This is a genomic window from Dyadobacter sp. CECT 9275 (assembly GCF_907164905.1).
In the GTDB taxonomy this organism is placed as follows: domain Bacteria; phylum Bacteroidota; class Bacteroidia; order Cytophagales; family Spirosomataceae; genus Dyadobacter; species Dyadobacter helix.
Window position 1 is genome coordinate 3,114,263 of record NZ_CAJRAF010000002.1, and the last position, 115,343, is coordinate 3,229,605.

At 45.6% G+C, this 115,343-nt stretch carries 93 protein-coding genes and 5 tRNA genes (2 of these 98 running past the window's edge); 19 read left to right on the forward strand and 79 right to left on the reverse strand.

The window, feature by feature from the left end; translation table 11 throughout:
- The 31 genes from dgoD to KOE27_RS20720 form a co-directional block, all read right to left on the reverse strand.
- Nucleotides 1-804, reverse strand: the 5' portion of a protein-coding gene (gene dgoD / locus KOE27_RS20570; RefSeq protein WP_215240676.1) for a galactonate dehydratase. Its footprint begins 444 nt before the window's first position; 804 of the gene's 1,248 nt are visible here — the first part of the coding sequence; its start codon is at nucleotides 802-804; its stop codon lies beyond the left edge, outside the window.
- 70 nt (nucleotides 805-874) lie between these two features.
- Nucleotides 875-2,116: a mandelate racemase/muconate lactonizing enzyme family protein gene (locus KOE27_RS20575; protein ID WP_215240677.1), complete on the reverse strand. Its 1,242-nt coding sequence runs from the start codon at nucleotides 2,114-2,116 to the stop codon at nucleotides 875-877.
- A 62-nt stretch (nucleotides 2,117-2,178) separates the two neighbouring features.
- Nucleotides 2,179-3,219 (reverse strand): LacI family DNA-binding transcriptional regulator, encoded by a 1,041-nt coding sequence (locus KOE27_RS20580; protein WP_215240678.1) that lies wholly within the window; start codon nucleotides 3,217-3,219, stop codon nucleotides 2,179-2,181.
- A gap of 157 nt (nucleotides 3,220-3,376) precedes the next feature.
- Nucleotides 3,377-4,732: an enolase C-terminal domain-like protein gene (locus KOE27_RS20585; RefSeq protein ID WP_215240679.1), complete on the reverse strand. Its 1,356-nt coding sequence runs from the start codon at nucleotides 4,730-4,732 to the stop codon at nucleotides 3,377-3,379.
- Nucleotides 4,733-4,788: 56 nt separating this feature from the next.
- The gene (locus KOE27_RS20590; RefSeq protein ID WP_215240680.1) at nucleotides 4,789-6,333 is read right to left on the reverse strand and encodes a SusD/RagB family nutrient-binding outer membrane lipoprotein; all 1,545 of its coding nucleotides are present in this window, start codon (nucleotides 6,331-6,333) and stop codon (nucleotides 4,789-4,791) included.
- Between the two features lie 24 nt (nucleotides 6,334-6,357).
- Nucleotides 6,358-9,489 (reverse strand): SusC/RagA family TonB-linked outer membrane protein, encoded by a 3,132-nt coding sequence (locus tag KOE27_RS20595; RefSeq protein ID WP_215240681.1) that lies wholly within the window; start codon nucleotides 9,487-9,489, stop codon nucleotides 6,358-6,360.
- Between the two features lie 550 nt (nucleotides 9,490-10,039).
- Nucleotides 10,040-12,184, reverse strand: a complete 2,145-nt coding sequence (locus KOE27_RS20600; RefSeq protein ID WP_215240682.1) for a xanthine dehydrogenase family protein molybdopterin-binding subunit — start codon at nucleotides 12,182-12,184, stop codon at nucleotides 10,040-10,042.
- Between the two features lie 2 nt (nucleotides 12,185-12,186).
- A complete protein-coding gene (locus tag KOE27_RS20605) occupies nucleotides 12,187-12,648 on the reverse strand; it encodes a (2Fe-2S)-binding protein (RefSeq protein ID WP_215240683.1) in 462 nt (153 codons plus the stop codon).
- Between the two features lie 281 nt (nucleotides 12,649-12,929).
- Nucleotides 12,930-13,589 carry an SCO family protein gene (locus KOE27_RS20610; protein ID WP_215240684.1) on the reverse strand — a complete coding sequence of 220 codons (660 nt, stop codon included), beginning with the start codon at nucleotides 13,587-13,589 and terminating at the stop codon, nucleotides 12,930-12,932.
- A complete protein-coding gene (locus KOE27_RS20615; RefSeq protein ID WP_215240685.1) occupies nucleotides 13,561-14,151 on the reverse strand; it encodes a toxin-antitoxin system YwqK family antitoxin in 591 nt (196 codons plus the stop codon). The genes KOE27_RS20610 and KOE27_RS20615 overlap by 29 nt, the downstream gene beginning before the upstream one ends.
- The gene (locus tag KOE27_RS20620) at nucleotides 14,108-14,857 is read right to left on the reverse strand and encodes a YHYH protein (protein ID WP_215240686.1); all 750 of its coding nucleotides are present in this window, start codon (nucleotides 14,855-14,857) and stop codon (nucleotides 14,108-14,110) included. Before KOE27_RS20620 ends, KOE27_RS20615 begins: the two co-directional genes overlap by 44 nt.
- A gap of 56 nt (nucleotides 14,858-14,913) precedes the next feature.
- Complete coding sequence (locus KOE27_RS20625; RefSeq protein ID WP_215240687.1) at nucleotides 14,914-15,375, reverse strand: hypothetical protein; 462 nt, start codon at nucleotides 15,373-15,375, stop codon at nucleotides 14,914-14,916.
- Nucleotides 15,368-15,628 carry a hypothetical protein gene (locus tag KOE27_RS20630; RefSeq protein ID WP_215240688.1) on the reverse strand — a complete coding sequence of 87 codons (261 nt, stop codon included), beginning with the start codon at nucleotides 15,626-15,628 and terminating at the stop codon, nucleotides 15,368-15,370. Before KOE27_RS20630 ends, KOE27_RS20625 begins: the two co-directional genes overlap by 8 nt.
- Nucleotides 15,629-15,665: 37 nt before the next feature.
- Nucleotides 15,666-16,205 carry an RNA polymerase sigma factor gene (locus KOE27_RS20635; RefSeq protein ID WP_215240689.1) on the reverse strand — a complete coding sequence of 180 codons (540 nt, stop codon included), beginning with the start codon at nucleotides 16,203-16,205 and terminating at the stop codon, nucleotides 15,666-15,668.
- A 144-nt stretch (nucleotides 16,206-16,349) separates the two neighbouring features.
- Nucleotides 16,350-16,679, reverse strand: a complete 330-nt coding sequence (locus tag KOE27_RS20640; protein WP_215240690.1) for a DUF3467 domain-containing protein — start codon at nucleotides 16,677-16,679, stop codon at nucleotides 16,350-16,352.
- Between the two features lie 141 nt (nucleotides 16,680-16,820).
- Nucleotides 16,821-21,143 carry a DNA-directed RNA polymerase subunit beta' gene (gene rpoC, locus KOE27_RS20645; RefSeq protein WP_215240691.1) on the reverse strand — a complete coding sequence of 1,441 codons (4,323 nt, stop codon included), beginning with the start codon at nucleotides 21,141-21,143 and terminating at the stop codon, nucleotides 16,821-16,823.
- Nucleotides 21,144-21,236: 93 nt separating this feature from the next.
- Nucleotides 21,237-25,097: a DNA-directed RNA polymerase subunit beta gene (gene rpoB, locus KOE27_RS20650; RefSeq protein WP_215240692.1), complete on the reverse strand. Its 3,861-nt coding sequence runs from the start codon at nucleotides 25,095-25,097 to the stop codon at nucleotides 21,237-21,239.
- Nucleotides 25,098-25,441: 344 nt separating this feature from the next.
- Nucleotides 25,442-25,828, reverse strand: a complete 387-nt coding sequence (gene rplL, locus KOE27_RS20655) for a 50S ribosomal protein L7/L12 (protein WP_215240693.1) — start codon at nucleotides 25,826-25,828, stop codon at nucleotides 25,442-25,444.
- A 90-nt stretch (nucleotides 25,829-25,918) separates the two neighbouring features.
- Complete coding sequence (gene rplJ, locus KOE27_RS20660) at nucleotides 25,919-26,449, reverse strand: 50S ribosomal protein L10 (protein ID WP_215240694.1); 531 nt, start codon at nucleotides 26,447-26,449, stop codon at nucleotides 25,919-25,921.
- Between the two features lies 1 nt (nucleotide 26,450).
- Entirely contained in the window at nucleotides 26,451-27,149 is a 699-nt protein-coding gene (gene rplA / locus KOE27_RS20665; RefSeq protein ID WP_215240695.1) for a 50S ribosomal protein L1, read from the reverse strand.
- A gap of 33 nt (nucleotides 27,150-27,182) precedes the next feature.
- The gene (gene rplK, locus KOE27_RS20670; protein ID WP_215240696.1) at nucleotides 27,183-27,632 is read right to left on the reverse strand and encodes a 50S ribosomal protein L11; all 450 of its coding nucleotides are present in this window, start codon (nucleotides 27,630-27,632) and stop codon (nucleotides 27,183-27,185) included.
- Nucleotides 27,633-27,710: 78 nt separating this feature from the next.
- Nucleotides 27,711-28,265: a transcription termination/antitermination protein NusG gene (gene nusG / locus KOE27_RS20675; protein WP_215240697.1), complete on the reverse strand. Its 555-nt coding sequence runs from the start codon at nucleotides 28,263-28,265 to the stop codon at nucleotides 27,711-27,713.
- Between the two features lie 30 nt (nucleotides 28,266-28,295).
- Complete coding sequence (gene secE / locus KOE27_RS20680) at nucleotides 28,296-28,487, reverse strand: preprotein translocase subunit SecE (protein WP_215240698.1); 192 nt, start codon at nucleotides 28,485-28,487, stop codon at nucleotides 28,296-28,298.
- Nucleotides 28,488-28,505: 18 nt separating this feature from the next.
- Nucleotides 28,506-28,576 (reverse strand) — tRNA-Trp (locus tag KOE27_RS20685).
- 103 nt (nucleotides 28,577-28,679) lie between these two features.
- Nucleotides 28,680-29,867: an elongation factor Tu gene (gene tuf / locus KOE27_RS20690; RefSeq protein WP_215240699.1), complete on the reverse strand. Its 1,188-nt coding sequence runs from the start codon at nucleotides 29,865-29,867 to the stop codon at nucleotides 28,680-28,682.
- A 193-nt stretch (nucleotides 29,868-30,060) separates the two neighbouring features.
- A tRNA-Thr gene (locus tag KOE27_RS20695) sits at nucleotides 30,061-30,132 on the reverse strand.
- 84 nt (nucleotides 30,133-30,216) lie between these two features.
- A tRNA-Gly gene (locus KOE27_RS20700) sits at nucleotides 30,217-30,289 on the reverse strand.
- A gap of 56 nt (nucleotides 30,290-30,345) precedes the next feature.
- Nucleotides 30,346-30,428: transfer RNA gene (locus KOE27_RS20705), tRNA-Tyr, on the reverse strand.
- Nucleotides 30,429-30,591: 163 nt separating this feature from the next.
- The gene (locus KOE27_RS20710; protein ID WP_215240700.1) at nucleotides 30,592-31,686 is read right to left on the reverse strand and encodes an outer membrane beta-barrel protein; all 1,095 of its coding nucleotides are present in this window, start codon (nucleotides 31,684-31,686) and stop codon (nucleotides 30,592-30,594) included.
- Between the two features lie 10 nt (nucleotides 31,687-31,696).
- Nucleotides 31,697-32,482, reverse strand: coding sequence for a hypothetical protein (locus tag KOE27_RS20715; protein WP_215240701.1), 786 nt, complete (start codon nucleotides 32,480-32,482; stop codon nucleotides 31,697-31,699).
- The gene (locus KOE27_RS20720; protein WP_215240702.1) at nucleotides 32,463-33,053 is read right to left on the reverse strand and encodes an RNA polymerase sigma factor; all 591 of its coding nucleotides are present in this window, start codon (nucleotides 33,051-33,053) and stop codon (nucleotides 32,463-32,465) included. Before KOE27_RS20720 ends, KOE27_RS20715 begins: the two co-directional genes overlap by 20 nt.
- A 274-nt stretch (nucleotides 33,054-33,327) precedes the next feature.
- Between KOE27_RS20720 and murI the strand changes: the two genes are divergently transcribed.
- On the forward strand, nucleotides 33,328-34,137 hold the full coding sequence (murI, locus tag KOE27_RS20725) for a glutamate racemase (protein ID WP_215240703.1): 810 nt from the start codon (nucleotides 33,328-33,330) through the stop codon (nucleotides 34,135-34,137).
- Nucleotide 34,138: 1 nt separating this feature from the next.
- Here the strand turns inward: murI and KOE27_RS20730 are convergent, their stop codons facing one another.
- The 21 genes from KOE27_RS20730 to smpB all read right to left on the reverse strand — a co-directional run bounded on the left by KOE27_RS20730 (nucleotide 34,139) and on the right by smpB (nucleotide 56,996).
- Complete coding sequence (locus KOE27_RS20730; protein WP_215240704.1) at nucleotides 34,139-36,664, reverse strand: glycosyl hydrolase; 2,526 nt, start codon at nucleotides 36,662-36,664, stop codon at nucleotides 34,139-34,141.
- Nucleotides 36,665-36,796: 132 nt separating this feature from the next.
- A complete protein-coding gene (locus tag KOE27_RS20735; protein WP_215240705.1) occupies nucleotides 36,797-37,078 on the reverse strand; it encodes a hypothetical protein in 282 nt (93 codons plus the stop codon).
- Nucleotides 37,075-37,614, reverse strand: coding sequence for a DUF420 domain-containing protein (locus KOE27_RS20740; protein WP_215240706.1), 540 nt, complete (start codon nucleotides 37,612-37,614; stop codon nucleotides 37,075-37,077). Before KOE27_RS20740 ends, KOE27_RS20735 begins: the two co-directional genes overlap by 4 nt.
- A 1-nt stretch (nucleotide 37,615) precedes the next feature.
- Complete coding sequence (locus tag KOE27_RS20745; RefSeq protein WP_215240707.1) at nucleotides 37,616-38,263, reverse strand: thioredoxin domain-containing protein; 648 nt, start codon at nucleotides 38,261-38,263, stop codon at nucleotides 37,616-37,618.
- A 10-nt stretch (nucleotides 38,264-38,273) separates the two neighbouring features.
- Nucleotides 38,274-38,606, reverse strand: a complete 333-nt coding sequence (locus tag KOE27_RS20750) for a cytochrome C oxidase subunit IV family protein (protein WP_215240708.1) — start codon at nucleotides 38,604-38,606, stop codon at nucleotides 38,274-38,276.
- A gap of 28 nt (nucleotides 38,607-38,634) precedes the next feature.
- Complete coding sequence (locus tag KOE27_RS20755; RefSeq protein WP_215240709.1) at nucleotides 38,635-39,405, reverse strand: cytochrome c oxidase subunit 3; 771 nt, start codon at nucleotides 39,403-39,405, stop codon at nucleotides 38,635-38,637.
- Between the two features lie 13 nt (nucleotides 39,406-39,418).
- Nucleotides 39,419-40,006, reverse strand: coding sequence for a cytochrome c oxidase subunit 3 (locus KOE27_RS20760; protein ID WP_215241702.1), 588 nt, complete (start codon nucleotides 40,004-40,006; stop codon nucleotides 39,419-39,421).
- Between the two features lie 17 nt (nucleotides 40,007-40,023).
- A complete protein-coding gene (cyoE, locus tag KOE27_RS20765) occupies nucleotides 40,024-40,914 on the reverse strand; it encodes a heme o synthase (RefSeq protein ID WP_229252856.1) in 891 nt (296 codons plus the stop codon).
- Nucleotides 40,915-40,926: 12 nt separating this feature from the next.
- Nucleotides 40,927-41,931 (reverse strand): COX15/CtaA family protein, encoded by a 1,005-nt coding sequence (locus KOE27_RS20770; protein ID WP_215240710.1) that lies wholly within the window; start codon nucleotides 41,929-41,931, stop codon nucleotides 40,927-40,929.
- A complete protein-coding gene (locus KOE27_RS20775) occupies nucleotides 41,906-43,789 on the reverse strand; it encodes a cytochrome c oxidase subunit I (protein ID WP_215240711.1) in 1,884 nt (627 codons plus the stop codon). Before KOE27_RS20775 ends, KOE27_RS20770 begins: the two co-directional genes overlap by 26 nt.
- Nucleotides 43,790-43,818: 29 nt before the next feature.
- Nucleotides 43,819-44,928: a cytochrome c oxidase subunit II gene (locus KOE27_RS20780; RefSeq protein WP_215240712.1), complete on the reverse strand. Its 1,110-nt coding sequence runs from the start codon at nucleotides 44,926-44,928 to the stop codon at nucleotides 43,819-43,821.
- 21 nt (nucleotides 44,929-44,949) lie between these two features.
- The gene (locus KOE27_RS20785; protein WP_215240713.1) at nucleotides 44,950-46,299 is read right to left on the reverse strand and encodes a quinol:cytochrome C oxidoreductase; all 1,350 of its coding nucleotides are present in this window, start codon (nucleotides 46,297-46,299) and stop codon (nucleotides 44,950-44,952) included.
- A 36-nt stretch (nucleotides 46,300-46,335) separates the two neighbouring features.
- Nucleotides 46,336-46,944 carry a c-type cytochrome gene (locus KOE27_RS20790; RefSeq protein WP_215241704.1) on the reverse strand — a complete coding sequence of 203 codons (609 nt, stop codon included), beginning with the start codon at nucleotides 46,942-46,944 and terminating at the stop codon, nucleotides 46,336-46,338.
- A 12-nt stretch (nucleotides 46,945-46,956) separates the two neighbouring features.
- Nucleotides 46,957-47,487 carry a DUF3341 domain-containing protein gene (locus tag KOE27_RS20795; RefSeq protein ID WP_215240714.1) on the reverse strand — a complete coding sequence of 177 codons (531 nt, stop codon included), beginning with the start codon at nucleotides 47,485-47,487 and terminating at the stop codon, nucleotides 46,957-46,959.
- 40 nt (nucleotides 47,488-47,527) lie between these two features.
- Nucleotides 47,528-48,952, reverse strand: coding sequence for an NrfD/PsrC family molybdoenzyme membrane anchor subunit (gene nrfD / locus KOE27_RS20800; RefSeq protein ID WP_215240715.1), 1,425 nt, complete (start codon nucleotides 48,950-48,952; stop codon nucleotides 47,528-47,530).
- A 54-nt stretch (nucleotides 48,953-49,006) separates the two neighbouring features.
- Nucleotides 49,007-52,096: a TAT-variant-translocated molybdopterin oxidoreductase gene (locus tag KOE27_RS20805; protein ID WP_215240716.1), complete on the reverse strand. Its 3,090-nt coding sequence runs from the start codon at nucleotides 52,094-52,096 to the stop codon at nucleotides 49,007-49,009.
- Between the two features lie 50 nt (nucleotides 52,097-52,146).
- Nucleotides 52,147-53,433: a c-type cytochrome gene (locus KOE27_RS20810; protein WP_215240717.1), complete on the reverse strand. Its 1,287-nt coding sequence runs from the start codon at nucleotides 53,431-53,433 to the stop codon at nucleotides 52,147-52,149.
- Nucleotides 53,434-53,706: 273 nt separating this feature from the next.
- Nucleotides 53,707-53,777: transfer RNA gene (locus tag KOE27_RS20815), tRNA-Cys, on the reverse strand.
- A gap of 67 nt (nucleotides 53,778-53,844) precedes the next feature.
- Nucleotides 53,845-55,680 (reverse strand): 30S ribosomal protein S1, encoded by a 1,836-nt coding sequence (gene rpsA / locus KOE27_RS20820; protein ID WP_215240718.1) that lies wholly within the window; start codon nucleotides 55,678-55,680, stop codon nucleotides 53,845-53,847.
- A gap of 189 nt (nucleotides 55,681-55,869) precedes the next feature.
- A complete protein-coding gene (locus KOE27_RS20825) occupies nucleotides 55,870-56,382 on the reverse strand; it encodes an HNH endonuclease (RefSeq protein ID WP_215240719.1) in 513 nt (170 codons plus the stop codon).
- A 155-nt stretch (nucleotides 56,383-56,537) separates the two neighbouring features.
- Complete coding sequence (smpB, locus tag KOE27_RS20830; protein ID WP_215240720.1) at nucleotides 56,538-56,996, reverse strand: SsrA-binding protein SmpB; 459 nt, start codon at nucleotides 56,994-56,996, stop codon at nucleotides 56,538-56,540.
- Between the two features lie 61 nt (nucleotides 56,997-57,057).
- Between smpB and KOE27_RS20835 the strand changes: the two genes are divergently transcribed.
- Nucleotides 57,058-57,531, forward strand: coding sequence for a hypothetical protein (locus KOE27_RS20835; RefSeq protein ID WP_215240721.1), 474 nt, complete (start codon nucleotides 57,058-57,060; stop codon nucleotides 57,529-57,531).
- Here the strand turns inward: KOE27_RS20835 and KOE27_RS20840 are convergent.
- Nucleotides 57,528-58,505, reverse strand: coding sequence for a radical SAM protein (locus tag KOE27_RS20840; RefSeq protein WP_215240722.1), 978 nt, complete (start codon nucleotides 58,503-58,505; stop codon nucleotides 57,528-57,530). The genes KOE27_RS20835 and KOE27_RS20840 overlap by 4 nt on opposite strands.
- A 1-nt stretch (nucleotide 58,506) precedes the next feature.
- Nucleotides 58,507-59,349 carry an acetyl-CoA carboxylase, carboxyltransferase subunit beta gene (accD, locus tag KOE27_RS20845; RefSeq protein WP_215240723.1) on the reverse strand — a complete coding sequence of 281 codons (843 nt, stop codon included), beginning with the start codon at nucleotides 59,347-59,349 and terminating at the stop codon, nucleotides 58,507-58,509.
- A 235-nt stretch (nucleotides 59,350-59,584) separates the two neighbouring features.
- On the opposite strand from accD, the gene KOE27_RS20850 reads away from it, so the two are divergent.
- Nucleotides 59,585-60,127 (forward strand): NADPH-dependent FMN reductase, encoded by a 543-nt coding sequence (locus tag KOE27_RS20850; protein ID WP_215240724.1) that lies wholly within the window; start codon nucleotides 59,585-59,587, stop codon nucleotides 60,125-60,127.
- A gap of 29 nt (nucleotides 60,128-60,156) precedes the next feature.
- On the opposite strand, the gene ftsZ is transcribed toward KOE27_RS20850, so the two are convergent.
- From ftsZ to rplM, 15 genes are all read right to left on the reverse strand, one after another.
- The gene (gene ftsZ, locus KOE27_RS20855) at nucleotides 60,157-61,596 is read right to left on the reverse strand and encodes a cell division protein FtsZ (RefSeq protein ID WP_215240725.1); all 1,440 of its coding nucleotides are present in this window, start codon (nucleotides 61,594-61,596) and stop codon (nucleotides 60,157-60,159) included.
- Between the two features lie 38 nt (nucleotides 61,597-61,634).
- Nucleotides 61,635-62,996, reverse strand: coding sequence for a cell division protein FtsA (gene ftsA / locus KOE27_RS20860; RefSeq protein WP_215240726.1), 1,362 nt, complete (start codon nucleotides 62,994-62,996; stop codon nucleotides 61,635-61,637).
- Between the two features lie 18 nt (nucleotides 62,997-63,014).
- Nucleotides 63,015-63,728: a cell division protein FtsQ/DivIB gene (locus KOE27_RS20865; protein ID WP_229252857.1), complete on the reverse strand. Its 714-nt coding sequence runs from the start codon at nucleotides 63,726-63,728 to the stop codon at nucleotides 63,015-63,017.
- A 91-nt stretch (nucleotides 63,729-63,819) separates the two neighbouring features.
- Nucleotides 63,820-65,208, reverse strand: coding sequence for a UDP-N-acetylmuramate--L-alanine ligase (gene murC / locus KOE27_RS20870; protein WP_215240728.1), 1,389 nt, complete (start codon nucleotides 65,206-65,208; stop codon nucleotides 63,820-63,822).
- 15 nt (nucleotides 65,209-65,223) lie between these two features.
- Nucleotides 65,224-66,333, reverse strand: coding sequence for an undecaprenyldiphospho-muramoylpentapeptide beta-N-acetylglucosaminyltransferase (murG, locus tag KOE27_RS20875; RefSeq protein WP_215240729.1), 1,110 nt, complete (start codon nucleotides 66,331-66,333; stop codon nucleotides 65,224-65,226).
- Between the two features lie 6 nt (nucleotides 66,334-66,339).
- Entirely contained in the window at nucleotides 66,340-67,494 is a 1,155-nt protein-coding gene (locus KOE27_RS20880) for an FtsW/RodA/SpoVE family cell cycle protein (protein ID WP_215240730.1), read from the reverse strand.
- 103 nt (nucleotides 67,495-67,597) lie between these two features.
- On the reverse strand, nucleotides 67,598-68,956 hold the full coding sequence (gene murD / locus KOE27_RS20885; RefSeq protein ID WP_229252858.1) for a UDP-N-acetylmuramoyl-L-alanine--D-glutamate ligase: 1,359 nt from the start codon (nucleotides 68,954-68,956) through the stop codon (nucleotides 67,598-67,600).
- A 135-nt stretch (nucleotides 68,957-69,091) separates the two neighbouring features.
- On the reverse strand, nucleotides 69,092-69,415 hold the full coding sequence (gene mscL / locus KOE27_RS20890) for a large-conductance mechanosensitive channel protein MscL (protein ID WP_215240731.1): 324 nt from the start codon (nucleotides 69,413-69,415) through the stop codon (nucleotides 69,092-69,094).
- 24 nt (nucleotides 69,416-69,439) lie between these two features.
- Entirely contained in the window at nucleotides 69,440-70,384 is a 945-nt protein-coding gene (locus KOE27_RS20895) for a DUF3078 domain-containing protein (protein ID WP_215240732.1), read from the reverse strand.
- Between the two features lie 29 nt (nucleotides 70,385-70,413).
- A complete protein-coding gene (locus tag KOE27_RS20900) occupies nucleotides 70,414-71,241 on the reverse strand; it encodes a mechanosensitive ion channel family protein (RefSeq protein ID WP_215240733.1) in 828 nt (275 codons plus the stop codon).
- 224 nt (nucleotides 71,242-71,465) lie between these two features.
- The gene (locus KOE27_RS20905; RefSeq protein ID WP_215240734.1) at nucleotides 71,466-72,095 is read right to left on the reverse strand and encodes an RNA polymerase sigma factor; all 630 of its coding nucleotides are present in this window, start codon (nucleotides 72,093-72,095) and stop codon (nucleotides 71,466-71,468) included.
- A 140-nt stretch (nucleotides 72,096-72,235) separates the two neighbouring features.
- Nucleotides 72,236-73,072, reverse strand: coding sequence for a translation elongation factor Ts (gene tsf / locus KOE27_RS20910; protein ID WP_215240735.1), 837 nt, complete (start codon nucleotides 73,070-73,072; stop codon nucleotides 72,236-72,238).
- A gap of 188 nt (nucleotides 73,073-73,260) precedes the next feature.
- Nucleotides 73,261-74,061 (reverse strand): 30S ribosomal protein S2, encoded by an 801-nt coding sequence (gene rpsB, locus KOE27_RS20915; protein WP_215240736.1) that lies wholly within the window; start codon nucleotides 74,059-74,061, stop codon nucleotides 73,261-73,263.
- 160 nt (nucleotides 74,062-74,221) lie between these two features.
- On the reverse strand, nucleotides 74,222-74,608 hold the full coding sequence (rpsI, locus tag KOE27_RS20920) for a 30S ribosomal protein S9 (protein ID WP_215240737.1): 387 nt from the start codon (nucleotides 74,606-74,608) through the stop codon (nucleotides 74,222-74,224).
- 3 nt (nucleotides 74,609-74,611) lie between these two features.
- Nucleotides 74,612-75,055, reverse strand: coding sequence for a 50S ribosomal protein L13 (gene rplM, locus KOE27_RS20925; protein ID WP_215240738.1), 444 nt, complete (start codon nucleotides 75,053-75,055; stop codon nucleotides 74,612-74,614).
- A gap of 242 nt (nucleotides 75,056-75,297) precedes the next feature.
- Here rplM and KOE27_RS20930 point away from each other — a divergent pair, with 242 nt between their 5' ends.
- From KOE27_RS20930 to KOE27_RS20945, 4 genes are all read left to right on the forward strand, one after another.
- Nucleotides 75,298-76,017, forward strand: a complete 720-nt coding sequence (locus KOE27_RS20930; RefSeq protein ID WP_215240739.1) for a 3-keto-disaccharide hydrolase — start codon at nucleotides 75,298-75,300, stop codon at nucleotides 76,015-76,017.
- 39 nt (nucleotides 76,018-76,056) lie between these two features.
- Nucleotides 76,057-76,875, forward strand: coding sequence for a Rossmann-like and DUF2520 domain-containing protein (locus KOE27_RS20935; protein ID WP_255573955.1), 819 nt, complete (start codon nucleotides 76,057-76,059; stop codon nucleotides 76,873-76,875).
- A gap of 64 nt (nucleotides 76,876-76,939) precedes the next feature.
- Nucleotides 76,940-77,461 (forward strand): KdsC family phosphatase, encoded by a 522-nt coding sequence (locus tag KOE27_RS20940; RefSeq protein ID WP_215240741.1) that lies wholly within the window; start codon nucleotides 76,940-76,942, stop codon nucleotides 77,459-77,461.
- A gap of 72 nt (nucleotides 77,462-77,533) precedes the next feature.
- A complete protein-coding gene (locus KOE27_RS20945; protein ID WP_215240742.1) occupies nucleotides 77,534-78,649 on the forward strand; it encodes an acyltransferase family protein in 1,116 nt (371 codons plus the stop codon).
- Nucleotides 78,650-78,652: 3 nt separating this feature from the next.
- Here the strand turns inward: KOE27_RS20945 and KOE27_RS20950 are convergent, their stop codons facing one another.
- Nucleotides 78,653-79,501, reverse strand: a complete 849-nt coding sequence (locus tag KOE27_RS20950; RefSeq protein WP_229252859.1) for a polysaccharide deacetylase family protein — start codon at nucleotides 79,499-79,501, stop codon at nucleotides 78,653-78,655.
- Nucleotides 79,502-79,546: 45 nt separating this feature from the next.
- Between KOE27_RS20950 and KOE27_RS20955 the strand changes: the two genes are divergently transcribed.
- Nucleotides 79,547-80,770, forward strand: a complete 1,224-nt coding sequence (locus KOE27_RS20955) for a metallophosphoesterase family protein (RefSeq protein WP_215240743.1) — start codon at nucleotides 79,547-79,549, stop codon at nucleotides 80,768-80,770.
- Nucleotides 80,771-80,833: 63 nt separating this feature from the next.
- On the opposite strand, the gene KOE27_RS20960 is transcribed toward KOE27_RS20955, so the two are convergent.
- The 5 genes from KOE27_RS20960 to KOE27_RS20980 all read right to left on the reverse strand — a co-directional run bounded on the left by KOE27_RS20960 (nucleotide 80,834) and on the right by KOE27_RS20980 (nucleotide 89,527).
- The gene (locus KOE27_RS20960) at nucleotides 80,834-81,220 is read right to left on the reverse strand and encodes a TraR/DksA family transcriptional regulator (protein WP_215241707.1); all 387 of its coding nucleotides are present in this window, start codon (nucleotides 81,218-81,220) and stop codon (nucleotides 80,834-80,836) included.
- A 203-nt stretch (nucleotides 81,221-81,423) separates the two neighbouring features.
- On the reverse strand, nucleotides 81,424-82,404 hold the full coding sequence (locus tag KOE27_RS20965; protein WP_215240744.1) for a pyruvate dehydrogenase complex E1 component subunit beta: 981 nt from the start codon (nucleotides 82,402-82,404) through the stop codon (nucleotides 81,424-81,426).
- Between the two features lie 199 nt (nucleotides 82,405-82,603).
- Entirely contained in the window at nucleotides 82,604-83,485 is an 882-nt protein-coding gene (locus KOE27_RS20970) for a transglutaminase family protein (RefSeq protein WP_229252860.1), read from the reverse strand.
- A complete protein-coding gene (locus KOE27_RS20975; protein ID WP_215240745.1) occupies nucleotides 83,472-86,024 on the reverse strand; it encodes a circularly permuted type 2 ATP-grasp protein in 2,553 nt (850 codons plus the stop codon). Before KOE27_RS20975 ends, KOE27_RS20970 begins: the two co-directional genes overlap by 14 nt.
- 74 nt (nucleotides 86,025-86,098) lie before the next feature.
- Nucleotides 86,099-89,527 (reverse strand): transglutaminase family protein, encoded by a 3,429-nt coding sequence (locus tag KOE27_RS20980; protein WP_215240746.1) that lies wholly within the window; start codon nucleotides 89,525-89,527, stop codon nucleotides 86,099-86,101.
- A gap of 319 nt (nucleotides 89,528-89,846) precedes the next feature.
- Between KOE27_RS20980 and proC the strand changes: the two genes are divergently transcribed.
- Together proC and KOE27_RS20990 are read left to right on the forward strand one after the other, a co-directional pair.
- Nucleotides 89,847-90,650 carry a pyrroline-5-carboxylate reductase gene (gene proC, locus KOE27_RS20985; RefSeq protein ID WP_215240747.1) on the forward strand — a complete coding sequence of 268 codons (804 nt, stop codon included), beginning with the start codon at nucleotides 89,847-89,849 and terminating at the stop codon, nucleotides 90,648-90,650.
- Between the two features lie 328 nt (nucleotides 90,651-90,978).
- On the forward strand, nucleotides 90,979-93,522 hold the full coding sequence (locus KOE27_RS20990; RefSeq protein ID WP_215240748.1) for an adenosylcobalamin-dependent ribonucleoside-diphosphate reductase: 2,544 nt from the start codon (nucleotides 90,979-90,981) through the stop codon (nucleotides 93,520-93,522).
- 49 nt (nucleotides 93,523-93,571) lie between these two features.
- Here KOE27_RS20990 and purB read toward each other — a convergent pair whose 3' ends face one another.
- Nucleotides 93,572-94,927 (reverse strand): adenylosuccinate lyase, encoded by a 1,356-nt coding sequence (purB, locus tag KOE27_RS20995; protein ID WP_215240749.1) that lies wholly within the window; start codon nucleotides 94,925-94,927, stop codon nucleotides 93,572-93,574.
- A 157-nt stretch (nucleotides 94,928-95,084) separates the two neighbouring features.
- Here purB and KOE27_RS21000 point away from each other — a divergent pair, with 157 nt between their 5' ends.
- Nucleotides 95,085-95,825, forward strand: coding sequence for an MIP/aquaporin family protein (locus tag KOE27_RS21000; protein ID WP_215240750.1), 741 nt, complete (start codon nucleotides 95,085-95,087; stop codon nucleotides 95,823-95,825).
- 31 nt (nucleotides 95,826-95,856) lie between these two features.
- Here KOE27_RS21000 and KOE27_RS21005 read toward each other — a convergent pair whose 3' ends face one another.
- The 3 genes from KOE27_RS21005 to KOE27_RS21015 form a co-directional block, all read right to left on the reverse strand.
- A complete protein-coding gene (locus tag KOE27_RS21005; protein WP_215240751.1) occupies nucleotides 95,857-98,037 on the reverse strand; it encodes an FN3 associated domain-containing protein in 2,181 nt (726 codons plus the stop codon).
- Nucleotides 98,037-99,494, reverse strand: a complete 1,458-nt coding sequence (locus KOE27_RS21010) for a DUF1501 domain-containing protein (RefSeq protein ID WP_215240752.1) — start codon at nucleotides 99,492-99,494, stop codon at nucleotides 98,037-98,039. Before KOE27_RS21010 ends, KOE27_RS21005 begins: the two co-directional genes overlap by 1 nt.
- Nucleotides 99,495-99,585: 91 nt before the next feature.
- Nucleotides 99,586-101,907, reverse strand: a complete 2,322-nt coding sequence (locus KOE27_RS21015; protein ID WP_406566863.1) for a PSD1 and planctomycete cytochrome C domain-containing protein — start codon at nucleotides 101,905-101,907, stop codon at nucleotides 99,586-99,588.
- Nucleotides 101,908-102,463: 556 nt separating this feature from the next.
- Between KOE27_RS21015 and KOE27_RS21020 the strand changes: the two genes are divergently transcribed.
- From KOE27_RS21020 to KOE27_RS21055, 8 genes are all read left to right on the forward strand, one after another.
- Complete coding sequence (locus KOE27_RS21020) at nucleotides 102,464-103,081, forward strand: RNA polymerase sigma factor (protein WP_215240753.1); 618 nt, start codon at nucleotides 102,464-102,466, stop codon at nucleotides 103,079-103,081.
- A 190-nt stretch (nucleotides 103,082-103,271) separates the two neighbouring features.
- Complete coding sequence (locus KOE27_RS21025; protein ID WP_215240754.1) at nucleotides 103,272-104,360, forward strand: FecR family protein; 1,089 nt, start codon at nucleotides 103,272-103,274, stop codon at nucleotides 104,358-104,360.
- A 179-nt stretch (nucleotides 104,361-104,539) separates the two neighbouring features.
- On the forward strand, nucleotides 104,540-107,842 hold the full coding sequence (locus KOE27_RS21030) for a TonB-dependent receptor (RefSeq protein ID WP_215240755.1): 3,303 nt from the start codon (nucleotides 104,540-104,542) through the stop codon (nucleotides 107,840-107,842).
- Between the two features lie 11 nt (nucleotides 107,843-107,853).
- A complete protein-coding gene (locus KOE27_RS21035) occupies nucleotides 107,854-109,329 on the forward strand; it encodes a RagB/SusD family nutrient uptake outer membrane protein (RefSeq protein ID WP_215240756.1) in 1,476 nt (491 codons plus the stop codon).
- A gap of 63 nt (nucleotides 109,330-109,392) precedes the next feature.
- Nucleotides 109,393-110,736, forward strand: coding sequence for an SGNH/GDSL hydrolase family protein (locus KOE27_RS21040; RefSeq protein WP_215240757.1), 1,344 nt, complete (start codon nucleotides 109,393-109,395; stop codon nucleotides 110,734-110,736).
- 11 nt (nucleotides 110,737-110,747) lie between these two features.
- Entirely contained in the window at nucleotides 110,748-112,658 is a 1,911-nt protein-coding gene (locus KOE27_RS21045; protein WP_215240758.1) for a heparinase II/III domain-containing protein, read from the forward strand.
- Between the two features lie 124 nt (nucleotides 112,659-112,782).
- Nucleotides 112,783-115,008: an alpha-galactosidase gene (locus KOE27_RS21050; RefSeq protein ID WP_215240759.1), complete on the forward strand. Its 2,226-nt coding sequence runs from the start codon at nucleotides 112,783-112,785 to the stop codon at nucleotides 115,006-115,008.
- 58 nt (nucleotides 115,009-115,066) lie between these two features.
- Nucleotides 115,067-115,343, forward strand: partial view of an alpha/beta hydrolase family protein gene (locus KOE27_RS21055; RefSeq protein WP_215240760.1) — the 5' portion only. It continues 869 nt past the right edge of the window; the window shows 277 of its 1,146 coding nt (coding positions 1-277); the start codon lies at nucleotides 115,067-115,069; its stop codon lies off the right edge, out of view.

The following is a 115,343-nucleotide window of genomic DNA, read 5'->3' on the forward strand; positions in this document are numbered from 1 at the left end:
CCGCGCGATATCCACCATGGTATCCACATTCTGAGCCTGGCAGGGTTCCTCAATGAACATAGGCTGATACTGTTCAAGCTCTCTGATCAGTACCTTGGCCGTTTGAGGAGATATGGCGCCATGAAAATCAATGGCGATGTCCATGTCCGGCCCGCCGGCTTCTCTCAGTGACGCGAAGTTGTCAGACGCATATTTGATAAACTGCGGGTTTTCAACAATGTTAGCAGGATTTTTCTTAGCCACACCCGTTTTGATTACCGAGAATCCTTCGGCTTTTCTTTTCTTCATATCCTCCGCATTGGCGGCTCTGCCATATATTCTGACGCGGTCACGCGTGGGGCCGCCAAATAATTCATAAACAGGTACATTCAGCAGTTTCCCTTTGATATCCCACAGGGCATGATCAATCCCGCTGAGTGCACTGGTCAGTATAGGCCCGCCCCGGTAAAACGCATGACGGTAAATGGCCTGCCAGTGATGAACAATACTCCTGGGATCTTTACCTATTAAATAAGGTTCCACTTCCTTGATAGCCGTCTGAATGGTGAGCGCACGGCCTTCGAGCAGAGGTTCACCCAAGCCCACTACTCCAACATCCGTATGTATCTTCAGAAAAATCCAGCGTGGTTTTACGAGGAATGTTTCCAGTTTTGTGATCTTAACCTGCCCATACTCCCTGAATGGTGCGGGAATGGAGGCATACGAGCTTTTTGGTAACAGCATGGTGCCGAGACCGGCAATACCCAGCACAGACTGAATGGCGCTACGCCTTGAAACACCTGATTTTTTATCTGACAAACCCATAAATCGATCTCATTTAAAATGACTCAATATTACCATCTGCTATTTAACTGTAATTGTAAAACCCGCTCTGTTACCAATTGTGTATGGACCCATCAGGTGCTTTCAGATACGGATGCGGAAACTTCGTTTTTTCTGTAACTTCCATTACAAAAGTTGCTTTTTTAGGATCGAACTTCACTCCCAACCCAGGGCTTGGGTTCAGGTATAGTTTACCGTTTTTAAAGTGGATAAAGTCCTCGTTAAAATACGCAGGCCGCTCAGGCTCACCGCCGCCGAGCTCCATTAAACAACGCGAAGGGCTGCTCGATCCCAGCACATGCACCAGCGCCGCTGTGGACAGCGGGCCTGTAAAATGAGGGATCATGCCGGTATAATGTGTTTCACAAAGCCCGGCGATCTTCTTGAATTCGGTGATACCACCCGTATTGGGCAGGGTTACCCTTGTATAATCGATCCAGCGTTTTTCGATCATATCATTGATGTCCCACCGGTCACCAAATTGTTCCCCCACGGCAATCGGTACTTTTGTTTTGGCTCTTACCTCCTCATACACAGCCGGATTCTCAGAACGAACGATATCTTCCACAAAATAGGGTTCCAGGTTTTCCAGCGCCGAGCAAATTTTGAGCCCGTCGGTCATATCAAAGCGCGTATGCAGGTCTATAGCCCATTTTCCACCGCCGCCCACGGCTTCATCAATCCGTTTACAGAAATCCACCGTCTTTTTGACGTTGTCATAAAAGTCAAAAGGCTGATCTCCATTGCCACCGGTTGGGCCTATCCGGTAACTCCTCAGTCCCGCTTCGATACAGTCACGTGCCCTCTCTTCCTCCGTCTTTGCTTTGGAAGCCCTGAAACCTGTGGCATAACATTCCACGTAATCACGCGTGGCGCCGCCCAGGAGCTCATATACAGGCACACCCAGGGCTTTTCCCTTGATATCCCACAAAGCCATTTCGATGGCCCCCATGCCATGCAGTTTTTCCCTGCCGGGCGGATAAAACATGCCCCGGTAAACATATTGCCACAAATGTTCGATCCGGAAAGGATCCTCCCCGATCAGCATTTGGGCACATTGCTCCACCATATCCTTTGAGCCTCCCTCGCCAATCCCGATGATCCCCCCATCCGTTTCCACTTCAACAATCCCTCTTGCCTGATTGAACAATGGCTTGTTATATCCGGGAGCGGCGTAATATCTTATTTTGGTAATTTTAAGTTTGGAAGCTGCACGGGCATCTTCCATTGAAAGACCCGCCATGACAGTGGCCGAGCCCAGCAAAGCCGACCTAAGAAAATGTCTTCTTTCCATCAGTATTGTAAAAGTTAAGAAATAGCCCTTTTATTTTAATCGATTAAGCAAAATGTAAAATTTTACATCGGATGCTCCGCTTTCATTTTGGAAGAATCCCTGGCGATCAGTTTCGCCTCCATCAATATTTGCCGCATACCCTCTTCGGGATTTCTCAGTTTTTTGACCAGCATTTCGACCGCAGTTTTACCCAATAGTTCGAGTGGCTGGTGCATATAAGTGATCGGACAATAGTACAGATCAAAAACTTCCGCCTGCCCGAAACTCACGATGGCCAGGTCATCAGGGACCCTGATCTTCTTTTCATTGATGTATTTCAACCCATTGATGGCTAAACCATAGGTTGCAAAAATAACGGCATCGGGCCGGTCAGGCATTGCCATGATCTGGTCGATTGCAATCCTTACTTCCTTTTCGATATTCTCAAACTTTACTTCCTTCAGCAGGTTCTTATTAAAGGCAATATTACGGTCACGCAGGGCGTGCTGATAGCCTCTGATCCGCTCCTGCATGTGGTGCATTTCCAGCTTGTAGGCAATCAGCGCAACTCTCTCATAACCCATTTTAAGAAGATGCATACATGCGTCATAAGACGCCTTAAAATTGTTGGTTGCTACAAAATCTGCCTGTAAATCAGGAAAATGCCTGTCAAGCAGCACAAAAGGGATGTTCTTTTCTTTTAAATAGAGTATTTGTTTTTCAGAATTTTCGGATGCCACAATTATGAAACCATCCACCTGCCGGTTGATCAAAACATTGAGCAGGTCCCATGATTTTTCCGCATTCTCATCACAGCTTCCTATGATTACCGTATAGCCGTTCCGCTTGGCTTCATCTTCCACTACTCTGGCAATATTTGCAAAGAAGGGGTTCGAAATATCAGCGATTACAAGGCCCACCGTATGTGTTTTACCACTTCTTAAACTTTTGGCCAGGTGATTGGGCTGGTAATTAAGCTCCCGGGCTATCTGTTTGATTTTACCAGCTATCTCCTGCCCGACCCTGCTTTCTTTTTCTTTCCCATTGAGCACATAAGACACCAACGCCGTTGACACCCCCGCCTGCTGGGCGATGTCTTTTAAAGAAACCTTTTTCGTACTCATCAGGTGACTTTGGTATAAGATGGTCAAATATACTTAATCGATTAAACAATCAAACATATTCAATAAAATATTTTTATATTTTATCACTAAATAGTTACACTGCATTGCGGAAAGGCATCCTCCGGTGAAAAAACATACTTCACCGGAGAATGCCTGTTTAGGGCCTGATGAGGGTACCGTCAAACTTCCTTACCTGCCAGTTGGATTTGGTGGATATCGGATATTTGGCAGCCTCCTTTTCGTTGATATCTACCCCTATACCCGGCGCTTCGTTAACAGACATATATCCGTTTTTCATGGTGGGGCATCCCGAGAAAATTTCAAGTGTTTTATCATTGAACGACACCGCCTCCTGGATACCAAAATTCCACACAGCCATATCAATGTGGGCATGGGCAGCGTGGCCCACCGGCGATACATCACCCGGGCCGTGCCATGCCGTTTTGACATTGAACCATTCGCCCAGCCTGGCTACCTTCATTGCAGGTGTAACGCCGCCGATCTGAGATACGTGAATCCGAATGTAGTCAAACCACTGATTTACCATAGGTTCCAGAAACTCATTGATATTATTAAAAAGTTCACCCATGGCAAGCGGCACGGTGGTACTGGCACGTAACTGCTTGAACCACTTCATATTCTCAGGGGAAAATGGATCTTCAATAAAAAATGGACGGTAGTCTTCCAGCTTTTTGATCATATTGATGGCGTCCATAGGCTGTACCCTTTCATGGATATCGTGCAGCAGTTCCACTTCTTCCCCGCATCCCTTCCTTACCGCTTCAAACAATAACGGAATTGCTTTCAGATAGGTCCGCTCATTCATAAAGTTATCGGTTTCACCACCAAAACCGGCCACTTTGAAATCCGGTTTCTGGTCGGTACTTCCAACCGCGCCATAACCGCCTTGCTGGATACGGATATACTTAAACCCTTTGGCCTGAATGCTTTTAACGCTATCCACTACTTCTTCGGGTGTACGGCCATTGGCATGCGTGTAACACGGCACGGCAAAACGGGCCTTCCCGCCAAGCAACTGATACAACGGCATTCCGGCGCGCTTTCCTTTGATATCCCACAAGGCCTGATCCAGCCCGCTTAATGCATTGTTAAGCACCGGGCCGTTTCTCCAGTAGGAGCTCACATAGGCGCTCTGCCACATATCTTCGATATTGTCCACATCCTTGCCCACACAGAATTCGTTGAGATACGTATTAATTGCCACCAGCACAACTGCCGCACGTTGTGTAAAAGTAGCACAACCCAATCCGTACAAACCAGGCTCGGTTGTTTCCACCTTCACAACAATCAGGTTGGAGCCCTGTGGCGCAGTGGCTATGGCCCTCACGCTTTTGATCTTCACAGGAGCCATCCCTTTGGCATATTGCGGCGTACCTTCCCGTTCCCTTGCCTCTGCATTGGATATCCCTCCAAACAGCCCCAGTAGTCCGGCAGAAGAACCCAGTCCGATTTTTTTTAAAGTTTCTCTCCGGCTCTGATTTAATTGATCCATAAATAGAAATTTAAGGTTAAGATTTTAATAATAAGCTTGGGTACAAAGAGTCCTACCTACTTTTTATCCCACCAGACGCGCGTTTCAATCGTGTTAGCGCCCTGGCGGGTATTGGCTTCGTTCAGGTTCTGAAGGTTGACAATAATTTCACTGTCAGGATAAGGCATTCTTCGAATGAAATTCTCTGTTTTTAATTCGGAACCCGGATATGGATTTTTCGCCAGGGTGGGAAAACCGCTTCTGCGGAAATTAGCGAACAGCTCGTTGCCATCCAGAAAAGCCGCCACCCAGTATTGGGTATTGATCTGATCGAGCGCCTTGCTGTCGTCCAGGGGATGTGCAGCAAGATAGGCCTGGATAGCATCCTCTTTGATCGCTGCGTTTGCATCATATTGGGCCATTTGTTCCAGATGCGCCCTCACTCCTTTTGTAAAATAGTCCGAGGCCTTACCTGTCACCCAACCTCTTACCGCGGCTTCGGCCAGTAAAAGCTGATTTTGTGCATAGGTAACATGAAATTCGGGGGCATCCAGCTTAAGGACAGTTGACAGGTTAATCTGGCTAAAATCCCACAGACTAGCTACACCGTACTGACCCAGAATGGTATTGATCGATACATCGTTGTATCCCATGGGCATTCCTATCTGCACCTTTGGGTCTGAGGATGCGCGGGCTGCTACTTGCTCAGGACCGCCCTTGGCACCTACGTAACGTACCGCCATGACCGGCAAGCGCGGATCATTGTTTTCTTTAAGATAGTTTACAAAGGGAGCGGCCAGATAAAAGTTTGTTTTTTCCCTGGCCGCCAGGTGATTCGCTATATAGTTGTTGTATATCGCCGTGTGGCGGATCATGGAGTTATCACTGTTGGATTCAAACAGTCCGCCCGCCACCGCTTTTGCTACGTAAGTCTGAGCCGTTGCAGGATCCACTTTGGTGAGCCTCATGGCCGCCCGGAGCATCAGGGAATAACCCAGTTTTTTCCATCTTGTCACATTCCCACCATACAGAATATCTGTCGTAACGGCTGCCTGGGAAGTATTCAGTGCTGCCGAAGCCTCTTCCAGTTCCTTCAGGATATCTTTATAAATAGCCTGCTGGGGGTCATACTTCGGACTGATGACTTCACTGATATATCCCTGTCCCGCTTCAAAATAGGGGATATCACCATAGGTATCCGTCAGAATCATAAATGCGTACGCTTTCCAAATCCTGGCCGAATTGTAAATATTGGACTGCAAAGGATCTTCTTTTGTCTGATCCACAACGGCCACCAGTTGTTTGACCACATTCCGGTAAAAATTCACCCATACCAGAGGAGTGTTACTATTGTTGAACTGGTTGTAGTTCCCTCCCGACAGCGAGCTCCCGTACGGCGTAATAACCTGCTGCACAATACCGAAATTATAACACAGCATCCCGAGTGTGGAAACCCCGTCAAGATAGGTGGTACTGATAATGGCTTTGTTCAGGATCAGTGAAGGCGCCAGTGAAGTGGGGTCAACCTTGTTGGTATTAATTTCGTCGAACCCTTTATCACAACCGGAAAGCAGACTCATTGAAATCAGCAAACCGAAGAAATATTTTAGATTAGTTCTCATATTTCAGACCTAAGATGTTGATTGTTAAAACTGCAAATTGAGATTGAATCCTATACTCCGGGTAGGTGGCAACCCTGGCCAGAAGTCCAACCCGGCGTTATTGTCCGAAGAGTTAAGTACCTCCTCAGGATCCATATTTTCCGTCCATTTTTTTATGATCAGTACATTGTTGGCTACGGCACTCAATCTCAGTCCTTTTACAAAGGTTTTTTCAGGTAACAGTTTGCCCAGGTCATAGCTGAGCGTTAGCTGGCGCAGTTTCCAGAATCCCGCATTCGATACAAAATCCTCGTTGATGCCCAAGGGGTTGATCGACTCGTAAAAGGGCTGCACAGCTGCTTTGGTTTTATTTACTTCACCATCAGGATTAACACCGTTTCCAATCACATATCCTTCTGCACGGCCGGGCAGCGTCCTTTTCGATAAACCGTGGCGCATGTAATTGATATTCCTTCCGGCTATCATTTTATACCCCAATTTAAAATCGATCAACGCCGACAGCATGATTCCCTTATATGTAAAGGTGTTGGTAATACCACCAAAATACTTTGGCAACGCATTTCCGACATTTCTTAAAGTATTGTTTCTGAGCGGCATACCACTGTTTTTATCAAATACCTGCCGTCCTTGTGCGTCACGCAGATAGGTAAAAGTATAGAGCTGCCCTATGGGCTTCCCTACCACCTCGTTCAAAGTTCTGCCACCTCCGCCGCCAACTGTAATGACGGTATCTTTGTCCGCCAGACCCAGTTTCAGGACTTTGGAAGTGTTATAGGACGCATTCATAGTGACATCCCACCGGAACGACTTCGTATTCACCGGAGATACGGACAACAACATCTCGATTCCCTGGTTCTTGCTACGGCCCACGTTAATCAGTTTGCTGGTATAGGACGAAGCGTCCGAAATCTGTGCAGCAAGGATCTGATCTTCTGTAATTTTGTGATAATAAGTAAAATCAAATCCAACCTGATTATTAAATAACTTCAGTTCCAGCCCCGCCTCCGTCTCTTTTACGCGCAGCGGACGTAAGTTTTTATTAGGAACCGTCGAAGCATTGATACCTCCCACCGGAACCAGCTGCCCCGATGGATTAGGAAATGAATTATTATCAACCGAATAATATAATGCGTTGGAATAGGGCGCCACATTATCCGACCCCACCTGTGCATAGGCGGCCCTCAGTTTTCCGAAAGTTAACCATACAGGCAAGCTTGAGAATGCCTGTGAAAAAATAAAACTACCTGTAACAGAAGGATATAGTATACTCCTGTTGGCTGGTGCAAGGGTAGAGAACCAGTCGTTACGGGCGGTGATATTCAAATACAAAAACTCTTTATAGGAAATGGTGGCCGCTCCAAACAGCGAATTAATCTTCTTTTCTGACAAACTGTATAATGGGTTTTTCACACGCCCATTCATAACTGTATACAGCCCGGGTTGAATAAAATCCTGCACGGTTACACTGTTGTAGTCCATCCGCGCATAGCGCTGGTTACCTCCCAGCGTAACATCCAGGCCAATATTGCCAAAGTTATGATTTCCTCCCAGGATAAAATCAAGGTTTCTCTCAGTATTCCGTCTCACATCCTGTGTGAATGAGCCATTTACATAACCAACAGGCGCTTTGGCAATCGGTGCGTAACCATTGGGAATGTTATAATCCTGGCCGCGTACATAAAAATCTTGCGCAATCCTTCCCTGAAGATAAAGCCAGTTTGTGAACTGATACCTGAGCGCAACATTACCGAACAGCCTGTCGCGGACAATATTTTCAAAGTGGTGGCTCAGCGAGTAATAAGGGTTGTTACGGACCAGGAACCTGGCAAACGAAAACTCGTCTCCATTAGGAAGCGTCTGATTATCCTTCAGAGCCTGGAATGGCATCGAATTGGCCAGGGTAAAAATCACTGTAGAAGTAGCAAAATCCTGGGTGTCCAGCTGTGGCGGATTTACATTTTTCTCTTTGGAATAATTGATATTACCAGTAGCCGTCAGCCTTTTGGAGATGTTCTGGCTAAAACCCAGGTTGATCACTTTTTTATTAAATGTATTATTTTCTACAATACCCTTGTTATCCGTGTTGGATAGGGAAAGACTAAATCCGCCGTTCGGGCCATTGTTGGACACCGTTACGGTATTGGTCAGATTGGTCCCAACCCGGTAAAATTGTTTCACCCTGTTATACACCGGTTCATAAGGATATTCCTTATTGTCGAAAAGAATCTGTTTCATCCCAGGCTCAAATTTTTCCCCGAAACTCCATACACCAGAGCTGGGAAAGGCGGTGGTAGGTCTTTTCCCTCCCTCACCCTGACCATATTCATACTGAAAATCAGTAAAATCAAGCGGCGTATCGGTCGTAAAATTCATATTATAACTTACGCCAAGCCCGTTGCCGCTGCCTCTGGTTTTGGTAGTGATCATCACCACGCCATCTTTGGCACGGGAGCCGTAAAGTGCAGCCGCCGTTGCTCCCTTGAGTACCGTCATGGATTCAATATCATCAGGGTTAATACTGGACAATCCGTCTCCTCCATCCGATGAATTTGCTGAACGTTGCCCGTAATCTCCTCCGCCTGCAAAATTGGAATTATCAATAGGAACCCCGTTTACCACAATCAGGGGGCTGTTTTGGCCGCTAAAAGATGACTGCCCACGGATACGGATCTTGGCGGTTCCGCCTGGGCCCGTTGAAAGAGAAGAAATATTGACCCCCGCCATTTTCCCCTGCAAACCACTTAACACATTGGGAGAGCGGTTGGTAGAGATCTGATCCGCGTTTACGGTGGCTGTGGCATAACCCAGTGTTTTTGCTTCACGTTTGATGCCTAATGCAGTCACAACTACTTCTGTCAGGTTCTTTTCTTCCTGAACCATCTGAATATCCAGAACCGATCGGTTATTGACGGCTACGGTCTGGCTGACATAACCGATAAATGAAAACACGAGAGAGCCGCCGGAAGGAACACTGATCGAATATTTCCCATCAATATCCGTTACTGTTCCCTGAGAGGTGCCCAGGACTAAAATGTTAACACCCGGCAACGATTCATCCAACCCGGTAACCTTGCCCGTTACCGTGATATTCTGAGCCCGGAGGGTGCTGGTTCCAACTAACAGGAAAAGAAAAGTTAGCTTTAAAATTTTTTCCATAGTACGAGCATTAGAGGTGAATAAGAAAGAAATCCGAATCAAGAAAATTAGAAATAGTACCAAAAGAACGAAATAGTATATACGTAATACGTTATCGAACACACAAGTATTCTCCGGGACTTTCCGCAGTAAAAAAATGATCTGAAAACCCGGCATCTCCTTAAACTCTCCGAATCCCCCCAACTAAAATAGCAGCCGGAAATGCGCCTGTATCCAGGCCGCGAGTATCTCACAAACCCTACACATCTTTATTATGCTTAATCGTTTAAGCAATGAATTTTAATTTTTATGAGCTCAAAAAAACTGAACTCAGGTATCAATTAATTATTAGTTGAAAAATGCAGTAGTATAAATAGCAAAAAAAACCTCCTGTCCGAATGTAGAAAATAACAGGCCTCCCAAAAGTAAGTTTAAACGTTTAAACAAAAAAATATTTCCACAATTATTTTTATATTTTTTCTTCAAATAGCCCTAAAAATTACCTATGCCCGCAAAAAAAAGCCCGACAGGTAATTTCCTGCCGGGCCTCGTGACTGTCGAATATCAATTCTTAGGAAAGGCCCTTGAACGAGTCTTCCTGTGTAAATGGCTGATTTCTTAATCGCTGCTTAGTGGCCTTATAAAAAGCATTCGCTATGGCAGCCCCCGTAGGCGGCAGGGCTGGTTCGCCAAGCCCGGTAGGAGATATCCCATTATCCACAAAATGCACCTCCACTTCCGGAATTTCATTCATCCTGATCAGACGGAAACCATTAAAATTGCTCTGGTCGGGTGCACCATCTTTAAACGTAAGGTTCCCGTACATGGCATGCCCCATACCATCCACCACGCCTCCTCTTACCTGCTGTAACGAACCGCTTTTATTGATAACAATTCCGCAGTCTACAGCAGCTACTATGTTTTTCAGTACCGGTTTCCCCTTTTCCATTATCACCTCGCCCACCTGTGCCACATAAGACCTGTGTGAAAAGTAAACGCTAAATCCCTGGTAAACTCCCTTTTTCTTGCCCCAGTTACTTTTTTCAGCTGCCATTTTTATAATGGCTATCATGCGGTCAATATCATATTTGATCGCACCGGCGGGCAATTTCTTAGCCTTTTCCAGTAATTCCAGACGGAATTGTACCGGATCCTTTCCAGCCGCTTCTGCTATCTCGTCCAGAAATGCCTGCTCGGCATACGCCAGAAAATTGGTGATCGGTGCACGCCATGGACCGGTGGTAATGGGTGATTTATGTTCTACCGAATCAATCAGGAGGTTATCCACTGCACCTGAAGGGAAATTATCCTCGCGTGTTGAATTACCTGAATTCATACCCACGCCCCTCAGCTTGTAGCCTATCAGCTGACCCGACGCATCAAGCGCTGCCTCAAACCGATACCTGACCGCAGGCCGGTAAGTACCGCCTGTCATATCATCTTCACGGGTCCACATTACTTTTACAGGTGCCTTCACCAGCTTGGATACATGCGCAGCTTCTGTTACAAAATCCGCAGCAAGCCTCCTTCCGAAGCCTCCTCCCTGCCGGGTTATTTCCACAGTGATTTTTTCTTTGGGAAATCCTGTTATTTTCGACACCTCGTCTCGTGCCCGATCGGGAGTTTGCGTTGGGCCAACCAGTTCCACTCCGTCTTCTCTCACATGCGCAAAGAAGTTCATGGGTTCAAGCGGGCTATGCGGCAAAAACGGGCATTGATACTCGGCCTTAATGACCTTTGCGGCGTTTTTAAATGCGGCATCGGCATCACCATCCTTACGTCGGACAGTTGCCTCACCATGATCAAGTAATTCTTTAAAAATCCGGTTATGATCCGCTGAGCTTTCCAGATCGGCGGCCTTTTCATATTCTATTTTTACCGCCTCCCTCGCTTTTTTCACCTGCCAGGTAGATTTTCCCACAACAGCAACGCTGTTTTCGAAAGTCACCACATCCACAATACCCGGCATTGCTTTCGCGGCAGTGGCATCCACCGATTTTAACTTCAGACCAAAAGCCTTTGGCCGCTGGATCTGAGCGAATAGCATACCTTCTTTATAAACATCCAAGCCGAACAGGGGTTTGCCTGTAAAGATATTCTGGTTATCCACATTTTTAACCGACTGCCCGATAAGCCTAAAATCCTTTTCATTTTTGAGAGTGATCTCTTTGGGGGCCGTCAGCCCGGATGCATCCACGGCCAGTTGCCCATAGGTAAATGACCGCCCTGATGTTTTGTGAAGTACTTTACCGTTGTCCGTCGTGATTTCAGAAACCGGAACTTTCCAGCGCGCAGCCGCCGCTTCGACCAGAAGGAATCTGGCCATGGCCCCAGCCTTACGTAACCGCTCCCAGGAATGTGGTACAGCGCCACTACCGCCGGTTACCTGGCGTTCAAATTTGGAATTATCCAGATTTCCCTGAACCGTTTTTACCATTTTCCAGTCTGCGTCCAGCTCTTCGGCCACAACCATCGGAAAAGCAGTTTTAATCCCCTGCCCTATTTCCGGATTCGGGGATACGATCGTGATGATGTTGTCAGTACCAATGGAGAGATAACTGTTAAAATTAACCATCCCTGCTGCAATAGCCTGCCCGTTCACCACAACTGGCGCAGCGGCCGATGCGGACCAGTTAAATCCCAGAAAGAGGCCCCCGCCTGCGGCCGCGGCAAGCTTCATAAAATCTCTTCTTGAAGTTTGTTCTATGTTCTGCATGGTTATTTGGATTTGGAGGCTGCTACTTTTACCGCTTCACGAATACGATGATATGTCCCGCACCGGCAGAGATTCCCACTCATGGTAGCTACAATTTCTTCGTCCGTAGGTTTTGGTTTCTCTTTCAGTAAGGCTGCTGCTGTCATGATCTGCCCCGCCTGGCAGTAACCGCATTGTGCCACATCCACTTCATCCCAGGCCTTTTGCACCGGATGATCTCCCTTTTCTGATAACCCTTCGATGGTCGTCACTTTTGATTTACCCACTGCTGACACTGGCAGCACACAGGAGCGAACTGCCTTCCCGTCCAAATGAACCGTGCAGGCTCCGCACTGTGCAATTCCACAGCCGAATTTAGTACCTACCAATCCCAGGTTGTCCCGAAGTACCCATAGTAAGGGGGTATCTCCCTCAATGTCGGCCTGATAGGCGCGGTTGTTAATTGAAAGTTTGAATAATGCCATGGTGAATGAATTGAGTCTTGAAAATGATTCAGGAAATTAATTAGCAATTTCAACGACAGAGGAGCAGCCATTTCAGTTTAAAGACAAAGAATAACTGAAAAGCCCCCTAATTTACATAATTAACTTTTTCAAATCAACCGAAACTGAAAATCAGATGGTTGCCTGTCATTCAGTATCTCACCAATAGCATGAGCATTTGATTGTAAGATCTATTAACGCAGCAGACCGGGCATTGCGCAGTAGTAGCCGGCCAAAAAAGCTCAGAAGCAACGGCGTATCAGTTACCTGTCTTCTGCCAGGAGCCGCCTGATGTCCCCGATCATCTGTTCTATTTCCAGCTGAAGGGTTCCGTTGTAAATTCCCCGGATCCGTTTGTTTCTATCGACGAGAATGATATGCTCGGTGTGCAGAAATTCGGTACTGTCCTTCGTAAAGCCCAGGTCTTCTTCTGCAAAATAGGATTGACGCGCCAGGTTATATATTTCTCCCTTACTCCCCGTCAGGAGGTGCCAGTTCGGAGATACAATTCCATTTTCTCTGGCAAAAGCTCCCAGGCGCCCCACATTATCTATCCAGGGGGTGACACTAAAGGAAAGGATAGACACTTCATGGTTGTTTTTAAATGCCTGCTGAACCAGTTTCATATGCTTGGTCATGACGGGACAGATACTGATACAGCTGGTAAAAATAAAATTAGCCACGTGGATTTTACCCTCTACGTCCCGATCCGTGATCTGGCGGCCCTGCTGGTCCGTAAACGAAAATGAGGTGATCCGGTGATTTACTTTTTGCTGCGCCTCTCTGAAATCCGAAAAAAATAAGGGGCTGAAATCCGGTGTATTATAATAAGGCAAACTGTTCGTTTCCGAGTTGTCCGAACATCCCAATATTCCCACAATGAACAGGGAAAGGCTATTTCTTAAAAACACTGTCCGTAACATTCACACAATTTTTAGTACCCAGCAGTCCATACCTTCTGCCGTTCAGGATCACATAGTTTGACCTGATTTTCCCATTATCGTAAAACATTCTCTGCGGCCCTTCCTCATATCCTCTGGTGTAATTCATTTCCTTAATCAGTACACCAGTTGAACTCCATTCCCGGCAGGTACCTTCATACTCGTCATGCTCAAACCGATACTCTAGTTTTTTGCGTCCGTTTTCCCACCAGACCAGGTAATTACCCGTTTTATCTCCGTGATCAAAATATCTTGTTTCCTGTGGTGTGCCGTCAGCATAATACTTTTTCCAGATTCCATGTTCCCTGCCATTCAAATATCCCGAAACCGCGGCAGTATCATGCGTGCCCGAATACCAGTGCAAAACCTTTCCGGTAAAAGGCTGATCCTTGTGGTATAAAATTCCGTTACGGATCTGCAAACCTCTATCGGAAGCATCTACCCAAACCAGATCCGCAGAACTACATCCTGATACAATCAATAAAAGCGTGCAAAACACCTTACTGAGTAACCGTCCCAGATGTACCGTAAAATCCACTGCCATTGATATAAGGGTCCGTACTTGTAATATGATAGTGATAAATACCAGCGGGATACTCAGTCGTGGCATGTGAATGACCGTGATAGACATCAAGGGAAGAAGTAACCACGTCTGTCCCATTTTCCTGGGGACCATATACGGGAAAACCGTCCAGCAAAAATCCCAGCAAAGCCGATTTGGAAGCTTTGACCATCGTCAGATAAAGTGGTTCCACATGGTAATGATACTGCCCGCTTTGCTGAGGGTGCCCCCAGTACTGATCAAAACTCACTATTTCGCTGGTAAGCGGCTGGCTGGGGCCCGCATACTGATTAAAAAATGGGACGCCATTCACTGCAACACCTATGGGCCCTAAGGGTGTTGCAGCATGCGTACTTGCGACTTTAGGGTTCAGGGGAATCTTGAAGGTATACATTTGCGAGGATATGGAATTGGGATTCTTTTTGAACTGGCTTCCTCCGAAAGTAGTACCGCTGAAATTTTCGTACAATGCATTCCCCGATGCATAATACACACTTTTATGATCCGGCAGACCTGTTGTTTTAATGGTGAGATAGGTCCCGTCTGAGGTAATGGAGGTAGCACCGTAGATCTTGGAATACACCGCTGGAATATCAGTTCCCGGATCGACAGTACTGGTACTATCCTTTTTACAGGCCATAAAACCCAGTACAAAAAGAAGAGACAATAGTTGTGTTGATTTTTTCATGATATGATCGTTTTTCCCTTATACGACCAAACCAAAATATTCCTTCGATACAGAAATCATTTTTTCCCTGGTACAAAAAAAAACGCTAGTTCCCGGGTCAGTACGTCAAAATGCTGAAGTTGAGCGGGCTTACAAAGATTTCTGATGGCAGCAAAATGATTGTAATGTACCGCTTCCATTAACTTCTGCAAGTCTCCCAAACGATTTTCCAGCGAATCGCGGCCTGTTTGTTTTTGATCCCGGAGTGTCAGGTACAAATTCTTCTTTGTCTCACGGATCTGCCCTTCAAGCTCCGTAACGGCCCGCCGATGCTCCTGAATCAGTTTTTCATATTGCATTACCTGGTCTTTATCAAAATCGAGTTGCTCTATGATGATCCGTTTGGGGTGTTCCCGGTCGTGTTCTGGCATTCCGGGGAATGGCACACGTCCTTTTTCATTAACCAGCAAAAACAAAATCACCAGGTTCAATACCAGCAAAAATCCTACTGCGATCCCCAAAAGCCTTATTTTACTCATCGTAAAGCGTATTGGAAGTTGATAAATGCATGGTCGTGACAAGTTCTCCCAGCCCTGCGGGTACCCAACCGGTGGTTTTCAGGACGAGCCCGATATTTAATCCCGTTATAAAAATGGCTGACAGAGCGAATGCCCATTTCCACTGAAGCGGTGCCTGACTTAAACCTGCTATTTTATTCTCTATCCTCGTAAAAAGAAACGGAGGGACATTCACTCGGCGAATTCTTTTCAAATGATCGAAGTTCTGTTCCATTTTACAACGTTGTTTTCAAACTATTACGATTTAATTTTCAAATTCCTTCTCCACCTTTGATTTTTCTGTTCAGGGCGTGCTTGGCTCTCTGGAACAATGATTCCACCGCCTTTTCACTTACTCCCATGATTTCGGCCACCTCCTTTTGGGAGCGGTCTTCCGCTTTAAGCAGGATGACCACTGTTTTCTGGTTAGCAGGAAGTGCGTTGATCAACCTGAAAAGGTTCTGGAGTTGCTCCTTATCTTCCAGCGCAATTCCCGGATGATCACTACTTTCTGCTTCAACTACAGGCTGGTTGCTGTCTGTCCGAAAGAGACTGGTGATAAACCCAAACCGTTTCCGGGCTTTCTTCATTTTAAGAAAATCTAGGCTTTGGTTAATGGCGATCCGGTAGATCCAGGTTTTCAGTGACGAGGCTTCCGGGTTATACCTGTGAATATTCTGATAAACTTTAACAAATACTTCCTGCGTAATGTCCTGAGCATCAGAAATATTCTGAACATAGTTTAAAGCAAGGTTATAGACTAGATTCTTATAGTCGTCATAAACTGCTTTAAATTCAGTATCCTTGCGCATTTGTATTCCAAGGGGTGTGTGTAATACTTTCAGGGTCGGTGCTTTACTAATCCAGCTTGTTGTTTTTCAGAATAACTGTTGGTAAACAAAAAATCCTACGGCACAAAGCAGTAGGAAATTGTATCATTTCAGTAAATAGTACGTTCAGGCTTCTCCTCCCGGCCCGCCAAAACTGATCGGGAAATTGAAAGTCGGCTCGTTATCCTGCGTACTGTGGATCGGCCCATACTGGTCTTCGTACTTATTGATATTATCTTTTAAGGCTGCTATTAATCTTTTGGCGTGTTCTGGTGTAATAATGATCCTGGCCTTCACCTTAGCGCGTGGCACGCCGGGCATAAGCCTTATAAAATCCAGGATAAATTCGCTATTGGAGTGAGCGATCATGGCGAGGTTGGAGTATACTCCTTCAGCCATTTCCTCGGATAGCTCCACGTTGATCTGCTGTTCGTTTTCTTTGTTGTCGTCTTCCATGGGTTGGATTTTTAATAGCACACTGCTATCAGCCCTGCGGCATTTAATTATTGGCCTGAATTTACTAAAATTAAACAGTATCCAAAACAAAGAGCCGGTTCCACACTAGCAGAACCGGCTCTTTTACAACTTACCTATGCGCTATGCAAGCTCTTTTTTCTTGGAAGCCTGTTTTTCGCGGGATGCATTCAGTGCATCGTATTCTTCTTTTGAACCCACGATCAGGTTTTCATACTGACGCATACCTGTACCGGCCGGGATCAGGTGACCAACGATCACGTTTTCCTTCAGACCTTTCAGTTCATCACGTTTTCCGCGAACCGCAGCTTCGCTCAGTACCTTGGTTGTTTCCTGGAACGATGCCGCAGAAACAAAACTTTCAGTACCCAGAGAAGCCTGTGTGATACCCATCAGAGTAGGTTTAGCCACAGCAGCCTGCGCATCACGTGCCACAACCAGCTTCAGGTCACGGCGTTTAAGGCTTGAATTTTCATCACGTAAACGACGTACTGAAATGATCATACCTGGTTTCAGTGTGTCCGAATTACCGGGATCTTCCACTACTTTCATATCCAGTATCTTATCATTTTCCTCGCGGAATACAACACGGTCAACCGCCTGCATTTCGAGGAAGTTGGTATCTCCGGCATCCAGGATCTCCACTTTCTGCATCATCTGACGAACGATACACTCGATGTGCTTGTCGTTAATCTTCACACCCTGCAGACGGTATACCTCCTGGATTTCATTTACAAGATACTCCTGAACGGCTGTTGGTCCTTTGATCGACAGGATATCCGCTGGTGTAATGGCGCCATCTGACAGTGGATCGCCCGCTCTTACGAAGTCCCCATCCTGTACCAGAATGTGCTTCGAAAGCGCCACCATGTAACGGCGTTGAGTTCCGTCTTTCGACTCAATATGAATTTCGCGGTTACCACGTTTCACACCACCGTAACTTACTACCCCGTCGATTTCCGTAACGGTTGCCGGATTGGATGGGTTACGTGCCTCAAACAATTCAGTTACACGTGGAAGACCTCCGGTGATATCGCGGGTCTTACCAACCACACGAGGTATTTTCGCCAGTGGCTGACCGGCTTTTACCGCAGCTCCGTTTTTCACAACCAGACGCGCTCCCACCGGAAGGTTATAGCCCTTCTCTGTCTGATCTTTCAACAGCGTACTTTTACCCTTAACCACGATCGCCGGGTTTTTGGTTTTATCACGTGTTTCAATGATAACAGATTCCTGGAATCCGGTTTGTTCGTCAAATTCTTCTCGGTAGGTAATACCTTCCTCAATGGCATCAAAGGAAACGGCTCCCGTGAACTCAGAAAGAATTACAGCGTGATACGGATCCCAGGTACATAGTTCCTGACCTTTGAAAACGGTATCTCCTTCTTTCACCAGAAGGTGTGCTCCATAAGGAACGTTATTGCTGATCAGCAGTTGTTTGGTTTCAGGGTGAACGATTTTCACCTCACCAGAACGTCCCATCACAACCGTTACATCGTCTCCTTCGGAATTAACCGATTGAACCAGACGAAGATCTTCAAACTGAATCAGACCGTCGAATTTCGCCTTGATATTTGCATCTACAGAAATGTTGGATGCTGTACCACCGACGTGGAACGTACGAAGGGTAAGCTGTGTACCCGGCTCCCCGATAGACTGGGATGCGATTACCCCTACTGCTTCACCGATGTTAACCATGTGAGCAGATGCAAGGCTGCGTCCGTAACATTTGGCACAAACGCCGTTACGTGTTTCGCAGGTAAGTACCGATCGTATTTCTACGCTCTCAATACTTGTTTCATCTATATAAGAGGCGATCTCTTCCGTGATTTCCTGTCCGGAAGTCAGGATGATTTCTCCTGACAAAGGATCAAATACATCATGAACGCTTACACGGCCCAGGATACGCTCCGACAGCGGCTCTACAATATCTTCATTGTCTTTCAATGCCGATATCTGAATTCCCCGAAGCGTACCGCAGTCGTTTTCAACCACTACAACATCCTGCGCAACATCATGTAAACGACGGGTCAGATAACCGGCATCCGCTGTTTTCAAGGCAGTATCTGCAAGACCTTTACGCGCACCGTGTGTAGAGATAAAGTACTCAAGAACGTCAAGCCCTTCCTTAAAGTTAGAAAGGATCGGGTTCTCGATGATTTCTCCTGCACCACCCGCGATATTTTTCTGCGGCTTGGCCATAAGCCCTCTCATACCACCCAGCTGGCGAATCTGCTCACGGGAACCACGGGCTCCTGAGTGCATCATCATATAGATGGAGTTAAATCCTCCCTGATCCGTTTCCAGCTGCTTCATCAATGTTTCTGTGATACGTGAGTTAACACGCGTCCAGATATCGATCACCTGGTTATAACGTTCGTTCTCTGTGATCAGACCCATCAGATAGTTACTCCAGACGTTTTCAACATCTGCTTTAGCCTGCTCGATGAGTTTCTCCTTTTCGTCTGGAACCATTACGTCATTCAATCCCATAGACAAACCACCTTTAAAGGCCATCTGGAAACCAAGTTCTTTGATTTCGTCAAGGAATTGAGCCGTACGGGCTACACCTGCCATTTTGAATACAAGACCAATGATCTGCTGCAATTTTTTCTTAGTCAGCAATTCATTGATATATCCTACTTCTGCGGGTACCGCCTGATTGAAAAGAATACGGCCGGCAACTGTATCCACCAGTTTGGTTTCAAACGATCCGTCGTCGTTCCGTACCCGCAGACGGCATTTGATATTGGCGTGTTTGGACAGTTTCCCTTCGTTGATCGCGATGATAACCTCATCAGGACCATAGAAAACCATTCCTTCTCCGATGATCGGATATTCGGGCGTACTTACACGGCCTTTTGTTACATAATAAAGACCCAAAACCATGTCCTGTGATGGTACCGTGATCGGCGCACCGTTGGCAGGGTTAAGAATGTTATGTGAAGAAAGCATCAGCATAGACGCTTCCAGAACGGCTTCCTGACCCAATGGCACGTGAACAGCCATCTGGTCACCGTCAAAGTCAGCGTTGAATGCAGTACAAACCAATGGGTGCAATTGTATCGCTTTTCCTTCGATCAGCTTGGGCTGGAACGCCTGGATACCCAGACGGTGAAGCGTTGGAGCACGGTTGAGCAGAACAGGATGTCCTTTCAAAACGTTTTCCAGGATATCCCAGATCACCGGATCCTTACGATCCACGATTTTCTTAGCTGATTTTACAGTTTTAACAATACCGCGCTCGATCAACTTGCGGATAATAAACGGCTTGAACAACTCGGCCGCCATATCTTTTGGCAAACCACACTCGTGCAGCTTCAGTTCAGGACCAACGACGATTACCGAACGACCGGAATAATCGACACGCTTACCAAGCAGGTTCTGACGGAAACGTCCTTGCTTACCTTTCAGCATATCTGAAAGTGATTTCAAAGCACGGTTACCTTCTGAACGTACCGCGTTTACTTTACGGCTGTTGTCGAAAAGCGAATCTACCGCTTCCTGCAACATCCGTTTTTCGTTACGCAAAATCACCTCAGGTGCTTTGATTTCGATTAGACGTTTCAGACGGTTGTTCCGGATGATGACCCTACGATACAGGTCGTTCAAGTCGGATGTAGCAAAACGACCACCGTCCAGAGGCACAAGCGGACGAAGTTCCGGTGGGATAACAGGTACCATACGGATCACCATCCACTCAGGACGGTTTTCGATCCGTGTATTGGCATCACGGAAAGCCTCCACAACTTTCAGACGTTTTAAAGCTTCCGCCTTACGTTGCTGAGAAGTATCTGTTGCTGCCTGGTGGCGAAGCTCGTAAGAAAGCTCGTCAAGATTGATGCGGTTCAAAAGCATTTCCAGCGCATCAGCTCCCATTTTAGCGATAAACTTATTGGGATCCGTGTCAGGAAGTAACTGGTTTTCACGCGGCAGTTTATCGATGATATCCAGGTATTCATCCTCAGTCAGGAAGTCCAGATAGCCTACGCCATCTTCTTCTTTGATACCAGCCTGAACTACTGCATATCGCTCGTAGTATATAATCTGATCCAGCTTTTTGGTAGACAATCCGAGCAGGTACCCGATCTTGTTCGGCAAGCTGCGGAAATACCAGATGTGTGCAACGGGAACAACGAGCTCAATGTGGCCCATACGCTCACGACGTACCTTTTTCTCGGTAACCTCCACACCACAACGGTCGCAGATGATACCTTTGTAACGGATACGTTTGTATTTTCCACAATGACATTCCCAGTCCTTTACAGGTCCGAAAATGCGCTCGCAGAACAACCCACCCATTTCCGGTTTGTAGGTCCGGTAGTTGATGGTTTCAGGCTGGGTTACTTCACCGAATGAGCTCTCAAGGATAGACTCAGGTGATGCCAGACTGATTGTCATTCTGGAAAAATCACTATTAAGTTTTTTGTTCTTTTTGAAAGACATAATTAAAAAGTCGTTTGTCTGTTAGTCGAAACTCAATTTGTATTGCATTTCTAAGGAGCGCTTATATTTCAAAGCGCTCCTTACGACTAAAAATTAGTCCAGCGTAATCTCCAATGCTAATCCACGAAGCTCGTGAACAAGTACGTTGAATGACTCCGGAATATTTGGTTTCGGAAGGTTTTCACCTTTCACGATTGCTTCGTATGCTTTGGCACGGCCAACGACGTCATCCGACTTAACGGTAAGGATTTCCTGAAGAATGTGAGATGCACCGAATGCTTCAAGTGCCCACACTTCCATTTCTCCAAAACGCTGACCACCGAACTGCGCTTTACCACCCAATGGCTGCTGGGTAATGAGCGAGTAGGGTCCGATTGAACGGGCGTGCATCTTGTCGTCCACAAGGTGGCCCAGCTTCATCATGTACATCAGACCAACCGTTACGGGCTGATCAAATTGTTCACCGCTCAATCCGTTGTAAAGGTACGTACGGCCCCATGCTGGTAATCCGGCCTCTTTCAGCTCAGCCGCCACTTCTGCTTCGGTCGCTCCGTCAAAAATCGGTGTTGCATACCGACGGCCCAGTTTAAGACCAGCCCATGCAAGAATGGTTTCGTAGATCTGACCGATGTTCATACGCGAAGGTACCCCAAGTGGGTTCAACACGATATCCACCGGTGTTCCATCTTCCAAGAATGGCATATCTTCATCACGAACAATACGGGCCACAACCCCTTTGTTACCGTGACGACCGGCCATTTTATCCCCTACTTTCAATTTACGTTTCTTGGCAATATATACTTTGGCAAGTTTCACGATACCCGCAGGAAGTTCATCGCCCACTTCAAGTGCGAAACGATCGCGTTTGAAACGGCCCATTAACTCACTACGTGCATTGAGGTAGTTTTTCAGTACCAGTGAAACCTGTACATTGGTATCAGCATCCTCAGTCCAGTTATCTGTAAGTACATCACCGATCAGGTTTACTTCTTCAGCTACTGCATACTGGCTCTCATCACGGTAAGGGTTGTTAGCCGGGAACAGGTTTTCCGAAATATTACGGATACCAAACTTCATTCCTTTGCTGATCAGCTCATCACCGAACTTGTGCTTAACACCCTGGCTTGTTTTACCATCAACAAGCTGAACAAGTTTGTCGATCACCCGGCCGCGAAGTGCGGTCAGGTCACGGCTGTACTTCTTCATCAGCAGACGCAGTTCGTCTTTGTGTTTTGCACGTTCCTCTTTTGTTGGGCGTGAGAAAAGTTTGGTATCAATTACCACTCCTTTCATGGATGGCGGTGCCTTTTTAGATGCATCCTTCACATCACCTGCTTTATCACCGAAGATTGCACGAAGCAGTTTTTCTTCCGGTGTCGGATCCGACTCTCCTTTTGGCGTGATCTTACCGATCAGGATATCTCCTTCTTTTACTTCTGTACCAACTTGTACGATACCATTCTCATCAAGGTTCTTAACCGTTTCCTCGCTTACGTTTGGAATTTCAGCAGTCAGTTCTTCCTCGCCACGTTTTGTATCCCGTACCTCCAGTTCGAATTCTTCGATGTGGATAGATGTAAAGATATCGTCCCGTACAACTTTCTCCGAAATTACAATCGCATCCTCGAAGTTGTAACCCTGCCATGGCATGAAAGCAACCATCAGGTTACGGCCCAGGGCCAGTTCACCACCTTCGGTACCATATCCCTGGCAGAGTGCCTCACCTTTAGAAACTTTCTGGCCTTTCAGCACCATAGGCTGAAGGTTCAGACAAGTATCCTGGTTGGTACGGCGGAATTTTACCAGATCATAAGAAACGCTGTCCTCTATGAAAGAAACCAGACGTTCCTCGTCCGTTCTGTAATATTTAACAACAATCTTTGTTGCATCCACGTATTCAATCTCTCCATCTCCCTCTGCAACGATCAATGCACGGGAATCCATTGCTACACGTTTTTCAAGACCAGTTCCAACAATAGGAGCCTGGGGCCGTAACAAAGGAACACCCTGGCGCTGCATGTTAGAGCCCATCAAAGCCCTGTTGGCATCATCATGCTCAAGGAACGGAATCAGCGATGCCGCAACAGATACAATCTGGTTGGCGGCAACGTCCATATAGGAAGCCTGTGAAGGATCCACCATCGGGAAATCTCCTTCAAAACGCGTCTTGATTTTTTCCACCGTGAAGTTTCCGCTTTCATCTACCGAGGCGTTGGCCTGGGCGATGTATTTGGAATCTTCTTCTTCGGCAGTCATATAAATGATATCCTCGGTAAGTTTTCCGGCTCCATCAATCACACGGTAAGGTGTTTCGATAAAGCCCATACCGTTTACTTTTGCAAATACGCAAAGTGACGAAATCAGACCGATGTTTGGTCCTTCAGGCGTTTCAATCGTACACAGACGCCCGTAGTGCGTGTAGTGAACGTCACGAACCTCAAAACCTGCTCTTTCACGGGAAAGACCGCCAGGTCCAAGTGCCGACATACGTCTCTTGTGCGTTATCTCAGCCAATGGATTGGTTTGATCCATGAACTGCGACAGCTGGTTGGTACCAAAGAAAGAGTTGATAACAGAAGAAAGCGTACGTGCATTGATCAGATCGACCGGTTTGAAATCTTCGTTGTCACGAACATTCATACGTTCTTTGATCGTACGCGCCATACGTGCAAGACCCACACCGAACTGTGCATAAAGCTGCTCACCCACCGTGCGGACACGACGGTTTGACAAGTGATCGATATCATCGACAACCGCCTTCGCATTGATCAGACCAATGAGGTATTTCACGATGGAAACAATATCACCGGTTGTCAGTACGCGCACGTCAAGGCTGGTATCCGATCCCAGCTTTTTGTTGATACGGTAACGGCCCACATCACCCAGGTCATAACGTTTGTCACTGAAGAACAAGCTCTGGATCACATCCCGTGCAGTTTGTTCATCCGGTGCCTCTGCGTTACGCAGCTGGCGGTAAATTTGCTCAACTGCCTCTTTATCAGAGTTTGAACTATCTTTTTGGAGCGTATTATAAATGATGTTATAATCCGCAACGTTCATGTCTTCTTTGTGCAGGATCACCGATTTCTGACCCGATTCCACAATCACCTCGATATCATCCGGTGAAATAGTCGAATCACGCTCGAGTAATACCTCATTACGCTGGATGGAAACGACCTCACCGGTATCTTCATCCACGAAATCCTCCGTCCAGGTACGTAGCACCCTGGCAGCCAGACGACGGCCCACTGCCTTTTTCAGGTTGGACGGAGTTGCAGCGATTTCTTCGGACAGACCGAAAAGATCGAGTATATCTTTGTCTGAACCAAAACCGATGGCTCTCAAAAGGGTAGTAACAGGGAATTTCTTTTTACGGTCAATGTAAGCATACATCACATTATTCACGTCGGTTGAGAATTCAATCCATGAACCCTTAAACGGAATAATACGCGCCGAATATAGTTTCGACCCGTTGGTGTGCTTGCTCATTGAGAAGAATACGCCTGGTGAGCGGTGCAGCTGAGAAACAATTACACGCTCGGCACCATTGATCACAAATGACCCACGCTCGGTCATATAAGGAATATTCCCCAGGAATACCTCCTGCTCAATGGTTTCAAATTCTTCGTGATCGGCATCGTTACAGATTAACCGCAACTTCGCCTTTAAAGGAACCGCATAAGTCAGTCCCCGGTCGATGGATTCATCGACGGAATACTTTGGTGGTTCAAGTAAATAATCGATAAACTCAAGCACGAAATTGTCGCGTGAGTCAGCAATTGGAAAGTTTTCAGCGAAAACTTTGTACAATCCTTCACCTGAACGGTCTTCTACTGATGTATCAAGACTAAAGAAATCCCGGAATGATTGTACCTGGATTCCCAGCAAGTCAGGATAATCAATAACGGGATTGATCCTGGAGAAATTTTTTCTGGTTTTTTTTTGAGTAGCCAAGGCTATGTCTGATTTGGGTTAACAGAACGAAAAACAAAGCGACGGAGTAACTTATAACAACGCGCAATCGTACTAATTAGTTTAAAACCGCAATCGTATTGCCTCGTAGAACGATGAAGTTAGCTGCCCCTTTTCTTCCTTTCTACGAGTAAAGAAGTGTTTCGGGCATACTATCTGTGAAGATAAAGGCATTGCCAGACTACGGTGTGGATCTGGTTACCTGTGTTAATCCTAACGTTAAGAAGCGGAATTTGTTTGGATTATACACAAAAATAGGAAAGACCTGACTGTCCGTCAGGCCTGTTCCCGTTGTAATATGTAGGTTTGACGCTACCGTGAGGAAATTATTTTACCTCAACCTCAGCACCAGCTTCTTCAAGTTGTTTTTTCAAAGCTTCTGCTTCGTCTTTTGCAACACCTTCTTTAACTGGTTTTGGAGCGCCGTCAACTAGTTCTTTCGCTTCTTTCAGTCCAAGACCTGTAAGGTCTTTAACCAATTTCACAACAGCCAGCTTGCTAGCACCTGCTGATTTCAAAATTACATCAAAAGACGTTTTTTCCTCTACTACCGGAGCATCAGCACCAGCACCACCAGCAGGACCAGCTACAACAACTGCACCAGCAGCTGCAGGCTCGATGCCATATTCGTCTTTAAGAATTGTAGCCAATTCGTTAACTTCTTTAACCGTCAGGTTAACAAGTTGTTCCGCGAATGCTTTCAAATCTGCCATTTTATTTTTTTGATTTTGTGATTATACAATAAGAATGATTTAAGAGCTCTTACTATTTTACCCGGGAGCTCAACCTGGTTATAAAAATACTTAGTCTTCTTTCTCAGATAAAGTTTTGAGAATACCAGCCAACTTGTGACCGCCGCTTGAAAGCGCGCCGATAACATTTTTGGCAGGTGATTGCAACAGTCCGATGATTTCTCCAACCATTTCTTGTTTGGATTTCAGAGAAATCAGAACGTCAAGCTGGCTTTCGCCTACAAAAACAGAAGAGTCAACCGAAGCCGCTTTAAATTTCAGCTTGTCGCTACCTCCTTTTTTCTTGAACTCCTTGATCAGCTGTGCAGGAACTTTACCTGACTCCGGGTGGAACATTACTCCGGAAAATCCTTTGAGTATTTCATCAAAAGCTGAATAATCCGTATCTAATGTTTCAAGTGCTTTCTTAATCAGTGTATTCTTAACAACCCGATACTCAATACCGCGTTCAAAGCAAAGGCCTCTCAGGGTATTCACCTCGCCAACGGACATGCCATTTGCACTGGTGATGTAAAAGTATGGTGTGCTGGAGAATTTCTGACTCAGTTCGTCTATAATTACTGCTTTCTCTTCCCGTGTCATATTATAATCCTGGAATCGTGTTTTTGTCAATTGTAACACCCGGGCTCATCGTGCTTGACAAGTGAATGCTCTTTACGTAGGTACCCTTGGCCGATGATGGCTTCAGGCGAACCAAGGTATTGATAACCTCTGTTGCGTTCTGTGCAAGTTGTTCGCTTCCGAAGGAAACTTTTCCTACACTCGTATGAATGATACCGGTTTTGTCAACTTTGAAGTCGATTTTACCCGCTTTCACTTCTTTCACAGCCTTAGCAACATCTGGTGTTACCGTACCTGATTTAGGGTTTGGCATCAATCCGCGAGGACCCAGTACCTTACCTAACTTACCCACTTTTGCCATTACCGATGGCATAGTGATGATCACGTCAATATCTGTCCAGCCTTGTTCTATCTTTTGGATATACTCATCAAGACCAACATAATCTGCTCCTGCTGCTTTCGCTTCTGCTTCCTTGTCAGGAGTACACAGAACCAATACACGTACTTCCTTTCCTGTACCATGAGGCAATGTTACCACGCCACGTACCATCTGATCTGCTTTACGAGGATCAACGCCCAAACGGACATCAATATCCACGGAAGAATCAAACTTAGTATAGGAAATTGTCTTTAGGACGTCCGCTGCCTGTTCCAGAGAATAAGCTTGTTCTGCATCGAATTTCGAAAGAGCTTCTTTTTGCTTTTTGGTCAGTTTTCCCATGTTCTTTTTTTCTTTGGCGTATTTAAACTACGCTCAGTTGTTTTCTTCCCACGGGGCTTTGCCTGCTACAGTAATACCCATACTACGAGCCGTTCCCGCTATCATTTTCATAGCTGAATCAATTGTAAAGCAGTTCAGATCCGGCATTTTTGTTTCAGCGATCGTACGAACCTGATCCCATGATACGGAACCAACTTTGATACGGTTAGGCTGAGCAGAACCTGTTTTTACTTTTGATGCCTCTAGAAGCAAAATTGCGGCCGGGGGGGTCTTGATGACGAAGTCAAAAGACTTATCCTTGTAATATGTAATAACTACCGGCAACACCACACCCATTTTATCCTGGGTACGGCCATTGAATTGCTTGCAAAACTCCATGATATTCAAACCCTTGGAACCCAATGCAGGTCCAATTGGAGGTGAAGGATTGGCTTGGCCCCCTTTCACCTGAAGCTTGACGTATCCGCCTATTTCTTTTGCCATTGTTTTGGAATTTGTCGAATCATCGAATGATTTAACGGCTCACATGCAAGTGGAAGCTTACCCTGCCCGTTAATTCGTTCAACTATCTTTTTCTACTTGTGCGTAACTGAGTTCCACGGGTGTATTACGCCCGAATATTTTTACAACTACATTGAGTTTTTTCTTCTCATCAAATACCTCTTCCACCAAGCCGATAAATCCGCTGAACGGACCATCTACCACCTTCACGGTCTCTCCCTTGATGAATGACAGGCTTGGCGCTTCTTCCTGCTGGTCAGCCTCGTCGAACTTACCCAGTATCCTGTTAATCTCCGATTGACGGAGCGGCACCGGAACTTTGGAATTTCCTTCCGCATTGCCCAAAAAGCCAATTACACCCGGAATACTTGTAATAATATGCAGCACCTCTCCTTTGGACAAATCAGCCGAGATAATGATATACCCTGGGAAGAAATTTTTTTCCCTCACTCTCTTCTTTCCGTTGCGCATTTCATAAATCTTCTCCGAGGGGATCAGAATCTGCGGAACGAATTCATTGAGCTTTTGCCGGGTTATTTCATTTTCAATGTAAGACTTGATTTTCTTCTCTTGTCCAGACACCGCTCTTAATACAAACCAATTTAGACCACTCATACCATTCGGGGATTGCTACTAAAAATAGCCTTAGAAAGACTCGTAAAACACTTTGAGCGCGTTCTCAAAAACAAGATCCATCACTCCTACCACTAAGGCAAAAATGAGAGAGCCAACAAGCACCAGTGTTGTATTGGCCTGAAGTTCATTGAACGGCGGCCATGTGACATGCTGGGTAATTTCTTCCCAAGACGCTTTCAGAAAAGAAGTAAATTTTTCCATTTTTCCTTTTAACTTATGCACGGGTGGAGAGATTCGAACTCCCATCAACGGTTTTGGAGACCGCTATTCTACCCTTGAACTACACCCGTATTTCCCGCGACCCAATCTTTCGGGCTGCAAAGATACAATTTATTTACAAAAAACAAGTGCATTCCGAAAGAAATGCACTTGTTTCATATTGTTTATCTTGAATTAGTCAAGAATTTCAGTAACCTGACCAGCACCTACGGTACGTCCACCTTCACGAATCGCGAAACGAAGACCCTTTTCCATAGCGATTTTGTTGATCAGCTTCACTTCGATTGTGATGTTATCACCTGGCATAACCATTTCAACACCAGCTGGAAGTGAGATCTCGCCAGTTACGTCCGTGGTACGGAAGTAGAACTGAGGACGGTATTTGTTAAAGAATGGTGTGTGACGACCACCTTCTTCTTTCGAAAGGACGTAAACCTCGCCTTTGAAAGCAGCGTGTGGCTTCACAGAACCTGGCTTACAGATTACCATTCCACGACGGATGTCTTCTTTGTTAATACCACGTAGCAACAAACCAACGTTATCACCAGCTTCTCCGCGGTCAAGGATTTTACGGAACATCTCAACACCAGTTACGGTTGATTTAAGACCTTCTGCACCCATACCCAAGATATCTACAGGCTCACCAGAGTTGATCACACCACGCTCGATACGACCAGTTGCAACAGTACCACGACCAGTGATCGAGAATACGTCTTCAACAGGCATAAGGAATGGAAGATCAGTCATACGTGGAGGAATTGGAATGTAGCTATCAACAGCATCCATCAGATCCTCGATCGTTTTAACCCATTTCTCGTCGCCATTAAGACCACCCAAAGCAGAACCCTGGATTACTGGAATGTTGTCTCCATCATATTCGTAGAAGCTCAAAAGCTCACGAATTTCCATCTCAACAAGCTCAAGAAGTTCAGGATCATCAACCATATCCACTTTGTTCATGAATACAACAAGCTGAGGAACACCTACCTGACGAGCAAGAAGGATGTGCTCACGAGTTTGTGGCATAGGTCCGTCAGTAGCAGCAACTACGATGATCGCACCGTCCATCTGAGCAGCACCAGTAACCATGTTCTTCACGTAATCCGCGTGACCTGGACAGTCAACGTGTGCATAGTGACGGTTTGCTGTTGCGTATTCTACGTGAGATGTGTTAATTGTAATACCACGCTCTTTCTCTTCAGGAGCATTATCAATTGATGAGAAATCACGAAGTTGTGCCAGACCCTTTTTCGCCAACACAGTTGTGATAGCGGCAGTAAGGGTAGTTTTACCGTGGTCAACGTGCCCGATAGTACCAATATTTACGTGGGGTTTCGAGCGGTCAAACGTCTCTTTTGCCATGACTTAAGTACGCTTAAAATTAAAAAGTTATTACGAATTTATTAAACACTCAGGATTGATTCTGTATTAGCTTACACAAGCCAAGCACTTCAAAATCAATTAACTAAATACAAGAATCAAAAATCTTTACCTGTTAACTGCCGATCATATACCAACAATTAAAAAGCAAAAAAACGTTTTACAACATTCTCTGAGCCATTGAGGGGATTTGAACCCCTGACCTCTTCCTTACCAAGGAAGTGCTCTACCCCTGAGCTACAACGGCAATATTTTGGTAAACAGCCAAAAGCGACCAGCGAAAGGGCTTCAAAATGAATGTTCTCGCTGATCGCTTACGGTGTTTTAATTGAGCGGAAGACGAGGTTCGAACTCGCGACCTATAGCTTGGAAGGCTATCGCTCTACCAGCTGAGCTACTTCCGCAATTGTATGAGCCGTTTCCTGTCTGGTAATAAAGGAAACAAAATTGGCACAAACTGTGGGGGCGGATGGATTCGAACCACCGTAGGCGTACACCAGCAGATTTACAGTCTGCCCCATTTGGCCACTCTGGTACACCCCCCTTTCATCATTTCAACACCACCATGAAAACCGCTTGTTTCACTTTTGGAGCTGCAAAATTATGTGCATTTTTGATATTCTCAAACACTTTTGAAAAAAATATCTTTAAAAAATTTTGACCGGCGTCCAAATGTGGCTTTCCGGTCAATTAAGGCGGTTTTTGTTTAAAATAATCTTATTCCAAAACTGAGCATTCTTACCGACGGACCCTTGTTATCCCGGAATAATTCGTTGGAATCGTAATTAATAAACAGATCGGGGAAGTGACGAATCCCGATTTCCGCTGCTAATCCATATCTGAAATCGTTCATGTAAAAATCCTTATGGTCCTTCTCCACGTCTTTGCTTCCTTCCTGTTTAACTTTAGTGTATCCTCCGAGTCTGTAGCCTCCATACACTCCCGCACTGAGATAGGATATAAAGGAACGGGAAAAGCTAAGGGTCGGCATCAGCGAGAGATTTAAATAAGGAGCCACCAATTTCGTTTTCTTGAGGTTCAATTCATTTCCATCACTATCCTTCACGGTCTGGAATGTGACGGCGGACGCATTTTTCACCACCGTATTATTCCCTTCATACATCAGGTTATACCAGGAGAAATCTCCCCCGAAATCAAGATGCAGCCTTGTTGTTTTGCCCCGCGCTATTGGAGTAGTGGCAACGTAACCGAGGCTCACAAAACGTGACCCAAAGGGCTTCAGATCATAATCCGCTTTATTAAAACCTGCTGTTGCCTTGTTGCTTCCATAGGTATTGAGCCCCAGGGCCATATTAAAACCTTTCCTCGGGCTCGATCCCCATGAACCCCTGCCGATATGTTTCCCTATTCTCTTATAATTTGAGTTGGTTGTGACCTCTGCTCCGTCCTCTTTCACTTCCACGCCATGGGCATCCACTCTTACCTCCGTTTCACCATCTTTTACATGGATTCCTTTCAAACCAATGCGGACATATTCCTTATCGGTACCTTCCCTGTCCCTGAGATAATCCTTACCGTTCACTTCCTCTCTCAAAATGGTGGTATCCGTCTTAGTGCTATCCAATTTCATCTTCAGATCTCTGAGCAATGCATTCAGATCATACTTGAGTATTTTATCCAGCTCCTTTTTATTCTCACCGTAAATGATCAGCCGGGTTTTATCCCCGAAAGTAACGATAATGGAATCCTTGTCGGTTTTGGGATATCTATCCCTGGCCCTGGCTGTGAGTAATGACAACGACAAAAAAATTGTCAGGGTGAATTGCAGATTGATTTTCATGGCTATAAGATTAATTATTTTTTTGCTTTTCATTGTTTTGTTTACGTCCTTCATACCCTTCAGGGTTGCGGAGATCATCTCCGGCGCGTGCAATGATTGTTCTAGGGTTAAAACCCACCTCATTCCAGTCAACACGCTCTCCGGCCCTTGCATTCTTTAGCTGGCGAAACACCTTGGAAAATCGGGAGACTTTCTTTTCCATATCTTCAGGCTCCTCCACTTTTACGATAATAACCCGGTTTTCCTGTTGCTTTACCAGAGCTGTCAAATCGGTTTCTTCGGTTGTGACATTTGGCTTTACCGAGGCTTCTGCTAACTGTGGCACATCCTTACTTACTTTCTCTGTAATACTTTCTTTTTCCAACACACTTACTTCCGCTTTTTCCGGTTCAGGCTCTTTAAAATCGTTTTTGACCAAAGCCTTGCTACTTTCTTTTGAGGCATATTCCACTGCTTCACTTTTAGCCTTCCAGTTCTTCTTTACAGGCTCAACTATAGCAATAACTGGCTGCGCGGCAGATATAAAATGTGTAGAATCTGCCCGATGAGGCTTGGTCTGGTTTACGGCAACCTCAGGCTGGTATGTCCGCTCCAGGGAAGTATCCGACTGATTTTGCCATACCAGATATCCCGTCATCAGCGTCATCGAAACTCCCGCTGCGGCATACCATACCCATGCAGTACGTTTACCCTTTTTCTGACGGGCCTGAATTTTTGACCACGCATCTGCTGATGGAGTCCGCTCCAGGTTTGTCAGTTTCGTCTTAAAAAGGTCATCAACAAGATGCTTTTTCATGATCTACTTTTTTTTTAAAGTCATTTTCCCATTCGCCCAGCATCTTTTGTAACAAAGCACGCGCTCTGTGCAGCTGGGATTTTGAAGTACTTTCGGTTATTCCAAGCATTTCGGCAATTTCCAGATGGGCATATCCTTCTATCGCATACAAATTAAAAACGGTACGGTATCCCACCGGAAGTGCTTCAACAAGCTTGAGCAACTCTTCTGCACGAAGGTTTTCGTCTGCAGTACTGTAATCAGGCATGTTTTCAGATTCCTCCCGGATTGGTTCTTCGGGCACTGCTTTCTGTTTACGTAAGTACCCCAATGCCTCGTTTACCATTATTCTTCTGACCCACCCCTCGAAACTTCCTTCTCCGCTGAACTGATTAATTTTCTCAAAAACTTTTACAAATCCCTCAATCATGACATCCTCTGCGGCCATGGTATCACCAATATATCGGAAACACAATCCCAGCATCCGCGGGGAAAACTTGTCGTAAAGCAGGCGTTGCGCCTTTGCATCCTCTTTCCTGAGGGCTTTAACAAGCTGAGCTTCCTGGCTAAACAATGATAAAATTCGACCCATTCTGAACTGGTGGTTTCAATGACAAGATGCAGGATCATCCTACTCAGGTTGCACGTACGCTGGTATATTTCTATAAATGTTTCGGCAGGCTATGCATCCTTAAAACAAAAACGGCAATAATTAACTGTTTATCAAATCATTAAACAGCTTTATAAACTCATTCCGGAATCAAAATAAATATCAACATATTTTTATTAGTCATTTCAAAAAAATTATTCGGATCCATCTCTTAGCTTTGATACCGGTTTATATTGTCTCAATAAGGGTTATTAAAATGATTGATTCTTCTGCACCCATTGGAATTTTTGACAGCGGAATAGGAGGCATGACGGTTGCAAATGCTGTGACCAGGCTTCTGCCGCAAGAAAATACGATCTATTTCGGCGATACGGCTCATCTTCCCTATGGAGATAAATCAACTGCCGCCATTCAGGCCTATTCCATCAAAATTTGCAACATGCTCATCCAGCAGAACTGCAAACTGATCCTGATCGCCTGTAATTCGGCTTCTGCCGCTGCTTTTGAGCTGGTGCGAGAGTATGTAGGAAGCAAAGCCAAGGTACTGAACGTGATTGACCCCGTGGTGGATTACAGCAAGGAACATTATGAGGGGAAGACCATCGGGTTAATAGGCACGAAACAAACTGTGCTTTCCAATGTTTACAAGAAGAAAATAGACAGCCTGGACAAAAATATACATGTCAAATCACTTGCAACACCCTTGCTTGCGCCAATGATCGAAGAAGGCTTTTTTGACAATAACATCAGCGAAAGTATTATTACCAGCTATCTTTCCGACGCCTCCCTTTCTGGCATCGAAGCCCTCATCCTTGGCTGTACACATTATCCCCTCATTAAAAAGCAAATTGCGGGCTACTACGGCGATTCGGTTGAAATTCTTGACACCTCGGAAATCGTAGCACATTCTCTTAAAGCCTGGCTTGAACAACATTATCTCGTCAACGAAAAAGGGGAGGGGAAGCGCCAGTTTTATGTATCGGATTACACCCTGTCATTTGAACAGTCGACCAGCATCTTTTTTGGTAAACATATCCAGCTGGAACATTATCCACTCTGGGAATAAGTTACGGATACAGAAGCCTCACCGGCCCCAGTAACCCCGAAGGCATAGGCTCCCATTTCGCAGCGCTGAACTTGCCGTATGTAATGTCCGCCATGTTAATGTCATAAAACTTTTTCCATTCGGGAGCCTGGGTATCCCGAAGTCGCATGTAATTAGCCGATAAATTACTGACCTCAATTTCCAGCAAATTATCTCCGGCTTTTAAAACCTCCGGCGCAATTGCCAGCCGGAACGGAATACTCCAGGCCACCCCCAGTGGTACTCCGTTGATCTTAACCGATGCGATTTCCCTTACCTCTCCCAAATCCAGAGACAGTCCTTGCTTTCCTACGAATTCATGGCTCAGATTGAATTTTAAAGTGTATAAACCCTTGCCCGAAAAGTAAAGAGCAGCGTCTGAGAATTCTGTCCACGATTTTAAAGTTCCTGTGGATGCGTCTGCTGGAAGGGCAGGCCGACCGTTTAAAAAACGGACAGCCCAGATACCCGACAACTCCATGGCATTTTTTAGAGAAACTACAGCCGAGTCATCAGCCCTATTTTCGGATACCTGTTTCAAAAAGCATGACTGACCTGGAAGCAACGATAAGTAGACCTCCGTTTTACCTCGGTGCTTTCTGTGGGTTAAAGCGGATTCCTTTCCTGTCAATGGATCGTAGTGTTCAAAATTTTGTCCTTTGCTTATTGTTAGCCAGCCCTCCGTAAAGGTATTCCCAACATTGGCAATAAAGTACATTACTTTATGATCCAGCCTTTTGCGAATAAAAGTTAAGCCTCTTTCACTCAGTTCCTCTTCAACTGCACCGTTAGCGATCAGCGATGCTTTCCAATCTGCTGAAACCGAAACCGTTTCGATGCGCTTGAGTTCGTTTATCCCAGCCTTAAACTTTTCCTCACGGGCCCTATGATTTACATATCCGGTTACCGTGGCTGGGCTACGCTCCTCAAATATTACCCGTGCTCCCCGTTTGGCCAGCCTGGTCAGCTCCTTTAATGTTTGCTCGGACATGAAAACGCTCTCGGGAATGATAATCGTTTTGTAGATACTTCCCCCAGAATCCAGGTTGCCGCTTTTATCCACGGACAACCTTTTCAATTGACTTTCCGAAACGTAATCAAAAGAAAACCCACTCCTCCATAATTTTTCACTGAGTTTTCCAAAGGGCAGCCCAAGCAGCCACTCATCCACATGATGTACGCCCAGGGAATGTATACCACCCGCAAACTGCGTACGCGTTGCCCACAAATCATGGATAGGAAAATAGACGAGCACGTCGTTATCCGGCCTGGTATTTTGTAAAATGTTCTGACAGTTTTCAACATACCTGTTGAGCAGAGGGAAGTATTCTGCAAAATGAGACGTAGCACCAAAGTGGGTAGAAGCATAGAACAACCAGCCGGGATATACTTCACTGGCAGGGGAATAGGTAGTTCCGTGATAAAAAATATGATTTATCCCTGCCGTGAAAAGCTCATCAATCTGCGGCTTCACCTGTGAAAGCGATACTTTAAAATGATTGCCTAACCAGGTTCCTGTTTCGGAGCTAACCAGATATTTTCCGGAAAAATGCGCCGCCGAAGAAGCAAATTTCATTCCCAGCGGGTTGGGCGTACCAAACTGCTTTACAGAATAATCCGGATCAATACTTAAACCGGGAATGGGAAAACGACTTGATCCGAACGACTCTGTTTCGGGAATATCCGCCTCATCGTACAGATCCAGCAGATTACCTGGAGAGCCATGGGCCTGATACCTGGTTTTGAAACCATGCTGCCTGCTCCAATCGGTCCAAACATGGGCGTATCGCTCCCGCAGCAGCTCAGCGAGAGTCTCGTGATAATCTATTTTGACGAGCTGAGATTCTTTCCTATCCGTAGTATCTGTAAAAAGATTCAGCCTGGCGATAAAATCATACCCCCTCCGTTTTTTGAACTCTTCCTGAAAATCGGCCGTCCAATTGGCACCATATGCCTCATAGGAATCCATATACATGGCCCGCGGGCGATCCTTTATTTGCAAAAAGGATGAATCAAAACGGATAAGATACTGTGCCATGGCACGCTTGTGAAAGGGATCAAAAACAAGTCCTTCTCCTCCCGGGGCAGCACGTTTTACTTTCTGCCCTGTTGGCTGTACAGCTATATCTCCATTTTTTACCGACATGGTTTTCGCTGCCATATCAGCTGTTACATTCGGCCCTCCAAATGGCCAGCCCGTTCCCGTGGTCATATCCACACCGATACCCAGCCGTTTGCCCTCGCGCACGGTATGTCCCATCATTTTCAACCATTCGACAGAGAGAAATGGCAGAAATTCCTTCTCATATCCTTTTACACCATAAATGGGGATAATATGAACGCCACCTAATCCCGCCTTTTGAAATCCCTGCAACTGAAGAGTAATATCTCTTTCTGAAACTGCACTGCCCATCCACCACCAGTAAGTCCAGGGTTTGGCGGTGGAAACAGTTTGGGCATAAACCGAACTACAGGTAAATATTATCAGTAAGACTAATTTTCGCATCATATTTCCGGCTTTTCTTAGTAAAGCCTGAGCTCTCAAATACCACCTGTTCAAACCGTTAATTTTTCCCGGTAAAAAACAATAGCGGACCGTTCACCGCTCCGCTATGCCCTTCTTGTATTTTTGATTGATCCATTACGATGGATAGGCCTGTTTAATTCTCGCAGAAATAAATTCCCTTTCCTGTCTGATCTTCCGGCTGTTTCTATACCACAAATAACCGATTACCGCCACAATCAGGTATGGCATCACAAACAGATAAACAATCCCCGTATTTAAGCCGATACCGACATTGTTTCTTCCATTCCCCATCGAACTCTCAACCGATCCCCGACACATGGCACACTGCGCGTAGCTCTCCTGGCCCGCTACCAGGAACATTAAGATCAAACTTGTAATGATTAATAGCTTTTTCATGAATAATAAGGACTGATCATCAGATACACAATTACACCGCTGACACTTACATACAGCCAGATGGGCAAAGCCCATTTCACTGCCTTCCGGTGTTCAGAAAGCTGGTTGGTATAGCCAAAATAAACAGCACGTAATACAAACCAAACGACCACAATCGACAACAAAATATGGGAGATCAACAGAAAATAATAAACCGGCCGTATCCATCCTTGTCCGCCATAGGGAGTGGACTCGTTGGAAACGTGATAAAGGATATAGCAAACCAGGAATACGGCTCCCAGAACAAACGCACCGGTCATTGCCTGTCGATGCGCAGCATAGTTCCTGTTTTTAATAAAATAATATCCCAATAAAAGCAAAACGGCCGTAGCGGAGTTAAGCACACCAATGACATGCGGTAATACTTTAGTCCACACTCCCAAGTCTATCTTTTGGCGGACCCCCAGTAATACAGCTACTGCCACTGGAATGGCAATTGCCAGGATGTTGATAATACGTCTGTATTTTTGTTTATTTTCAATTGTTATAGTTGCCATATTAATGCTTCAAACGTTCTTTCTCTTCAAAATTTAAAATCTTAAGCTCAGCCATCAGTCTGTCGATCTCCTCGGGCAATGTGCCATTATAATATCCCCTGGTATATCCCTTCCTGTCTATCAGGACTAACTTTGAAAAGAGTGGAATGTTTTTCTTTCCTGGTAAATTTGCTTTCATCTGCAGATCCGTCTCAGTCACATGAGCCACCTCTTCCGCCGATCCTGTTAAAATGGGCCAACCAATCTCCCTGGTGACCGACTTGTCAAGACTATCCGCGGGCTGCTCTGCAATGCTGATCAGTTTCAAACCTTCGATATGTGTTCTTAATGCATAAATCCTTTTGAGCTGTTCCAACACAAGTTGGCAGGAATCACCGCAATCCGCAGGGATATAGTTGATAACAGTTATATTGCCCCTAAGAGGCTGCTTGGAATTCGCTGAATTACTTCGTCCCGGAAAATGGATCTCGGGCAAAGCCTTAAAAACGGTATCACTTCCAGCTATAACCACATTTCCTTTCTGATCCAGCACCGGATTAAAGTAAGGCAGATCGTAATGGTTAGAAGCAAAATACCGTAAAAATGTAAAAATCAAAGCCGGAATTACCAATGTGAAGATCAGCAATCCGGCTTTACCGTATTTTTTCATATTTTCCTACCTACCCGAATATTGCATCGAATATCGCCTGTCCTTCCAGCAAAAGCGCCAGGATCAACCAGGCCACAAAAATAATAGGTATCAGTATTGACCAGATCAGCCCTTTGGTTTCATGCTTCAAGTGCATGAATTCCCCTACAATGTAAAAAGCTTTGACGATCGTCATTACGATAAATATACCAACTTTGAGAACGCCATGGTGCAGCGTAAAAGCGATGAGGAATTCCAGTGCCGTAATTCCCAATAGGATCCAGAACGTTTTCCAGATAGCTTTTCTTTGCTCCGCGCCCGCATTGGGGTCGTCATGATGATGGATGTGATGTGCGTCTGACATATCTCTTATTTAAACGATATCTTATTAATTAAACCAGATAGAAGAATGTAAATACAAACACCCATACCAAATCTACAAAGTGCCAGTATAAACCTACTTTTTCAACCATCTCATAACTGCCTCTCTTGTCATAGAAACCAGTTGCAGCGCGGAAGAAGATCAGAATATTCAATATCACCCCGCTGAATACGTGTGTTCCGTGAAAACCTGTGATAAAGAAGAAAAAATCAGCAAAAGCAGCAGGACCGTACTGATTTTCAGTAAGATTGGCTCCATGAACCGTTTTTTCAACCCAGACACCGTTTTCAATGACTTTCATAACGCTCCCCGCGTCAGTTCCGTGAATAAAGTGAGACCACTCCCAAGCCTGGCAGCCCAGAAAGGTAAACCCGCCAAGAATTGTCCAAAGCATATACTTCTCAACATTGGCACGATCCATCCTGTGTCCTGCTTCCACCGCCAGTACCATTGTAACGCTACTTGCGATCAGGATAAATGTCATGATACCTACAAACACCAGCGGCAATGCAATTCCATGTAAAAATGGAACCGCTTCATATACCTTTTCAGGAATGGGCCACCACATGTTAGAAAATGTAAAGTCAGCGACTTCACCTGAAAATGCCGGGAAGCTAAACCGCTGATATCCGTAAGCTACCAGCAAAGCCGAAAAGGTAAAAGTATCAGAGATGAGGAAAAACCACATCATTAATTTCCCGTAACTCGCTTTCATAGGCTCAATACCGCCCATCCAAAGTTTGGGTTCTATCGCGCCAGGTGTTGTTACATTTGCAGCCATTGGTAAGAAATAATCAATTAAAGGTCAATAAAAAAACAAAGAGATAAACCCAAAGTATATCTAAAAAATGCCAGTAGGTAACACAAATCTGTATCTGCCGTAAATTCTTGGCATGTATTTTCGACTTGAACGAGGCGATCCACGCATAGAGCAGAACGATCAGCCCACTCATAATATGAAACCCGTGTAACCCTGTAAATACATAAAAAAAAGAGCCCGAAGGGTTACCTACGAAATACACATTCATTGCAACCAGTTCCTTCCAGCCCTCAAACTGCATCCACAAAAACGCCAGCCCCAACACAAATGTAATAGAAATTGCTATTCTCAATTGTTTGAACTGATCTTTTTTTGCCATCTGATAAGCCCATTGCATGCACACACTGCTGATGAGCAGTACACCGGTACTATACCAGAAAATACGTGGCATCTCAAACTCCAGCCAGTTTCCCTCCGCCCTTCTGACCAGATAGGCACTGGTCTGAGACGCAAAAAGCATAATGATACTTACGAGAAAAAGCCACAGAATGAACTTCATCGGATCCATTGCCAACGTTTCCTGCGGTTTCTTCTCTATTTTATACTGCTGAATATTTTCCATTTCGCTTAAAATCAATTTCACAATTTATCCAACAAAAACGCGATCTGTACAATCGGAAGATATATAAACGATCCAAACATCAGTTGTTTCGCCGTCTTATCGGTGCACGAACGCATCAGGTGAAAAGTCTGAGCCAGAAAAAGTACACCAAAAACAGTAGCTACAAATGCCGAATTAATACCCGTCATTCCAAGCTCATATGGTAACCATCCAATGGGAAGTAAAAACAAGGTATAGATCATGATCTGTATCGTGGTATCTACATCCTTTAATCCGTTGGCAGGTAATAGTTTGAATCCTGCTCTTTTGTAATCATGATCCAGAACCCATGCGATCGCCCAAAAATGGGGAAATTGCCAGAAAAATTGAATCGCGAATAATATCCCCGGTTCCAACCCGAAATGATTGGTTGCAGCCACCCATCCGATCATCGGTGGAAAAGCCCCAGGAAACGCTCCTACAAAAACCGCGATAGGTCCCACCCTTTTTAGTGGTGTGTATACAAATCCGTATAAAACTAGAGACAACAGAGAGATCAGCGCGGTACTGAGGTTAAACATGAAACCAAATATCAGTAAAGAACCTACTCCCAAAAACACCGCCCATACAATGGCCTGCTCAACCGTAATCCTCCCACTTGGCAGGGGACGACCGGCCGTCCTTTTCATCAGCTTATCCAGATCCGTTTCCAGTATCTGGTTAATGATGTTCGCCGAACCTGTTATTCCTATTGAAGCTAAAACAAAGAACGATAATTTACCAAGATCCACTTCCTTAGCTCCGAGACAATAACCCATCGCGCCCGAAAATGCGATTAAGGAGGCCAGTCTGAATTTCAGAAGCTCGAATAAAACTCTTACACTTTCTAAGGGCCGGTCAAAACCAATAGTATTGTCTGTTGACGTCATTCCAAATTCATTTTAATCCCTCACACCGCTTTGCAAACTCAAATACCTGTTCGGATTAACTAATAAATATATTATAAACTGTAGTCCCAAAAGCAATATTCCAAAGGTGAGATGCAAAGGTTGCGCAAAAGGAGGCACTCCCAAATACGCCATTATGATACCTGTTAAAATTTCCGCACCCAACACCACCAAACATCCCTTTATGTATTTTTCAACACTATCCCTACTATTCCCTGCTCCACGGATCAGATAAAACCAGTAGAGATTAGCGCCTAGAACCAGCAAAGAGAAAGATCTGTGAACATAAAATCTGGCACCGAGCTGCTCTATCCATTCCGTACGCGCTTGGTAACCCAGTATTCTGATCACCTCATCCATATTCTCCCTCACCTGCGTCCCGATCAGTACCTGAACAAGGGTAATACTAAGCACAAATATACCTACTCCTGCTACGCCCTTTTGCGGTTTTTCACTGCCCTCTGAATATGTATACTTTGAAAGTACGTATACGTAAATCAGTATAAACACAATTACTATGGCCAGCAACATATGCAGGGTAACAATTACCGGGTGTAATTCAAAGCTTACCACCTTTGCACCAAGCCATCCCTGAAAACCTACCAGTAGAAATGCCGCCAGCGCATAATAAAAAATACGCTTCTGAGATTTCAGATAAGCCCAGGAAGCCAGAAGGGTCAGAAAAATCATCAACCCTGTAAAAGCTCCCAGCAACCGGTTAACGTACTCCGTCCAGGTTTTAACGGCGTTAAACTCAATCTCTCCCTTTAATTTGGTACCATAAATCTCCTTGTAGTTGACAGGGAGCTCGGATAACTCAGTTGGCGGTACCCACCTTCCGAAACACTTCGGCCAGTCAGGGCAGCCCATACCTGCACCTGTACTACGAACAACTCCACCTGCTATAATCAACAAATAGAGTGTAATAACTGTATTCAGGGCCAGCCGTTTGAAACGACGGCTGGCTTTCGAATTAATGAGAGGTTTTGAACTGATCATTAAAATTTTGAGCCTCAATCGTCTTCTCCAACGAGATTAACTCATTCTCATGCGGGAAGTTAGACTCCGGCGTTTGTGAATATGGAATATTCTGAGGGATAAAATCCTCCTTTGCACCTGGTTTGCTGTAATCATATGACCAGCGATATACCGCAGGCAACTCACCTTCCCAGTTACCATGTCCCGGTTTGATCGGCGCAGTCCATTCAAGCGTATTGGACCTCCAAGGATTTTGCGGAGACGTCTTACCTTTGAAAATGCTATAAAAGAAGTTCCAAAGAAATACAAACTGCGCAAAGAACGTGAATATAGCCGCCATGGATATAAACATATTCATATCCACAAACTTATGGGTGAAGTCGTAGCTGGTGAAGGTATAATACCTTCTGGGGAAACCTGCAATACCTACATAGTGCATTGGAATAAACACCATGTATACACCGATGAACGTAAGCCAGAAGTGTAATTGACCCAGGCTTGGGTTCATCATTTTTCCAAACATTTTGGGGAACCAGTGATATACCCCTGCAAACAACCCGAAGGCCGAAGCCGCACCCATTACAAGGTGAAAGTGAGCCACCACGAAATAGGTATCGTGCAATTGTATATCCAGGGCACTGTTACCCAGAATAATCCCCGTTAAACCGCCTGATACAAAAAGAGATACCAAACCAATCGAGAACAGCATACCCGGTGTGAAAACGATGTTACCACGCCATAACGTTGTGATGTAGTTAAATCCCTTAACCGCGGAAGGTACTGCAATAATCAGTGTCAGGAACATGAAAACCGATCCCAGGAAAGGATTCATCCCGGTCACAAACATATGGTGAGCCCAAACGATAAAAGCAAGAAATGCAATACCCAGCATGGATGCGATCATCGCCCGGTAACCAAAAATAGGTTTGCGTGAATTGGTTGCAATTACCTCGGAAGTGATACCCAAAGCAGGAAGAAGTACGATGTATACCTCAGGGTGCCCCAGGAACCAGAACAAATGCTGAAACAAAATGGGGCTACCGCCTACATTAGGCAGTGCTTCTCCATTGATATAAATCTCGGACAGATAAAAGCTTGTTCCAAAATGTCTGTCAAAAATCAAAAGTAATACCGATGAAAACAGTACCGGAAAGGAAATTAAGCCCAGTACAGCTGTAATCAGGAACGACCAGATTGTCAAAGGAAGACGATCGAACGACATTCCTCTGGTACGCAGGTTAATAACCGTAGTAATATAATTAATCCCTCCCAGCAACTGAGAAACAATAAATAGCGCCATGCTAACCAGCCACAGCGTCATACCCATCTGTGACCCGATGTGCGCCTGTGGAAGCGCACTTAACGGAGGGTAAATTACCCAGCCGCCGGCCGCAGGACCTGTCTGCAGGAACAATGACGCAAACATGATGATACTGGCAACGAAGAAAAACCAGTACGACAACATATTCATAAAACCTGAAGCCATATCCCTGGCACCAATCTGAAGCGGGATCAGAAAGTTACTGAATGTTCCACTCAAACCAGCCGTCAGTACAAAGAACACCATGATTGTTCCATGCATGGTAACCAGCGCAAGGTAAAAGTTAGGATCAAGTTTCCCTGAATCGCTGATCCATTGACCCAGAACCGGCTTTAACCAGGATAGATTGGAGTCCGGCATACCGAGTTGTATCCTGAAGACAACCGACATGGAAATTCCGATAACGGCCCAAATAATACCCGTAATCAGATATTGCTTCGCAATGATTTTGTGATCCTCGCAAAAAACGTATTTCTGCCAGAAGTTTTGCTCCTCATGATGATGTTCATGCTCCTCTGCGTGCTCGTGAGCTGTTTCCATTCCTACGATAGCTGACATATATCTTTAATGTTATTAAAATTAAAAAATTAGCGTAGACTCGTTGATCCCGTTCCCGCAGATCCAGAAGCCGTTGAGCTGTCTGCTGGTGCCGCGGTGCCTGCCGGAATAAATTTCATTGCTTTGGCCTTCAGGTTCTCAGGAACCTTGGCCAGATACTCCGGATAAGTTGACAGAAACGGCTGTTGTTCTGCACACCATTTTCTGTAACTAGCTTCGTCTTCCACAATAAGTTTCGTTCCCATTGAGAAGTGACCCATTCCGCATATCTCTGTACAAACCAGTTCGTAATTAAAATTCGGATCGTTCAGCTCTGCTCTCATGTCAGCTGTAGTTTTATCCGCAACGAACCAGAATTTTGTAGGCATTCCGGGGACCGCATCCATTTTCACACGCATGTGAGGGATGAAAACACTGTGTAAAACGTCACGCGCTCTTATTTTCAGCAATACAGGTCTGTTCGCCGGTATATGGATCGCACTTGCAGGGCCCATAAAATCATCAAATGAGTTTTCATCAGATAGGTCTATACCCACTTCATTTTGAGAATCAATCAGCTTATAATTGTAATCTCCCAGCTTATTATCCTTTACACCTGAATATCTGGTGATCCAGTTGAACTGCTTTCCTGTAATTTCAATCACCTCAGCGTCTCTGGGAGCATCCGATGTGATGTCTGACCATGCTTTCCATCCTGTAAACACCAGAAGCGCCATTACAATAGCTGGGATAATTGTCCAGATCAGTTCAAGCTTGTGGTTATCCGGATAAAAGGCAGCCTTATTACCTTTCTTGTATTGGTACTTCCAGGAGAAAAAGAAGATCAAAAAGTTGACCAGTATAAAAGGTATGGTCAGAATTCCCATTGCAAACCAGAACAGATCATCTGTCCTTCTTCCGTGAATAGAGGAAGCCTCTGGCAGATAATAATCCGTTGAATGAAGATAAGACCAGACAATAGCAATAGTTCCGAAAATCAGGATAACCAGGAACATTGCACCGTTCACTTTATTCCCAGCAGGTACTGCATCCGGAGCATCCGGTTTTTTAACCGATTTCAGAACATCCTGCAGACGGGCGATAACGATACCCGTTAAAACTATAAAAACTAATGCAATTAATGCGATAATATAATACATGTCAATTTTACGGTTAGGCGATTAGGCTATATCGTGATGCAATGATTCTTCCAACATAGGATGATGTCTCGGGATCAGATTAGCCTTCTCAAGTTGTGTAGCAACCGACCAGGTAAAGGCACAAATAAACAGAAGGAAAAATCCCCACTCCAAAGGTCCGAATGTTCCCGCGGATCCAACAGTACCAGGCATAATGTTCGTATAAAAATCCATGTAATGCCCAATGATAACACTCCAGCAAGCCACCTTCAAGATTGAATGCGTATACTTCGCATCCCTTGTCATCAGAACCAGGAACGGAAAGAAGAAGTTAAGAAACAGCGTGATAAAGAACGGTGCTTTGTAGAAACCATCATATCCCCTGAAACGCTCAATAAAATAGATCGTTTCTTCAGGTAAGTTGGCATAGTAGATCAACAGGAACTGAGCGAACCATACATAAGTCCAGAAAATACTGAACGCAAATACGAACTTACCCAGGTCACGCAAATGGCTTTTGTTGACCGCCCTGAGGTAACCTCTTTCACGAAGCATCACAACTGTCAGCGTAATTACTGCCAAACCGGCTACGTGCCAGCTGGCAAGGGTATACCAGCCAAACATTGTACTGAACCAGTGTGTATCAATCGACATCACAAAATCCCAAGCCGAAGTAGAAGAAGTAACTCCAAAAACAACCAGAAATGCAGTACCAAACTTCACAGATTTGTCATAAAACTCTGTTCCTCCTATTTCGTCTTCCTGTAGGGAAAGATTACGGATCACTTTCCACAACCCGAACCAAACCACAAAATAGAATACCAAACGTCCTACAAAAAATGGTGTATTCAGATATCCTTGTTTATTGGCAATGATCTTATCATATCCGGGATCTCCTTCTATAAACAATTCAGGATGTGTCCAATGAAATAAATCATGGCCGCCCCAAAAGAAAGTAGCAAGCAATACCACACCTGTTACAGGTAAAAATGCCGGCATCGCCTCGGGTACTCTTTTAAAAACAGCAGACCATCCTGCCTGAGCCAGATAATTGTAGGAAAGGAAAAACATTCCAACAACGGAAATTCCTGTAAAGTAAACGCCGTTTACCCAAAGGTTTGCCCAGATACGACTGGTCCACTTTGCAGGATGTGCTACCGCTGCAGCCTCATGACCGCCCGCTGCATGTTCCCCAGCAGCATGCCCCGCCGCGGCTGCATGTTCCGCTCCGTGCGCCGCTACTTCATGTCCTCCGCCACCATTAGCAGCCAGATACGCTCCAACCAGAATCAAAGCCACACTTACGGCCCCACCGATCATCAAGTTTCTCTTTGCTCCTGAGGTGAATTCAAACCGTTCTTCAATAGAAGGAATCGAATGTGCTGATGCCATTATTAATTTTATTAATTCTCTGTTATCAAAATTGTATTAGGACCCTTTCTGTAATTTTTGTACATAATGTACAATCTTCCATCTTTCCTCCGGATTCACCTGAGAAGCATGAGGCCACATCCTTGCTTTTCCGTAAGTGATCACGTGAAAAATATGTCCTTCGTTCAAATTCTTATAAGCATCGCTGGCATAGTTGGGTACCCCTTTGTACATCGCTCCAACTTTACCATCACCTGCTCCCGTAGCGCCATGGCAGTGCTGACAGTACCTGTCATACAAAACCTTACCCTCAGCAAGCGACTTCTCATTCAAAGGAACCGGATTTTTTAAAACTCTTTCAGAAATTCCAATGCTATCCGCAGCAATGTTGTATACCATCAAATCCACTTTGGCAGAGTCTGCATCTCCAAAGCTCGTTTTGTAATTTCTCCTGGCTACTGTTCCTTCCACAGGTAACCGCATGGTCAACCCCATTGGGTTAATCGGGTTTGGCTTTTCCTGTTTGTAAGGCTCATAACCTACCGGAAGATACATGTTAGGCGCATATTCCGTACCGGGATTATTGGGATCCTTGGTACAACCGGCCACCATTGCCAGCAGCATTACCGGAATACCTATCAGCTTATATAAATTTCCAAATTTCATCATCTTAGCACTTTAAAATTGTTTGATGTTGACCTCTTCAGCACCACTGTCTTTAAGTGCCCTGGATATTTCGTCCTCAGTCATTGAATTTCTTCCCATATTGATCGCCATAACAAATTTGTTATCCGTTGAGCGAACATCGAAACGGGGGTGAAAATGTGTGGCAGGCCCCAAGCCATTGGATATCAGAAACGTGATTACCATACCAAATGCTGTAAACAATACTGTCAACTCAAATGTAACAGGGATGTAGTTAGGTATAGAGATCGGATCCTTACCGCCTACGATCATGGGCCAGTCAATACCCATTGTCCAGATTGTCAGAGTAAGTGCCGTGCAGCATCCTGTCAAACCAAACAGGAACGCGGCAATACCAATCCTCGTTCTTGGATGGCCCAACGCTTCATCAAGGCCGTGCACCGGGAACGGAGAATACACTTCTTCAATTTTCACTCCCGCCTTCCTCAATTTCGGAACTGCATGCAGGACGGTATCGTCGTCATCGTAGACACCTACTAAATATTTACCTGTTAACTCTGCCATTTTATACTAATATTAAATGCGCTTCGAATATTCTCTTTATTTATTCTTTGTCTTTATCATAAGCCGGAACCCCCTGCCTTACTTTCGCTACCCCTGCAATTTTCTTGGGCAAGTCAGACGACGTAGAACGGATTACAGCTTTTACCTCCGCCATGTTTATCACGGGTAAATATTTGGAGAAAAGCAGGAATAGGGTAAAGAACAGTCCAAATGAGAATATATAATCCCCTATATCGTACATGGTAGGTGAGAACATCGCCCAGCTTGAAGGGACGTAGTCGCGGTGAAGAGAGGTTACGATAATCACGAAACGCTCGAACCACATACCTATGTTTACTACAACCGATATAAAGAATGTAAATGTGATACTTCTGCGGAGTTTTCTTGACCAGAACAGCTGTGGAGAAATTACGTTACAGGTCATCATTGCCCAGTATGCCCACCAGTAAGGACCGGTCATACGGTTAAAAAATGCGTAGTATTCATATTCTACGCCACCATACCACGCTATAAAGAACTCAGTGATATAGGCAACACCCACTACCGAACCGGTCAATGTGATTACCTTGTTCATGGTTTCAATGTGCTCCAATGTGATGTAATCTTCCAAGCGATATACAACACGTGTGATCAGCATCAGGTTTTGTACCATCGCAAATCCTGAGAAAATAGCTCCTGCCACGAAGTATGGAGGGAAAATCGTAGTATGCCAGCCAGGAATAACCGATGTAGCAAAGTCCATACTTACAATCGTATGCACTGAAAGTACCAGCGGGGTTGACAAACCAGCCAGAATTAAGCTGATATATTCATAGCGTGCCCATGTTTTAGCAGATCCGTCCCAGCCCAGAGCGAATGAACCATACATGAAACGTGAAATTTTACTTGTTGCACGGTCGCGGATGGTAGCCAGGTCAGGTATTAAACCGATATACCAGAAAACCAGCGATACCGAGAAGTACGTGCTGATCGCAAATACGTCCCAAACCAGCGGCGAGTTGAAGTTCACCCACAGGGAACCAAAAGCGTTAGGAAGCGGAAGTGCCCAGTATGCCATCCAAGGACGGCCCATGTGCATCAGGATAAACGATGCCGCACAAATTACCGCGAAGATGGTCATCGCTTCTGCTGCTCTGTTGATGGAGGTTCTCCATTTCTGACGGAACAGCAACAGGATGGCGGAGATTAGTGTTCCTGCATGACCGATACCCACCCACCAAACGAAGTTGGTAATATCCCAGGCCCATCCAACAGTTTTATTCAAACCCCAGACTCCCAGACCTTCCCACCATGTCCATGCCAGGCAGAACGTACCATAAGCCAAAACAAGCAGGGAAATACCAAAAGCAATTTTCCATTCCTTCGTTGGGGCACCCTCTACATGGCGGCATATATCCTCCGTCACGTCTGCGTACGTTTTCCCGCCCTGAATTAACGGTTGTCTCACGGGTGAAGTAACATGCATACTACTATTATTTTAATGATTTAATCTTCAAACAAATTCTGACTTATCTTGAAATTAAGCGTGTTCCTTTTTTTCTTCCGCTTTGGCAGCAACATCTTTATTTCTGACCTTCGTAAGGTAAGAAACCTGCGGACGAACGTTAATCTCTTCCAGCATGTGGAAAGCACGACCTTCTCTTTCTACCGCAAGAAGCTTGGATATTTTACTTTCAGGATCGTTCATATCACCAAATGTAATGGCGTTGGTAGGGCATGAGCTACCGCAGACTACAGAAACGTCATCATCCACCAAACGTCTTCTTTCCTTTTTAGCCTTCAGTTTTGCCTCCTGGATCAGGTGAACGCACATAGAACATTTTTCGATAACTCCACGAGATCTTACCGTAACGTCTGGGTTGATGACCATCTTACCCAAATCATTATTGAAGTTGTAATCGAAATTATCGTTATCAAAATATTTGAACCAGTTGAAGCGGCGCACTTTATAAGGGCAGTTGTTTGCACAATAACGTGTTCCCACACAACGGTTATAGGCCATCTGGTTAAGTCCCTCTGAGCTGTGTGTTGTTGCCAATACCGGACAAACCGTTTCGCAAGGGGCATTATTACAATGCTGGCACATCATCGGCTGGAAAGTAACCTCGGGGTTCTCCGAAGCGATCTCCAGACCGCGCAGATCTTCAACATCCGCATCACTGCTGTAATAGCGGTCAATCCGGATCCAGTGCATTTCACGTGCATTGATAATCTCCTGGCGTCCTACCACAGGGATGTTGTTTTCAGCCTGGCAGCTCACCACACATGACCCGCAACCGAAACAAGTATTCAGGTCAATCACTAAACCCCATGAATGATTTTTATATTTATGGCCATTCCAGAGAGACAGATCGGTTGCATCCACTTTTCCCTCGGAAGTCTGTATTTCAGGAATAAAACGTCCTGCCAGCGGATCTTTCTGGAAATGTGATAGCACAGTATCTTGTAATACCGACTTACGGTTCATCACCGTATTATGCGTTTGCGTCTGCGCTATCTCGCGAGTCTCACCCGTTTTACTGAGTGTTACCTCACCTGGGGCGAAAGACAAATATCCATTACTGAAAGCTGCAAGAGGGTATACATTTTTACCGACGTTGTCAGCAGATTTTCCTGCTTTCACACGACCGTAACCTATTGCAACAGCAACGGTACCATTGGCTTGTCCGGGCTGGATCAGCACGGGAAGTTCAACGGTTTTACCTTTAAGATCTATTTTGATTACATCACCTTGTGCATATCCCTGCTCAGCAGCTGTCTTTTGAGAGATGGCTGCGTAGTTGTCCCAGCATGCTTTTGATACCGGCTCCGGGAATTCCTGAAGCCAAGGGTTATTGGCAGCCGCACCATTACCGATACCTACTTTCTCATAAAGTACCAGTTCTATTCCAGCAGACGAAGCCTTATATTTTTTGGCCACATTGGCCGCTGCTTCGTCAATATTTCCGGTAAAGTCAACAGGGACAGGTGCAGCACTACCGCCGAGTGTCAACACCCCATCGTGAAGGGATTTTACCCAGAATTGCTCAAAATCACCTCCCTGAGTAAAGATATTTTTTCTCCAGTAAGATTTCAGATAAGCATGAAAATCAGATGGAAGACCCGCCCATTTCAAAAGGCTGGACTGACCTTGTCTCGTACTGAAAATCAGGCTGATTGCAGGTTGTGTAAGACTGTAAAAACCAGCCTTTGGCATCGCATCGTTCCAGGACTCCAGGTAATGGGGAGCCGGACATATATATTTAAGTAACGATGAGGTCTCATCAGCACGGTCGTTAAACGAAACGCTCAACGCCACATTCGGCAGCGATGCAGCAAGTTCCGCCCCGCGTGGGTGATCGTAAACAGGATTAGAACCGTAAACAATAACCGCGCTTACCTTACCGCCTTTTACTTCATCGACAAATTCATTCATCGCGATATCATTTCCCTGACGGTAATATACCGGGGTATTGATATCGATGGTACTTCCGTAACTTCCCAGCAATCCATTCAGCGCACTAACAACAACCTGTACTGAGGGGTCATTGATTCCGCAAACCACCAGTGCACTTCCCTTAGCAGCAACCAGTTCCATCGCCGCTTTGTCAAGATTTGCTATATCACCTGGCGCAGCGGTTGCGATGGATTTCCCTCCGAGCTTCGCCGCTACCTTGTTATAAAGTGCAGTCACCACCAGACCCAACTGAGATGGTTTTACCGCAGTACGGTAATCCGCGTTGGAACCGGTAAGAGAAAGTGTCGTTTCAAACTGATAGTGACGCGACATATCCTTTTTGCCGTCTTTCGCACTGCTTACAATCCGTGTCTGCGCAAATTGGGCTGAAAAAGCCTCAGGAGCAATCCATGTTCCCAGGAAGTCAGCATCTATACCTACTACCAGTTTCGCTTTGCTAAAATCATAGGAAGGAATAACCGCTTTGCCAAACGAAAGCTCATTGCCCTTTATAAGGCCGGCAACCGAGTTAGCGTCGTACGTTATATGTTTTGTAGTAGGATATTTTGCAGTAAAATCGGCAATAACCGATTTAGTGGAAGGGCTTAAAAGCGTTGGGGAAACAATTCTGATATTTCCACCTTTGGCCGCGATAGCAGCCAACTGATCCATAATCTCTTTATCTACCTGATCCCAGGAAACCTTAGTATCCTCTCCTTTTTTCGGGCCTCTTAATTTTTCATTGTCATATAAACCCAGCAATGAAGCGTGTACTCTTGCACTCACACCTGCTGACGTTTTGCCAAGAGAATTTCCCTCAATCTTAATGGGGCGACCTTCTCTTGTTTTTACAAGTATACTGGCATAATCTCCCCCTTCCGAGTAGGTGGAAGCATACCAGTTAGAAATCGTAGGGTATTCGCCCTCAGGCTTGTTAACGTAAGGTATTGCTTTTTTGACAGGCGCTTCACAAGCCGCCAAGGATACCGCGGCCATCCCAAAGCCAAGGACTTTCAGGAAATCCCGGCGGTTTGATCCGGTACCATCTACTAAACTTTCGTACTGGGTTTCTGCCGGGGCATCTGCAAATTCCGATCCTGCGCTTTTTATAAATTTCTCGTCATTCCGCAGTTCTTCGAGCCCCCTCCAGTATCTTTTATCAGTATTTTTCATAAAAATATTCAATACAAATGAGTTGTATTCCGGTATTTATTTCTTGTGTATTAATAGTGGCACTTAGCACATTCCAAACCTCCGATATCAGCCACTTTCAATGCTTCTTTGCTTTCCGAAGCATGCAACTGCACCAGCTTGTCGTAATACTGGTTGTCCTTGGTATTAACCTCAGTTTTACGGTGGCAGTCAATACACCATCCCATTGTAAGAGATGAACGTTGCTGGATAACTTCCATCTTTTCAACTTCACCGTGGCAGTTCTGGCATTCCAGCCCTCCTACATTGACGTGCTGCGCATGGTTGAAATAAGCCAGATCTGGCAGGTTATGCACCCTAACCCATTCTATTGGCTGATCCTTCTCAATGGAAGTATATATTTTCTGTATTTCAGGAGATTCCTTTTTAATCACCCCATGGCAGTTCATACAAATATTAGCGGAAGGTATATGTGCCGACTTACCCCTGTTCACACCTGTATGGCAGTAATTACAATCTATTTTGTACTCACCTGCATGCAGCTTATGAGAAAAAGAAATCGGCTGCTTAGGGGCATATCCCTGCTGTACACCCACACTGTAGGCTCCGTCAAGTGTTGCCTTGATTACCAGCAGAATGAAAACCCACACCGTTGCAGAACGTATGGCGGGATCGGTTACGATGGCTTTGAGAGAATTACTGAAACGGGTCATGAAATCTCCGTCGGCGGTCTCTTCTGTCTGGCCGCTGACAGCTTTGCTAAGCAGCGAAACAATTACCACTAATACGCCAAGTACCAGTAGCATAACCACCACAAGCGCCACCAGAACAATCATAAACAGATCGGATGGGCCTCCAGCACCTGCCTCAGAACCACCAGCGGCGGCACCTGAAGTTGCTGCTGCTGCCGCAGGAGCTGCAGTTGCAGCCTGGTCAACATACGCAAAGATTGATTTGATATCATCCTCCGACAGGCTGGGAAAGCTTGTCATCTGCGTTTTTGAATATTCATTATAAATTTTTACTGCATAAGGATCACCTGAAGCAATTACAGCTTGTGAGTTACGCACCCATTTAACAAGCCATTCCATATTGTTCCGGCTTGTGGCTCCTTTTAAACCCGGACCTACTACACGCTCATCAGTAGCAGCGTGGCACTGCGCACAGTTATTTTTGAAAATACTTTCACCCTTTGCTGCATCGCCTCCACCGGCGGGAGCTGCGGCAGTTGCCGTGCTGTCCTGTGCAGATACTAAAAGAGGTAAACTAAGGAAAAGTGTTAAAGCGATTGCTATTAACGTTTTTGAACACTTTAAGATAGGTAAAAACTTAGAGTCTTCTCGGAATGGTATATTCATAATAAACTATGCATTATTCTTCAGCAGACAAAACTAGTTCACGATTCTTTATCCACAAAAGTATTTTAATGATATTTTGGGCAGGTATGTTATTTATAATATTTCTAATTAAAACAAGTATGACGGGCGTCATACTTTTATTCTTATTCCTTGCTAGTGAGGACATTAACTGAAAAATACCATTTGAAAAAATCGTCTGCCGATCGTTCTCAAATGGTATTTTCAAAGCCTACCGTTGTATATTAAACGGAATTCAAATATAATTTATCTAAGAGGTTCCGAGCGGATTCGAACCGCTGTACAAGGTTTTGCAGACCTCTGCCTAGCCACTCGGCCACGGAACCAATTTGGATTAGCAGATATGCCTTTAGCCTCTCTGCTAATCCGGTGCAAAAGTATTAATTAATTTGGCTATTCAGCACTATCCTCGTCTTTTTTAGCCACTTTTTTTCCTTTCTTTTCGCTTTCCTCAAACTGTTCCTTCAAAGCTGACAGGACACTCAGGTCACCGAAAGTTGATTTCTCAGCATCCTTAGGCGCTTCTGCTGCTTTTGCAGGTGCCGCCTTCGCTGCTTTTTCTTCTTTCCTTTCCTCTGATGCCGGAGCTGCTTTTACCTTTGAGTGAGATAAAACGATTTTCTTTTCATCTTTCAGGAATTCCAGTACGGTGAAATCAAGGCTTTCTCCTACCTCTGCAAGTGTACCATCCTCTTTTGCAAGATTTTTGATGGCAGAGATTCCTTCGATACCATAAGGTAGTTCAAGGGTGGCAAATTTGTCACCTTTTGCTACGATCGTCGATTTGTGAACAGACCCTACCGCAAAAATGGTTTCAAAGGTATCCCATGGGTTTTCTTCAAGTTGCTTGTGGCCCAGTGCCAGACGACGATTTTCTGCGTCCAGTTCAAGCACTACAACTTCAAGTTCGTCATTTACTTTTACGAAATCCGAAGGATGTTTGATTTTCTTAGTCCATGACAAATCAGAAACGTGAACCAGTCCGTCGATACCTTCTTCAAGCTCGATGAACAAACCAAAGTTGGTCAGGTTACGTACCACACCTTTGTGGCGTGTTCCGATCGCATACTTTTCTTTCAGTGAACCCTGAGTCCATGGATCCTCTGTAAGCTGTTTAATACCCAGAGACATTTTGCGTTCCTGACGGTCAAGCGTCAATACCACTGCGCTGATCTCGTCGTTTACGTTCATAAACTCCTGCGGATTGCGCAGGTGCTGTGACCATGACATTTCAGAAACGTGGATCAGACCTTCAACACCTGGTTTGATCTCAAGGAAAGCACCGTAATCAGCAACATTCACGATGCGACCGGTAACTTTTGATCCAACCTGGATTGTTTCGTCAAGAGAATCCCATGGGTGAGACTGAAGTTGTTTCAAGCCAAGAGAGATACGTTTTTTCTCTTCGTCAAAATCAAGCACAACCACGTTAAGTTTCTGATCCAGCGAAAGCAGGTCAGATGGGTGGTTGATACGGCCCCATGAAATGTCCGTAATGTGAAGAAGACCATCCACACCACCAAGATCGATGAACACACCAAAGTTGGTCATGTTTTTGATCACACCTTCAAGTACCTGACCTTTCTCAAGGTTATTCAGGATCTGCTGGCGTTGTGCTTCAAGATCTTTTTCGATCAGTATTTTGTGAGATACAACTACGTTATCATTAGCATAGTTAATTTTCACAACTTTAACTTCCATACGTTTTCCAACAAAAATGTCAAAATCACGTATTGGCTTCACGTCGATTTGTGAACCAGGCAAGAAAGCCTCAATTCCAAAAATATCAACAATAAGACCACCCTTGGTTCTTCTTTTCACGTTGGCGTCAATAACCACATCTTCGTCAAAAGATTTCTGGATGTTATCCCAGGCAGTGATTACTTTGGCCTTTTTACGGGAAAGAACAAGCTGTCCCTGAGCGTCTTCCTGATTTTCAACATACACTTCTACCTCATCTCCGATTTTCATACCAGGGAGGTCACGGAATTCATTGGATGATACGATACCATCCGATTTAAATCCGATGTTAAGTATTACTTCACGGTCCGTAATTCCAACAACTACACCTTTAACCACCTCTTTTTCCTGAACAGGAGAAAGAGTAGTTTCATACATTTGTTCAAAACGGTCGCGGTCAGCTGCTGAATATCCAGTACCGAAACCTTTGTCTGCTGCTTTGTCCCAGTCGAAGTCAGGGAGAGGCTGATTTTGTTTTTCCTTAGACATAAATAGGAATTATCGCTCTTGTTTACATCAGCCTCCGAGCTAAAGGGCTGAAAATTAGTTTAACAAAGAATTTTTTAAAAAACAGAGCGCAAAGGTAGGATATTTTGAAATAAAAATCCACTCTTCAGGAATTATTCCCAAAAGCAGCAAAATGTCCGGAAAAGTTAATAAAAGACCCGTAGCGTGTGGCTATTGATACGCACGGTCCTTAGCCCCCAGGTAAGGCATCCATTCATCTGCTGCTAAACCTGAAAAATCCCTGATAAACATCAGAAAGGAAGGGCGGAATGGCGATTGCTTCAAATGCATACCAGCTTCTTCGGGTGTAAGGTCGCCTTTTCTGGAATTACAGCGCTTGCATGCCGTTGCCAGGTTATCCCAGGTTGTTTTTCCTCCCCGGGACTTGGGCATTACATGATCCAAAGTGAGATGATCATGCGTTCCGCAGTACTGACACCGGTTTCCGTCACGCCGGAAGATATTGTGCCTCGTCATGACCACGCCGCGGTAAGGAAGATGAATGTAGTGATTGAGGCGGATCACAACCGGCATGGGATATTCATTGCTCACCGTCCGAAGAAAATGCCTGGGAGACTCAGCAAGCATTTCAGCTTTGTTCATATACACCAGCAAGAACGCTTTTGGGACGGTGCAAACACTTAATGCACTATAATCTTGATTAAGAACCAGTACTTTACCCATGAGTCTTTAAGGCAATTCGTTCCGACAATATAGGAATTTTTACCTAAAAAAACGTTCACAAGTATGCAAAAATTGCCAATTATCCCTATGGGTAGCCCGTCTGGTCCAAAACATAGGATTTGCATATTAAAGAATTGTAAACCAGATGTTAACATTTAGTAATTAATCCTGTCGGTTTCCCGCTTGATATCCCTTTCCTTGATGGTGTCCCGTTTATCGTACAGCTTTTTACCTTTAGCCAGGGCAATATGCAGTTTCACCAGGCCGCGCTCACTGGTAAACATCCTTACCGGAATAATGGTCAGCCCCTGGTCTTTTATTCCCTCCGTCAGCTTTTTTATTTCACGTTTGGTAATGAGCAGCTTTCTGTCCCGCATCGGGTCATGGTTATAGTGAGTCCCTTCGGTATACGGCGCTATGTGCAAACTTCTTACGTACAGCTCTCCATCCATAAAAAGACAGTAGGCATCCTGAAAATTCACCTTTCCCTGGCGGATGGATTTTATTTCAGTGCCTGTCAGCGCTATTCCTGCCGTGTATTCATCGATAAAAAAATATTCGAATGACGCACGTCTGTTCTTGATATCTACTTTCTTTACTAGCTTTTCTGCCATTTCACTATTCTTTAAACAAAGGGAGGTAAAAGTAGTGTTTTTGTTAAAACCATACCAACGTATGATGCATTTACGTATTTACCCAATCGTCTCGATTTTAATCTGGTCACTTGCCTGCGGATCTTTTTGCAAAGCCCAAAATGAAACCATGAAAGTGCGCTCCGTTGTGGACCGGTTGTTTGCAGCGATGCAAGAAGGGGATTCTGCCAAAGCGCATGCCGTGTTTTCAGATCATGCACAGCTTACCTCACTTAGTTATGACAAAAAGGATTCCCTGATCATATCCACCCATCCTGTAAGCGGCTTCATCAAAGCCATTGGTACCCCTCATCAGGAAAAATGGATTGAGAAAATATACAATGTAAGCATTTCGGTGGATGGGCCTATGGCAACGGTATGGGCGCCCTATAAATTTTACCTGGACGACCGGTACCTGCATTGCGGCGTCAATGCGATTCAACTACTAAAAACCATGGCCGGCTGGAAAATTACGGAAATAACGGATACCCGGCGTAAGGAAAACTGCCCGGATTAAAGCCTCATCATCTGCTTCCAAGTGCCCTTCATCCGATTATATTTAATCGTACTTGGCAAGGCCTTCCACCAGTACCGGTTCATTTCAACGGCGAAAGAGGGCTGCATGTAACAGTTAATGGCGCAACCTTCACAGGCGGGCAAACGTCCTTCAAGGGCAACCAGTTTCTGTACTTCATCGGAATGATAAAGCTCAAACAGATTTCCGTTTATCGCAAAATCTTTAAGCCCAAGGTGATAACAGGGAAGTACCAGCTTGTTTTCGGGTGAAATAACCAGCGTAGTACTTGCCGCCTTGCAAACGGGATCTTCCACATGATTGCCGCCATCGAGCCTTAGCTGGACAAACGCCTCATTCAGATATACATTCTTCTGTTTTCCCCACCACAACATTTCCGTAAGCGCTTCCTGTGAAAGACTGCCTCCGATGCCATTGTATTCAAAAACAGGGTTCAGGATAAGTACCAGGTCGTTAGGCAAACATATTTCATCCCGTAATTGGCGTATCTTGCCCACATTGTCTTCAAAAACGGTGAATATAATGTCAGGCCTTTCTCCAAGGCTGCGGGCAATTTCGATAGACTCCATTACCTTATCAAAACATTTCACTCGTCGTGAGGTATCATGTTCGTCTCGGTCAGGAGAATCCAGCGAAAAATGAAGCATATCAATCAGTCCACGGAGTTTGGTGGCCTGTTTAGGATATAACAAACCGTTGCTGGTCACCGTGGTGATCATGCCCTGCGCTTTGGCTTCCCGCAGCAGTACATCCAGTTGGCGATGCAGCAGCGGCTCTCCCCCTGTGAAATCTATGACTTTCACGCCAAGCCTTTTCAGATCTCTGAGGTTTTCTCTGAAACTTTCAAGTGTGATATAAGGCGAAGGCTTCTCCCAAATGTCACAAAAACCACATGAAGCATTACAACGATACGTCACATAATAATTGCACAGAACGGGATGAGATACCAAACGCATATCAACGAAGCATGGTGAGCAGGCTGGTTAATTTATCTTTCAGGTCCTTCCGGTCGACTATAAAATCCAGGAAACCGTGCTCGAGTACAAATTCCGCACTCTGGAATCCTTTTGGCAGGTCTTTGCCTATTGTTTCCCGGATCACCCTGGGGCCGGCGAATCCGATCAGCGCGCCTGGTTCCGAAATATTGAAATCTCCCAGCATGGCATAGGAAGCCGTAACACCACCTGTGGTAGGATCTGTCAGCAGAGATATGTATGGCAATTTTGCTTCGGATAACAGTGCAAGCCGTGCCGATGTTTTGGCCATTTGCATTAAGGAGAAACTAGCCTCCATCATTCTGGCCCCTCCCGACTTGGATATCATTAGAAAAGGCAACTTATGGTCCAAAGCATAGTTAATGGCCCGCGCGATTTTTTCTCCAACCACCGACCCCATAGAGCCGCCTATGAAGTTAAAATCCATACAGGCTATCACAATCTTGAGATCGTTCATTTTTCCATGACCAGTTCTGACGGCATCCTTCAGACCTGTTTTCTTCATCGTGGATTTGATCCTGTCGGTATAGGCTTTGGTATCTACGAAATGAAGCGGGTCACCGGAGGTAAGATTGGCGTCAAGTTCTACGAACTCATTATTATCAAACAGCAGTTCGAAATAAATCTCCGATCCCACTTTTTCGTGATAATTACAATGGGGGCAAGTATATGCGTTTTGTTTATGTTCTCTGGTTGGAGTGACTTTTTTGCAATTAGAACATTGGTACCACAATCCGTCCGGAGCTTCACGTTTCATCTCCGTGGGAGTACTGATACCTTTTTCTTTTCGAATGAACCAAGACATACTGATATGTGGATTATGACCTTAAAATAAAAGCTTATATAACAAGCCGTTACGGTGTTTTCGTGATGAATTGAGAGGTCAAAGATAGTAATAAATGTTTGGTATAATGAAAGTACCAGCCAGTATTGCATAGAATTACCGGTACTAATCCGAACAATTTCGATCCAAATTTGTTAACCTACCAACACCCGTTCGTCCGGGGCGGAACAAACCGGATCGTTTAGCATTATCTCAAATGACAGAGTCTTCTTCGCCTATTGTAATTATAGTGGGTACCAATCGGCCCCAGTCCATGTCCCGGAAAATTGCCGAATACTACCATCAGGTACTTGAAAGTCTGAATACCCCAAGTATTATTCTGGACCTGATCCACCTGCCCCACGATTTTACTTTCTCGGCTATGTACGATAACTGCGGTAAGAATGAAGATTTTAACTCCCTGCGGGCCTTGCTGGAGAAAACAGATCGGTTTGTATTTATTGTGCCTGAATATAACGGCTCCTATCCGGGTGTACTAAAGGCATTTATTGACGGACTTCCTTACCCCAATAGTTTCAGTAATAAAAAAGCAGCACTGGTTGGCTTGTCTTCCAACATGCAGGGAGCAGCCATAGCGCTAAGCCACCTCAATGACGTTTTCAGCTATCTGGGAATGAACACCCTGGCGCTCCGAGTGAAGCTGGCTCAGATACGTGCTCATTTTAACGGCACCGAAATCACAAATTCACTCTATAGGGAACTCATAGACATCCAGGCCGCACAGTTGATCCGCTTTTAAATAGGAAAGGGAGCAAGAAGCTCCCTTTCCTATTTTAACCAATGCTGTTCCATTTCGTTTGCAGGAATTGCGGGCTTTTTCCAGAGGTCAATCCGGCTCCTCTTATAGGCCGCACCTTCCAGATCAGCATATTTAACCAGTCCTTCTCTGAAGGATTTGATCATGGCAGACAAACGTGCACTCTCCTCATCTGACCATTTTCCTTCTTCTTCCTCTTCGATATAGGATATGTTAACGGGTGCATTCGGTACGGAGATCACATGACCCACCTCCAATACGACAGTACCCGTTGGTGTGGCATCCAACGCAGCCGATACCATAACCGGAGACTCTTCTTCTTCCGGAAGAGTAACTTCCGTTACCACTGACACCTCTTCCTTCTGCTCCTTATCTTCTTTTACCTTACCCCAATTTTTAATTTCAATTCCAGGGATGGGAGATTCCACACTGTCGAAACCGGCTGCCACAATAGTGACCCGCAGCTTGTCACCGAGAGAATCGTCAGTGATGGTACCTAGCTTAAACATCCTTGCCTCACCTCCTACCTGTGACAGCACAAAACGCCAGATTTCACGCTGCTCTTTCATGGTAGCCTCGCTTTTCTTGCTCGTTGCCAGGGTTACCAGAATCCGCTTCGCACCTGTAATATCTCTGTCGTTCAGCAAAGGAGAATCCAGCGCCTCTTTAATAGCAATTTTGGCCCGGTCTGCACCTGTAGCTTCTGCCGTCCCCATCACCGACTGCCCTGCCTTTTTCAGTACCTTTTCAACATCCTTGAAGTCGGTATTGATATTACCGCTCGTTGTGATGATCTCGGAGATACTTTTTACGGCATTTAACAAAATACCGTCTGCTTCGGCAAATGCCTGCGTCAGGGTCATATCTTCATATAACTCTTCCAGCTTGTCATTAAGAACCACCAGAACGGTGTCACTGTATTCCTTTAATTGCTCTATACCTTCAAGTGCCTGTTCTTTTTTATCCAGCCCTTCCCAGGTATAGGGAGCTGTTACCACGGCCACCGTCAGTTTACCCATTTCTTTGGCAAGCTGGGCAATGACCGGTGCAGCACCTGTACCCGTTCCTCCGCCCATTCCGGCGGTTATAAAAACCATCTGCGTGAATCCGCCCAGCAAAGCCTTGATCTCCTCAATGGTTTCAAGTGCGGCTTCCTTTCCTTTTGTAGCATCTGTTCCGGCCCCAAGTCCTTGCGTGAGGGTAGCACCGAGTTGTATCTTTGTTGGCACGGGGCTATTAGCCAGTGCCTGGCGGTCGGTATTACATACGGCAAATTCCACATCTTTGATTTTTTTCTCAAACATGTAATTAACCGCGTTACTTCCTCCTCCACCAACGCCGATTACCTTGATAATAGCGGGTTCGGAATGGGCAGAACCAATGGGCTGTTCTCGTACGATTTCGTTCACAATATAGTCCTGGTCTAATGCTTGCAATAAACTGGTGTTCATAATCCCGGGGTGTTGTTGATATCAGTTATAAATCCTAGCTAATACTCATCTGTATTCTCATCTTTCTTGCCCAGCAGATTATCCCAAAAAAACCGCCCGTTTTTTTTGAGTTCTTCACGAGGCTCTTTCTCTTCTTTTCTTTTCACTTCAACCGTAGCTTGCGCCCGGTTGGTCATTTCAGTTAATGAGGGTTTACAAACAGACTTCACTCTTGGATCAATTGCCTTGATACCCGCCCATGCCAGGCCAATTGCAGTTGCAAAAGAAGCATTACTTACTGCATCTGCTTTGACGGTATGCGCCAGATTCTCGGGAAAACCTACCCTTACGGACAGGTCGGTTACTTTTTCAAACAGCAGTTCAATATCAGGTATATTGGCACTTCCACCGGTGAGCACAATTCCGCCTATCAGCTTTTCCTGATAACCCGAATTGATGATTTCCCCATAGACCATTGCCGCTATTTCCTTCAGCCTTTCTTCGATAATCAGGGCTACGTTCTTTTTTAAAACTTGCTTAGGCGGCCTTCCAGCCAGAAAATTAACAAAAATTTCAATATTTAAAGGAATATCTTCGGATAATGCCGTGCCGAAAACTTTCTTTAGTTGTTCCGCATTCTCAGGCTGAATGCCGCAACCTGTTGCCAGGTCACTGGTAATATGCCTTCCGCCGATCGGGAAAGATACAATATGCCTTACAATTTTGTCCTGATAAATAATGAGGTCTGTGGTATGATCCCCGATATCCACCAGGGCAATCCCGGCCTTCATTTCATTTTCCGTCAGCACGGCCAGCCCCGTTGCCAGGGGGGCGTACACCATTTTATCACATTTCAGGTTATTGTCCGCATCAAACAAACTCTTTCTGGTGCGCTGAATGGATTGGTTATTAGCGGAAATAATCAGGAAATTAGCTCCTAACTTGATACCCGTGCGCCCTACGGGCTCTTTAACACCCGTAGCATTATCCACCACGAAATCCATCGGCAGCACATGGAGCACATCATAGTTAGGTTCTGTCCTGGCACGATACATATCATCCACAAGCTGGTCGACGTCCCGTTGGGTGACCTCCTCTCCGGTGGATGCAGACGGGCGCAAAACCCCGTCACTTTGTGCACTCACTTTGACGTGCGAACCACTGAAACTAACATTTACAATTCCAATATCAAGATCGGACAGCGCAGCGGCTTCCTGCAGTGCCTCACGGACCGCACCTCCTACCTGCTTAATATTTTCCACCGATCCGTTCACCACGGCTCCAGCAGGCACCGGTACTTCGCTAAATCCTAAAATCTCAATATTGTTATGACGGGATCCTGATGCAGCGCCCTGTGCAGCAATTACCGCTATTTTAGTACTTCCAATATCTACTCCAACTACAATTTTTTCGTGTGCCATGGTACCGGTGAATTACAATTATTCACAAACAATTTGATCTTGAAACTTTACACTAATTTTTGAAAACCTGCCCCAATCCTGGCTAAGTACCCGTTCGTAGAATAGCCGGATTTTTTTAAATTTTTTCTCAAAACCCTCCGAGGTTCCAAACTCAATGCGCTGATCTCCCAGTAACGTCAGCAAACTGATCTCTCCGTCATTCCCTACTTCCACCTGCGCCACCTGTGCCTTCCAGAAAGGATCTTCATCCAGAAAACGAATCAGGTCCAATAAACCCTTATCTTTTTCGGATTTTAAATTTTTCCTACTCAGAAAATACGGGCCGGTTACCAGTAATGTCCTGGCAGAATAACTGTCGGACAATGGGAAAAAGGCCCCCTCTTCATTAATGTAACGACCTGATGCATTCCTCCACTGACCGTTGGGCGAACTATGTATCCACCGGGCAAGCGGCCGCTCCTGCTCTACATTTATTACCAGGTTTCCTTTTAGATCACGATATACCTGACATTTTTTTATAAGCTTATTGCTTTTAATTCTGGCTTCCACGTCCGACAGCCTTACCTCGTTTAAACGGCTCCCTGCCAGTGCATCGCCCCCGTTTTCCGTGGCAAGCATCCGTATATCGGTTTGATTCAGAAAATGAGCGCCTGAATCTCCCTCAATATTGATGACCAGATTGTTACAGCGTTGTTTACTGAAACGATTTTCTGCCATTCCAATGCATGCCATGGGTAAAATAACCCACAAACTTTTACGCAATAAACGCCAAGAATAATCAAATTTACGTAACATCTCAGTAATATTAAAAACGCCCCTATGATTAATTAGCAAATGAATTAGCGAGATACTCCTTCAGGGGCAGAACCAGCGTATCAATATCCCCCGCTCCAATCGTCACCAGAATATCCGTTTCAATGGCCTTCACAGCCTCTACCACATGCTCTTTAACAACTATTTTTTTATCTCCGGTTTCTACCCGATCCAGAATCATCTGCGCGTTCACACCTGGTATCGGCAACTCCCTGGCCGGGTAAATTTCCATTAAAATCAGCCTGTCGGCCAACGAAAGGCTTTTTGCAAAACCGTCGGCAAAATCACGTGTTCTGGTAAACAAATGTGGCTGAAAAATGGCAGTAATATGTCTGCCGGGATAAAGCGCTCTGACAGATGATAAAAAAGCTTCGATTTCGGCCGGATGATGGGCGTAATCATCGATGTAAATATGTTCCGGGCTCTCCACCTGATACTCAAACCGGCGCTTGACTCCCTTGTAACTTTCAAGCGCAAGTTTAATTTCCGCGGGGCTTACACCCAGGTAGAGCGCCACTGCACTTGCCGCAATTGAATTCTCAATATTATGAAAGCCGGGAATCTTCATGGCAATTCTATCGATACTTCCTCCCGGATAGTTCAGGTCAAAAACGAAACGGGCCTTTTCGATGTGTATACCGGATGCGTAATAATCTCCCTCGTCCAATGAATAGGTATAAACCTTGGCTTTTGTCGCATCAGCTATCTGCAAACCATGTCGCATGAATAAAATGCCCCCGTCTTCCACCTGGCTGACATATTCTTTAAATGAATCCAGAACGGCTTCATGTTTTCCGTAGATATCCAGATGGTCCGCATCTGTGGAGGTTACAATGGCTATCTCGGGAAACAGTGTCAGGAATGAACGGTCGAATTCATCTGCCTCCACCACGCATATCACCTCCCCCAGCTTATCCGTCGCCTCGTTCAGCAACAGATTCGTTTCGTAGTTCTGTGTTATTCCGCCCAGGAATGCTGTACTGTTCACACCTGCAGACCGCAGGATATGGGCAACCATGGAAGATGTAGTTGTTTTTCCATGCGTTCCTGCCACACCGACTGTTCTTAAATTGCGGGTCAGCATACCCAGCACCTGAGAGCGCTTCAGAATCATAAAGTTATGATCCCTGAAATAATTCATCTGCTTGTGGTCTACCGGTACGGCCGGGGTATATACCACCAGGGTCAAGGCCGGGTCGGCCTTAAAAGTATCAGGAATGGTACCGATCTCGTCTTCCAGCGTTACGGTAATTCCTTCGCTTTCAATCGTTTTGACGAGATGTGTTGAAGTTTTGTCATAACCGGCTACTGCGAACCCATTGGCCTTAAACCATCGGGCCAGGGCGCTCATTCCTATACCTCCGATACCAACAAAGTAAATGTATTTATAATGAGTCATTTTTAGTGGGTAAATTTATACTATAGGTGAGTCAGACAGGCTAAGGACTTCCCTTGCTATATCGGCAGCCGCCGTTGGCCTTGCCAGCGGGCGGATATTTTCAATCAGTTCCTGTTGCCTCTCCGGGTTATTCAGCAAGTCCAGTGCAGTGGAAATCAGCTCCTCTGCCGCAGATGAATCTTTTATCATGATCGCCGCGTTCTGGCTCACAAGGCTCATTGCATTTTTAGTCTGATGGTCTTCCGATGCGGCCGGAAAAGGAACCAGGATAGCAGGCTTGGCTGCCAGACAAAGCTCCGAAACGGAAAGCGCTCCGGCACGGGATATGACTACATCGGCAACCGCATAAGCCAGGTCCATTTCATAAATAAACTCGTAAGCTTTGATCTGATCGGTATTTAAACTTTTAATAGCAGCAGATGCAGTATCTATAAATCCCTTGCCCGTTTGCCATAAAACCTGATACCCTCCCTCTGCCAGACGCTTCAGCCCCTTTAACACGCTTTCATTGACAGACCGTGCCCCAAGGCTCCCACCCATCACGAAAAGTGTCTTACCAGTGCTCTTAAATCCAAAATGTAGCAGCGCCTTATCCCGTTTTGACTCCACTTCAAGGATATCACTCCTCACAGGATTGCCCAAAAGTTTTATTTTTTCATGAGGAAAAAAAACTTCCATTCCCGGATAGGCCACACAAATTTTTTTTGCCCATTTTGACAACAGTTTGTTGGTTATTCCCGCGTACGAGTTTTGTTCCTGGATCAACGTAGGAATCCCAAGAAAGGACGCGATCATTAACAAAGGTCCGCTCGCATACCCGCCAACCCCAACCGCGGCATCGGGTGCAAAATCCTTAATTACGGATTTCGCCTTCAAAAGACTTTTAATAAGCTTGAAAGGAAAAGCCAGGTTATCCAGAGTCAGCTCCCTTTTAATGCCGGCAATTGGCAAGCCAATAATGTGGTATCCGGCTTTGGGCACCTTTTCCATTTCCATTTTCCCAAGCGCTCCTACAAAAAGAATTTCAATATCCGGATTCACTTCCTTTAATGCATTCGCGATAGCAACAGCAGGATATATGTGGCCACCTGTACCACCTCCGCTGATAATTATCCGTTTTATCATATCAATTTAAATTCTTTTTTCTTCAATATTCTCGCCCCGGCTCACGCTGAGTATCATTCCCATGGCAATACCAGTAAAGAGCAGCGAAGTTCCGCCCTGGCTAAAAAAAGGTAAGGTTTGCCCCGTAACCGGCACCAGCCCAACCGTCACGGCCATGGCTGAAAATGCCTGACTCACTACTGTAAAGGTCAATCCTGCCGATAATAATCCTCCAAAAGGCCTTTTGGTAGCTTCAATGGCCTTAAGGCCCCGGTATAAAATGATAAGATAGAAAACAATAAGCACAACACCACCAATTGTACCATACTCTTCTACGGCGACGGCGAAAATAAAATCTTTCTGTGGCTCTGGTAAAAATCTTCGCTGCCGACTTTTGGCTACACCTTCACCATATAATCCCCCTCGCGCCATAGCCATATAGGACTGCTGCGACTGATAAACAACAATATCCTTATCAAAGAATGAGGTAATCCTGTTCTGTGCAGTACCTGCCCGTTGCGTAGAGTTGAGCAGGATGGCGATGGTTGCAAAAAAGACCAGGCCAACTGCCGTAAAAAACAGATAGTGTAACGGAACTTTCCCCACAAACATCAGCAGAAAACATATTCCCGCCAGCATCACTGCGGTGGACACATTGCTGGTAAAAATAAGACCGCAGACCACTCCGACCAAAGCCAGAGGTTCCATGAAGAGTTCACGGGTATTCCAGCCGCCTTTGATGTGCCGGGCCAGTATCAGCGACAGATGCGCGATCAGCGCTACTTTGGCCCATTCCGAGGGCTGGAAACGCTGCCCTATGATAGGTATTTCTATCCAGCGCGACGCTTCATTCACCGAGGTACCAAAAAACATGGTGAAGATCAGCAGCAAAATAGAGCTCCATACAGCCAGCCGGGTTACATACACAAACTTGATGTAGGGTATCCGGTGAACGAAATACATGATCAGCAGCGAAAGAAAGCAAAGGACTGAATGTTTGATCAGATAATACTCCGTATTCCCCTGCTTTTGACTATAAGCATCTTTCACACTGGCACTATACACCACCACAATACTCCAGAGCAACATAATAATGCAGACAAACCATATCCAGCGATCGCCTTTCAGATTCTTGGCAAACCAGTTCTGTGTGTCTTCTCTAACTCTCTGCAAGGTCTCCATCTGTCTTTCAATAATAACTGGAACTCGGAATAAATCTATTTCTGAAAAAGGCTTGAAAATTTCAGGCACCGGGGGTACCGCATTTTCAGGCCTGCTAACTGCTTTATACCAGTTGGCGGACCGCTTGTTTAAATTTTTCTCCCCGATCTTCGTAATTTTTAAAAAGATCGAAGCTCGCACAGGCTGGCGAAAGCAATACTACGTCACCAGGCTGCGCCCAGGCCCGGGCCTGGCTAACAGCCTCCTGAATATCCTGGGTAATATATATCTGCCCGACAATGCCTTTGAAATACTTTTCGAGCTTTTCAAAATCCGGGGTAAGGATGATCAAAGCTTTTACCTTCTGACGTACCAGATCCTCAATCTGGCTGTAATCATTGCCCTTATCTACACCGCCTGCAATTAAAACCACCGGTTGTTCAAAACTTCCCAGTGCATAGTACACCGAGTCGACGTTGGTAGCCTTGGAGTCATTGACATAGGTAACTCCATCCAGAATGGCCACCTGTTCCAGTCGGTGTGGCGCATTCACGAATGTCCTTAATCCCTCTCTGATACTTTCCTGATCAATTCCAACTGCCTGGGCAACCAGTATAGCCGCCAGCGCATTGATGGCATTATGCGGGCCTTTGACCGGCAGGTCCGCGAAGGGTATCGAAAATGTCGAATCTTTAAGGATGATTTGCAAAAGACTATCTGCCAGAAATCCTCCTTTTGGCAACGGCCCTTTCAGTGAAACAGGTAGCCTTTGAGATCGTACATCTCTTCTGACAAGTTCATCCAGGATCACTTCACTATCTTCAAAATAAATGAAGGTATCATTCTCCGTCTGATTCTGAATGATATTGAACTTTGAGTTCACATAGTTCTGAAACTGGTAATTATACCTGTCCAGGTGGTCCGGTGTGATATTCAGAAGTACAGCAACATCGGGGCGGAAACGTTCAATGTTATCCAGCTGAAAACTACTGATTTCCAGTACGTAATAGTCAAACTGTTTTTCAGCCACCTGCCAGGCAAAACTATCTCCGATATTTCCTGCCAGCCCGACATTCAGCCCCGCTGTCTTTAAGATATGATATGTCAGTAAAGTAGTGGTTGTTTTCCCATTGCTGCCCGTGATGCCAATGAGTTTCGCACTCGTATACCAGGAAGCAAACTCTATTTCGGAAACTACCTGTACCCCTTTTTTGTATAACGCGGCTACGAGCGGCGCTTTGTCCGGAATACCTGGACTTTTGATTACAATGTCCGCATCCATTACCCTAGCCTCGGTATGCCCCCCGTGTTCAAATTCAATTCCTTCCCGGATCAGTATATCCCTGTACTTATCCTGAAGAATTGCCTTATCGGACAAAAAAACAGCAAAACCTTTGGATTTGGCCAGGATTGCGGCACCCACGCCACTTTCTCCGCCACCCAATATAACAACCTTTTTCTGCACCATTACGGATTTAATCATTAGACAAAAGCGAGCGTTACGAAGGTAAAAGTTTTTCAAGCTAAGTACCCACAGCTGTTACCGAAAAATTATTTAAACGAGAAAAGGCATGAAACCATGCCTTTTCTCGTAACCAGTAAGCTCCTGACTATAAAACTATTCTTTTGGTTTAGTCAATCTCAGTTTATTTGCGCCTTTAACTACCAGGAAAATCACCCATGCAATAATCAAAAACTGGATGACCGTCTGTATAAAATTACCATACTTAATAGCAACTTCGGGTGTTTCTCCCACTGCTGCTTTCAGAACGACCTTCAGCTGCGTAAAATCAACGCCGCCAATGAGAATGCCCAGTATAGGGTTGATAATGTCTTCTACAAGAGACGCGGTGATTTTACCAAAAGCGGCACCAATGACCACACCCACTGCAAGATCAAGAACATTACCCTGGGCAATGAAAGTTTTAAATTCGTTGAACATATTAATTGAGGTTGGTTAAAAGAACTATTTGATCTGATATAAAAATCCTACACTTAAACCTTGTGCAAACTGAATATCATCCACCTGATCTTTGTCGTAAACCACTATGGCACCCAGGTTAACATTAAAGTATTTTGCAATTTTTGCTGTGATCTGCGCGTCCAGTCTGTGGTCGCCATTAAATTCACGTTTATCGGTAACGGCACTTTTGTTATATGAGGTATACAGCAGATAGCGGAATTTGAAGTTTATATCCTTCGCAATGTCCTTGTCAAAATTGGCAACCAACTGTATGATTCCCACCTCGTTTCTTATTCTTTTTCCCTGCTTCACCCCATAATTATTGGGAAAGGTAAGATACAGATCTTTGTCTGCCACAATGGTCTGCCTTAAAGCAGCCGGCGAAAAATCAACAAAGAAATAAGGCACCGGCTTATACTCTATACCAATGGCCTCCGTAAGGTACGCGGGAGAAAATACGGATGAAACTTTCTCTCTTTCATCCGGAGTAGCAGGGTCTTTTGAATATTCATATCCATTACCGAACTGGGATAAAAAGTTAAAGTTGGCAAACAGGCTCCACTTGTCGGTCAGCGCACGATTGTATTTAGTATCAAAAAAAATCCTGTCCACATTTTTCCGGCTCTGCTGCCCTTGGTTCCTGACAATACCATACTGCGACTGAAAATCATTTCTCCAGGCGTGTACTCCCTTTTTATGCTCGCTCAGGGCATTAAAAAAGAGACCAAGAGCAACCGAGTTCACTCCACCACCCGTCCAGTTGGAACTGAATGACCCCTGATTAAGATTGGCTCCAAATTCTATCTTCCGCCATGTGGTATCTTTTGCAACCTTTATGATGTTCCCGCCTAAGGAATTGGAAAGATCAACCTTCTGCCCAAAACTCAATGAACTTATGGTTAAAAATACGAATACAATCAGAAGTTTTTCGGGTGACCAATCTTTCATTTGGGTAGTGTGGTTTAATGGCACAAAAATTAATTGAAGATTTCGACCTGTGTGGTCTGAAACAGTTGCAGAGGGATGATGGTTGTGGTACTGTCATTCACCACCGTTACCGACGTACTGTCAATTTTGGTAATCACGCCCTTTACTTCTCCTATCCGGATAATCTGCCCCTCTCGGTAGTTTTTGTGGCTGTAAAATGACGAAATGATATTGGCCAGTACATCTTTTGACGCAATACCGTACCCAAGGGCAAATGCTCCGATGGCTCCTCCGATAATGAGGTTAAAACTCGATTCCAGCAAAGTAGTCTCAATTCCGATCTGCCCCAGCGCGGTGATAAAAGTAATGGTAAGAAAGAAGAAAAAAGCGATGTTTCCGATAAGCTTGGCCGAAGCAATGCTAAAAGATTTACACAGTGCAATGACGGTGGTTTTGATCGCATCCGAAAGCATGATGCCGATCTGGAGCATAACTGCGCCTGCAATAAGCTTCGGAATGAAATTAATCAGCGACACTACCATGTTGGTGATCGTATCGACGCCGAGGGTATCAGACGCAAAAGAAAGGAAGATCAGCAGAATGTAATAGTAAAAAATTTTGGCAACGATATCACTTAGCCTGATCTCGGTTTTTAATTGCTTGATAATCCCGATCTCGTTCAGTTTATCCCCGATTCTGTCAAACCCAACTCGTGCCAGCACCTGGGCAATGACTACTTTCACGCCACGGGCAACCAGGTACCCGATAATCAGAATTACGAAACAGCCTAGTACTCTTGGTACAAAGTCTACAAACTGACTGACAAGGGTATTGAAGGTATTGAATAAAATTTGTGTGATGTCCGGAAATTTTTCCATAGTGTAGAGTGTATTTAATTTGTAGAGGATTCATCGGGTGCCGGTACGGATAAGCATGCCGTAACCGCGCTGAAGAAGTGTTCAGTAAAGTGGGTAACTACCAACATTGAATTACGAATTGTATCTACCTCAGAAACAAGTGCCGCTTTCAAATATTCCGGAAGTTTCTCCTCCGGCTCCAACTCTTTAAAAACTGAGTTTCCTGTGGGCATGTATTTTTGATATTAAATTATACTACGAACCAATTCAATCATTTTAATTGCCAAAACGCCTAAAAATATTATAGTTTCGAGGTACTTCTTGCGCAATTTCTCGCGTGAACGCAATAACCTCATTTTGACAGCGCTTTCGGTAATTTTGAAAATATCGGCTATATCCCGGATGCTGAGGTCATCCATATACTTCATGAACAAAACCCCTTTTTCATCAACCGTCAGCTGATCCAGTGCTATTTTCAAATTTTTCGCCTGCACATCGTCTCCGTCAAAAATCGTATTAAGATCTATGTCATCGGACACTTCAATAGGCTCATCGTTCATTACCTCTCCTCTCTTTTTGTTGGCTCTTAGCTGGTCCATACAATGGTTATAGGTAATACTGTATAACCAGGTGGAGAACTTGGCATCTTCCTTGAAAGTCCCCAGTTTGAAAATCAGCTTAAGAAATATATCATGTGTAAGGTCCTCAGCTTTGGCCGTATCCTTTACAAACGATATACATTTATGATAAACCTTATCGGAATACCTCTCGTATAGCCGTTCAAAATACTTGTTCTGTTGAGTTTCTACAAAAAGTTTAACGAGTTCTTCGTCCGAGAAGCTTTTGGTAAAATCGTTGATCGCAGTTTTGACCATTTTCGTTGAAAAAAGTAACTATTTTATTTGTAGAATTTGTTGTAAAATACCTTTATTACATGTAAATATTAAAAAACAACGCCTGGTATACAAGCGTATACCAGGCGTAAGGAGTAATATTTTATAATTAAAATATTTATCTATGCTCCGATGGCTACCCTTTTGAAAGATTTAACGGTGAGCCCTTTCGCAGTTTTCTCAAGCAGCTGACGTATGGTAAGCGACGAATCCTTTACAAACTCCTGGTTTAGCAAAGTGTTATCTTTATAGAATTTCTGAAGTTTACCCTGAGCAATTTTTTCCAGCATGGCTTCCGGTTTTCCTTCGGCTCTTGCCTGCTCTTTTCCAACTTCAATCTCACGCTCAACAGTTGCCGAGTCCACCTCGTCCTTGTCAAGAGCGATAGGTTTCATGGCGGCAATCTGCATGGCTACATCTTTTCCAAGCTCGGTAACATCGGTTCCGTTTACACCTGCAAAAGCAACCAGTACGCCTAATTTACCATTGGAGTGAATGTAGGATACTACCTGGTCAGCGGATACGTTTTCGTACGCAACGATTTCCAGTTTTTCTCCCAGCTTACCTGTAAGATCTACGATATGCTCGGTCACCGGGCGGCCATCTTCCAGCGTAGCGGATAGCAAAGCCTCTTTATCTGCAATATTTCCTGAAACGGCCACGTCAAGTATACTCTGGGCAAGGCTTTTGAAACCTTCCACATTGGAAACAGGCTCAGTTTCACAAGCCAGTGCAACCAGTTTTCCATTGGTTCCATCTTCACTGATGCTTACCAGAACAGTGCCTTCAGAAACTGCGTTGTCAGCACGTTTTGCCGCTACTTTTTGTCCTTGCTTACGAAGAATGTCAACAGCCTTATCAAAATCACCATCAGCCTCCTGAAGTGCTTTTTTACAATCCATCATACCGGCACCGGTCATCTGGCGCAGTTTATTTACATCTTGTGCAGTAATTGCCATGATCTTATTTATATGGTTTTATACTCTTTTTAAGAATAGATAACACCCACTTTTCCAAATCAGGTGTTATCCATTTGTGAAATTTGACTAAAAATAATAATCAAAAAACAATAGCCCATAGCAAGAGGCTATGGGCTACTTTTATCTGTTCAGACAGAAAGGATAAATCCTCTCTTTATCGCCCTGATTTATTCTGCGTCGCTTTCTGCAACAGGAGTAGCGGTTGCTGCCTCCTCGCCTTTGTCTGCCTGACGTTTGGCTTCTTCTTCCTCTACCAGACGCTGATCGTCCTTATCTTGTTTGCGTTCCATCAAACCTTCTTCGATTGCTTTTCCAACAGCAAGCGTAATGAGTGATATCGCTTTGTAAGCATCATCATTGCTTGGGATCGGGAAGTCAACCAGCTCAGGGTTTGAGTTCGTGTCACAGATCGCAAAAATGGGGATGTTCAACCTTTTTGCTTCTGAAACTGCAATATGCTCGCGTTTTACATCAACGATGAAAAGGGCAGCAGGAAGGCGGGTCAGGTCAGCTACACCACCCAACACTCTTTCCAGTTTATCCTTCTCACGTGTAAGCATCAGGCGTTCTCTCTTCGCTATATTGTTAACCGTGGTTTCGTCTTTTAGCATCTTTTCAAGAGTCTGCATTTTCTTCAAAGACTTGCGAATAGTGCCGAAGTTCGTTAGCATACCACCCAGCCAGCGGTCCGTTACGTAAGGCATTTTTAGGCGTTTAGCCTCTTCCGTTACGATTTCCTGCGCTTGCTTTTTGGTAGCAACAAACATGATCTTACGTCCTGAACGAACGATCTGCTTGATAGCAGCCTCAGCCTGCTCGATGCAGTTCAGTGTTTTGTTCAGGTCAATGATGTGGATCCCGTTTTTCTCCATAAAGATATACGGAGCCATACGTGGATCCCACTTGCGGGTAAGGTGGCCAAAATGAACACCTGCATCCAATAGTTCTTTATACTCTATTTGTGCCATTGCCAAATTTGATTTAAAAGATTTTAATAATTTTAATTACGCAGCACAGCACATCGGGCACGATAAGTACTGTCTGGACTTTTTCTTTAGTTTTAAGTTTTTAGTAAACAGCTTACAGAACGACTGCGTACTGAATACTGTAAACCTAGAACTAAAAATATTAACGTTTAGAGAACTGGAATCTCCTGCGTGCTTTACGGCGACCGTATTTCTTACGTTCAACCATACGTGGGTCACGGGTCAGGAATCCTTCTTTTTTCAATGCACCGCGGAATTCGCCGTTGTATTCAACCAAAGCACGGGATACAGCCATACGGATAGCCTCTGCCTGTCCGGTCACGCCGCCGCCTCTTACATTTACCTTGATATCATAACCATTGCCACCGCTAACCGTTGAAAAAGGTTGCTGAAGAACGATCTGATGCACTTCAAAAGGAAAATATTCCTTGAAATCACGGCCATTCACCTTGATTTCTCCTTTGCCGGGCGTAAGGTAAATGCGCGCCACAGCTGTTTTTCTTCTACCTATTGTGTTGATAACTTCCATGAATTACAACTGGATTTCTTTTGGTTGCTGAGCGCTGTGAGGATGTTCTGCAGCAGCATAAACAAACAGATTTGTGTACAAACGGCGTCCTAAACGGTTTTTAGGAAGCATACCTTTTACGGCTTTCTCGATCACACGTTCCGGGTGTTTTTCGAGCAACTCACGGGGAGTCTGAAAACGTTGACCTCCCGGGTATCCAGTGTGACGGACATAAACTTTGTCTGTCATCTTTTTCCCTGTCAACTTAATTTTATCGGCGTTGATAACAATAACGTTATCACCACAATCAACGTGAGGAGTGTAACTGGTTTTGTGCTTGCCTCTGATGATTTTTGCAACTTCACTGGCCAGACGACCAAGAACTGCATCTTTAGCATCCACAACAACCCACTCCTTGTTTACTGTGTTTTTGTTCGCCGAGATGGTTTTGTAGCTTAACGTATCCACGATTAACAAAAAGATTTATAATTGATTTTCAATAAATTACACTGCGATAAGGCAGTCCCATCGCAAAATGGAGTGCAAATATAGGGTTTAACAAATTGAATTACAAGTATGTTTGAAAAATTCAGGACAAATAACCCTCTCAGAGACGCCTTACCACCAGATACCTGCACCAGGAAATAGTATTTATTCCTCGTTTCAACCTTTTAACAATTGAAAGTTCTTCCACAATTATTCTCCGATTTATGTTAAAACCTGAACATATTTTAACTAGCCTGGTCCTGGGTCTGCTGATCCACCTCCCGTTCCATGCAGATGCGCAGGCATTTGATCCCTTACAGTTCAAGCCGCTATTTAATGGTAAAAATCTGGAAGGCTGGGTCAATGTCAACACGGCTGAAGATACCTGGAAAGTAAAAAACAAAACGCTGGTCTGCTCCGGAAAGCCCATTGGTGTGATGCGTACCGACAGGCAGTACGAAAACTTTATCCTTGAAATTGAATGGAAGCACATGGAAGCTGGAGGCAATTCGGGCGTTTTTGTATGGAGTGAAGGTACTCAGTTTAAAGACGACCCGCTCACCAAGGCAATCGAGGTACAGATGCTGGAACTGGAATATGCCACTCAGCACAATGTGACAGACGCCTATGTACACGGCGAATTGTTCCCGACCATGGGCATGACCGCCATTCCGGACAATCCAAGAGGCCCCCGGAGTAAATCTCTGGAAAAACGCTGCAAGGGCAAAGGTGAATGGAACAAGTATGTAGTGGTGTGCGTGGATGGCGTGGTGAAATTATCAGTGAACGGGAAATTTGTGAACGGACTCCGCGCCGCAGAAAGAAAAAAGGGATATATATGCCTGGAAGCAGAAGGAGCTGAGATTCATTTCAGGAATATCCGTATCCTTGAACTCCCCGCAGGTATCACCTCGCCCGAACAAACGGCTCCCCTTGTAAATTGATTTGTGAGAACAGACAGGACAGCTTAACTTAGGCCAGATATTTCCCATTCTGTCATGAAAATCTCATTTGTTGGCTCGGGCAACGTTGCCTGGCATCTTACACAGGCGTTTGAAGAAGCAGGGCACTGGATATGTGAGGTTTACAGCCGTGACATTAACAATGCCCGCGCCTTGGCTGGTATTCTCTATGATACTGACGTGCTGACGAGCCTCAATTTTTCGGAAAGTGAAGCGGAACTGATCGTCATTGCCGTTTCTGATGATGCACTTCCCAGCGTGATGGAGCAAATTGTCTTACCCGAGAATGTGATTGTGGCTAATACTTCCGGAACCAAGTCGCTGGCAGACCTGCAGAACCTGCTTGATATTTACAGTGACGTAAATGTCCATGCCGGGATTTTCTATCCTTTACAAACCTTCTCCAGGAACGTCCCGCTGGATTACCAGGATCTGCCGTTTTGCATCGAGTCAAGAAATGCAGAGGTGGAGACAACACTGGTGAACCTTGCCCGGACAATCAGCTCCAACGTCCACAAGCTGAATTCCTACCAACGCTTTGTACTTCATGTGGGTGCAGTATTTGCAAGTAATTTCACCAATCATTTGCTGAGCATATCCCATGACCTTGTAACCAGGGAAGGTCTTGACTTTGATTTATTAAAACCGCTCATTCAGGCCACAATCGAAAAGGCACTGCAGGCAGATGACCCTGCTCCCGGGCAAACCGGTCCTGCGCGGCGGGGAGATTGGGATATTACCACCCGGCATCTGGAATATCTCGAAGAAATAAATACCAGTTGGGCTGAAATCTACGACCTTCTTACAGAAAAAATAGTTGCCCGCCACAACGTAAAATAATGATTCGCCCCCCTCTCTGCGTAAAAAGTTCGGTTATATTTGCATAACAGATAACCGGGTTTCTATGGATTTGAGCACTACCGAAAGATTCAAGCGCATTAAAACATTCATTTTCGATATTGACGGCGTGATGACCGACGGCAGCGTCATTGCACTGGAAAGCGGAGAACAACCCAGGATTTTTAATGTCCGTGATGGTTACGGTATCAACCGCGCCATTCGAATGGGTTATGGTGTTGCCATTATTTCGGCACAAAACCAGGTTGGTGTACGAAAAAGACTGGAGTACCTGGGGGTTTCGGATATTTTTATCGGAACTTCACCCGACGGAAAATTACCGGTTTATAAAAAATACATTGCTGAAAAGAATCTGAATGAGGATGAGATCGTATTTATGGGTGACGATCTTCCCGATTATGAAGTAATGCGTACCGGTGTCATGGGTGCCTGCCCGGCCGACTCCGCAGACGAGATACTCGCCCTGGCCGATTATATATCCCCGAAAACAGGAGGCCACGGCGCGGTTCGTGACCTGATCGAACAGGTGATGAAAGCACAAGGGAAATGGATGGCCTGGTTCGATTAAATGAGAATTTTCACAAGCATACCCTGAAAAAAGACCTCTCCTATTCATCGTTAAAATAATTCACTCCATCCATTGACAAAACGCTACTTCCCAAATCTTAACGGAATCCGCTGCATTGCGGCACTTCTTGTTGTATTTCACCACCTGGAGCAGGCCAAGGAAGCACTTCACCTTCCCAATGTTTATGAGGTACCCATCATCCAGCATGCGGGACGGTTAGGGGTAGGCTTGTTTTTCGTTTTGAGCGGCTTTCTGATTTCCTTTTTGCTCTTATCAGAAAAAGAAAGGTATGGAAATATTGATATCAAGAAATTTTACCTGCGGAGAGTCTTCCGGATATGGCCTATTTACTTTTTAATTGTACTGCTTTCTCTGTTCGTTTTTCCGCATATCGGACTGTTGTCATTTCCTGAGATAGAGAAAAATATTACGGATCATTATACCGAAAGACTGTTTCTATTGATGATCGTATTACCCAATTACGCCTTTGTTTTATACGATCTGCCCTATTGGTGCGCACAGACATGGTCAATCGGTGTGGAAGAACAGTTCTATTATTTATGGCCCTGGCTGATTAAATACACCAAAAAGAGAATTCCCATTTTCCTTCTCTTTGTTACGCTAACGATTGTTATGCTCTTCCTTGGATTGCACTTTTTGAACGCTCCCAGCCGTGAGGAAAATCTGAAAATCATAGCCACGTTCATTGGGCAGTTCAGGATACAAACAATGGCTCTGGGAGGCTTCTGCGCCTGGCTGGTTTTTAAGGACAAAGAAAAGGTTCTTTCTTTCATTTTCAGGAAAGATATCCAGATCGCGACCTACGGCGTTTTACTGCTTCTGTTTTTGTCGGGCGTCCACTTTAACGGCTTTCTTGAGGTGTATTCCTTATTCTTCGGATTTTTTGTCCTGAATCTTTCCTGTAATCCGAAATCCATTATCAGCCTGGAAAATCCGGTGATCAGTTACCTGGGTAAAATATCCTATGGCTTGTATGTTTACCACGTGGTGGTAATTGTACTGCTGCTCAACATATTCAGAAACTATTTCCCTCTTTTACAAGGGCCTATTTATCAGATTTTGGTATACGTTCTTACACTGGCCGGCTCTATAGCGGTGGCTTCCGTGTCCTACTTGTACCTGGAAAAACCGCTTCTGGCATTCAAAGACAAACGTTTTGGCAGATAAGTATCATAAACTGACCAGCTCCGACATCTGATAAAATCTCAGATTCTGACGGTTGGCTTCTTTGAGAATTACTTCCAGAAAAGTTACATCAAAGCCATATTCCCCGTTAACCGGTGGGGCATACAATGGTTCATGCCCGAAAAGCATGAGGGCCGTACCTGTGCTTTTAGCCTTCTGAATGGCATCCTTTATTTCGTCTTCCGTCAGTCCCGAATCTGAATCGATCACGAGCGCATCAACCGACCTCTTTTTATCAAATTTGTAATAAATCCAGTTCATGATCCTGGGTGCCATGGTATAGATGGGTATTCCCCGTAAACTCCGCCTGGAGGCGGCCACATCCCTCAAAATCCTGAATCCGTTTGCAAAAAGTACGGAATCCACCTGGTCATTATGATTCCCGCCCGGATGAGCGTAGGAAGTAGGGTGAAAGCCCGCCAAAGACATATTTTTCAGACCAGGGAACAGCTCGGTTTCTGCATACCCGGCCGGACCTCCGGCCTGGATCAGTTCCGTAGATTTGGCATGGACAGTACCATGAAATCCGATCTCGTGCCCATCATTCTGAAACGCTCTTAACATGGCAATTTCACCCGCAGTCAGCGTATCTTTGCAGGTTATGAAAAATGTTACTCTGGCATTATATTTTTTGAATAAAGGTCTTAAAGCGTACCACTCGTCAAGGAAATGATCATCAAATGAAATAGCAATCCCGGCGTCACCCGGATGCTCACTGCTCTCAACACAGGAAATGAAAAGCCAACTCGACAACACACAGCACAACCCCGCAGCGAGCACTCCTATGCTGGCTCGAATACCGACAGGCAGGAATCTTCCTTTTGTATTTTTCAAATCTCTAAGTCCAAAATGTTATTTTCGCTAAATTAATACCTCAAGATGAAAATCCTACATACCGCCGACTGGCACATCGGCAAAAGGCTCGATACTTTTACACGACTGGATGAACAGCGGCTGGTGCTGGATGAAATCTGTGAGGTTGCAGAAACAGAAAAGGTGGATGCCGTGGTAATTGCCGGAGATCTTTTCGATAATTTCAATCCATCGTCCGAGGCAACCGAATTATTATACAGTACCTTGCACCGGTTATCTGCTGATGGGAGCCGTGCGGTAATTGCTATAGCCGGCAACCATGATTCACCCGAAAGAATCAATGTTCCGGATGCACTTGCACGGGTTTGCGGTATCATATTCGTTGGATTCCCCAACTCCGAGGTCCCAAAATTTTGCACCCAGGGAAAGGTTGACCTCATTCGCACAGCAAAAGGTTTTATCGAAATAAACCTCCCCCATTGCGATTTTCCGCTGCGTGTTATCCACACTCCCTATGCCAACGAACAGCGCCTTAAGACATTTCTGGGAGTGGATGATTCTGAGGATATCCTTCGTAATCACCTGCAGGAGCACTGGAAAGAACTGAGTGATGCGTATCTGGATGACCTTGGTTTTAATCTGCTGGTGACACACTTGTATGTCATGAAAAAGGATGACCCCCATCCCGAAGAAGAACCCGACGAAGAACGCCCTATCCTGCATGTTGGCGGCGCACAGGCCATCTATACCGAAAATTTCCCCGCATCGGTACATTATGTAGCCCTTGGGCATTTACACCGTTACCATCGTGTAGACAAGAGCCCGCCGGTTGTATATTCCAGTAGCCCGCTGGCGTACAGTTTTTCTGAAGCTAACCAAACTAAGTATGTGGTTCTGATTGAAGCAGAAGCCGGTAGGCTGGTAAACTATCGCCCTGTTGAACTCAAAAGTGGGAAGAAACTCCGACGGGGAAAATTTGAAAATATCGATCAGGCAATAGATTGGCTGCTGCAACACCCGCATGACCTGATGGAGCTTACTATCGTTTCCGAAAATTATCTGGAAGCTTCCGATAAAAAAAGGCTTACCGATGCCCACCCGGGTATTGTTCAGATCATACCCCAGATTCAAAAGGTAAATGTGGAGGAAACAACCTCACAAGCGGACCTCACCCTGAGCATCGACAAACTGTTTCTGGAATATTTCAAAACAAGGAATAAGGGGCAGCTCCCTTCTGAAGGGCTTATGGAGGTTTTTCGGGAAGTATTAGGTACTCAAGAAGATAGTTAACAAAAAAGGACGGGTATCCCTATGGTTACCTGTCCTCCGAGCTATATAAAAACAGCTTAATGATTAGCTTGCCCTTCTAAGCTTCGCCTCTATTGTCTGTTGCGTGTGTGGTACAATGCGTAGCCTTTCTTTGGGTATGAGCTTCCCTGTATCAATGCATACGCCGTAGGTACCATTTTTTATCCTAACTAAAGCATTTTCCAGCTGGATGGAATATTTCTGAAGCCGGGCTGCGAGCTGGCTCAGGTTTTCACGTTCACTCGCATCTGCACCATCTTCAACCAGCTTGGCCGATCCAGCCGTGATATCCGTGCCTGTATCGTTTTTCTTACTCAATCCGGTTTTGATGTAGTTCAGCTCGCTTAATGTATTTTCCAGCTTGCCACGAATCAATTCCTCAAATTCTTTTAATTCTTCTTCAGAATACCGGGTTCGTTCTTCTTGCATAATCTTTCTTGATTTAATAATCTCAATCAGGTGCGTAGGGTAAAACAAAAATACTCGTAATCTTCTTTTTCTGAACTATCAGATTGAATAATGCTTCCTGTAAGCCAGCAACATCAGCAGGAAATGGTCTGTAACCTGATCCAAAACTATATTTAAACATTAAAGCCGTAAAAAACGTTTTCTTTTACGGCTTTAATAATTCTGTATTATTTGTAGAGAACAGTTTTTACTGCATCTACAACACGTTTTGCACTCGGCAAAATTTCCTCTATCAATGTGGGCGCGTATGGAAGCGGTACATCCCGATTGGTTACCCTGATCACCGGTGCATCCATGTAATCAAATGCATGCCGTTGGATGTGGTAGGTAATTTCCGTTGATATGGATGCCAGCGGCCATGCTTCCTCTACTACCACACAACGGTTGGTTTTCTTCACCGATTCAACAACGGCAGCATAATCAATAGGACGTACCGTTCTTAAATCCACAACTTCCACGTCAATACCTTCTTTTTCCAGTTGCAAAACAGCTGGCATCACAACACGGGGAATCATCTTTCCAAACGAAACGATGGTAACATCTTTTCCGGCCCGCTTGATATCCGCTTTTCCTAGCGGTATCAGATATTCCTCCTCAGGCACCTGCATTTTATCTCCATACATCACCTCTGATTCCATGAAAATAACCGGGTTATTGTCGCGGATGGATGATTTCAAAAGTCCTTTGGCATCGTAAGGATTGGAAGGAACCACAACTTTCAATCCCGGTGTATTGGCAAACCAGTTTTCGAAGTTCTGAGAGTGCTGCGCACCCAGCTGTCCAGCATTACCGGTCGGTCCGCGGAATACGATCGGACAACCATACTGCCCCGCAGACATGGAAAGAATTTTGGCAGCACTGTTTATGATCTGGTCAATAGCAACAAGCGAGAAATTAAAAGTCATGAACTCAACGATCGGCCTGAGCCCGTTACCTGCTGCTCCTACTGCAATACCAGCAAAGCCCAGCTCGGCTATCGGTGTATCAATCACACGTTCCGGTCCAAACTCGTCCAGCATTCCCTGACTGGCTTTATAGGCACCATTATATTCCGCAACTTCCTCGCCCATCAGGAATATACTTTTATCCAAGCGCATCTCTTCCGACATGGCGTCGCGAATGGCATCTCTAAATGCTATTTCTTTCATCCGTAATTTATTGATTATTTAATTCCAGGAAAATCAAAGGACCAATCCTTACACAGGTTCCGATCATTTTGGGTATTTCCTGTTAGATTTTGTAAACTGTTTCAAAAACGATGTGGTAAAATTAGAGAAACATGCCCAATTCTCAAATCTTTCAAACAAGCATTCTGCTAAAAGTGAAAGAGATATATCCCTTCGGGTACTATTCTGAAGGGATTACATCCACTTCGACCGACAGAGCTTGTTTTCCGGCACTAAAAATAATGCCCTTCAGCGGGGGCACATCGCTATAATCTCGCCCCCATGCCGTGGTTATATGTCTTTCACGGGGTACCATATCATTTGTAGGATCAAAATCGCACCACCCGTAATCGGGAATGAAAACGGATATCCAGGCGTGGGAAGCGTCTGAGCCCTGCAGCTTTGGCCGATTGGGCGGGGGAAGCGTTTCCAGATATCCGCTGACATATTTTGCCGCAAAACCAAAACTTCGGATACAGGCTATGGCCAGGTGGGAAAAATCCTGGCAAACACCTTTTTTCGCCGCGAGCACATCCTTGATAGGCGTATGAATGGTCGTGAAGTCAGGCACAAAGTCGAATTCGGTAAAAATTTTATGACATAAACCCCGCACACTATCATACAGCGGCTTATCGTCCTGAAAACAATCACTCGCAAAATTCCGGATCTGTTCATCCCATCTGACCATCGGACTGGGGATCATAAATTCCAGCAATGATATCTTTAAAGAACGATCCTGCACAAAAGCCTTTCTGGCTTCGGCACAGGAGATATCAGAGGGAATCAGCGGAGTACCCACGGTATCGGTAATGCACTCCACAAGGCTCGTTGCCACCACAGAAAGTTGTTTATGAGGTGTATGCAGCGAAAAGTAATGCGTGGTATTACCATAAAAATCAACCCGTTCAATAATTTCTGCCGGTGCCGGTGTAATTTCCAGTTTAAACTCCTGGCAAATCTGCCTGGACAAAGTCCTCGGAGCGAGGCATAACAAGCTCTGATAACTGGTTACCGTGTCCAGGTACTTATATTCGGTTTTATGGACAAGCTTATATTTCATCATTTTCAACCGGTTTTAAAAACGAATGCTGCATCACCGTATGGCTGAAATACAGGCTCGTAAGACTAACGGAAACCGAGGATATCAGCGCACCTACTTTTGACATCGTTTCAAATAATGCTGCGCGCTCTCCCTCGCCGTTCCAGCTGCTGAGGCTGGTTATATCTGCAAGTTTGATCAGCATAGATGCCTCAAGAACCGATTTTTCAGCATCGTTTAACCTTTCATTGTGTGTGGTAGACGGTAATTTTGCAAGATTGGAAGATAATTCATCCAGCATATAAACCAGCGAATAGGGCAGCGTTTTTTCAAGCAAAACCATATCCAGCATAGCCTCAATCGTAAGCTGAGATTTATAGATCTGACGGTAATTAACCAGCAAATGATGGTTTAGTAAAACTGCTTCGATTAGCTCATTCTCTACATTCTCCTCATTTTTTTCTCCAAAACAGGATTGAATTACGCTAATCCTGGAAAGAATCCGCTCAATTAACTTACCGGTATCCAAAAGCAAAAAACTCTTATCCCTCGGCATGGTCTCAGTGATCACACCCAGAAAAGTTACCATCCCGTTGTACAGGGTATCCAGTGTTTTCTGAATATTACTGCTGTTCATATGCGAAGCATTTTTTGCTTCGTATAACCCGTGTTCAATCAGGTCAACAATCCGCCATATCTCTATATCCCACTGGTTACGGACTGCTCCCACCGCGTGCAGAAAAGAAGTAATATTGGACGCTACCGACCCCAGACGTAAGGGATTGGCCACAATATCTATAATCTCGGGATAGGGGTTCCCCCATTTTTTTTCCTCCTCTTCAATAAATCCGGGATAGGTTGCCGAAAGATGCGTCAGTCCCTGCAGCAGTATTTTAATGTGCTCCTGTTTGGAAGACCCGCCAAAGTTCCGGTCGAGGTTCAGCACATTTATGACGATATTCATGAACTTAATCACACTCATTGTACGCTCACAATACCGCCCTACCCAAAAAAGATTTTCAGCACTCCGGCTCGGTAAACTGATGTGCTTGTTAACTGAAGAGGGCTGAGTAAGTACGATCTTTTCATGTTCCTGTGCCGTTTTGTCGGAAACAATCCAGGTATCTTTTGATAGCCCCCCATGCTGATTGGATATCACAAACCTGTCTTTCACAGGAGAACTTCTTGTAAGGCCGCCCTGCATCACCCGGTACCCGTCCCCGTCGGTTACCAGAAATGCCCTTAAGGCTGCATACCGGGGAACAATGTTTCCGTCTATCAGTGAAGGTGTAGTAGAAAGGCTTACTTCTTCCTGCGCAATATAGTCCTGAGGCGCCAGTTTAATTTGTTTCTTAAGCTGTTCTTTGTCGTTCTGGCTCAACAACCGGCCATAGATGGACCGGAAGCGTGATTTTCTATTGGCTTTTTTTATAATCAGCTTATCAATATTATCAAGTACAAAGCCCCTCTCCTTTTCATGCCCGCACCACCAGGTAGCCACGGAAGGCATGATCAGTTCTTCCCTCAGAAAATACTTACAGATGTTGTTCATAAAGGCAAGAAAAGCGTGATTTTCCAGCACGCTTGTACCTGGCGGATTCAGCACCTTTACATTACCCAGGCGCATCGCCTGCAAAAGCCCGGGAACTCCCAGCCGCGAATCTTCCCGGAGTTCAAGCGGATCACACCACTCGTCATCTACCCGCCGGATAATCACATCTACTTTCTGCAGGCCGTCAATGGATTTGAGCCACACGCACCCGTTCCTTACCAGCAGATCATCTCCCTGTGCCAGGGTATACCCCAGGTAGGACGCCAGATAAGCGTGTTCAAAATAAGCTTCATTGTTTGGCCCAGGCGTCAGATAAACAATATTGGGCGCTTCCTTGGTTTTATCCGAAAGATTTAAAACCGTATGCTGCAGACTGTTAAAAAACGGCGACAACTTGTTGACATACATACCATCGGCCAGCTCGGGTAACAGCTTGCTCATCACCAGACGGTTTTCCAGTGTATATCCCGACCCGGAGGGGGCCTGGGTCCGGTTGTCCACCACCCACATCTGTCCGTCGGGGCCTCTGGCCATATCGGCGGCATACATGATCAACTGGTTTTTTCCCGGTTGGTGAATATCATTGCAGGGCCTTAAAAACCCGATATTACTGTAAACCAGTTCCGCTGGAATGATGGCATCTTTCACCAGATTTCTGGGTCCGTAAATATCTTTCAGGATCAGGTCCATCAGTAATGCCCGCTGCTGCAGACCCTTTGCTATGTGATTCCACTCTTTCTGCTCGATCAGAAAGGGAATGGGATCCAGTTGCCAGGGTCGGTTAAGGCCATCCGGACTTTCGTAAACATTATAGGTAACACCGTTTTCCCTGAGCTTGCTGATGATTTCCTGGTTACGGACTTTAAGCTCCTGCATTCCCAGTTTCTCAAGGGTGGAGAACAGCGCTTCCCAATGGGGTTTTACGCCGCCGTCCACATCCAGTACTTCGTCATACGAGTCAAGAGCGCCTTTATAAGATTGTAACAGATTCACAGGGGCCTCGGTAAGCATAAAAATTCATAGAGGTTAGCAGGGTTACCAGCAGCATCCTCAGGACCTGCTGGTCTGATCAGGTTCATATTGTCTTATTTTGCCTTCCAGAATTTCCTCAGGTCAAGTGTATTCGGATACTCAGGGTTAATAAGTTCAATAGGAGTATCGCTTTTCATATCCTTTTTGGTTTCAGCCACAAAACGGGAAACTCCTTTGGATGAACCTTCCACGATCGGCACTTCCTGCCTTGCGGAAGGGGTATGCCCAAAACCCTGGAACAGGCTGATTCTACGCGACTCTGCCTCGTAACTATTGACCGGATAAGTATCAAAACTACGCCCGCCCGGATGAGAAACAAAATAAGTACAGCCTCCCAAGATACGGTTATTCCACGTATCTACAATATCAAAAACCAAAGGAGCATCAGCCCCGATCGTCGGATGAAGGGCAGAGGGCGGGTTCCAAGCTTTATAACGGATACCTGCCACAAACTCTCCTTTGATGCCTGAGCTCCTTAGCGGTACCCGGCATCCATTACACACCAGAATATGCCTTCCTTCCACAAATCCGCTTACCTTAACCTGTACTCTTTCCAGCGACGAATCTACAAAACGGGCCGTACCAGCGTTGGAAAGTTCCTCTCCCAGCACATGCCAGGGCTCTATTCCAAGACGGATGTCGAGCTGGATATTATCCACCTTAATACCACCGTAATAAGGAAAACGGAATTCAAAAAACGGATCAAACCAGGAAATGTCAAAATGATATCCTGCTTCCTTCAGATCATTTACAACGTCCACCATATCCAGGTATGCGAAATGCGGCAAAAGGAATCTGTCGTGCAATTCGGTACCCCACCGGATCAGTTTATGCTTGTAAGGCTGTTTCCAGAACTTGGCGATCAGTGCCCTCACCAAAAGTGTCTGAACAAGGTTCATGTGTTTGTGTGGGGGCATATCAAATGCCCGAAACTCCAGAATACCCAGTTGCCCGGTAGATGAATCCGGAGAATAGAGTTTATCCATACAGAACTCCGAACGGTGGGTATTTCCTGTGATATCCACCAAAAGGTTTCTGAATATCCTGTCCACCATCCAGAAAGGAACCTCTTTATCATCGGGAATCTGTTCAAACGCCAGTTCCACTTCGTACAACCGCTCGTCACGTCCTTCATCAATACGAGGAGCCTGGCTGGTGGGCCCTATAAACGGCCCTGCAAAAAGATAACTCAGCGCCGGATGATGCTGCCAGTAGGTTAGCAGGCTCCTCAGCAGGTCAGGACGGCGCAGGATAGGACTGTCTGCTGGCTTGCTTCCTCCTATTGTTACGTGGTTACCTCCGCCGGTTCCGGTGTGCCGTCCGTCCACCATAAACTTATCAGTCCCTAGTCTTGAGAAAAATGCCTCCTCGTACAACGCGCTGATATTGTCAACTAATTCCTGCCAGGTTTTCGAAGGATGAATATTTACTTCGATCACTCCGGGGTCCGGCGTCACCACCAACTTTTGAATACGGCTGTCTGAGGGCAACGGATACCCTTCAATACGTACAGGGAGCTGAAGTTTTTCGGCTGTGGCTTCAACCGATGAGATCAGATCAAGATAATGTTCTAGGTATTCCGTGGGTGGTAAAAAAACATAAATGATCCCGTCACGTTCCTCAACACTCAGGGCAGTTTTGATAATGGGTACTTCAAAAAGTAAGTTATCTTCCGGCTCTGTTTGCTTTGTTGGCTTTTTCTCATCCCGATCATCTTCTTCAACCGGTTGAATAAACACCGGCTTATATGCGGGTGCTACGGTTCCGTATCTCTGTTCTACAATGGGAAAATAATCCGTCAGCGGCGGAAGATCCTCAAAAGGACTTCTTTCTATGGGTTGTTCCCGTTTGTCTTTTGCTACCTCAGGAAGTGACTTCAGAGGCAACCTGAAACCAAGAGCCGAATTCCCGGGTATCAGAAAACAATTGTTCCTCCTGAATTGCCACTCGCAACTCACCCAGGAATTAATACCATAATCCCATTTAAGCGGCAGTACATATCCGGCCGGATTATTAAGCCCTTTTTCCAGTAACCTCGCAAGTGTCCTGCGCTCAATAGAATCCTTCAGATTTACCTTCAGAGGATCAACATTCACAGGTACTTTCCCTTCCTCCATGGCCCAGTAAACCGGGTCTTCATAGGCTGGCGTAATATTATTGGTGTCTATACCCAGATACTTGGTCAGTTCGGTTGCAAACAACTCCGCATCTCTGAAGGTAGCTTTGGTTTCGTCTTCCTTGGTTACCAGCGCATCATTCTTCCAGATCGGCTGCCCGTCCTTTCTCCAGTAAAGAGCATACTGCCATCTTGGAAAAGGCTCGCCGGGATACCATTTCCCCTGCCCGAAATGCAGCAGTCCGCCAAAAGCGAAGCGATTTTTAAGCCTGAGCGCCAGGTCATAGGCAAGCTGCCGTTTCAAAGGGCCGTCGGCTGCCGTGTTCCATTCTGCTGACTCGTAGTCATCAATAGAAATAAAGGTAGGCTCACCGCCCATCGTCAGCCGCACGTCACCTTCCTGCAAGTCCCTCTCAACCGCGTTTCCTACTTCCATGACCGCAGCCCATTGCTCCTCTGTGTAAGGTTTGGTAACCCGGGGATCTTCATGGATACGGAAAACCTTGTTTTCAAATTCAAATGTTACCTCGCACACATCAGTTGCACCCGTCACTGGAGCTGCACTGGCGTAATCGGGTGTACACGAAAGAGGGATATGCCCTTCACTGGCGAAAAGTCCGGATGTCGGATCCAGGCCAATCCATCCCGCACCGGGTACATAGGCTTCAGCCCATGCATGAAGGTCGGTAAAATCCTCCTCCGGGCCCGACGGGCCGTCCAGCGACTTGATATCTGAAGTAAGCTGTACCAGGTATCCCGAAACAAAACGTGCCGCAATGCCCAGATGACGCAGTATCTGCACCAAAAGCCAGCCCGAGTCTCTGCAGGAACCGCTTAATGACGTAAGCGTATCTTCGCAGGTCTGCACGCCGGCTTCCATCCGGATATTATATTTTAAACTCTGATATAACTTTTGATTGAGATGTACCAGGTAATCCACCGTCTTAATGCCGCTGTCTATTCTGTTCTGAGCAATCCACTCCAAAAGCTTCGGACCGGCTTCACGTGGTTCCAGATAGGGCCCTAATTCCTTGCGGAGCAGCGAATCATATTGAAACGGAATCATATCGGCATAATCCTCGACAAAAAAATCGAACGGATTGATCACCTGCATTTTTGCTATTACTTCTACATCCACCCGTAATTCCGTTGTTTTTTCAGGAAATACCACCCTGGCCTGGTAGTTCCCAAACGGATCCTGCTGCCAGTTGATAAAATGGTTTTCAGGGAAGATCTTGAACGAATACCCTTCAATGGCCGTACGGGAATGAGGTGCAGGGCGTAATCTGAAAATATGGGGCGTCAATGAAACGCTCCGGTCAAATTTATATCGGGTCTTATGAGAAATAGCAACTTTGATAGCCATAATTAGATTATTACAATAATATAATGTTATTTGGAACTTTGAAAAGATACAGTATTAAACGAACGCATTCTACAAATTTTTCAAAACATATACCATTCAGTAAAGCAATATAACAGAATAATATTTTAAGACAGGAATCGGGTAAAAAGTTAAATGATTTACCCGACCCCGAAACAGATGAATATTAAAGATCAAACATGCCGTTTATCTAATTCATTCCATTTAAATTCGTCCTCCCTCCTTATCCGGGAAGATCACCTGAGGGCAGTATGTTCGTGTAACCCGATATTTAAGAATCATAATATCTCTTTAAAACCTGATGAAAATTGCGATCATTGGCTGCGGCAATATGGGAATGGCCTTTGCCAGAGCCTTTCTGAAATTTGATCTTGTCAGAAAGGAAGACTTTTTACTCGTTGAAAAAAGTGAAGACCGTATGGAAAAATTAAGCAGTTTCCAGCCGGGTGTAATTACAGGCGTGATCAGCCCGCAGATCGGCGAATATGACCTGGTCATACTTTCGGTGAAACCCCAGGATTTCACCTCTGTTTCCGGCGCGCTGCGGGAGGTAATGAATCCCGGGCAGGTGGTACTGTCGATCATGGCAGGCGTCACCATCCAGATCATCCAGGAGGCTCTGGACCATAAAGCGGTGATCAGGGCTATGCCTAACACCCCCGCTATGCTCGGAATGGGGATCACCGCCTATGCGGCCTCTCCGGAAGTGGAAATGAACCAGCTGCGGAAAATTGAAAACCTGATCAATGCAACCGGACGCTCCGTATTTCTGGAAGACGAGGATCAGCTGAACGCCGTGACCGCACTGAGCGGAAGCGGTCCCGCGTATTTTTTCTATGTTGTGAAAGCCATGATCGAGGCGGGCAAACAAATGGGCTTTGAGGAATCGGTGTCAGCATTACTGGTGAAACAGACTATGCTTGGCTCCTTTCACCTGATCAACACCGCCGACAAATCTCTGGATGAACTCATTAAAGCCGTTGCTTCAAAAGGCGGTACTACGGAAGCTGCGTTACGCCAGTTTGAAGCTGGCAATCTGGACGAAACATTAAAACAAGGGATACTCGCCGCGCAACAGAGATCCAAAGAACTCTCAAAAGGATAAGCATCCTTACAATACCTTTTTCCAATCTCCGCAACGGCCTGTTTCCAGAAGAAACAGGCCGTTGCGCTGACAGACCCTGCCTCCCGGCCAAAGACTTCAACACTATTCGCAGCAGCAACTCGCTGATTATCAACTTAACATAACCGAAAACTAATTTTATTAATTTTTCTGCAAACTTTTCAACAAAGCAAAATATTACAATAAACTCAAAATCAATACATTAAAAGATATAATTTGTCAACTTTTTCATTTTCATCCCACAGAAAAATTAAAAAATGTTTAGCTTTGCAACGCATGAAATTTACAAGAATTGCAGTAACCAATTGACATGGAAGCCATACAAACTACAAAAACCTATTCTTCCGACGAAGCCTTCCAGGCGTCCGTGCAGTATTTCAAAGGCGATGATCTGGCAGCCCGCGTCTGGGTAAATAAATATGCTTTGAAAGATTCATACGGAAATATCTTCGAGGCTACGCCGGACGATATGCACCGAAGGATAGCAAAAGAGATTGCCCGCATCGAAAACCTTTACCCCAATCCGCTGAGCGAAACCGAGATTTTTGACCTGATCCGGGATTTTAAATACATCATCCCTCAGGGCAGTCCCATGACAGGCATTGGCAACCCCTATCAGATCGCCTCATTGTCCAACTGTTTTGTGATTGGCAATAATGGCCCTTCTGATTCGTATGGTGGCATTATGAAGGTAGACCAGGAACAGGTTCAGCTGATGAAACGTCGTGGAGGTGTGGGGCACGACCTTTCCTATATCCGCCCTAAAGGTTCTCCCGTAAAAAACTCGGCGCTGACCTCTACCGGAATTGTTCCTTTTATGGAACGCTTTTCAAATTCCACCCGCGAAGTGGCCCAGGACGGCCGCAGAGGGGCACTGATGCTATCAGTTGCCATCAAACATCCGGATTCAGAAGACTTCATTGATGCAAAAATGGAGCAGGGGAAAGTAACCGGAGCCAATGTTTCCGTCCGGATCGACGATGCGTTTATGAAAGCTGTAGAAACCGGTTCCAGTTACATACAGCAATATCCGATCAACAGCGTTTCCCCGGTTTATATAAAGGAGATTGACGCAACTGCCCTATGGAAAAAAATTGTGCATAACGCCTGGCGGTCCGCCGAACCCGGGATTTTGTTCTGGGATACCATCATCCGGGAGTCGGTACCGGACAGCTATGCCGACCTGGGTTATGCAACGGTATCCACCAACCCCTGTGGGGAGATACCCTTATGCCCCTATGATTCGTGCAGATTACTGGCTATCAATCTTTTTTCCTATGTGGAGGATGCGTTTACGCCACAGGCCCGCTTCAATTGGGACTTATTCAAAAAGCATATTGCCGCCGCCCAGCGCATGATGGACGATATCATTGACCTGGAACTTGAAAAAATTGATGCAATACTTCAGAAAATTGACGCTGACCCGGAAGATGAAGAAGTAAAACGCACCGAGCGGAATTTATGGGTGAACATCCGGATCAAAGCCAAAGAAGGCAGAAGAACAGGCATCGGTATCACGGCGGAAGGAGATATGCTTGCGGCGCTGGGCTTACGATATGGTAGCGAGGAAGGCACTGCGTTTGCTGTTAAAATCCATAAAACCGTTGCACTGGAAGCCTATCGCGGCTCCGTACACATGGCGAGGGAAAGAGGCGCTTTCAAGATTTTTGATTCTGAAAGGGAAAAGAACAATCCATTTATTCTGCGGTTAAAAGAGGCAGATGCACAGCTCTACTATGAAATGCTAGAATATGGCAGAAGAAACATAGCGTTGCTCACCATTGCACCAACCGGCACCACGAGCCTGATGTCCCAAACCACTTCCGGTATAGAGCCGGTTTTTCTGCCTGTGTATAAAAGAAGACGTAAGGTTAACCCCAACGATAAAGACGCACGTGTAGATTTTGTGGATGAAGTGGGCGATTCCTGGGAAGAATACGTGGTTTTCCACCACCGTTTCAAGCAGTGGATGGAAGTGAAAGGCCATACAATCCGGAGTAATTATTCGGAAAAAGAACTCGACGACCTGGTGAAACAATCTCCCTATTATAAGGCTACTTCCAACGATGTGGATTATTTGAAAAAGGTCAGGATGCAGGGAGCCATTCAGAAATGGGTGGACCACTCCATCAGTGTCACCATTAACATGCCCAATGACGTGACCGAAGATATTGTTGGTGAATGTTATATGGAAGCCTGGAAAGCGGGCTGCAAAGGTGTTACAGTTTATCGCGATGGCTCACGGTCGGGTGTATTGATTTCAAATTCTGAAAAGAAAGAAGAGGCGAAAACCCCTTCCAACACTCCGTTTCCAACCATCAGACCTCAAACCCTTGATGCAGATGTAGTTCGTTTTCAGAATAAAAAGGATAAATGGATTGCCTTCATCGGGCTGATCGACGACCGGCCTTATGAGATCTTCACAGGATTTGCCGATGACGAAGACGGGATACTGATTCCACGCTGGGTGAACGAAGGGCTGATCATTAAAAACCGTGAAGCAGACGGCAGCTCACGCTATGATTTTCAGTATAAAAATACGCGTGGTTACAAAACTACCATTGAAGGACTTTCGCACAAGTTCAATCCAGAGTACTGGAACTACGCCAAACTGATTTCCAGTACCTTGAGACACGGAATGCCTATTGAAAAGGTAGTTGACCTCATCAGCAGCCTACAGCTGGATGAATCCATTAATACCTGGAAAAACGGGGTTGCCCGCGCACTGAAACGTTATGTTCCGGACGGAACGGAAGTGAAAAAGCAAATGTGTCAGAATTGTAATTCCACAAATCTGATGTATCAGGAAGGTTGCCTGACCTGCAAAGACTGCGGCTCTTCGAAGTGCGGATAAGATAAACTATCGCCAGACAACGCTGAATGGATTGTCTGGCGATATAAAATCAATGTGTCTCCTCCACTACGCCCAGATAGTTGAATGGGGTAATCTGACGCAGTTCTTCTCTTATTTTCTCTGAAACGTCCAGCGTCTCAACAAATCTTGATATAGAATCGTGCGTGATTTTTTCGTTGGTACGTGTCAGCTCCTTTAAGGCTTCATAGGGCTTGGGATACCCTTCACGGCGTAAAATCGTCTGGATTGCCTCTGAAACGACAGCCCAGTTATCCTCCAGATCAGCTTTAAGATTGTCCGAATTAAGCTCCACTTTACCCAATCCTTTCAGCAGAGAATTCAGGGCAATCGCCAGATGAGAAACCGGCACACCAATGTTGCGGAGAACGGTAGAATCCGTTAAATCCCGCTGTAATCTGGATATTGGAAGTTTGCTGGCGAAATGCTCAAAAAGAGCCGAAGCAAGTCCGAGATTCCCTTCTGAATTTTCAAAATCGATCGGGTTAACCTTGTGCGGCATGGCAGATGAACCTACCTCTCCGGCTTTTATTTTTTGCTTAAAATATCCCATCGATATGTAAGTCCACATATCCCGGTTCAGGTCAGTAAGGATTGTGTTGATTCTTTTCAGACAGTCAAAAATGGCTGCCAGGTTATCATAATGTTCGATCTGGGTCGTATGACGGCTTCTTTTTAAACCTAAGCCTTCCACAAAGTGATGCGCAAACGCCATCCAGTCGTGTTTGGGATAAGCCACATGATGTGCGTTAAAGTTACCCGTCGCACCACCGAATTTGGCCGAATGCGGAATTTTATCCAGCATCTCAAGCTGCCTTTCCAGCCTTTCCACAAAAACAAGGAATTCCTTACCAACACGTGTGGGGGAAGCCGGCTGTCCATGTGTGAAAGCGAGCATGGGTGTGTTCTTCCACTCAATTGACATCCGTTTCAAAACAAAGAGTACCTGACGGAACAACGGTTTTATCTGACGTTCCAGCGCATCTTTTAAGGATAAAGGAATAGCCGTATTATTGATATCCTGTGATGTAAGACCGAAATGGATAAATTCCTGGTAAGCCTCAATTCCCAGCTTTTCAAACTCAAGCTTAATGAAATATTCAACCGCTTTCACATCATGGTTGGTCTCCTTTTCTATTTCCTTTATGCTCAGAGCATCCTGTTCGCTGAATTCTTCATAGATTTTGCGAAGGGAGGCGTATGTTTTTTTGTCAAAGTCGGATAATTGCGGAAGAGGGATTTCACACAAAGCGATAAAGTACTCAATCTCAACGTATACCCTGTAATAAATAAGTGCATACTCCGAGAAGTAATTTGAAAGCTCAGATACTTGCTTGTAATAACGGCCATCCACGGGCGAAATCGCCGTAAGTTGATTCAAAGACATGATATTCAGTACAAAAAGATAGATTAGGGGACAAAGTTAGTAGAATTCATCATCCAAAAATGGTAAACCCGGGATGAAATATTCTTTTTGGTATTTGTGAAAGATATTTTAAAACTATTCGCATATTCGTCTTTTACCTGACCTGATATCCAAATTCATGCAACCATCACCATTTTTAGGCGAATTAGTTGGGACGATGATTCTGATCGTTCTTGGCAACGGCGTAGTATCCAATGTAGTGCTCAAAGGTACCAAGGGCAACAGCGGCGGCTGGATCGTGATCACGGCTGGCTGGGGTTTTGCGGTGATGATAGGAGTTTTCACGGCCAATGTTTTTGGAAGTGCCGCTGCACACCTGAACCCCGCTGTAACTATAGGCTTTGCTGTACTGAAAAATGATTACAGCCTCCTGGCAAGTTTTATCCCTGCCCAACTGATCGGTGCATTTTTAGGAGCGGTGTTCGTGTGGCTGCAATATTTGCCTCACTGGAAAGCAACCAGCGATCCCGGCGCAAAGCTGGCCTGTTTCGCCACGGATCCGGCAATCAGAAAAACCGGAGCCAATTTTCTCAGCGAATTTCTGGCCACCATCATGCTGATCGTAGGTATAGTGGCAATCGGTTATGCTGATTCCTCCAACCCGGAAAAGGGAGGTATCCCCCCTGGTGTTGCACCTTACCTGGTTGGCTTGCTGGTATGGAGTATCGGCCTCTCTCTTGGTGGTACTACAGGCTACGCCATTAATCCGGTACGAGATCTGGGACCTAGGATTGCCCACGCCATTTTACCTATTGACAACAAAGGTTCTTCCGATTGGGGCTATGGATGGATACCCGTCCTTGCACCCCTACTTGGAGCCGCAGTGGCTGGGTTTCTGATGCGCATGATCGCCCTTTAAATCGTAATCGGGCTCACTTAAGATTTAGATCTCAGTTCACCAGCACCTCGTCTACAAAAACCCAGGCTTTTTCTCCCTTTCCGGGATGCCAGGGGGGTAATTTACCCAGCGGCTTGGCAATTACCTTGATACATGCAACCGGCTGAGGGACAAAATCGGCAGTAAAGGCAACGTTCTTGCTGTTTCCGGTTGTCTTGTCCGGTGGTTCAGGTGTGAGCACTTTCAAAAGCTTCAGATTTTTTTCATCTCCTCCTCCCCAGATTTCAATGCGGACCGGAGGAAAAATAAAACCTCCGATATTACGATACATGCTCAGTGTAACACTGGATGCATTGACGGCCTTTTTAAATAGAAGATATGCCTGAAAATCCTGCTCACGGTACCCCAGCCATTTGCCGCTGGAAGCCGTTTCATCACTTTTTATTCCGTCTCTGATCGTCAGATCAAGTTTTGACCTGTATTTCTGATCCGGTTGGTTGATTAGACGAACGCTGTCGATGGTATAACCGGCCTTAAAGAAAAACTTTTCAGTTTTTTTACTCCCGTACCAGCCTTCCTTAAAGGCTCTGGCTTTTATCGTTGTATTTTTATCTATCAAAAATGGCTTTTTATAAACCAGAGAAGTACTGCTGTCAGGTTCGGACTCATCCAGTGTATACCGGATAGTGGTTCCCGGAATCTGATGTTTCATTTTAACAGGCACACCGGTTTTAAGGATGGCATCCTCATTTTCTATCACAGGCGGGTTCAATGCGAGTATCACGGTATCACTCCTGTAGCCCGTTTCGAACCGGATATTTTTTTCAGACTTCAGTTTGGCAAGTTCCTCTGTTGATAATCCTGTACTCCACACAAATACTTTTTTGAGCGAAGGTATTTCTTTCAAAACCTGGACCTGGGCCATTTTTACAGCGGTACCACTCAGCGATATTTCCCGTATTTTCCCCAGCTTTTTAAGTTCGTTTAAAGTTGATCCGGTTATATCTGTAAAATTCATAATCAGTATCCTCAACTCCGGAAACTGCGCTATGGCTTTTAAATCTTCATCCTTCACCGGCATCTTGCTCAGATCCATCGATACGATCTGGTTCTTTAAGGGAGAAAGGTCGCCGATATCCGAACTTTTGAAATTAGCCCGGTTGTAAAAATTAACGGACAAAGCCGGCGAACCGACGGCCAGGGGTTTGATGAGGCGATAATTGGTATTCAGCTTTTTGATTTCCTCTGCATCTGCAGGTCCGAAATCATACTGCTCCTCGGTACGCTTCCCTCCAAGTACATTCTGAGCATAGGCATATACAGGACTTTGCGGATTGAGAGCACTTACCTTTTGCTCAAAATCGGGTCCGGATTTCACCCATGCCGCCAGTAAGACAATCTCTTCGTCCGTGAGCTGGGCCTTCCCGCTTGGGGGCATGTGTTTTTTATCATCCGGCGAAAGATGTATGCGAGACAGCAACAGACCAAGGTCAGCCCTGGTGGTATCCCATAGAACCCCGCTTTTCCCGCCTTTTACAAGCAGCTCACGCGTCTGCATCTGCAGGCCACCTTTTGATTTTTGCTCGTTATGGCAGGCATAACATTTCTGCTCCAGAACCGGCTTTACCAAGTCTTCGTAAACCTTGGCATCCTCCAGACTAACCCGGCTTTCTTCTGTTTCCACGGGTATAAAAGCTGCCGTCAGAAAGTCATCTCCATGTGTAAGGTTTCCGCCTAGGTGTCCGCCTGCCAGCAAAAAAATAACCATTCCCAATGCCGTGAGTTTGGCTGCGGGTTTCCATGGAGGCAGATAGGCCAACATGCTATACCAAATAATGCTAACCAGGGAGATCAGTATTCCCAGCCATTTGTGCCAGAATAAAGTATCTGCCTCATAACCCTGCTCCTGGGATAAAATAAAACCGGAGAAGGCGGCAATGACAGCCGTAAAAACGCCGATGAGAAGCAAGTTTTCGGACAGCCCCGAATGCCAGCGAAGAGAATCCTTTTTTTCCACTGCAATCACCCAGATGGAGTAAATCAACAGGACCACCAGCGGGAAATGTAGCACCAGCGGATGTAAACGCCCCAATGGCTGCATCCAGGCGGGAGCCTGAAATCTGTCTTCAAAAAGAAGCAGGAATACTAATAATCCGTTCAGAAAAAAAGCCAGATTGTAAACCGCTCCTTTAATACTCCAACCGGAAACTGAATTTTTAAAAGTCTGAGCCATCAAGCGATAATCCCTTTTACAAGTTTACCGGCAACGTCTGTAAGACGGTACCGACGGCCCTGGTGTTTATATATTAATTTTTCGTGGTCAAGGCCCAGCTGGTTCAGTATAGTTGCATGAAAATCATGAACATGAACCGGGTCTTTGGCAATGTTATATCCAAATTCATCCGTTTCTCCATACACGATCCCGGGCTTGATACCGCCCCCTGCCAGCCAAACCGTAAAGGCCCTCGGATGGTGATCCCGACCGTAATTATCCTTTGTTAAAGTGCCCTGACAGTAATTAGTACGTCCAAATTCTCCTCCCCATATTACCAGGGTTTCATCCAAAAGTCCCCTCTGTTTGAGGTCGGTGACCAGCGCCGCCGAAGCCTGGTCTACATCCATGCATTGTCCTTTGATTTCGTTGGGTAACCCGCCGTGGCTGTCCCAGCCCTGATGATAAAGCTGAATAAACCGCACACCCTGCTCCGACAACTTCCTGGCCAGCAGACAGTTTGCCGCATAGGTACCGGGCACCAGACATTCAGGTCCATACATTTTCACGATAGACTCCGGTTCTTTGCTCATATCCGTAATTTCCGGAACCGCTGTTTGCATACGAAAAGCCATTTCATATTGCTGCACTTTCGCAGTGATTTCCGGATCATTAAATTCCGCGTAGGTACCCTGGTTCAGTTCCGAAAGCTTATCCAGCATTTTTCTGCGTTGCGCTCTGTCCATTCCTTCCGGATCGTTCAGATACAGAACCGGGTTTTCTCCGCTGCTGAACTGTACTCCCTGGTGTACTGAATCCAGGAAACCATTGGTCCATAATTTGGAATACACCCCTTGGCCGTTACCCTTGCCTCTCGATAGAAGCACACAGAAGCCGGGCAGGTTCTGATTTTCGCTGCCAAGCCCGTAGCTAAGCCAGGCACCCATGCTCGGGCGGTTACCTACCTGTGCACCGGTCTGGAAAAATGTAAGTGCAGGATCATGATTAATAGCTTCGGTGTTCAGCGTTTTGATGATACAAAGATCGTCGGCGATACCGGCTATATGCGGGAGCACTTCGCTCATCCACGCTCCAGACTTTCCGTGCTGCTTAAAATTAAAAATAGATCCTGCCAAAGGAAACTTTGCCTGGTTGGCTGTCATACCTGTCAAACGCTGGCCGCCCCTGATAGACTCGGGCAAATCTTCCCCGTGCATTTTATTGAGCATCGGCTTATAGTCAAAAAGATCCAGCTGGGACGGGGCTCCGTTTTGAAACAGATAAATAACCCTTTTGGCTTTCGGGGCAAAATGTGGTAATCCGGCCACGAAATCGTTCATATCACTTTCTGCTGTTCCTTTAAAAATGTCGGGTATCAGCAGCGATCCCAGCGCCGCACTTCCCAGACCAAGGCTGAGCTTGGACAGGAAATGTCTGCGGGTGGTATTCATTCCAAAATCAAAAACCTGCTTTTCCATAGTGAATGGCTGTTAGCAATTAGCTATAAGCTTTTTTACTGTAATAATCTCTTGTCAATATTTTTAAGGACCCCGGATTTCAGGTCTTATGTCACGATTTCGTAATGGTCTCCTCCATGTTGAACAACATGCTGATGACCCGCATTAAAGCTGCGGCCTGGTCTGCCTTCACCTTTTCTTCGTGCGGATGCTCTCCTACGTTCAGTACCTTTTCAGCCTGAGTCTTATTCTTACCAAAAACACCGGCTTCATCCTGATAGTATCCCAGTAAAAGCCCGAGTTCCTTTTCTGTGGGTTTGCGGCAAACAATTCGCTGGAACACTTCACTTATCTTATCTTCCATTGCCGCGGGTTTCAAGGATATCCTTTCTGCCATCACACGCGACGCCTCCAGTACAGTCGGGTCATTGAGCATCACCAGCGCTTGTAAAGGTGTGTTGGTTTTTAACCTTTTTACCTCACAATGATCGCGGTTGCTGGCATCAAAAATGATCATGGAAGGTGGTGGTACCGTCAGTTTGATGAAGGTATACATCCCCCTCCGGTAGAGGGCATCACCTCGGTCCTGCACATATTTCGATAACTGGCCCCGTCCGGAGGTTGCGGCTTCCCATAAACCTTTGGGCTGATATGGTTTTACACTAGGCCCTCCGACTTTCGGGTTAAGCAGCCCGCTGGTCGACAAAACAATATCCCTGATAAATTCAGCAGATAACCGGTATCGGGGCCCTCTGGACAAATAGATATTCTCCGGATCTTTACTCAATTTCTCCTGAGACAACTTTGCGGATTGCCGGTAAGTAGCAGACGTCACGATTTGCTTTACCAGCCTTTTGATGTCCCAGCCATGGTTCATAAAATCCACAGCCAGCCAGTCTAGCAATGCAGGATGGGTAGGCAGCTCTCCCTGCATACCAAAGTCTCCGGTACTTTTTACAATACCACGGCCAAAGAATTCCTGCCAAATCTGGTTCACAAATACCCTGGCGGTTAACGGATTCTGCTTGCTTACCGTCCATCTTGCCAGCCCGAGCCTGTTTTTAGGGTATTTGGTGGTATCAAATTTCATCACAGCCTTCAGCCCGCTTGCCGTTACAATCCGTCCGGGAGCATCGTAAACTCCGCGGTTCAGAATATGCGTAGGCCGTAAGGTATCGTTTTCTCCCATTACCGATACCATCAGGCCTGTTGTGTCGGGGTGGTTTATAAAAGTCAGCAGACTCTTTATGTCACTTTCGCCAATTGTCAGAATTGGTGTTTTGGCAGGTTTGGTCATGGATATGTCTCCCTCATATCCCTTTTCCCGGCTATTGTTAAAAAAGGCAAAAAGCCTGTAATAATCCTCCTGAGAGATGGGATCGTACTTATGATCGTGACATTGTGCGCATTCAACTGTAAGGCCGAGTATCCCGGTACTGAAAGTCTTGGTTTTATCAATATTATATTCAATGCGGTACTCCTCTGGAATGACACCGCCTTCTTCTGTGTATTTGTGATTTCTCAAAAACGCTGTTGCCAGGATCTGTTCCTTATTTGCATTCGGTAGCATATCTCCTGCAAGCTGCCAGGTCAGGAATTTATCATAAGGTAAATTCCTGTTAAATGCGCTGATCAGCCAGTCGCGCCAGGGCCATTGGCTTCTTATCTCGTCATCCTGGTAACCGTATGAATCCGCATAACGGGAAACGTCAAGCCAGTGAACGGCCATTTTTTCTCCATAAGTCTTCTGCGACAGCAACTCATCAACTATTTTGTCATAGGCCTTGTCAGTCTTGTCCGCGGCAAATTTTTGCTGCAACTCCAGGCTGGGAGGCAGGCCGTTCAGGTCAAGGGATACCCTTTTCAACAGATGCTCCTTATCGGCTTCCTCACTGGGTGCTAACCCCATTTCCTCCATTTTGGACAGGGTGAAATAGTCGATTTCATTTCTTACCCAATCTTTTTCATCCACGTCAGGCAAGGGCGATTGCTTTGGCATTGAAAAGGCCCAGTGCTGTTCGTATTTTCCACCCTGCTCAATCCACTTTTTAACTGTTGCGATCTCCGATTCAGTTAACAAGCCAAGATGAGATTCCGGCGTAGGCATCTGATAATCAGGGTCCGAGGAAGTAATTCTTTTATAAACCTCCGACTGCTCCGGATTACCCGGCAAAATGGCATACCCTTTGCCGTCCTTGAGCTTGGCATAAGCACTTTCCGCCATATCCAGCCTCAAACCCGCTTCCCGCTTTTTGGCGTCGGGCCCGTGGCAGGCAAAACATTTGTCGGAAAGGATCGGCCTGACGTTAAAATTATAGGATACAACCTCATCTCCCGACGACTTTTTTAAAGTCCCGTTCTTTTGAAAGCAGGAAATAGCCAGCATAGTGATGGCAATGGTAACAGCTGCCGAAAACAAAAGACGCTTCATCATAACTTGGATACCTAAATACACTAATTTTTTCTTCCTATATTTATAAACGACAAAATACCGCACAAAACTTCATCCTACCAAAAATTCTTAAATTATTTTAATAAATATACACCCCATACAAGGGACCGTGCCTGCCTAACGTTGAGTAATGATAAAAGAAATTTCCTGGGGCATTATACCCTTGGTTCTCCGTGAGTTTCTTGAAAAACCGGAGTATCCAGCATTCGACAAAAATGGTACACAGGGCCGAATACGGCGCCGTTGAAGGAAACAGGAATGGTTGCAGAGGATATCTTTTGCGGTTTCAGGCTCGTAGGCCAACCCCAGCGAAACCGTTACTTCCGATAACGTTATCGTGACTATTTATGAAGATGCAAGCGGTGTTCATCTGAAATTCATTTAAACTTGCAACTTGCAGGTATACGATTGCCAAAACTGCACTGTAATTAATATACGCTCAACCAACACTGCAAAGTCAGCAGAACTCACCGGAAACGGTACGCTTTAAGAATGTCTGATTTGAAATAATTAGTTCCTAAACACCCGTTGTTTACATATGGTAGACCGCCATGCAAAATCTGAAATTTTGAGCATGTGGGTATCCTTCAAAGCGGGGGACGAGAGGGCCTTGCGTTCTTTAATGGAGTTGTACCTGCCAAAGATGTACAATTATGGCAGCAAGTTTAGCAACGACCGTGAGTTTATCAAGGACTGCATCCAGGACGTGTTCATCGGAATGTGGCAATACCGTGAAAACCTGGCATTGCCCGACTCACCCAAGGCATACCTGCTGACAGCGTTACGCAGAAAAATGTTTAGCAGCAGATCAAGGATCACTTTGACTTCGCTTGATCCTAAAAGTGACATGTTGTTTTCAACGGAGCAGTCGGCAGAGGATACCTTGATTGAACGAGAGTCTATAGCGGGGCAAAACAAACTGGTGGCACACCTGCTGGGCCGCTTACCTGAGAGACAGCGGGAGGTCATTTATCTGAAGTTTTATCAGGGTCTTGACCGGCACGAGACAGCCGCGGTAATGGGAATTTCGGACCAGTCGGTTTCAAATCTTTTTCAAAAAGCCCTCAACGCCCTGAAAAGTCTTCATTCGTCGGGAGTTCCTGTTCTGGTGCGATCGGTCATTCATTTACTTCTCATTTGCAGGATATTGTCCTGATATTTCCGTACAGCTTCATTGTCGTTGAGCGGTGCTTTCCTTTTCATAATCAGAAACTTATCTGTGCTATTTATTTCTGTCAGCAGATAAACAGGTATTGCCCTGTGAATATGTCCATTATTTTTTTTGGAAGAATGGGGTATCTGCCGCTGATAACTGTGTTCTATTCATTTAGCAAACCAGACTCGTTATGTTAGACAAGTACAGACTATACGACGCGGAGGATTTTTTGCAGGACGATTGGTTTCGGCAATCCCTTGAAGGCAATAATCCCGCGGCCACTCAGTATTGGGATAATTGGCTCAAAGTTTATCCGGAAAAGGAAGCAGAGGTACTCAGGGCAAAAGCACTCTTTGAGGCTTTCAAAACGGATCATGGCTCGCTTACCCAGGAGGAGATAAACACCACGATTGATCGTACGCTGGAAAGGGTTGCTGGCATAAAAAGGGAAAGTGAGTTTCCGGAAAGACCTCTTTTTGCCTGGAGGTGGCTTAGCTATGTAGCCTCAGTTATGCTTATTTCGGGCATGGCGATCTATTTCGTAAAGGATAACAAAATCGGCACGAAAATAACGACCGTTAAAACACAACCTCCGGCGATGGGCTGGGTAAAGGAAGAAAACGTTGGACAGCACCCCAGGCTGGTGAAACTGCCGGAGGGGAGCAAAGTTACCCTGGAACCAGGCGCGATACTAACTTATCCGACGAATTTCAATAAGTATGAGCGCAGGACTTTTCTGCGGGGTAATGCTTTTTTCGATGTAGCAAAAGATCCGGATAAACCATTTTTTGTGGTTGGAGAAACAGTCATTACCCGCGTGCTGGGAACCTCCTTTTGGATACGGGATGATCCTGATCACCAGAAAATTGCGGTGATCGTGAAATCCGGGAAAGTGGCGGTTTCTGCGCGGCACGGGAGCGGGCAGAATTTAACCTCCGACGCCGTTTTTCTCACCCCTAATCAAATGGCGGTATTTTCTCCCGAAACCGAGCAGCTGACGCGTGAACTGGTGGAAAAACCTGTTGTGATCAGTACTTCGGCCAGTTTGTCTGCCAGTTACGAAGACGTGCCAATCATTCGTATATTAAAAGAACTGGAGGATGCTTACGGAGTAAAAATAACGTACGATGCAGAGGTTTTAAAGAACTGCCAGATCTCAGCGTCATTTGCTAACGAGACTTTCTTTGAGAAACTGGAGTCGATCTGCCTGTCGGTCCGGGCCTCCTTCCGGGAGGAAAACGGGCAAATCATTATTGATAGTAAAGGCTGTAATTATTAACCCTAAAACCCGATTGAGCTGCTTATGAAAAAATAGTTATACAAAGTTTAAAATCGGTAGTGAGTCACCACTACCGATTGGCAACCCTGCTTTCGGAATGAAACAGCGCATGCGATGCATTCGGTGGCAGGGGAGTTTTTGTCTTGTCCGTCTAAAACAATCAAAAACAGGTAAATCTAATGAAGAAATACATCATTAACAGAAGAATAATTCTTTTGACCATGAAATTCGGATTCTTTCCAATCATCATGTTATGGATATGTATGGGGGTAGTCAATGCCGGGAAAGTGTCCGGGCAGGAACTTCTCCAGCAACATGTGTCTCTGAACGTGTACGAAAAGTCTGTTCGTTCGGTACTTAAGGATATCGAAAAGCAGACCAAAGCACGCTTCGTATACAGTACACAGGTAATTTCAGCGTCACAAAAAGTTACCCTCCGTGTTTCCGGCGTAAGCCTATCTTCCGCACTCCAGGATTTGCTCAGTCCACTCAATCTGACCTACAAAGTTTCTGGTCCGCATATCGTGCTGGATAAGGCTCCCAACGGGGAGGAAGAAAAAAAGGTCGCGGCCCATACAGGCAGGCGGATTAAGGGTGTGGTGACCGATGAAAAGAATGAGGCTATGCCAGGAGTGAGCATTGTGGTGAAAGGAACGCAGCAGGGAACCGTCACGGATGCCACAGGAAGTTACCAGCTTGACGCAGATGAATCTGCCGTGTTGATATTCAGCTACATTGGTTATGTAAGCCAGGAAGTGAAGGTCGGCAACTTGTCTTCATTGCATATCAGACTGGCCATTGACACCAAATCTCTGAACGAAGTTTTGGTTATCGGTTACGGTAGTACCACGAGGAGAGACCTTACCGGTTCTGTATCCTCCATCTCTTCCAAAGACTTTAAGAATCATCCGATGAACGATTTTTCGCAGGTACTTCAGGGCAGAGCACCAGGGATTGCGGTGACCAACACTACCGGTGCGCCCGGGCAGCTGGCCAAAATACGGATAAGAGGAGCCAACTCAGCCACAGGAAGCAATGACCCTTTGATCATCGTGGATGGAATTCCGGCTACGTATGAGATCAACGTCAACGACATCAAGTCAGTAGAAATATTAAAGGATGCATCAGCCACAGCGATTTACGGATCAAGAGGAGCCAATGGAGTTATCCTGATCACCACACTTCGGGGAGACTCGGGCGCACCACGGATTACCCTTACTTCCAATGTGGGCATCAGCAAAGTCCGCAAGATGTATGATCTGCTGGAGGCTGCCGATTACGCAGCATTAGCCAATATTACTTATGGTTCTCCAAAATTTACTACCGATCAGATTTCTGCCTTTCGCCAGAATGGAGGTACCGATTGGCAAAAGGAGATATTCAGGACTGGCCTCAGCCAGAACTACCAGGTATCCGTTTCAGGAGGTTCGGATAAAGTCAAATACCTGGTTTCGGGTAATTTAATTGATGAAAAAGGAACGCTGATCAACACGGATCGTAAGAAATATTCGTTCCGGACCAACCTGAACGCCGATTTCGGCAAGCGTCTAACGATGGGTTTTGATATCAATTTTCAGAGGAATGAAAGAAACAATCCGGACATGGGCAACGGAGGGTCCAAGGCAAACCCCATTTTCCAAAGTCTTCTGTGGTCTCCGACTTCCTCTGTTTACAATGCAGACGGTACTTACAATAAAGCGGATCCTTACGGGGCCTTAGGGCAAAATCCGGTTCTGCTGGCCAAAGAGCCCGTGGACAAGGTGTACACGCAGGTGATTTCTTTAAACACCAATCTTAAGTACCAGATTCTGGAAGGATTGTCGGTTAGCGGAATCGCGAGTCTGAGTAAAACCAGTGCGGAGGGTCGCAGTGCCATCAATGCGCAGCTATCAACAAGTACATCTGCAACCAGGACGTTTGATGACAGGCTGAACTGGCAGGTAGATGGATTAGTGAATTATGAAAAGAATTTTTTTGCCAAACATTCCCTTTCGGCAACCGGTGGTGTCGAGGCGTTTGTCACACAATCGGATAATTTTTCTACCACTGCCGCCGGAATAACCGATTATTACAACCTGGGTACAAGCTCGAGCGTATCGTCCACGAGTGGCTATGGATACGCATCTCTCCTGTCCTATTTCGGAAGGCTGAACTATAATTTTGCAGGAAAATATTTCATTACCGCCACGTACAGGGCCGACGGTTCTTCAAAATTCAGAGATGAAAATAAATGGGGATTTTTCCCTTCCACAGCGGTAAGCTGGCTGGCCTCGGAAGAAGATTTTGTAAAAAATCTGAATGTTTTTGATAACCTGAAAATAAGGGCGAGCTGGGGGATTACAGGCAATCAGGCGGTTAAATCTTATGCCACACTTTCTTCGCTGGGTACCACACGTTATGCTTTTGGGTCTTCAACGCGGTACTCCGGTACCAGGCCGTCTTCCCCCGCCAATACCAGCTTGCGATGGGAAGAAACCACACAAATGGATGTTGGGATTGATTTTTCCATCCTGAAAAACAAACTATCCGGGTCGTTCGATTTTTTCAGTAAAAAAACGGAAGGCGTCTTGCTGAACAAACCCATTGCGCTGTATGATGGTGGCTACAACACCTTGCTCAACGTAGGCCGGATAGATAACAAAGGATTTGAACTAAGTCTCGACTATCGGGCGGTAGAAGTACGGAATTTCGGCTGGGCCGTTAATTTCAATTTTACAACACTCCGAAATAAGGTTGTGAACCTTGGACCGGACACCAAAATCTTTGGAGCCCTCTACGGGTCCGGCATTATGAACACGAGTGCTTTCGTTCTGCAGGCAGGCAATCCCATGGGATCCTTCTGGGGCATGCGGTACCTGGGTATCTGGAGCGAGGCGGAATCGGATCAGGCCATGGCCTTCGGAAACAAGCCGGGCGACTCGAAGTATCAGGACATTAACAACGACAAGATTATTAATGCAAGCGACTACCAGATTATCGGGAACTCCAATCCCAAGTTCAGCTGGGGACTCAACAACGCTTTCACCTATAAAAACTGGGCGCTCGATGTTTTGATCCAGGGCGTTGAAGGGCGCAAGGTGTATAATATGACCTATGCCACTGCGGCTGTTTTGGTACCGGATTCAAGAACCATTACACTCCAAGAGGCGGCCGACATCTGGACGCCCTCCAATCAGGATGCTCAATGGCCTGCTGTGAGTACGACCAATACCAATTATATGAATTCATCGCGATGGCTGCAGGATGGCAGCTACGTCAAGGTCCGCAACATCAGTATCAACTATACCATTCCCAGGCGCGTAACAAAGGTTGGGGATATAAAGCTGTCTCTCAGCGGACAAAACCTGTTTACCATTACCAGGTATCAGGGGTTTGATCCTGAGGTTTCATCCTCAGGCAATAGTGATCTTGACTCAGGGATAGATTTTGGCGTTTATCCGACGTCCAAACTGATCACTGCCGGCCTCATGTTAAACTTCTAATTCGTATGCTCATGAAAAAGTATATTATCTATTTCTGTCTTGTTTACGGCTTGTTTTCATGCTCAATACTGGAGGAGAAAAACAAAGGGCTCCTCACGCCTGAAACCTACTATACAACTCCTGAACAGCTCGAGGCATCGGTGGTAACGGTGTACAAGCAGCTGACGACCATCTACGAGCGGACCGGACGCGGAACATGCGCCATGTTCGGAGCCGATGACGTCACTACTTCTAAGGTTAATGTGGACATACTTGAATATGAGATATTTAAACCAACCGGAGCAAATACATCTTTAACCAACTGGTGGGGACAGTCGTACAAGGGCATCAATTTTGCCAATAATATCATCGTCAATTCAGCAAAGGTGCCTGATTCCGATGCTAAAAAGTATGCGCTTGGCCAGGCTTATTTTGGCAGGGCCTGGTTTTACTTCTTTTTGGTAAGGATTCACAACAAGATACCGCTCATTACGGATCTCACAGTGCATTCGGACCTTACTGCGTCTGAACCCAGGGAAGTTTATGAGTTGATTATTTCTGACCTTAAAAAGGCAGAAGAGATGCTCCCTGATGCCTGGACCGACTACAAGGCAAAAATGGGTGTGACCAGTGGAGCGGCCAAGGCGGCTTTGTCTCTGGTGTACCTGAATATGGCCGGATATCCTTTGAAGGATGAATCCAAATATGCACTGGCCGCTGAAAAAGCAAAAGAAGTTATAGACAATGCGAACCGCTGGGGGTATAAGCTCGTTGCCAACTATGCCGACCTTTGGAAAAATGTTAGGTTCAATGATGAAATCGTTTTCGGGTTGTATTACAATGACAAGAATGGAGATGCCAACCAATCCGGCCCCTTATGCGGATCCCCTTCTGAGTACGCAGGATGGGACTACTTTTTTGCTGAACTGAACTTCTTCAAAGCTTTTCCGGCAGGCCCCCGCAAAGATGCCACCTTCTGGACCAAGTTTCCTATCTTGAATTCCAACGGAACCGTTACGATAAAGGACTGGACAGAAATTCAGCAAAAACGCCCTTACTACAAAAAGTATATTGAATGCGACAACTTTGACTGGAATAAACCCTGGATCAATGTGGGCTGGACATCAAGCCGTACCAATCAGGTCATCCGGTTTGCCGAAGTACTGCTCATCTACGCAGAGGCGAAGGCGATGTCGGGGGCACCGGATGCCACAGCTTATGCTGCCATCAATAAGGTAAGAAACCGGGCCGGACTTGCCAACCTTACCGCTGGTTTATCCAGAGAAGCTTTCAGAGATTCGGTCATTGCCGAACGGGGCTGGGAGTTTGCCGGACTGGAGCCTAATGCAAGCCGCTGGTTTGACCTCGTGCGCACTGAAGGAGTTGAAAAAGCTGCCGCCAACCGCGACGCAAGCGAAATACAACTGGCCGTAAAACCTACGAAATCCAATTATTTTGCTCCCATACCCGATAGCGAACTATTACTGAACCCGAAGCTGGCAGAGTAGTTTCCTGATAGTTATAAAACTGAATAGTCAATTTTATTTAAAAGCCGTTAAATAGCCAATGGTATGTTATTAGTAGCAGGTAAACGATACAGGCGTTTATGGCTATGGGGTGGTATTTTTTTGCCCTTCCTGGTTTCTTGCAAAGTTAGCAGTACCCATCAGTTGCAAGAAAAAAAGCCCCGGGTGATCGCCTTCTTCGGTTCTTCGGTCTGCAGGGGAAGCGGCGATGAAGAAAAGCTGGGTTATGCTGGACGGTTCGCCAGGCGCCTTGACACCCTCCGGTGGAAATATGTCAATGTTTCTATTGGAGGCGACAATACCATCAGGCTACAGCAACGCATCCGAAAGGACCTCTATCCACAACATCCGGATTATGTGGTAATAGGGCTGTCATTGAGCAATGAAGGCATTGTTCAGCCAACGGATGCGGAACGCCACCGGATTTTGGAAAGGTTCAGAGCAGGGCTTCTCCGAATGGCCGATAGCGTACGGGTCATGGGTGCCGTTCCGGTATTTACCAATTGTTATCCCCGAAATTCATTCTCGGAAGAGTATTACCAGATCACCCGTCAGATGAATGGCATCATCAATGAATGGCCCGTACCCAGTATCAACCTGCTGGGTACGGTCGATGACGGTACGGGAAAATGGGTAAAAGGGTTTGAATATAACGGTGGACATCCGAACGCCCTTGGCTACGAAGAGATGAGCCGTGCCGTCGTTCCCACACTTTTTGATGCACTGGAAGCAAAAAAGCCGGTGCCTTATAGAAACTGGACGAGCGATCACACACGCTTTTTCAACATACGCAATACAACTCCTGTGTTACAGGTCACCACCGATACACTCATCCGTTCCTTTTCCGAAAGCTTTATGTTTCAGGTAGCAGGTGAGGGTGTAATTGCGGCCGTGATGCACAGGAGCGGTGTTTCAGTCATTAAGTGGGAAGGCGGGAAAGTGATTTATCAAAGCGGGTCGCTAAGTACACATCTTTCCGTTCCGGAGGTTACCCGGGGACAATGGGTTTACCTGACGTTGGCGCACAGGCATGCGGCGGGAGAGACTTTTTTGTATATCAACGGAAAAGAGAGTAATCCCGTTAAAGAGAGGCTTAAACCAAATGCTTTTTTGCTGGGAGGCTTTCCTGGTAATCCGGCAGGCGTACCCGACTCACTGTCTTTCAAGGATTGGATGATACATCGTTCCGCATTGAACGCCAGTGAGGCATCCGACTACATGAAATGGAAAATGCTCAGGTCCAGTCTGGAAATGTATGCTCCTCTCTCAGAGATAATCACAACGCCGGTAACCGAGTTGCGGAACGAAGCCCAGAGTTTTACGCGGGTTCTCTTAGGAAAGGATGCAAAATTTCAGGTGGTGAGATTGGGCATGCAAAAGGATTTATAAAAACAACTAACATGGTTTCAGGACGTATTCCTTCACTTTATAAGATCATTTTTTTCGCCTGGTTAGCCGGGCTATGCTCCCAGGTGCTTGCACAGGAGGTATATGCTCCCACACCAGCTGCCGATTTGTCGAAACTCAAAACAGGGCATCCAAGGATATTACTTCTGAAAGGAGAAGAAAAGCGAATTTTAGATCAGGTACAAAAACATCCGCAATGGCGGGCCGTGCATGAAGCCATTTTGCACGAGTGTGATACCATACTCGGATTGGCTCCTTTGACCAGGGAGATGACCGGCAAAAGACTTTTGGGTGCCCAGGAATGTCTGCGAAGGGTATTTCAGCTGTCTTATGCCTACCGGACCACGCGCAACCCGGCCTATCTGAACAGAGCAGAAAATGAAATGCTTTCAGTAGCGAGGTTTTCTGACTGGAACCCGTCCCATTTTCTGGATACGGCTGAAATGACGATGGCCGTGGCAATCGGATACGATTGGCTCTACCATGATTTGCCCGCTGCAACGAAAGATACCCTGCGTCTTGCTCTGGTTGAGAAGGGTATCAGAATCTCCTTTGACAGCAAATACAACAGGTTCGTCACCTCCGAACACAACTGGAATCAGGTTTGTAATTCGGGGATGGTTTTTGGTGCGTTGGCGATAGCTGAAGACGAGCCGGAATTGGCACAAAATATTATAAACCGCGCATTACAAAGCGTGCCAAAAGTGATGAATGCCTCCTACAAGCCAGATGGTGCTTACCCGGAAGGATACGCGTACTGGGAATACGGAACAAGTTTTAATGTGTTACTCATCAGTGCTTTGGAGAAGGCGCTAGGTGAGGATTATGGACTATCTGCCATGCCCGGTTTTCTTAAAACCGCTGCATTTATCCTAAATATTACCGGCCCTATCAATGAAGTACACAACTGGGGCGATTGTGGCGAAAAGTTGGCAGGATTTAGTCCGGCGTCGTTTTGGTTCGCATCAAAAACCGGTGACAATTCGGTTCTTTTTCAGCAGACGCAGTTCATGAATACCCGGAAGGCACCCGGGCAGGTTACCAACCGGCTTTTACCGGCGGCGCTGATATGGGGAACACAGCTTGACATTTCGCGAATAAAAAAGCCGGAGAAAAAAGTTTGGATAGGACAAGGCACTAACCCAGTAGGTTTTATGAGGACTTCCTGGACCAATCGTAACGCCATCTTTATCGGGTTCAAAGCAGGTACACCCGATATGAGCCATGGCCAGATGGATGTAGGCTCCTTTGTGCTGGATGCCTACGGTGAAAGATGGGCGATGGATTTCGGTTCTCAGGATTATTATAGCCTGGAAAGGAGGGGAGTAAGAGTGTTCGGACATACGCAAGATGCCCAAAGATGGCAGATCTTCAGATACAATAACCTGGTTCACAATACACTTACTATAAACGGACAGCATCAGCGGGTAGATGGCTATGCCAAAATCGACAACTGGTCGGAAAGCTCCAGCCGCATGTCGGTTATCTCAGATATCAGCACGGTATATCGGGGGCAGTTGCAAAGCGCCAAACGCGGTATATCCATCATCGACAACCGTGAAGTCGTGATTCGGGACGAAGTAAAAGCCCCTGACCGCAATACCACATTGAGATGGACGCTGTTAACACCTGCCCATGTAAAAGTTCTGGACAAAAAGACCGTAGAACTGACGCAAAATGGTAAAACAATGTATCTGATTTTTGACTCTGAACTTCCCATATCTATCAAGACCTGGCCGACTACGCCTCCCAAAGACTACGATGCACCTAATCCCGGTACCGCTTTGGTAGGTTTTGAAGCCAATATCCCTGCAGGCACGGAACAGTATTTCAATACCTTTTTCTCCAAAAACAGAACAGGTTTTCCTCCTATTGGAAAACTGGATAGCTGGAATGGCAAGTAGGAAGTCGGGGTGATTTTTAGAAATGACCATCATGGTAAAACTTGTTAATCAGTGATTTAAAAAACTTATGCGTAAATTGTTCCGACATAGCTTTTTGTTTTTACTCCTTTGCCAAGCCTCAGTTATGGCACAGGGCAACTGGGGGATACTACGTAACGGCAATGAACTGATCATACAAGCCGGTATCCTGGAAAGAAAGATCAGGATGAGTGATCTGGTAACCTCTGCGGTGTCCGTTTCCGGATCAGAGGTGGCGAAAGACAAAGGCAGCGGCTTTTCGGTCTCGCTTTGGAAAGCCAGCCCGAACGTCATGCCCATGGGGATTTCCCACACCGGCCAGGCAGGCGTGGAGCAAAGTGAAACGATTCAGGACCAAACCGATGCGCTGCATTTAAAAACAGGAAAAGCGCTTGTTGAACAAAACGTAAAGTGGGTTGATTCCTTGCGGGTAAGCGGAAGCAGCTTTCGTACCATTTTCGATGAATATTACGTCACGGTTTCCGCACCGTACAGCGAGAAAAAAGAACTGATCATTCGTTTTCGTGGCTCGTCCCAATCAGGCTGGCAACATCTTTCGGCTGAGGTGATCTACGAAATCTATCAAGGATTCCCGGCAATCCGAAAAAAGATAAGGTTTCACAACAACAGTGCACAGTGGATTAAAATCAGCCATTTGGTGCTTGACGATATTGCGGTAATGACCGGTGTGCAGACCAGAACATTGCTGACGCCTCAGGAAAGAGGAGTCGGATCGAGTATTGTGGCATTCAGTGACAAGTCCTTTGAAACGGGAATACTGGTTGTCAACGAAATACCTTCCATGTTACGTACCATCTCTGACCAGGGTGCCGCCGGTTACTCCAGCGAATATTTTGAGTGGGTCATTGGCCCATCGGAAAGTTTTGAATCTGAACCGGTTTTCATGTATGCCTTCAGTGGTAAGTCCTATCCGACCGTTTCGGCCGTTTCAACGGCGCTGGACCGCTGCGTGGAGGCTGATTTTAAGCGATTTTTAAAAAAACACGTTTTGCTTCCGTTCCCCTCAGAACGTACCCCTGCGCCGCTCTGGTGCTCATGGACCAATTATGCCGCCGGGGTAAATGAAGGAAATATGCGGCAGGCGGCAGCTATTGCCGAACGAATGGGATTCAAATGTTTTCAGATAGATGCCGGATGGTACGATCAGGGCCCCGGCGGTGGCTGGGCTCCTTCCAGTAGAAATCCGAATCTTTCCAATTTTCCTGACCTGAAAAGTTTTGGCAATTATCTGCATAACAAAGGCATGAAGCTTGGGCTGTGGGTTTCCGTTTTTCGGAATGAGAAACAAAGCGATGACCTGACCGCCATGCCGGGAGCCGCCAGCCTGCCTTTGATCCGGCGAAGCGGTGGCGTAGGAATGAGCCTGGCAAGTTCCTGGAAAGACTACTATGCCCAGGACCTGATATATCTGCACGATACCTATGGAGCGGTCTATTTTAAGCAGGACCTGAGTAATATCTGCTATGGCGACATAGCCATGGGACATGACAGCCGAACGCTCAAAGAATCTTACTTACGCGGCCTGCGGGGATTACTGGCTGCCCAGGACAAAGTTCATCAGTCGGCACCGAATGTCTTTCTTCAGTTGTCGCATGAAATTTACTGGAAAACTCCCGGCCCGCCCGGGGACGTTGCCGTGCTGAAACATGCAGACTCCTACCACGCTGCGCCCAATGAATACTGGGGAGCCGGGAATCGTAGCAAGCTCGTTTCCACCGATTGGAATTATAAGCCCGACAGCCTCTCCCGCGCTTTGCTAAAAGGAGCATTCCGGGCAAGAAATCTCTTGTACAAGCACAGAGGCCTGCCTTTGGACAGAATAGAGGTATTCGGAGCAGTAACTACCAACTTTAACGGGAGTTTATCCCCAAAAATCCTTGACAGGCAGATTTGCAGCTGGATGATGGGATCACCTTTGTCTTTCTCGGGTGACCTCACCTCGTTAACAGATCAGAACATAGCACAATATCGTCTCCGATTCGACGCCTTCGCGCGGATGCAGGCATCATACAATATTTACGCTCATTTCCAGTACAGTGGCGTTCCGGCACCGTCCGATTCCGATTGGCATTGGTGGGGAAAGCTGAATGAGCAGGGACATGGCGTGGTGGTGGTGTTACGGGGAACCGACGGACTGCCTTCACGAAAAATCAATATCCCGTGGGTAGCTCCCCATAACAGGTATCGGGTTCGATTATCTTTTTCAGGCAGGGATCTGGGTTTTTTTACCGGAAAACAATTACAGCAAGGAAGGCTGGAACTGGAACTGCCTGTGCTGAGCCAGGAGGTAATAGAGCTGTCTGAGAAATAGTAACAACCGGCAAAATGCTCTTCTGATTCATAAAAAACAAAAATTCAAGCCGGCGCCAATGTCAGTACTACGTAACCTCCTTCTGCTAGCCGCAGCCTTACTGCTCAGCCAATGTCAAGCAGGGAAAACTACCACGAAACCACTGTTTCCAGCTTTCAGTGAGCATTACGACGACGTAAAAACTTCCTCAGCCATGTTTGGCGTCGCCGACATGAAATTCGCTTTCAGGGGTAAAACCAAATCTGATTTTGAGAAATGGCAAAATGCTTTCAGACCCGAGCTAAAGAAAACCCTGGGGCTGGCTATTCTGGAAACTCAGTTGGCGGGTTTTAAAC

Bases quoted from the DNA above. Each gene is read 5' to 3' on its own strand.
- KOE27_RS20575 (WP_215240677.1), bottom strand. From the start codon at position 2,116: ATGGAAAGAAGACATTTTCTTAGGTCGGCTTTGCTGGGCTCGGCCACT.
- KOE27_RS20580 (WP_215240678.1), bottom strand. From the start codon at position 3,219: ATGAGTACGAAAAAGGTTTCTTTAAAAGACATCGCCCAGCAGGCGGGG.
- KOE27_RS20585 (WP_215240679.1), bottom strand. From the start codon at position 4,732: ATGGATCAATTAAATCAGAGCCGGAGAGAAACTTTAAAAAAAATCGGA.
- KOE27_RS20590 (WP_215240680.1), bottom strand. From the start codon at position 6,333: ATGAGAACTAATCTAAAATATTTCTTCGGTTTGCTGATTTCAATGAGT.
- KOE27_RS20595 (WP_215240681.1), bottom strand. From the start codon at position 9,489: ATGGAAAAAATTTTAAAGCTAACTTTTCTTTTCCTGTTAGTTGGAACC.
- KOE27_RS20600 (WP_215240682.1), bottom strand. From the start codon at position 12,184: ATGCAGAACATAGAACAAACTTCAAGAAGAGATTTTATGAAGCTTGCC.
- KOE27_RS20605 (WP_215240683.1), bottom strand. From the start codon at position 12,648: ATGGCATTATTCAAACTTTCAATTAACAACCGCGCCTATCAGGCCGAC.
- KOE27_RS20610 (WP_215240684.1), bottom strand. From the start codon at position 13,589: ATGTTACGGACAGTGTTTTTAAGAAATAGCCTTTCCCTGTTCATTGTG.
- KOE27_RS20615 (WP_215240685.1), bottom strand. From the start codon at position 14,151: ATGGCAGTGGATTTTACGGTACATCTGGGACGGTTACTCAGTAAGGTG.
- KOE27_RS20620 (WP_215240686.1), bottom strand. From the start codon at position 14,857: ATGAAAAAATCAACACAACTATTGTCTCTTCTTTTTGTACTGGGTTTT.
- KOE27_RS20625 (WP_215240687.1), bottom strand. From the start codon at position 15,375: ATGAGTAAAATAAGGCTTTTGGGGATCGCAGTAGGATTTTTGCTGGTA.
- KOE27_RS20630 (WP_215240688.1), bottom strand. From the start codon at position 15,628: ATGGAACAGAACTTCGATCATTTGAAAAGAATTCGCCGAGTGAATGTC.
- KOE27_RS20635 (WP_215240689.1), bottom strand. From the start codon at position 16,205: ATGCGCAAGGATACTGAATTTAAAGCAGTTTATGACGACTATAAGAAT.
- KOE27_RS20640 (WP_215240690.1), bottom strand. From the start codon at position 16,679: ATGGAAGACGACAACAAAGAAAACGAACAGCAGATCAACGTGGAGCTA.
- rpoC (WP_215240691.1), bottom strand. From the start codon at position 21,143: ATGTCTTTCAAAAAGAACAAAAAACTTAATAGTGATTTTTCCAGAATG.
- rplL (WP_215240693.1), bottom strand. From the start codon at position 25,828: ATGGCAGATTTGAAAGCATTCGCGGAACAACTTGTTAACCTGACGGTT.
- rplJ (WP_215240694.1), bottom strand. From the start codon at position 26,449: ATGACACGGGAAGAGAAAGCAGTAATTATAGACGAACTGAGTCAGAAA.
- rplA (WP_215240695.1), bottom strand. From the start codon at position 27,149: ATGGGAAAACTGACCAAAAAGCAAAAAGAAGCTCTTTCGAAATTCGAT.
- rplK (WP_215240696.1), bottom strand. From the start codon at position 27,632: ATGGCAAAAGAAATAGGCGGATACGTCAAGCTTCAGGTGAAAGGGGGC.
- nusG (WP_215240697.1), bottom strand. From the start codon at position 28,265: ATGAGTGGTCTAAATTGGTTTGTATTAAGAGCGGTGTCTGGACAAGAG.
- secE (WP_215240698.1), bottom strand. From the start codon at position 28,487: ATGGAAAAATTTACTTCTTTTCTGAAAGCGTCTTGGGAAGAAATTACC.
- tuf (WP_215240699.1), bottom strand. From the start codon at position 29,867: ATGGCAAAAGAGACGTTTGACCGCTCGAAACCCCACGTAAATATTGGT.
- KOE27_RS20710 (WP_215240700.1), bottom strand. From the start codon at position 31,686: ATGAAAATCAATCTGCAATTCACCCTGACAATTTTTTTGTCGTTGTCA.
- KOE27_RS20715 (WP_215240701.1), bottom strand. From the start codon at position 32,482: ATGAAAAAGCATCTTGTTGATGACCTTTTTAAGACGAAACTGACAAAC.
- KOE27_RS20720 (WP_215240702.1), bottom strand. From the start codon at position 33,053: ATGGGTCGAATTTTATCATTGTTTAGCCAGGAAGCTCAGCTTGTTAAA.
- murI (WP_215240703.1), top strand. From the start codon at position 33,328: ATGATTGATTCTTCTGCACCCATTGGAATTTTTGACAGCGGAATAGGA.
- KOE27_RS20730 (WP_215240704.1), bottom strand. From the start codon at position 36,664: ATGATGCGAAAATTAGTCTTACTGATAATATTTACCTGTAGTTCGGTT.
- KOE27_RS20735 (WP_215240705.1), bottom strand. From the start codon at position 37,078: ATGAAAAAGCTATTAATCATTACAAGTTTGATCTTAATGTTCCTGGTA.
- KOE27_RS20740 (WP_215240706.1), bottom strand. From the start codon at position 37,614: ATGGCAACTATAACAATTGAAAATAAACAAAAATACAGACGTATTATC.
- KOE27_RS20745 (WP_215240707.1), bottom strand. From the start codon at position 38,263: ATGAAAAAATACGGTAAAGCCGGATTGCTGATCTTCACATTGGTAATT.
- KOE27_RS20750 (WP_215240708.1), bottom strand. From the start codon at position 38,606: ATGTCAGACGCACATCACATCCATCATCATGACGACCCCAATGCGGGC.
- KOE27_RS20755 (WP_215240709.1), bottom strand. From the start codon at position 39,405: ATGGCTGCAAATGTAACAACACCTGGCGCGATAGAACCCAAACTTTGG.
- KOE27_RS20760 (WP_215241702.1), bottom strand. From the start codon at position 40,006: ATGGAAAATATTCAGCAGTATAAAATAGAGAAGAAACCGCAGGAAACG.
- cyoE (WP_229252856.1), bottom strand. From the start codon at position 40,914: ATGACGTCAACAGACAATACTATTGGTTTTGACCGGCCCTTAGAAAGT.
- KOE27_RS20770 (WP_215240710.1), bottom strand. From the start codon at position 41,931: ATGATCAGTTCAAAACCTCTCATTAATTCGAAAGCCAGCCGTCGTTTC.
- KOE27_RS20775 (WP_215240711.1), bottom strand. From the start codon at position 43,789: ATGTCAGCTATCGTAGGAATGGAAACAGCTCACGAGCACGCAGAGGAG.
- KOE27_RS20780 (WP_215240712.1), bottom strand. From the start codon at position 44,928: ATGTATTATATTATCGCATTAATTGCATTAGTTTTTATAGTTTTAACG.
- KOE27_RS20785 (WP_215240713.1), bottom strand. From the start codon at position 46,299: ATGGCATCAGCACATTCGATTCCTTCTATTGAAGAACGGTTTGAATTC.
- KOE27_RS20790 (WP_215241704.1), bottom strand. From the start codon at position 46,944: ATGAAATTTGGAAATTTATATAAGCTGATAGGTATTCCGGTAATGCTG.
- KOE27_RS20795 (WP_215240714.1), bottom strand. From the start codon at position 47,487: ATGGCAGAGTTAACAGGTAAATATTTAGTAGGTGTCTACGATGACGAC.
- nrfD (WP_215240715.1), bottom strand. From the start codon at position 48,952: ATGCATGTTACTTCACCCGTGAGACAACCGTTAATTCAGGGCGGGAAA.
- KOE27_RS20805 (WP_215240716.1), bottom strand. From the start codon at position 52,096: ATGAAAAATACTGATAAAAGATACTGGAGGGGGCTCGAAGAACTGCGG.
- KOE27_RS20810 (WP_215240717.1), bottom strand. From the start codon at position 53,433: ATGAATATACCATTCCGAGAAGACTCTAAGTTTTTACCTATCTTAAAG.
- rpsA (WP_215240718.1), bottom strand. From the start codon at position 55,680: ATGTCTAAGGAAAAACAAAATCAGCCTCTCCCTGACTTCGACTGGGAC.
- KOE27_RS20825 (WP_215240719.1), bottom strand. From the start codon at position 56,382: ATGGGTAAAGTACTGGTTCTTAATCAAGATTATAGTGCATTAAGTGTT.
- smpB (WP_215240720.1), bottom strand. From the start codon at position 56,996: ATGGCAGAAAAGCTAGTAAAGAAAGTAGATATCAAGAACAGACGTGCG.
- KOE27_RS20835 (WP_215240721.1), top strand. From the start codon at position 57,058: ATGATGCATTTACGTATTTACCCAATCGTCTCGATTTTAATCTGGTCA.
- KOE27_RS20840 (WP_215240722.1), bottom strand. From the start codon at position 58,505: ATGCGTTTGGTATCTCATCCCGTTCTGTGCAATTATTATGTGACGTAT.
- accD (WP_215240723.1), bottom strand. From the start codon at position 59,349: ATGTCTTGGTTCATTCGAAAAGAAAAAGGTATCAGTACTCCCACGGAG.
- KOE27_RS20850 (WP_215240724.1), top strand. From the start codon at position 59,585: ATGACAGAGTCTTCTTCGCCTATTGTAATTATAGTGGGTACCAATCGG.
- ftsZ (WP_215240725.1), bottom strand. From the start codon at position 61,596: ATGAACACCAGTTTATTGCAAGCATTAGACCAGGACTATATTGTGAAC.
- ftsA (WP_215240726.1), bottom strand. From the start codon at position 62,996: ATGGCACACGAAAAAATTGTAGTTGGAGTAGATATTGGAAGTACTAAA.
- KOE27_RS20865 (WP_229252857.1), bottom strand. From the start codon at position 63,728: ATGGCATGCATTGGAATGGCAGAAAATCGTTTCAGTAAACAACGCTGT.
- murC (WP_215240728.1), bottom strand. From the start codon at position 65,208: ATGACTCATTATAAATACATTTACTTTGTTGGTATCGGAGGTATAGGA.
- murG (WP_215240729.1), bottom strand. From the start codon at position 66,333: ATGATAAAACGGATAATTATCAGCGGAGGTGGTACAGGTGGCCACATA.
- KOE27_RS20880 (WP_215240730.1), bottom strand. From the start codon at position 67,494: ATGGAGACCTTGCAGAGAGTTAGAGAAGACACACAGAACTGGTTTGCC.
- murD (WP_229252858.1), bottom strand. From the start codon at position 68,956: ATGATTAAATCCGTAATGGTGCAGAAAAAGGTTGTTATATTGGGTGGC.
- mscL (WP_215240731.1), bottom strand. From the start codon at position 69,415: ATGTTCAACGAATTTAAAACTTTCATTGCCCAGGGTAATGTTCTTGAT.
- KOE27_RS20895 (WP_215240732.1), bottom strand. From the start codon at position 70,384: ATGAAAGATTGGTCACCCGAAAAACTTCTGATTGTATTCGTATTTTTA.
- KOE27_RS20900 (WP_215240733.1), bottom strand. From the start codon at position 71,241: ATGGAAAAATTTCCGGACATCACACAAATTTTATTCAATACCTTCAAT.
- KOE27_RS20905 (WP_215240734.1), bottom strand. From the start codon at position 72,095: ATGGTCAAAACTGCGATCAACGATTTTACCAAAAGCTTCTCGGACGAA.
- tsf (WP_215240735.1), bottom strand. From the start codon at position 73,072: ATGGCAATTACTGCACAAGATGTAAATAAACTGCGCCAGATGACCGGT.
- rpsB (WP_215240736.1), bottom strand. From the start codon at position 74,061: ATGGCACAAATAGAGTATAAAGAACTATTGGATGCAGGTGTTCATTTT.
- rpsI (WP_215240737.1), bottom strand. From the start codon at position 74,608: ATGGAAGTTATCAACACAATAGGTAGAAGAAAAACAGCTGTGGCGCGC.
- KOE27_RS20930 (WP_215240739.1), top strand. From the start codon at position 75,298: ATGTTAAAACCTGAACATATTTTAACTAGCCTGGTCCTGGGTCTGCTG.
- KOE27_RS20940 (WP_215240741.1), top strand. From the start codon at position 76,940: ATGGATTTGAGCACTACCGAAAGATTCAAGCGCATTAAAACATTCATT.
- KOE27_RS20955 (WP_215240743.1), top strand. From the start codon at position 79,547: ATGAAAATCCTACATACCGCCGACTGGCACATCGGCAAAAGGCTCGAT.
- KOE27_RS20965 (WP_215240744.1), bottom strand. From the start codon at position 82,404: ATGAAAGAAATAGCATTTAGAGATGCCATTCGCGACGCCATGTCGGAA.
- KOE27_RS20970 (WP_229252860.1), bottom strand. From the start codon at position 83,485: ATGATGAAATATAAGCTTGTCCATAAAACCGAATATAAGTACCTGGAC.
- KOE27_RS20975 (WP_215240745.1), bottom strand. From the start codon at position 86,024: ATGCTTACCGAGGCCCCTGTGAATCTGTTACAATCTTATAAAGGCGCT.
- KOE27_RS20980 (WP_215240746.1), bottom strand. From the start codon at position 89,527: ATGGCTATCAAAGTTGCTATTTCTCATAAGACCCGATATAAATTTGAC.
- proC (WP_215240747.1), top strand. From the start codon at position 89,847: ATGAAAATTGCGATCATTGGCTGCGGCAATATGGGAATGGCCTTTGCC.
- KOE27_RS20990 (WP_215240748.1), top strand. From the start codon at position 90,979: ATGGAAGCCATACAAACTACAAAAACCTATTCTTCCGACGAAGCCTTC.
- purB (WP_215240749.1), bottom strand. From the start codon at position 94,927: ATGTCTTTGAATCAACTTACGGCGATTTCGCCCGTGGATGGCCGTTAT.
- KOE27_RS21000 (WP_215240750.1), top strand. From the start codon at position 95,085: ATGCAACCATCACCATTTTTAGGCGAATTAGTTGGGACGATGATTCTG.
- KOE27_RS21005 (WP_215240751.1), bottom strand. From the start codon at position 98,037: ATGGCTCAGACTTTTAAAAATTCAGTTTCCGGTTGGAGTATTAAAGGA.
- KOE27_RS21010 (WP_215240752.1), bottom strand. From the start codon at position 99,494: ATGGAAAAGCAGGTTTTTGATTTTGGAATGAATACCACCCGCAGACAT.
- KOE27_RS21015 (WP_406566863.1), bottom strand. From the start codon at position 101,907: ATGATGAAGCGTCTTTTGTTTTCGGCAGCTGTTACCATTGCCATCACT.
- KOE27_RS21020 (WP_215240753.1), top strand. From the start codon at position 102,464: ATGGTAGACCGCCATGCAAAATCTGAAATTTTGAGCATGTGGGTATCC.
- KOE27_RS21025 (WP_215240754.1), top strand. From the start codon at position 103,272: ATGTTAGACAAGTACAGACTATACGACGCGGAGGATTTTTTGCAGGAC.
- KOE27_RS21030 (WP_215240755.1), top strand. From the start codon at position 104,540: ATGAAGAAATACATCATTAACAGAAGAATAATTCTTTTGACCATGAAA.
- KOE27_RS21035 (WP_215240756.1), top strand. From the start codon at position 107,854: ATGAAAAAGTATATTATCTATTTCTGTCTTGTTTACGGCTTGTTTTCA.
- KOE27_RS21040 (WP_215240757.1), top strand. From the start codon at position 109,393: ATGTTATTAGTAGCAGGTAAACGATACAGGCGTTTATGGCTATGGGGT.
- KOE27_RS21045 (WP_215240758.1), top strand. From the start codon at position 110,748: ATGGTTTCAGGACGTATTCCTTCACTTTATAAGATCATTTTTTTCGCC.
- KOE27_RS21050 (WP_215240759.1), top strand. From the start codon at position 112,783: ATGGCACAGGGCAACTGGGGGATACTACGTAACGGCAATGAACTGATC.